This is a genomic window from Bacteroides sp. Marseille-P8574 (genome assembly GCF_902825465.1).
Classification (GTDB): domain Bacteria; phylum Bacteroidota; class Bacteroidia; order Bacteroidales; family Bacteroidaceae; genus Bacteroides; species Bacteroides uniformis.
The window spans coordinates 1,441,789-1,557,131 of sequence record NZ_CADEBE010000001.1 but is presented as its reverse complement, the minus strand read 5'-3'; the positions used below and the strand labels follow the sequence as shown (position 1 = coordinate 1,557,131).

Here is a 115,343-nt window from a genome sequence, read left to right as displayed (position 1 = left end):
TATCAAGCATCTGGAAAACAAGATACGGCTGGTGGGCATTATCTGCACGGCCTTTCTCGTGGGATGTGTCATCATCAGCGTATCGAGCATCTGGACAGCCAGGACAATGGTGTCGGATGCACAGAAAAAGGTGTACGTGCTGGACGGCAACGTGCCCATTCTTGTCAACCGTACCACGATGGATGAAACGCTTGACGTGGAAGCCAAAAGCCATGTGGAGATGTTCCACCACTATTTCTTCACCTTGCCGCCTGATGACAAATACATCAAATACACGATGGAAAAGGCGATGTACCTGGTGGACGAAACAGGTCTGGCGCAATATAACACTCTTAAGGAGAAAGGTTTTTATTCCAACATCCTCGGCACGAGTGCCGTGTTCTCGATTTATTGTGACAGCATCCGCTTTGACAAGAGCACCATGGAGTTCACCTACTACGGCCGCCAGCGAATCGAACGCAGAAGCAACATCCTGATGCGTGAGCTGGTGACTGCCGGTCAGCTCAAGCGTGTACCGAGAACGGAGAACAACCCTCACGGTCTGCTGATAGTGAACTGGCGCACTCTCCTTAACAAGGATATAGAACAGAAAAGCAAGAGCAACTATTAAACAATCAAGGATATGAACATCAAGGGATTCAGACGGATGCTGCTGGGCGAAAAGATGCCTGACAGGAATGATCCGAAGTACAAGGAACGCTATGAGCGTGATGTGGAAGCCGGACGCAAGTTTGCCAAGGCGACCCGTATAGACAAGGCGGCAGCCAAGGTACAGGGCTTTGCCAACGTGCACCGTACTCTTTTTCTGGTCATCGTGTTCGCTTTCGTGCTGGGCGGGCTGGCATGGAACATCTACCGTATAACAGTGGTATATCGTCACCAGCCTGCGGAGAGGACAGCGACAGAGATGCAGGATTCGGTATTGAGGGAGCGACACAGGATGTTGCAGGAAGAGGAACTGAGGGAAACCGGGACAGGAAATACAAACCGTAGCAAAACAGACTTGCCATGAAAAAGATATTTGAGAAAATCAATTTCAGACAGCCGAAGTACATGCTCCCTGCCATTCTTTATATCCCTCTGCTCGGTGCGTCCTACTTCATATTCGACCTGTTTCATACCGAAACGGCGGATATACCGGACAAGACGCTGCAGACAACAGAATTCCTGAATCCGGAACTGCCGGAAGCGCAGATCAAGGATGACGGCATTGGCAGCAAATACGAGAACATGGAGAAATCGTGGGGCAAGATACAGGACTACTCGGCGGTCGGCAACATAGAAAGAGACGAACCTGATGAAAACAAGGAAGAATATGAATCACAATACACGCAGGATGACATCGCCCTGCTCGATGAGCAACAGCAGGAAAAAGCAGCGGCAGCGGAAATTGCCGCCGCCAAAGAGCGTGAACAGGAAGCACTCGCGGAGTTGGAAAAGGCCCTTGCCGAAGCACGGCTGAAAGGACAGAACATGGTGATGCCCCCTGAAGAGGCGGATACCACGGACACCGTTCCGCCGCAGAATGTACTGGAGGCCGGCACCATCGACGAGGAGAAACGTCCGGTGCAAGCACCGTCGGCAGACGAACCGCCCAGCGCGGTAGTCCGCAAGGTGAAGACCACCTCGGACTATTTCAACACGCTGGCGAAGGATGCCCGTGAACCGAAGCTGATCCAGGCCATCATAGACGAGGACATCAAGGCTGTGGACGGTTCACGCATCAGGCTGCGCCTGCTGGATGACGTGGAAATAGACGAGTGCGTGGTGAAACGGGGTACGTACCTGTACGCCACGGTAAGCGGCTTCTCGTCCGGACGTGTCAAGGGAAACATCAACAGCATCCTTGTGGACGACGAGCTTGTGAAGGTCAGTCTCGCGCTTTATGACACGGACGGTATGGAGGGTCTGTATGTACCGAACAGCCAGTTCCGGGAAACGAGCAAGGATGTGGCCAGCAGTGCCATGTCGGGCAACATGAGCATGAGTACCGGAACTACAGGAAACAGCCTCGCCCAATGGGGAATGCAGGCGGTGAACAACGCTTACCAGAAGACGAGCAACGCCATCAGCAAGGCCATCAAGAAAAACAAGGTCAAGCTGAAATACGGGACTTTCGTCTATCTGGTCAATGGTCAGGAAAAAAGGAAATAAAAAGGTTCGAGACAATGGAAACAGATATTTCAAAACTACATGAGGGAACGGACGGCTTTTACTACGATGACTTCCTCGCTCCCGACAAGGCCGAAACATTCGTCGGGCAACTCGTGAGTACCCAATGGTGGCAGAAAGGTGGACGCTTCGCCCTGATATGCAACTTTCTGGCAGAGGACGGGCGGAGAATCGCCTTGTTCGCCTTCCAGAAATACACTGGCTTTTACGGGCCGGGAGACGGGGCGGTCAATTTCAAGCACGCGGAGATGAATACCTTCTGGGAGTGTGAGGTCCGGGAAAACCGGAAGGGACGTTGTACTTGGGCGAGTGCCCTGCAGCTTGGAGGGCCGAAAAACAACGCGATATGATAGAGACGGACAAGATATACAACATGGACTGCCTGGAAGGCATGAGCCGTATGCCGGAGGGAAGCGTCGATGCCATCATCGCCGACCTGCCTTACGGTGTATTGAACCGCGGCAACCGGTCAGCATGTTGGGACAGGCAGATACCCCTCGGTCCGCTGTGGGAGCAGTACCGTAGGATTATCAAGCCGGACAGTCCGATCATCCTGTTCGCCCAGGGAATATTCTCCGCGCATCTCATGCTTTCCCAACCGGGAATCTGGCGTTATAACCTCGTATGGCAGAAGGACCGTGTTACGGGCCATCTCAATGCCAACCGGATGCCGTTGCGCCAGCATGAGGACATTCTGGTGTTCTACATGAAGCAGCCCGTGTATCATCCGCAGATGACACCGTGCCCTCCCGAAAGGAGAAACCATGGACGCAGCATGACGGAAGGCAGTTTCACGAACCGGTGCTACGGGGAGATGAAGCTGGTACCGGTACGCATGGCGGACAACAAATATCCGACATCGGTCATTTTCATCCCGAAAGAACACAAGACAGGGGCATTCTATCATCCGACCCAGAAGCCTGTGGCACTGGTCGAGTACCTGATACGCACCTACACCGACGAGGGGGACACCGTGCTGGACAACTGCATCGGGTCCGGAACGACTGCCATTGCCGCAATCCGTTCGGGACGGCACTATATCGGATTCGAGACCGTGAAGGAGTACTGCGACATCGCCGAACTCCGTATCCGGGAAGAACTGGAGCGAATACATACGACGACATAAGGGTAAAAGAAAAACAAATGGAATATAAACAATCAACGACATGAATATGAATCTCAAGAAAATCGGAACGGTATTTCTTCTGACAGCCGGACTGCTGGGAACGCGGAATGCACAGGCGCAGACGACCTACGAGGAAATGGAACAACTGACGGTCAACGAACAGGTGACGACCGTCATCACGGCATCGGAGCCGGTACGCATGGTGGACATTTCCACCGACAAGGTGGTTGGCGACCAGCCTTTGGACAACATTGTACGGCTGAAACCCAAAGAAGCCGGGCACGAGGACGGCGAGGTGATTGCCATCGTGACCGTCATCACGGAACGCTACCGCACGCAATACGCGCTGGTTTACACCACACGGCTTAAGGAAGCCGTAACGGACAAGGAGATACTCCCTCACGAGCGCAACGCCTACAACAATCCGGCAGTATCGATGTCAACCGCCGAGATGACGCGCTTTGCCAGACGGATCTGGAACTCTCCGGCGAGAATCAGGAATGTGGCCACCAAGGCACACCGTATGGTGATGCGCCTGAACAACATATACTCTGTCGGGGACTACTTCTTCATAGACTTTTCCATAGAGAACAAGACGAACATCCGTTTCGACATCGATGAGATCAGGGTAAAGCTCGTTGACAAGAAACTCGCCAAGGCCACCAACGCCCAGACTATCGAGCTTACTCCGGCGATGATACTGGAACCGGGAAAGACATTCCGACATGGCTACAGGAATGTGCTTGTCATCAAGAAGATGACCTTCCCGAACGACAAGCTGCTGACTGTCGAAATGACGGAAAAGCAAATCAGCGGCCGCAATATCAGCCTGAACATCGATTATGAGGATGTGTTGTCTGCCGATTCGTTTAACGCTGACCTGCTGGAGGAGGAATGATTATGAGAAAGACTCTGATTCTGATGTTTGCCTGCATGTGCCTTGCCTTCAGCGCGAACGCACAACGCAACAGCGGCCGTCTTTCACTGGGGGTCGGGCTGCTTTACAGGAACGGTATGGACGTGACGTTTTCATACGAACATGAAATGAACTACCGGCACGCGTGGGAGTTCTTTGCCAACGGCTACCTGCAGTGGGCCGAATGCGGCCCGTGCGGCCATATCTGTCCGGAATCCTTCTGGCGCAACTACCGCACCTATGGCTTTGGCGTGGCATACAAGCCTTGCGTGGTACGGGGCCGCAATCATTACGGCAACCTGCGTATAGGAGCTTCGGCAGGAAGCGACACGAAGAAGTTCCTGGGCGGCCTGCATTTCGGTTACGAGCACAATTATGTGCTGCGGTCCGGATGGACGCTGTACTGGCAGGCGAAGAGTGATTTGATGATAAAGGGCGCGGATCTGCTTCGGGTAGGTGTAGCCCTTGGTGTGAAACTACCGATAAAATAAGGGAAAAGATGAAACAGAACATTTTCAGAAAGGTGAGCCGGTTCGTACCGGTACTTGTCGCAGCAGTCGCCGTGACAGGTTGTGACGCGCATATAGACGTACCGGACACGGCTGTCCGCCCGGGACATGTCCTGTGCGAGGACGGAACGGCCTTGTCCTACACGGAATACCAGCAATCCGGGAAAAAGGCTGTGGCCGTCGTGTTCGACACCCGGCAGCATGAGGGTGCGGAAGGAAACGGCTACGCGGTTTACCTGTGGGACATCACCCCGCAGGCATTTGCCGACAGCCTCGGTATTGCCCAAGGCACATCTGCGGACCTCGCGGCACATGACGGCAATGCCAATACATTTGCTCTATATGAAACGAAGGAAACGGCTTCGCCGATGGCGGAAGCGGTCTTTGACCTCTGGTGTTACGGGCAGAGCGCATACGTTCCGTCGGTGGCACAGATGCGTCTGCTATATACTATCCGGGAAACGGTAAATCCTGTCATCGAACAGTGCGGGGGCGATCCGTTGCCCCTGACCGACGGCGACTGCTGGTACTGGACATCCACGGAAGTGGCAGAACAGGAAACGGCAAAAGCCTGGCTTTACTCGATGGGCAGCGGAGCCATACAGGAAACACCCAAGACACAGGCGCACAAGGTACGCCCGATTATAACCATCAACCGGTAAACCAGAGATATACGATTGCGTTCTTTGACATTGTTGGACAACATACGATTACAAACCAGAGCCGAATTCACGCAGTAATGCCATCAAGCGACGTATGCTTTCCTCGACATCCGAGGGGGCCGGAATGGCACGATATGCCAAATCCGGGAGTTCACCCATGTAAACTGTCTGCAAGTTGCCCCAAACCTGCGGCAGATCTGTCATCAACGGGGACTCCTCCAGTCGCCGGTCACGCCAGCCTTCGGGCTTGTCAAAGCTCTGCCGGTCGTGTTCGAGCAGTGACCTGAAATCTTCGGGGAAAGCATCGCTATGAAGATACGTGAGGCACTCTTCATCTTTCAGCAGATGATGCAGATCGTAGAAATGACGGATTTTGGCCGTCAACTGCGGCATATATAGATTGGCCAGCGAGCATCGGATGAGTGACACCAATTTCTCGGTCAGCGTGCGGCGACGGTCAAGCACATTTACCTCGAACGGCTGCATCCCGTATTCCTCTATCATACGGTTGTTGCCGGTAGCCTGCAGGAACTCTGTCAGGAAACTGCAGAGAGAACGCCGCTCGAAGGGATATGGATTGGCAAAACTGTTGATTTCTACCAGGAGTTGCCCAGCCCGGATTGCTCCGACCTGTTCCGTATCTATGGCCCGTGGATAGGTGTAAAACGCCTTGTGGTAATGCGATCCCTTGCTTGTCATGCCGGGGATGACCAGTTCCTCCAGTCCGGCTGTCATATTCTTCGATGTACGGCGTATGAGGTTCTTTAGCTGGTTTCCGCTCAGTGTCCATGCTTCGGCGATGGCCACGTCAATGTCCTCGGAGAAACGTGCCCCGATGCCGTAGGCCTTGGTCAGGGAAGTTCCGCCCTTGAAAATGGCACGATTATCCTTGTCTCCGGCAGCCATAAGCGACAGCGAACGACAGATCCAATAGTCTTTCTCGATAAAGATACTCTTGATGCCGAGTCCGCCGTCCTGTACCGGACGTGCAGCCGCTTCTATGGCATCGGCAAACAGTTGCTGATTCTCGTGTAGTCTCATACGATGTTCCATTTTAATTTGGTGGGTAAAGCCTGTGCGGTGACAGGAAGTTTGTAGGTCGTGACCCCATTGAGTGTCGCACGCAATTGTCGGGTGTCAGCTCCAAGACTGTCCAGAATGGCACCCAGCAATGCCCGGACATACGGCTGGTAATTTTCGGCCAGGTCCGCCAGTTTCTCCAGATCGCCTTCGGACAGAGCGGCTATCAGCCGAGCAACGCCCCGCACACAATCGTCAGGTGATGTTGCCGGAATCTCACGGAGCAATTTGAGCGCGTCAAGGATCAGCAGCAGAGGAATGTTCTCCCGTGTGATTGCATTAGGCTGTACAAGGAAGGACACGCTGTATTCGCCCCGTTTCATAGGCCGGCGGTATTTGTTCGTGCCTATCGTAATGGCCGATGTGATCTGTGTCGTCAACCCCAACTGCGCAAATGCTGCCGTACCGGTCATATAGCCGATTGGCTTGCCGTTACGTTCCAGAAGGTCCTTGACCACCTCTGCCACCGGAGGCTTCAATGTGCCGAACACCGTCTGTTTAGGCTTGTAGTACCGTCCTTTGGCAATCTTGCAGATAGAGCCTTCTGCCACCAGACGGCTGAGTGCCTTGACCAACGCAGGCTGGTACTCCGGCAGCACATTGAAATCGGCAATGGTAAGCACCTTGCCCGGAGGCGTGGCGTCCAGTATTTCCTGTACCTGTTTAGTAATCACCATAATCGAATCGTTTTGTTCCGGATGCAAATATAAGAAAAGTCTTGTTTTTTACTGCAAAAACATGACATTTATTTTCGTCTGAATCAAAATAATCAAGTCCAACAATATCCGAGGCGATCAGAACCACAACCCAATAAAAAAGCTATAAAAAATGGAAGAAAGCAAAGAGTTACAAGGATTCTACAAGATATTCCGTGCAGTCGTCTATGTGTCGGTTCTGCTGGAGTTCTTCGAGTATGCCATTGACCCGGCAGTATTCGACCAGTGGGGCGGCATACTGACTGACATCCACGGACGTATCAAGCGATGGACGATCTATCAGGACGGCCATCTCGTGTACAGCAAGATAGCCACGATACTGCTGATCTGCATCACCTGTATCGGTACGAGGAACAAGAAGCATCTGGAGTTCAACGCCCGCAAGCAGGTGATTTTTCCCCTGACCGGCGGACTGCTTCTGCTTGTCCTGTCCGTATGGCTGTTCGGACATCCGATGGAAATGCGGCTCTATACGCTGCCGCTGAACCGTATCCTATACATGGCGGCTTCGCTCGTGGGAGTGATACTGGTACATATAGCCCTGGACAATATCTCCAAGTTCATCAAGGAGGGCCTGATGAAGGACCGCTTCAACTTCGAGAACGAGAGTTTCGAGCAGGGCGAAGAGATTCAGGAGAACAAATACAGCGTGAATATCCCGATGCGCTACTATTACAAGGGGAAGTTCCGCAAGGGATGGGTCAGTATCAGCAACCCTTTCCGCGGGACGTGGGTCGTGGGAACTCCCGGCTCGGGTAAAACATTCAGTATCATTGAACCGTTCATCCGTCAGCACAGTGCCAAGGGGTTTGCCATGGTTGTATATGACTATAAATTCCCGACACTTGCCACGAAACTTTACTACCATTACAAGCTGAACGAGAAGCTTGGAAGAGTTCCCAAGGGGTGCAAGTTCAACATGATCAACTTCGTGGACGTGGAATACAGCCGTCGTGTCAATCCTATTCAGGCAAAATACATCAACAACCTGGCGGCAGCCAGTGAGACGGCGGAAACCCTGCTCGAGTCATTGCAGAAGGGCAAGAAGGAAGGTGGCGGCGGAAGCGACCAGTTTTTCCAGACATCCGCTGTGAACTTCCTTGCTGCCTGCATCTATTTCTTTGTCAATTACGAACGGGAGCCGTATGACAAGGACGGAAACATGCTGTATGCGGAGAAACGTCAGGACCCGGAAACCAAATTCTGGAAGCCGACCGGAGTCGTGCGTGACAAAGAGGGCGGCAACATCGTGGAGCCGGCCTACTGGCTGGGAAAGTATTCGGACATGCCGCACATATTATCGTTCCTGAACGAAAGTTATCAGACCATCTTTGAGGTACTGGAGACTGACAACGAGGTGGCACCGCTGCTCGGGCCGTTCCAGACTGCCTTCAGGAACAAGGCCATGGAGCAGTTGGAAGGTATGATCGGTACGCTGCGTGTCTATACGTCCCGTCTGGCGACCAAGGAATCGTACTGGATATTCCACCGTGACGGGGATGACTTTGACCTGAAGGTGAGCGATCCGAAGAACCCGAGCTACCTGCTCATCGCCAACGACCCGGAGATGGAGAGCATTATCGGTGCGCTGAACGCCCTTATCCTGAACCGTCTTGTCACCCGAGTGAATACAGGCCAAGGGAAGAACATCCCGGTGAGCATCATCGTGGACGAGCTGCCGACGCTGTATTTCCACAAGATAGACCGACTGATAGGAACTGCCCGAAGCAACAAGGTGAGCGTGACCTTGGGATTCCAGGAGCTGCCGCAGCTGGAGGCCGACTACGGCAAGGTAGGTATGCAGAAGATCATCACGACCGTGGGTAACGTGGTCAGCGGTTCGGCCCGCTCGAAAGAGACACTGGAATGGCTGTCGAATGACATTTTCGGTAAGGTCGTGCAAGTGAAGAAGGGCGTGACCATTGACCGTGACAAGACCAGCATTAACCTGAACGAGAACATGGACAGTCTGGTGCCGGCATCAAAGATTTCCGATATGGCAACGGGATGGATATGCGGGCAGACAGCGAGGGACTTCGTGAAAACCAAGACCGGCGTAGGCGGCTCGATGAACATTCAGGAGTCGGAAGAGTTCAAGACCACAAAGTTTTTCTGCAAGACGGACTTCGATATGGGAGAGATAAAGAAAGAGGAAGCCGCGTATGTGCCGCTGCCGAGATTCTACACCTTCAAATCGAGGGAGGAACGGGAACGCATCCTGTACAAGAACTTCGTGCAGGTGGGTCAGGACGTGAAGGAGATGATCAAGGATGTGTTGAACAAACGGGGTGCGAAATGAAGCACGTAAGGATGTTTGTCATCATACTGCTGGTATCTGCAGTGGCAACAGTCTATGGGAAGGAAAGGCATGGGACAGAAACGGGAACTGCCCAACTGTCCATATACAAGCTGCCACCGCTGGAGAGGGCAATCAGATGCACGAAATACTATGAGGGTTGGCATGGTGAGAAAAAACATTGGCCCTATGTGGGATGGGGTCATAAGGTTCTTCCCGGAGAGAGTTTTACCAACGACATCACAAAAGCTCAGGGAGACTCCATCCTGCGAGCGGACATGATGAAACTTTGCCGTCTGTTCAGCAGATTCGGGCGTGATTCTACGTTGCTCTCGTGTCTTGCCTACCAGGTAGGCCCGTACCGGCTTTTAGGTAGCAAAGACTTTCCCAAAAGCAAGCTGATACAAAAACTGGAAGCCGGAAACAGGGATATTTACAAGGAGTACATTTCCTTCCGCTGCTATAAAGGCAAGGTAGTTCCGAGCATCGAGCGGAGAAGGAAGGTGGAATATCTGCTGCTTTTTGAAGAGTAAAAAAGAAGGGAGAATCTTTCGGTGTATTTCCGTCAATTTTCCAGGATAGAAAAGAAATATTTCACAAAAGCGAGAGAACAAGCCTATTACCGCCGATATCCTGAAAAAAAGGATAAAAAATATTTCTGGCTTCAGTTACTATTGCCGCTTGGTCTGTGGCTGATTGATTTATGTTTAATCTTCTGGCTTTTTACTTGGTATCATTGAATGGAATATGGAGAAAAGAAGACATGAATATAATCAGGGAAAGAAGGATGCTGTTCTGCCGTTTCAACATGCAGTTCCTGCTGCCTTGACATTAACAAATACAGATTATCAAATGAAAACAACCCGCATCATGAACAAGATTATCATTTATCTGAGTGCCGTATTGCTGCTGTGCAGTTGCGGCAGTGCAAGACATTATGCAGCGTTTCAATATGACAACGGAGACGACTATGTAAGTGAAGGACTGTACCGCATAGTGGACCGGAAAGGGCGTATCGGTTACGCAGACGAGACAGGCAAGACCGTCATCCGTCCTCGTTTTGCCTTCGGCTATCCATTCGAGGGTGGCAAGGCGAAAGTCACCGATTCGGGGGAACGGAAAGAGGTGGCAGGCTCCGGCAGCGAGCACTGGTATTGGGAAAGTGATGACTGGTACTACATTGACAAACAAGGGAACCGGTGTGAGAATCAAGATACAGACAAGGACAAAACACATCCATAACACAGCAATAACCCCGGAGGTTCAGACGCGAGCCTTCGGGGTTAGCCTATAAGTACAGCACTTCATCAATTGCCAAATCCGAATGACATGGCTGCCTGTCCACAGAAGCGTGCATATTCCTCTTTGTCAGTTCCGCTTTCAATATGGCGGTCTATCAGTTCTCCCAGTTCATCGAAGCAGACTTCGTCACTGAGGCACTCTATGTCTGTCCCGTTCCGGAGATATACTTCATAATAGTCCGAGCCGTTCAGACAGATCAGCACTTCCCCTTGGAAGAGTCTTCCGTTTACATGGAATTTCAGTCCCGGCAGGTCATTGAATACTGTTGCCATAAACTCCCCGATGCCCCATGACATAAGGACCGGCGTGTCGGTCATCGTTACCAGCTGTTCGCGAATTGTCGCAGCCACTCTCATTACATACTCTTTATCCATAATCTTGATTTTTAATAGATTTATATATTCATTTTATTCAAACCATTCCGGGTTGTCTTCTTTCAGCATCTCAACCAGCTCGTCATCCGGCAGCTCGAGACTTCCGGCATCGGTGAAGAAGAAAATCTCATCGTATAATTTCTCAGCCTCCTTACTCGCAAAGCCCTCGTTCTCGCTGTCGAAACTACCGGGCTGGAGTGCGTCAAGCAAACCTGTTGAGCCGATAAGGAGTTCTTCACCTTCATTTGATTTCACCACACGGCAAGAATAAGTTCTGCCGGCAAATTCCACCTCTTTCTTTTTCATCGGTCTATCACTTTAATGGTATGTTTCTCCCGTGTTCTTTCAGGTACTCCATGATACATTTCGCTTCCTCGTGTGAAGCCATATTGCGTTCGTCGTACCTGCGGCTGTCATCCGCCATAACCTTGATACACTCTTTAATCAACCTGTACAGGCTTTGCTGCAGTGTCGGGTGCATGGTCGGTATTGCTGCTGCAAATCGAGCCGGATTGAAACTGTAATTGTTGACTGCCATTTCCCAGTCTTTAGCGAGACGGTACTCTCTGCTTTCTTTGATGTCCTTGTCCATAATTCTGATATTTAACGATTTTGTTTTTCTTCCCTCTGTTCGGCCTCCTTTTCGGAGGAGCCGCTTCGGGATTTACGGTGCATCGAGAGACGGTCGTCAAAGCCTCTCCCGATGTTTTTTCCTGCCAATTACTCTTTCAGAGAAAGGAAGAATTTGCAGGAAATGCACTTCAAAACGGAGGGAACAGGCTCGACCGCCTACATTCGCACCAGTAAAGTCCACGCGGCGACGAGAAGGACGACGAAAGAAGAAATGACTCTCATGCCAATACAAGAGGGGAAATAGAAAGGGATAAGGGTGGTGGCGGGGGCTTATGACGGACGGCGTTAAAACAGGTGCAGCTATAAAGGTTCCCGGAGCGGCCGATGGCAGAATACGGCCCGTGCCGGATTCCGTCATCAGCCACAGATCCGGACCGGAGTGCTTACAGCAGCCCAGGGCTGCCGTCGTGCATGAAGGTTTTATAACAGTCTCCGCCTGGTGCACATGAGGGCGGCAGTATAACGGGATTTGCCGTGAAAAGAGATGCTGTCAAAGCATCCCTTCGTCCGCGTAGCTCAGATAGCCTGTATCCGAGAGGATGATATGGTCAAGGAGAGTGATGTCAAGGATTTCGCAGGCTTTCTTGAGTTTGCTTGTGATGGCATTGTCACTGGAGCTGGCCACCATGTTGCCTGACGGGTGGTTGTGGCTGAGGATTATGCCCGAGGCATGGGCCAGAAGAGCCGTCTGCAGGATGATACGGACATCCACAACGGTCTGGCTGATGCCGCATTTTGATATGCAGGAGAGTCCGAGAAGCCTGTTGGCTTGATTGAGGAACATCACCCAGCATTCCTCATGATGCTGCATACATTCATCGTATGCCTCCTTGAAGATGTCGTAGCTCACTCTGGAGGAGTTTACCATGATACGTTTTGCAGCATCGGCATCCTTGTAATTTACTGAAATCTGAGGGAAAGAAAATGTATTCATAATAACGAAGATTTAAGGTGAAACAATTTTTTTCGCCCGTGCACAGCTCTGTCTGGACTTCGTGCAAGATTTTGGGAAAGAATACTATCCGCAGGATTGGAGATTGTTTCCCAAATTCACCCGGATCTTGCGTTTGTCCGGAAAGATGCTGTAACTTCGCTGAAAACAAATGTTGAGACTACCGGGGTATTATAAGAGGTCCGGCTATAAAGGTTATCCGGGCCGGCCGATGACGGAAGACCGCCCGTGCGGCCTGTAGGAATCAGCCAGAACCCGGTCCGTACTGTTTCAGCAGACGGAGACTGCCGAAAGACAGTGAGGTGTATAAAAAAGGTCAGGCGGCGCCGGTCTGCCTCCGGCACTCAACAGAAAAGCAGGACGGATTTCTCCGCCCTGCATCTGAAATCAACTATGAATTATGGTCAAGCAGCAACCTCTTGGGATTGAGGTTGTTTTTCGTTGTCCGCATCGGTTTCAGTCTGCTCTGCTTCCTGTTTGGCCTGTTCCTGCACCAAAAGGACGGCTTTCTTTTCTTCGATGCGCTGATGTCTTTTTTCGTAAACTTCATTATGTCCGTTCTCGATGTCGGCAAGTCTTTCCGGCATGTGTTTTCCTGCAAATTCAAGCAACATGTCGGCTATGGCGTTGCTTCCGTATGCGTTCTTGAAATTCTCAATCAGGAAATCCCTGCGGATGACGGCTTTTGCCTTTGGTGTAAGATTGGCCACAATATTTGTCTTGTCCTCGTTGGACAGATAGGGCGAATGTTCTCCCTCTATGCCAACGGCGACAAAGTGTTCCTTTCTCAACGATGAAAGCAGGAAGAAATAAATCATCTTTTCTTCGTCAGCCCCGAACTTGGTTTCGGTCATATCCACTTCCAAAATCTGTTTTTTGGTATCTTCCACGGTCTTTTCCCTGGCAATCTCCTTGTTTCGCTTGTCCTGCTTGTCCAGTTTTTCAATCGGGGAAAGCTGTTCCTGTCCTGCCTGTTGTCCACTGACGGCATTCATCATGGAATTCTCCACATAACAATTGACAATGTCTTCGTTCCCAATCCGTGCGAAGAGCGATATTTCGCCTGCTTCTGCCCTGCGTACAAGTTCCTTGCCCTCTTCCATATAATCGTTCATATCCTGCTCATATTCAACCTTGGCTTCCTTATATTCGTCTTCCGTCTCATATTCTCCGGCTTCAGGCTCTTCGGGAAGTGTCGGGTAGTCTTTGTATCTGCATTGCAGTGCCACAACCTCATAGCCCATTTCCTTGAGGCGATTAACCGCATCCGCATTATAGCAATATGCGTCATGGCTTAGAGATAGTGCAGGATAAGTCTTAATGGTCTCTATTGCCTTTTCCGTCAAAAATGCGGCATTCATTTCATCAAGACAGCCTTTGTTGGCGCATTTTCCGCATGTTCCCTCACAGAACAATGTCATGTTGTTGGTATTATGGGGGCATGACAGGCAAAGGGTCTTGTCAAAGTTGTAACGTTCAAGGTCTGTCGTGAAGTGGCGCTCGATGTTCTTTGCCACCTCGGTCGCTTTCATGCCTCGCCAACTGCCAAACATGATACCCTCTTTCAAGTGCTTGTCGAAAACCTCTCTCTGGATGTCCTCGCCATATCGGCAAATTTCGCTTGCCACGCTGATAGTGATTTCGTCCTTTTCCAACAATTCTGCGATTTCGGGGATAAGGGAGACGAACTTCAGTCGGGTGCGGATATAGGTCTCGTTCTTGCCGAACTGCATGGCCAAAGACTGAATGTCGTGCCGTCCGCTTTCTATCAGCCTCTGATAGGAGTTTGCTTCCTCGATAGGGGTTACATCCTTGCGTTGCAGGTTTTCCGTCACCGCCATTTCTTCGGCGGTCTCGTCCGAAACATTCAGAACGATTGCCGGAATTTCTTCCAGTCCTGCCATGAGCGAGGCACGATACCTGCGTTCCCCGAATATGATTTCAAAGCGGTTCTCCGCAATGGGGCGCACCCCGATAGGCTGAAGGACGCCCTGCTGACGGATGCTTTCCGCCAATTCCGCAAGGCTTGCTACATCAAAATTCTTGCGTGGGTTATAGTTACTCGGCTGAATATCTGCCAAAACTACTGATACGATGTTCTTCTCTGCTACTGATTGAATGTTCATTGTTTCCATAATTCATAAATTTTGATTTGTTATACATTGATTGTCTGATTACTGCTATTCCTGTTGGTTGGTGTCATATTCGTACATCTGCGTATTGTCGTATCCCTCGAACGATAGCCGGAACGTGTCGAAGTCTTTCCTGCCAGCCAGCCTTACGGTATCGTTCTTTCCAATGAAATAGGGTTCAAGCATTGTCCGAAACGGTGCGCCGAGCGTAGTCCTGTCTGCCAATGTGCAAACCTTGTCGGGTTGTTGGGGCATGATATAGCCCAGTGCATATTCGTTGTAAACTACCAATCTTATTTTATCCATGTCGATGTCAATTTTGAATTGTTTTTTATTTCCCTCTGGTCGGTTCTTTTCCCGTTTGAACCGCCTTGGGGTTTTATGGATGCGGTTTACAGCTGTCGGTACAGCTTCATACGACGGCTTTTCCTGCCAATTACTCTTTCACAGAAAGGAAGAATTTGCAGGAAATGCACTTCAAGCCGGAGGATCAAGCGCGACAGCAGACCTTTGCATCTGATAAAACCAAGGCCGGTGCGGCGGGAATGAAGCCGGAAAGCGGTAAAAGATGAATTATAAAAGAAATGTTCTATCAATAGTTCGTTAAATTTTGGATAATCACGCAGCGTCCGAGACGCCATAATATAAGAGTTCTTTGAAATCGTTGGTATTTAATAGCCTGTGTGGGTGCTTTCCAGACATACGAATAAATCTCTGTATCATATCCGCATTATGAATCAGCGTCTTTACATTGGAGACAGAAAGATGCACGCCGCAACTCCGGGCAAAAGCCCTTGCCACGTTGACAGAGGAGAGCGACATGTTGAACGCAAAGTCCAGTGATTCCCTCTTCCGTGACTGGCAGTGGGCGAGTCCGGTAAACTGCTTTGCATCGCGGTAAAGGTACTCAATCTGGAATCGGGTTCGGTAGATGTCCATGATGTCTCTGGCAGACATCGAGGTGTCTGTAGAGAAGAACACCTTCCTCTCCTGAGTCTTCCTGCCTGGCTCGAGGCAGTCAACAATGACCACCTTGACCTTGCGCTTGAGACCTGCCGACCAGACAACCGCAGAATAGAGTGTTACCACCTTGTCATCCGAGGTGATGTCTTCACTCACAAACGCATTCATGTCGAGATTCCTGATGTCCACCCTGTCACCATAGACCTTAGGTCTTCCACGCTTGCCGGTCTTGGGACCATCATAAAGATAACGCAGTCTTACATCGCTCCTGAATCTGCTTATAAGGTTGAATCCCAAAGCAATGAGACCATCCACAAAAGGTTTCTTCGAGAAATAGGCATCAGCAACTACCGTCTTGCAGACTTTCCAAAGTGCATCTTTCTGAGAGGCAATGACCTTAAGATACCATGCCAGCAGTGAATTTGGATCATCCATTCCCGCAAGGTACTTGGGAGGACGGCCTCTGGACACGATGTCCACCGTCTGCACAGCCCTGAGATGTACGGCATCACGCTCATCGGCATCAACAAGCGCTATGCCCAGAATCTCAAGCCCCCATTTCGCGGCAGATGCGCATCCACTCCAGAAGTATCACGTACCGGGTGTGTGCTTTCCCGTCTTGGGAATGTAGCTCGGGTCGATGGGCATGGCAATCCTGTGCTGGAGTTTCTCCCTGCAGTACGCACGGTTATATCCCAACCAGTCAAACTTCTTCCGGAAGTTCTGTCTGAAACGGCTCTCGCAGCAGTCGCTGGACAGCGCCATTTGGGTGAAGTTCTTACGTTTCGTCATGCTTAGGAAAAGAATTGAAGTAATGACGAAGAAAGTTTTAAAACTTTTGCGTAACTTTGCAGTGCCATCAAGGGCATCATTGATGATCTTGGTGAGCTGGTCAAGTGGCTGAATTTCCATTAGCAAATTGGTTTGTCTGGCAACTGCTAATTTACTAATTTTTAGCGACTTGGCCAATTTTTTTAGACGCTTATTTTCAGTCTTTCAGGCTATTATTCCCATCTATTTTAAGATTCGTTGTTTATGGTTGTCTGACAGGTGTACAAGTTCCTGTCAGAGGTGCTGTATATATGACGTAATATATTATAAATGAGTCTCTAAACTAAAAATTAACTAAGTATTGTTATCAGAAATTGATGTAAAATACGTTTTTTCCTGTGGCTTACCATTTCTCCAATCTATTTCATCATTCATGATTAAACGATTCATCCTTTCAAGCCCCACTCTCCACCGTCCTGGTAAACCATCAGGTGCAACTGGGAAATAATCCTTACCATCTGGACTTTTTATAGCAAAATACATACTTGGCCTATCTTCTCGGTGAGCCGAACTTCCCCATTTTTCTAATGGAGTAATTTTATATCGACCTCTCTCGTCCATATATTTGAAAGTATCTTCAGAAATAGCAACTGTTTCATCTTGCCAAATAAATTGGTCAGTCTTGCGATAAACTAATATGTATTCATGCTCAGTAACAAAAAAAGCATCTGTTTGACCACCACCTGATTTTTTCCGCCAAATTATGTTTCCACATAGATTATTCAAACCAAAAACCTCATCACAAAGTAATTTCAACTGTGCATGTTCATTATCGTCTATGGATATAAAGATGACTCCTTTATCCGACAAAAGTTGTTTAGCAATACGAAGTCTTTTATTCATAAATGACAACCATTTAGAATGACGGTATGAATCTTCACTATCCACAAACTTATCATTGTAAACAAAGTCTTTATTCCCTGTATTATATGGAGGATCTATATAGATAACATCAATATTCCCCTCATGAGTATAAGCAAGAGCTGTCAAAGCTTCAAGGTTATCTCCCTCAATAAGGATATGATTGGGGGCATCGGTATCTGTACTGATGATAGCTTTGTCTGTATCTTCGATCAGCATCGGCAACTCCTCGCGAAGACGTTCCTCCACATCTTCTGGTTTGTCTTCCCATACAAGTCCGTATTTCTTTTGCTTGCGAAGCATCTCTATCAATGCCGATTTTTCGTCATTTGTCAGCCCCTCTATTCCGCGTATCTTATTTACCAGTTCATTCTTATCCATAAGTAAATTCATTTTTCTGTTATTTGACAAGTCTTACCATCTGAATACCGCCTTCTAATGAAGAGTTCAGCAATTCTTTTACATCGACTTCCAGAACTCTGGCAATCTCAAGCAAAGTTTCCAACCCCGGCTGTGAAGTATTCGTACACCATTTTGATACCGTGGCCGGATCCTTGCCAAGTTGCTCTGCCAACCATTTGTTGGTTCGTTTCTTTTCAACGAGTACCACTTTAATTCGATTTATATCTTTCATCGTTTCCATTTTGGTGATGATTATCTCAATATATTGCAAATGTAATGAATTAGTCTCAATTAAGCATTATTCAAATAAGGTAATAAGCTATAAACATTGCGAATTACATCAATATTTATGTGAGATATTGACCTTTTTACTCTTTATCGACAATAAAAATGAGTAACTTTGCACAAACGAATAGTCATTATGAATAAACACTTGACAGAAACAGAATTTTATCATAAATCACATATAGAGATACTATCTAATCATTTTTTAGAGAATGATTGGGTTTGGCTATATAAGAAATACTATGAAAGCAGTGATGGTGTGGAAAGATATCATAAGTACGTTTCTTATTTGGCGACCCCTATAAGTGCAGCGTTTTCATTGAAAACTCCGAATACTGACATACAAGATGATGTAAGAGTAGCTTTAATGGGTGATTATACATATAGGCCCTTTGCAAAACCAGGATTCGAAAATCTTGTAACAGTACGAGATTTCAAAGTATCAAGAACTTATTATAAGGATATTAGAATCGCTGAAGAATTGATTTACTATTTTAACCTTTTTGAGAGTAAAGAAGAAAATGGTGATACCTGCTATTACAAAATTGAAAACGATACAAAAAAACTTGTATGCCTTATTAACAAAGATTCTGTAAAAATATTGAATCAATATCTTGTAGAATTTATGGCCGCTAAAAGAATGGATTTGATATGTTGTTGCCAGTCAGAAATTGAATTTGATTTAGGAGCTATTGATTTGCCATTCGAAATAGAATGTACAAATGGTAAATTTAAGGATATCAGCCCAAATGCTAAATCTAACTATCAAATCTGTATATCACCACACTTTGCTAAAATTCAAAGCTGGTTTAATGGTAAGATCATATTTAACCATGAATCATTGAAAAGTATTATTGAACGGATGAAGACAAGTGTCAACTATATTATAGGAACAGATGTTAATGGTGCTCCGATAGCTTCTACGGTTGCAACAGATCCTTATACTCCTGTTTTTTTTGATAAAAAAGTACAAGCGTATTATAATTATCAAGGATGCCGTATAGAAGAATTACGTATCATAAGTCCTAACTTCACCTTAAGGTGCGATAATGACCATAATGATTATGTGGTGGTGTTTTTACGTGATATTCAAGACCTTCCTTATCGCGAACAATGTATATGGAAAGGTTTTAATATTACTCCTGACGGCAGAACATTTAGCAAACTTTTTCAAAAAACGATAATTGAAGGCAAATGGAATGGTGTTGCACAGTCTATAGACTTTGTCTTTCGAGATTTGTATAAAACCTTTGTCGCTAAATGGGAGGAGAAGTATGGTTGGAAACTGTTTAAGTCATTAAATGGAATCCAGGCAGAATATTTCAATCAAATTTGTATTCTAAATAGAGATGATTATGAAGCTCTTACTGACCTTGTAAAATATTTATCACTATTGCTACAAGAAAGCCTTGATTTGGAAATGATGGAAATGATTATTCCTGCTAAAACTGAAATCAAAGAAAAAGTAGTAAATGGTGAAAAAACTAAGGAATCAACTAAAGAAAAACCCTTATCACATCTTGATAGAATTTTAGAAACACTCAATATTGAAGGCTACAATTTTATTGTATTTCTCAGGAATCTTCAATCCTTACGTTCCTATATGCTTCATCGAAATAGTAAGAAATTAGATAAAGACAAAAAAAGGGCTTTTGAGTATTTCGGCTTAAATGAAGATAAATCAAATTCCCAGTCGGTTTCAAATAATGTATTATCGCTCGGTGCAACAGCTATTTCAAATATGATAAAACAATTGTAAATACATGTGTTATTACATCAAGATCTACATCTTTCAAAATTGAATCCTTTTCTATCCGGCTTTCCCCACCCGAAAATTAAGGTATGATGTCTGTGCCGCGGTCCGCCCTCCACTCCAAGGTACGGAAGGCTGTGCCCGATCAACGGCAGTCTGCATCATACCGCTTCATGCCGGAGCTTCGACCTGTCGAAACAACCGGTATTCCGCTATATGGGCATCCTGCCTGGTTGTTGCTCCGGCACATTCCGCCTTCTGTCCGTAGCTTTTCTTTCCGGGCCGACGGCGTCGTGGGCAAACGGTGACACATTCTGCTTGTGCCGTCCGTCGTGCCTCCGGCATGTCACAGGCAGATAGAGTCCCCATTTTGTTTGCCCGGCAGACCGTTTCTTTTACCCGCCCAAGCCGTCATTCATCACTTTTATAAACATCCCCTTATATATACGGGACAATTCTGCCTTTTATATCTGTATCGGGATTACCTTCTCTCGTCATACCTTGCCTGCCGCCGCGTAGGTTTTATCAGGTGCGAATGTAGGCTGTCGCGCCTGATTCTTCCGTTTTGAAGTGCATTTTGAAGGAAAATCTTCCTTGCCGGGCAAGAGTATTTTGCTTCAAAAAAACGTCGAATGGGCTGTACCGACATCCTTGTCATGCACCATAAAACCCCAAGGCGGTCCGGCAGAAAGGATCCGACCAGAGGGAAGAAAAAAACAAAGTCACAGGTAATGGCAGGACTAACCACCTTGCCGCAAAACATTTTCAAATTATGCTATACATTCACACTATCGGTCGCATCGGAAAGGATTGTCAGGTTATCGAGGGTACACACGGTTCGTTTATTGCTTTTGACATGGCAGTAGATGACTTCTCGCACGGAAACGCCGTTACCACATGGGTAAGGGTACGCAGCAACAAGGAAAACCATATCCGCCTCTCCGAATACCTCACCAAAGGGCGCATGGTCCTTGTCGGGGGAACATTGTCAACTTCACTGTGGAAGGACAAAAACGGCGACAGCCAGATCCAGCTCTCCATCACGGCGGATGCCCTGGAGTTCATCAATACCGGTAAACGGGAAGGTACAACCTCCGAAGCCGACGGCCAAGCCGCAGCTGCCGATAACGCACCAGTTCCTCCGGCGGACATGCCACAGGACGGGGAGGAAGACCTTCCGTTCTGACATCTTCCGGAAAACGGTCACGGATGTAGTATTTACTAATTGTAGTAATTTAGGAGATTAGTAAATCCCGGGTTACGAAAAATAGTAGATACTACATTTAGTGGCTAAGTCTTTTAGTAGAGTAGTAAATACTACGATACTAAAATATGTTATAGTAGTAAAATAGTAAATACTAATTGTAGTGAAGACTAAAAATAGTATTATCTTTGTACCAGAACATTAAGACTCTGAATCATGACAAAAATTATAGCAGCTCTGAATCATAAAGGTGGGGTCGGAAAGACAACCACTACCATAAATCTCGCTGCCGCACTGCAGCTGAAGAAAAAACGTGTGCTCCTGATCGACATGGACGGTCAGGCAAACCTCACGGAATCCTGCGGCCTGTCCATCGAGGAAGAACAGACCGTGTACGGGGCGATGAAGGGCGAATACCCTTTGCCGCTGGTCGAACTGAACAACGGCCTTGCCATCGTTCCCTCGTGCCTTGACCTGTCGGCTGCCGAATCGGAACTTATCAACGAACCTGGCCGGGAACTGATACTGAAAGGGCTGATTGCGAAGCTGCTTGACAGCCGGAAATTCGACTATATACTGATTGACTGTCCGCCATCGCTGGGACTGCTCACGCTCAATGCGCTTACCGCATCGGACTTCTTGATTATCCCGGTACAGGCACAGTTCCTCGCCATGCGCGGTATGGCAAAGATTACGAATGTGGTTAAAATCGTCAGGGAACGCCTGAATCCGGGACTGAGCATCGGAGGTATCGTGATCACCCAGTTCGACAAGCGCAAGACGCTTAACAAAAGCGTGTCCGAGCTCATCAACGATTCTTTCTGCGACAAGGTGTTCAAGACCGTCATCCGGGACAACGTGGCTCTGGCGGAAGCTCCTATCAAGGGTCTGAACATTTTCGAGTATAACAAAAACAGCAACGGGGCCAAGGATTATATGGACTTGGCGCTGGAGGTACTGAAACTAAAGTAAAAACAATATGGGCAAAAGCGATTTATTGAAAGACGGTATGAAAAGCGGCCTTGACGGGCTGCTTTCATCAACCAAAAAATCCCCGCAGAAAAAAGAAACGGCTCCGGCCAAGGCGGAAAAGGAACCGGCGGTGCATTGCAACTTCGTCATTAACAAGAGCATTCATACCAGGATGAAATACCTGGCCATCGAAAAGAACATGTCTCTCCGTGACATCGTCAACGAGGCCATGAGAGAATATCTGGAGAAGCATGAAAAATGATTGAAAATTTGAAAGACGCACTATGAGAGAAATAAATCCCAAAGAAACCACCCGTGCATACGCATTTGAGCTTTGGATGAAAGCCCCGATGCCGATGGTTACATTTTTCAAGACTTTGGATGTCAGTCGTCTGGTCAAAATCAGCAAAAAGTCAGGTATGAAATTCAATATGCTGATGTGCTGGTGCATCGGCAAGGCGGCAAGCGGTATCAAGGAATTTTATATGCTGCCTGTCGGAGACAAATTGATGCAATATGATGCCATTGCGGTTAATACCATTGTTATGAACAAGGACAATGAGGTCAGTTCATGCGATGTGCCCTTTTCTGATGATTTGCAGCTATTCAATGAAGATTATCTGAAATTGACAACGGATGTAGCACAAAGCTGTGAGAACCACGACTTGACTGAAAGCATGGTAATAGGAACTTCCGCACTGGCCCAATATGAAATTGACGGTGCGGTAGGTATGTACAGCGGTATCTTCAACAATCCGTTTATGATATGGGGCAAGTACCGTAAGGGGTTCTTCAGGACGACACTGACGGTTTCATTCCAATTCCATCACACTCAAATGGATGGGGCACATGCTGCAAAGTTCCTGGATCGCTTGCAGCAGGAAATCAATAAATTACTTGTATAGCGATGAATATGGAAACACAAAGATTGATACTTCGTCCCTGGACAGAAAACGATGCAGAGTCTCTTTATAATTATGCCAAAGATCCTGCTATCGGCCCCATTGCCGGATGGCCTCCTCATACATCTGTGGAAAACAGCAGAGAAATAATACGCGATATCCTTTCTGCACCCGAGACATACGCTGTAGTATTGAAAGAAACCAATGAACCGATAGGCAGTGTCGGAATTATGTTCGCTGATGGCGTACACAGTGCGGAGATGCAGGATGGAGATGCAGAAATAGGATATTGGATAGGTGTTCCTTATTGGGGACAGGGACTTATACCGGAAGCCGTACAACGTTTGTTGAAGCGTTGCTTCGTCGAACTTGATGTGAAACGGGTCTGGTGTGGACATTATGACGGAAACATCAAATCCCGCAGGGTAATGGAAAAATGTGGATTCAAGTACCATCACACAGAAGAAGGAAAGACTTCTCCGTTAGGAGATATCCGTACAGAACATTTTACTTTGCTTACCAGAGAGGACTGGAAAAAACGGTAAGAGAAATATAAAAATGTCCCATGATAAGAACTACGATAAAATCATTTATACAGGCTGATTTGGAATCTGTCTGGCATTCTGTCACTTCACTTTACGACTATTCATGGCGAAGTGACATAAAGGACATAGAAGTTTCCGACGAGCGCCATTTCAGGGAGATAAGTAATGAAGGCTATGTCACCTGTTTTACTGTTACTGTTATAGAGCCTTTTCTAAAATATTCATTTCTTATGGATAATGTGAACTTTTCCGGGGAGTGGACGGGACATTTCAGACAGGCTGAAAATGGAACGGAAGTGATTTTTACAGAGTCAATTAACCTAAAGAAATGGTGGTTATATCCTTTTGCATTGTTGTATTTGAAATTACAGCAGAAACGGTATATAGCTGACCTGAAAAGAAAATGTGAACAAGAATGAACGGATCGGCCAAGTATATAATACGCCATTTGCAAGGTAGTGAGAACCATTTGCTAAGAGAATTTCTTTACGAAGCGATTTATATTCCTGAAGGAGTCAAACCGCCCTCAAAGGACGTGGTGGATTTACCTGAACTGAAACTGTATATTGAGGACTTCGGAAATAAAAAAGATGACTTTTGTCTGGTCGCAGACAGTGAAGGCAAAGTGGTTGGTGCTGTGTGGGTACGTATTATGAATGATTACGGACATGTGGATGACAGGACCCCATCGCTCTCCATATCCCTATATAAGGAATACAGGAGTAAAGGCATAGGAAGCCATCTTATGCGTGAAATGTTTCGATTACTTGAGAGCAAAGGATATAGTCGCGTCTCTCTGTCCGTACAAAAGGCGAACTATGCCGTCCGAATGTATCTAAAACTTGGATTTAAGATCATCCATGAGACTGAAGAGGAGTTTGTCATGCTTAAAGATCTCTCACTATCCTACTAAAGACGGACAACCTCTTATATATGTCATCTTCTTCAAGAAGACATCTCCCTATTATAGATTACCGGTAAATTATCGGTAATCTTTTTCTTTTATAGTTCCATAGAACATCAGTCCGGCATAACCCGTTATTGCCGTCAGTGGTGTACGTAATTCATGGGTAATGGTATGAACGGCTTTCTTGCGAGAGGCTATCAGTGCCTCGTTTCGCTTTGCCATTTGTTGCAGTCGCTCAATTAAATCTGCGGTTTCCTGTTTATATCGCTTGATGCGGTTGGCATTTCGGTGTATGATGATATATGATATGACCAGTAGCAGTATAACGAACCCTGTCAAGCCCCCAATCTGAATGAACGACCGTTCCCGCATGGCTGTTATCTCGGCTTCCCGCTTTTGTAGGTCAGTTTGTACTTTCCCGTCTATTTGAACAACCAGTCCTTGCAGTTGCCTGTTAAGTTCCGCATTTCGTGCGGCAAGGCTATCGGCATGAACCGATAAGCGACGGCTTTGCGCCTGTTGTTCGGTTCTCATATTCCGGTTAAAGGAACGGTGCATCGTGGTAGTCACAGTTGGTTTCGCTTCTTCCTTTTTGCCGAAGATGCCCAAGAATCCTTTTCGTTTAGGTTTCTTGGGTTGTTCTTGCACACTTTTCTGCGCGATTACGGGTACTTGACGGGGTATCTTATCGTTGATGGCTTGTTGCTGTTCAAGTATCTGCACGATTTGGCACATCTGCCGTTCCTTATCTTCGAGAAGATGGCGTACGCTGTCTATACGCTCTGCCGGATAGGTAGCTTTGAAACGGCAGAGCATACTGTCCATTGCCATACGCTGTGCATGGTAATGTTCGATATCTTTATCGTTCCATTCCAGTATTGTTTCACCAAATAGAGAGAATTTTATCATTTGAATATTGATATTGTTTATCTCTTTTCGGAACTCGTCTATTTTTTTATTGTCAAGTTCTAATGCTTCTATCTCCTGCCATTCATAGAAGCTATTATATGCTATACATCCGATAAGAACGGAGATAAGTATATACCCCAACCGTATTGTCTTATAGAAATTCCTGGATCGTTCCATTATTTTGATGATACTGATTTTTCAAACATGAATAAAAGTTTATCCTTTTCTTCCATACGGGTATTATCAGAATAACCGCCTTTTGTTATTTGATACCCACACGGCTTAACCATAAAAGTGCCTAAGCCTTTAGTGTATGAACTTACTTCTGAGGCATAGTCTTTACTTGTATTTAATGGAACTTTCCCTTCAATAAGACACCACTCATTATTACAACTGATACCTTTAATCTCAGACATCATTTTTTGCAGATCTGTAATAGCTTTGGAACTTGCTACTTGTGGTATCTGCAACTCAAAACAGAGCATCGGTTCGAGAATGTCCACACCTGACTGTTGCAAAGCCAGCCTGAAGACATAAGGGGTCAGCTGTCTGAAATCAGCAGGTGTACTTACCGGGCTATAATACTCGGCTTGAGTAAAAGTTACTTTCAGATCTGTCACTTCCCATCCATGTAAACCAGATTGGCAAGACATACGAATCCCTTCAAAAACGGCATTTTGAAAAGAATGGTTCAGATAACCATAGGAGATGTCACTTTCGATTTGCAACCCTGCCCCTAACGGTAAGGGTTCAAGAGTCAGCCCTATTGTGGCCCAGTAAGGGTTGGGTGGTACTTCGATCTGAATAATCTTATTGACCTTTTTTATAGGTCGTTCTTTGTAGATAGTCTTGATCTCATCAAAATGGACCTTTACGGAAAATCGTTCTTCCAGCAATGTCTGTATGATTTCCTTTTGGGTCAAACCATATAACGAGATTTCCAATTCATCACTATATGAGTTTATGGAAAAGGACAAAGACGGGTCTTCAATCCACAATGTATTCAGAGCGGATATCACCTTGCTTCTCTCTTCGGGCTTATTTGGCCGGACGGAGGATTTGAGAGCGGGATGCTGATGAGATAATCCTTGAATCAAACAAGGTTTAGCACCTAAATAATCTCCGATTCGAAAATCTTCTATATCTTCTACAATCGCGATATCATTGGCACCCACTTCATCAACATTTATCTCTCTGCCCTGATAAATAGTCTTTAGATTTTTAATCTTGATGAATTTTTCCGAATCGTTGATTCTTACAACGTCTCGAAGTCTCAGACTTCCGTCAATTATTTTAAGAAAACTTCTTTTATGCCCTTTGGGGTCATGCTCTATCTTATAGAGATAAGCTGAAAGTCTGTTTGAGACTGATGCCGGAGGAAGTATAAAAGAAGAAATGGCGTCCAACAACTCATTGATACCGATATTGAACATTGCTGATCCATGTAGCACCGGATAGACTTTGGCTTTTGCCACAAGAGCGATTATCGTATTCCAATAATCAGCCGGTGAAATTTCGCTATCCGCCAAATATCGTTCTAATATATCGTCGTCATGGTTGCATACAAATTCTTTGTATTCTTCCTTTATATATGTTTGGGAGCAAACCGGATAAACCGATCCATCGACAACAGTTTGCATAAACAGGACATCTTGCGACAGATTTGTTTTTATGTCCAGATATAAACGCTCAAGATTTACGCCGGCACGATCAATCTTATTGATAAATATAATTGTCGGGATTTGCAGTTTTTGCAAAGTCTTGAACAGCAACTTTGTTTGTGCTTGTATGCCTTCCTTTGCCGATAATATGAGGACTGCACCATCAAGCATTTTGAATGTCCGCTCCACCTCTGCAATAAAATCCATGTGTCCCGGAGTGTCAATGATATTGCATTTCACACCATTCCAAACAATAGATGTCGTAGAAGCCCGAATAGTAATTCCTCTACGTTTTTCTATATCCATAGAGTCTGTTATGGTGTCACCTTTATCAACACTGCCGCGCTTTTCCGTTGCTCCGCAGGCAAATAGCAGATTTTCGGTTACGGAAGTTTTTCCTGCATCAATGTGAGCAAGAATTCCTAAATTTATAATGTTCATTTGATTAAGCAATAATATACTACAATAGATGCATTGCCGAAACGCACCTTTTAATACCTCCTCGTAGCATGTAGAAAACTACAGGATTCTTAACTCGTATTAATATGTATATTATTACTGCCGCATAATTGAACGCAAATTTACGAAAAAAAAGTTCCCTGACAAAAGCACAAAGAACTTTTTTAACAATACTTAGTTAATTTTTAGTTTAGAGACTCATTTATAATATATTACGTCATATATACAGCACCTCTGACAGGAACTTGTACACCTGTCAGACAACCATAAACAACGAATCTTAAAATAGATGGGAATAATAGCCTGAAAGACTGAAAATAAGCGTCTAAAAAAATTGGCCAAGTCGCTAAAAATTAGTAAATTAGCAGTTGCCAGACAAACCAATTTGCTAATGGAAATTCAGCCACTTGACCAGCTCACCAAGATCATCAATGATGCCCTTGATGGCACTGCAAAGTTACGCAAAAGTTTTAAAACTTTCTTCGTCATTACTTCAATTCTTTTCCTAAGCATGACGAAACGTAAGAACTTCACCCAAATGGCGCTGTCCAGCGACTGCTGCGAGAGCCGTTTCAGACAGAACTTCCGGAAGAAGTTTGACTGGGTGGGATATAACCTTGCGTACTGCAGGGAGAAACTCCAGCACAGGATTGCCATCGCCATCGACCCGAGCTACATTCCCAAGTCGGGAAAGCACACTCCCGGCACGGGATACTTCTGGAGTGGATGCGCATCTGCCGCGAAATGGGGGCTTGAGATTCTGGGCATAGCGCTTGTTGATGCCGATGAGCGTGATGCCGTACATCTCAGGGCTGTGCAGACGGTGGACATCGTGTCCAGAGGCCGTCCTCCCAAGTACCTTGCGGGAATGGATGATCCAAATTCACTGCTGGCATGGTATCTTAAGGTCATTGCCTCTCAGAAAGATGCACTTTGGAAAGTCTGCAAGACGGTAGTTGCTGATGCCTATTTCTCGAAGAAACCTTTTGTGGATGGTCTCATTGCTTTGGGATTCAACCTTATAAGCAGATTCAGGAGCGATGTAAGACTGCGTTATCTTTATGATGGTCCCAAGACCGGCAAGCGTGGAAGACCTAAGGTCTATGGTGACAGGGTGGACATCAGGAATCTCGACATGAATGCGTTTGTGAGTGAAGACATCACCTCGGATGACAAGGTGGTAACACTCTATTCTGCGGTTGTCTGGTCGGCAGGTCTCAAGCGCAAGGTCAAGGTGGTCATTGTTGACTGCCTCGAGCCAGGCAGGAAGACTCAGGAGAGGAAGGTGTTCTTCTCTACAGACACCTCGATGTCTGCCAGAGACATCATGGACATCTACCGAACCCGATTCCAGATTGAGTACCTTTACCGCGATGCAAAGCAGTTTACCGGACTCGCCCACTGCCAGTCACGGAAGAGGGAATCACTGGACTTTGCGTTCAACATGTCGCTCTCCTCTGTCAACGTGGCAAGGGCTTTTGCCCGGAGTTGCGGCGTGCATCTTTCTGTCTCCAATGTAAAGACGCTGATTCATAATGCGGATATGATACAGAGATTTATTCGTATGTCTGGAAAGCACCCACACAGGCTATTAAATACCAACGATTTCAAAGAACTCTTATATTATGGCGTCTCGGACGCTGCGTGATTATCCAAAATTTAACGAACTATTGTGATAAAAGAAAAGTAAATAAATCGCGTAGCATTTACTATAATATTGGCGAAACTGGCGAGGGGACCAAATTGCTAACTGATATTTTTTCGCAAAAAGATATTTTTGGTAATCCTAAACCATTAAATCTTGTAAAAGATTTGATTTCGCATAACAATCGTGATTCTACTATACTCGATTTTTTCGCTGGCAGTGGTACAACCCTCCATGCTACCATGCAACTTAATGCAGAAGATGGAGGACATCGTAAGTGTATCCTTGTAACCAACAATGAAAACAATATCTGTGAAAATGTAACTTATATTCGTAACAAACGAGTTATTCAAGGATATACGACTCCTAAGGGAGAAGAAATCCCTGGACTTACAGGTAATACGTTGCGTTATTATAAGACAGACTTTATATCGAGAGATCAAACACCTCGGAACATGCGAGCATTGGTTGCAGCCTCTACCGACTTGCTTTGTATAAAGAATGATATTTACAAGGAGGCCAAACTTGCAGGACGGAACATCAATTCGAAGATTGCTCGCTATTTTGAAGAAGGCGACAGCCGTATGCTTATAATTTATGATGAACGAGCTATATCCGCCATTGCAGAAATCCTTGAAATGGTTGAATCCGGAAAAGAGAAAATCAAAGTATATGTATTTTCTCCGAGTAGTTATGCTTACGATGACGAATTTGAGGAGGTCGCGGACAAAGTACAGCTTTGTGCATTGCCGGACGCTATTTACCAGGCTTATCAGAAAGTCCTGCCTAAACGTCGCCCAAAATTCCTGCCGGAAGCAATGGAAGAAGCAGAGCAAAGTAATGATTCTGAAACCGGATTGTTTATGAGAGAAGCATAAGGAAAGGATTGATAAAAAGGAAAGAAAAATGAAAAATATACAATATCAACAGAAGGCTGTAAGTGAACTGGTGGAAAAGACCATCGGGTTACTTTCTCTTAGCGGAAATCGCCATACGCTCGTGTTCAAAGCACCAACTGGCAGCGGAAAGACAGTTATGGCTTCTGATATGCTTATGCGATTGAACGATGAATTGACTGAACGTCCAGATGCACCGTTCACTGAAGTGGCATATATTTGGATTGCACCAAACAAACTTCATGAGCAGAGTTATTTCAAGATGAAAAACTATTTTACGGAAACGAAAATTCTGCGTCCCATGATTTATGATGAACTGGATCATTCAATAGAAGGATACATACATCCCGGAGAAATTCTGTTCGTAAACTGGGAAAGCATCAATAAAGACAATGCTGTGATAGTACGTGAAACAGAACTTTCGGCTTCACTATACGATATTACCCGCCGTACACAGGAAGATAATGGTATTCCGATAATAGTAATCATAGACGAGGAGCACATGTTCGGAAGTCGCAATGCGAGAAAATCGGAAAAAGTGCTGAGCAACATCTGTCCGAAAGTGGAAATCCGTATTTCAGCCACACCTCTACCGGAATCAACCGCAAAGGCGGAAGAACAGGTTACGGTTCCACGAGAACGTGTTATTGCAGAACAGATGATCAAGGAAAGTGTCATTCTGAATCCGGCACTGGAGTTCAATCCGATGCTTGGTACATTGAACCAGCAACTTATCAATCTTGCTTTGAAAAAGCGCGAAGAACTGGCGGATGCCTATCGGAAAGAAGGTGTGGACATCAATCCTTTGCTCCTGATACAATTGCCAAATGATGGGGAGGCAATGACTGGGGATGATAATTCGGTCAAAGAGGAAGTTCTGACCTATCTTGACAGCATCAAAGGAATCAATGTGGCAAACGGAAAGCTCGCAATATGGTTGAGTAACGAGAAGACTGACAATCTGCAAACAATAGCCAATCCTGATGATATAACAGAAGTTTTGTTGTTCAAACAGGCCATTGCTTTAGGTTGGGATTGTCCACGAGCAGCCGTATTATTGATATTCAGGAAGATAGAAAGCTTTACTTTTTCAGCTCAGACTGTAGGTCGTATTCTCCGTATGCCTGAACAACGTTTTTATCAAAATGATATGTTGAACAGAGGTTAGGTCAGTTTACAAGGAACTACACGCAGACCGTGAAACGGGCTGCTGACAACAAACGGCGGTATGCTCCCGGAGAGGGCAGCATACCGCCTGTTTTGTTGTCCGGGGTTTCCAAAGGGGTGCCCCCTTTGGCACACGACTTTGCTTGCAAAGTGTAGTGTGTTATACCTGCTGGCGTGGCTGACGGGGGAAACGGGGTGCGGTGCTTCTTGCGCCCCGTTTGCTCCGGCAGGAAAACAGGCTGAATTTTTGCGAATGGGAATGAGCAAAAAATCGGCCTGTTTTCAGAGAACGGCGGCAGGTATATGAAAGCCCCCGTCCCTCGTCCTACGCTCCGACTTGTGGACAAAGTGTCCCGAAGTTGTGGCCACACTCCCGGAAAAGTAGCAGGACAGCGGGCAACCGTCAAGGCTGAAATGAACGGGGTTACACCCGGCCTTGACCGCCGCCCGCCGCCCCGCTGGATGGGTGGACAAGGCGGCCAATCCCTCAAAGTGCTTGTCCGCGCTCTTTCTGATTTTGAGGTATTCAGTTTTTCAAAATTGAATAATCAAAATAAATTTTTTCGATTGAAAAAATTTTATTTGTTATCATCTTCAATGCCATATTTTTTCTTTTGCCGAATCACATAATTACTGATTTTTTCATCATATAGTGGATACTGGTAATCCAACTGGCATGCCACTTCTGACGAAACCTCCCGGAACAATGCCATACATTGTTCAAAGGATTCCCACATATGGGGATAGGAATCCATATTATAAGTGGACATAAGTCGTTCCCACAATTCCTCTGGGACATATTGCTTCATAAATTTATAGTTTTTTCCCAAACTGAAATGAAATCCCTGTTTGATACCAATCAGCCAGGAAATCATGCGAAGCAATTCTTTTCGTACTATATCATTCATATGGTCAATAGCAAAAAGAATTTCTTTGCGGCATAAGCCCTTTACTACATATGTTGTAGTATTCCAAAATTCATTACAGCAATCGTCAAACATTCTTTGAGTAGGCTTCTGCAAGTGGTAGTCTATATCCGTTGGTATTGGCGGCTTTACGATACGGTTGTCTTTATCCAACAGTAACTTTACCAGTTTATCCCATGTAAAATACTCGTCTATCAGTTCCAGCGGCAGCAAAGTTAAATCTATCTTAACATCATCAGTAAACAGCATTAAATATGAAAATCCCTTTTCTACAGCTGGAAATAATTCCATATCTTCCGGCTTTTGCAGAATCAACCTTTCACCAAATATATCTAGCCATTTATCATCACTTGTGAAGCTGTCCATATCCGTAACAAAAAAAGTAATATCAAAATCCTGAAAATCATCAGGCGGAATATTTGTATTTGTTCTAGATCCTTCCAAAGTAACCATGCGAATGCGTTTGTCTGTTTTTGCAAAATTCAAAACAATATCATAAACTTCCTTTTCTGATCTCATTTTTATCTCCTCCAATTATTGAAATAGGTGTGAAGCCATTTTAGGGCTTTCCCGCCTTGATTACCCTTTAGCAAAGACGGGCGGGGCTGTCAACGGCGGCGCATGAAATGCGCCGTTCATCTTGACCGTTGACTGGCTCGGCTGGCTTTGCTATTTTTATCGAATTGCATATTGGTAAATTGCATTGATATGTACTTGGGTTGTATTCACGATTGGCACATTAACATCTTCGGGCTTTATGGCAAGTGGCAGCTCCGTACAGGCGAGAATGAGTGCATCTACATTTTCTTTTTCAATGTATTTATTTGCCAGTGCAATCATTTTCTCTTTATCACTAGGAATTACTATGCCATTCTCTAAATTGGGGTATATCAGTTTTCCTAATAGAGATATTATTTTTTCGCTATCGCCTTTACAAGTAACATCATCGGGCGGCGAAGTTCATCTTCCATACCCGGAATATCCATCATCTCTTTAGGCGGTTCTGCTTCCTCTACAACTTTAAGCTCAAACCCATTGTTCAGCAATCCCATTATAATCTGTGTAAGTGTGTGATGTTGTTTTACTACATCACATCCTAAAAAATGTGTATTTCGTTCTCCTGTTATAAAGTAATTATCAATCGCCCAATATTGCGGTTTCCCATCATCTGTATAAATCCAATCCTGCCCAACTCCTGCGGTAAAAACAGGGTGTTCGATATTAAAAAGAAAAATTCCACCTGGTTTTAATGTCCTATACACTTTTTGAAATATTTCCACTATGTCCTCTATATAGTGCAGAGCTAAATTAGATATAACACAATCCCATTCATTTTCTGGATAGTCATATTCCTCTAATCCGCTAATACGATATTCAATTTGATTTCCTGAATTGCGCTTTTGGGCTTCCTCAATCATTTTCTTACTTAAGGTGAGTTCTATCAATTCAATTTATCCTCTTGTATCAGACAGCAGAACTCTTTAACTGCCCAATTTGTGAGCTTTAGTCTTTCAAATTTAGCGAATATTTTCTACCCCCCCCAATTTTTACAATAATTAACTTGTGTTTGTTGTAAAAATTGGATGTGCAGGCATAATTCACCCCAACAACTCAGGTTTCAGCCTGATTATTTGCGTGTAACGACTGATGTTATACACAAGACTGGTGAGTGCTACATTGGCTTTAGCACGAATAAGCCCTACTGTACGCACCACAAGTCCACGCATGGTTTGTTCCTCAAACCCGAATACATGCTCGACAAGGCAACGTGTCTTGGATTTTTTCCTATTGTCTGATTTCTGCTCCTTGGTAAGCGGACGGTTACGGTAGCCCTTTTCGCAAATTATCGGATTCATCTTATGCTGTTTTACAATCTCCTCTTGTCCGACATAACCGGCGTCCAAATACAAGTCCTTGCCTTCGTCTTTTTCATCCAGCAGTCCTTCAAAGCCTTTGGAATCATGCACTTCTGCCGACGTGGTATCATAAGAAAGTATGATCTTATTGCGTTTCTCAACTTTAGTATGCTGCTTGTAGCCGTAAAAAGTCTCATCACGCTTCTTTGTCCAGCGGGCATCTACATCCTTGTGGCACTTCTTGTGGGGATTGTCATTCCACAACTTATTACCCGCTCCCTGTTTTATCTGCTCATTTTCATCACGGGTGTTACGTTGGCGAGGGGCAATAACAAAACTGGCATCAATGATGCGACCCTCATTGAATTGCAGACCCTTACTTTCCATGAAACTATGAAATTCCGAAAAAAGCTTGTCATAAACGCCTGTATTTGTCAGGAGTTCGCGATACTTCCACACCGTCTTCTCGTCAGGAACATCGTCAACACATTCAATACCAAGAAACTTGCGGAAACTCGTACGGTCAACTATCTGATACTCTATCTGATGGTCACTCAAACCATAATAACGCTGAAGAAACAAGACCTTGAACATCAGCACACAGTCTATCGGCGGACGACCGGCATTACTTTTGCGCTCTCCGGTAAAAAGGGCTGATTCAAGAGTAGGACGAAAGATCTCAAAATCAACATACTGAGACAACACTTCAAGAGGATTGCCCATTTCATTCAAACGCAATTCACGATTCTCTGACTCAAATAGTTGATTATAACGAAGCTTACGGTATCGGGATAACTTGTTCATTATAAAATTCTTATTTTCTGCAAATTTACGCTCTTGGAACCATATAAACAACTGTACTACAATATTTTAATTTATAGAACTCCTCTTAATTACTGAGTTCAATAACATTAAAATTACAACTTCCAGCGTTGATGAAGCATACAAGATATTCCAATCAATAACTGCTAATGATAAAACTGCCATGTTCAATTCTAATAGTAATTTGGACGAAAATCTGGTTATATCACAATTTAAGGAGATTAAAGAAAGACATAACGCTAAACAGGTAAATAAGACCACTATTGTTATGCAGCCGTCAAGTACCAAAGAAGAAATGACAGATGAAGCTACTGAAGATATACCTTATGCAGAAGTTGAAGAAGCAGAAGATATAATTGGAACGCCTTTTGGGTTGCTAAGAAAGAAGTAACCCCATTCTCCAATATAGTTCTTAGACATTCTGAATAGTCTAAAGTTTGATTCTTAAATGTGTGGTCTTATCATTAGTTCCCCACTCGTGGAATTATTACCTTTACAGTACCATAGACAGATAATCCCACCACACAGATAAGCGGACTACAAACTATTCAGAATATCTAAAATGGAAGAATTTACCTATGAACAGATAAGGGCTAAGGCTCTTAAACAAGGAGTAAAAGATAACAGGGTTCACATTGGATTGTGGGCTAATCTTAATAATTATCTAAAGACAAGGAGAAAGAAGAATGGAAAGGTTTCTACTTATTATATCTCATTGCAGAAGTTGGCTTATTAACTCAGTAATATTTAAGCTGACACATATCTAAAGTTTGAAATATTGAGATTTCAAACAGGTAGGGCGGCTCTTTCAAATAGGTAGGGTGGAATTTTCATACAGGTAGGCTACTTATAAATACCTATATATAAACACCTATTGCCCATAAATACTCTACCTGTCATTCGCCTTGCTACGCAAGTCGCATGAATACCAATTTATTAAGAAGATGATAATTTATAAACTCAATCTATTCATTATGATTATTCATTTACCCACAGGGCTGGAATTTATCACTCAGAAAGATGCCAAGTCTTATTTTGGCAATCACAGGTACAGGAAATTGGTAAAAGAGAACAAGATTTATTTTACTAACTATAATAAACCAGTTGCTAATGACAGGAACAGAATTATCATACAGAAGAATAACTGAAACTATTGCAGGCAAATTGGACTTGCTGGAAGCATACCTGTTCTATTGTTTGGCTCTATGCTCCGACTGTTACACAATGGTTTCAGATGTCAAGCAAGAGGCATTGACAGAGTTCTATGGAATAAAGAAAGAAGAACAGATAAGGCAATGGCTACACAAGTTTGAGAGCTTGAATTTGATTCAGATAGACAAGCATCCAATTAAAGGTAAATATGGAAGTTTTGACAGATGCAAATATACATTGAATACTGAGCATTATGTCCTTATAAGCAAGAAGTTGTACAGTGAACCCATATCCCGCCAATTAAAAGGATTTCTTGTCTTGTTAAAGTGCAAGTGTCTGAACGCTACAAATACCTGTCAATATACCCAAAGTGAATTAGCCAAAGAACTGAACATAAGCCCAAGTTCCGTTTCAAGATATTTAAAGCAGGCAGAAGATTGCGGATATATAAAAAGGAATGATAAAGGAATACATCTTAAAGACAGAAAGATATTCATCATTACCTCTGAATCAACATTTGCATTTGTAAAGAATGTCTATCCCAGTATCCTTACTGATGAAGATATAGCAGAGAGAAAGATTCACAATTATACAGAATAGTGTTTCAATAACAGGCAGTTGGGATTGTTTATACTGTCCATTAATACATTAAGAGATAGTACGAATAATCCCAAGTCTCCTTATTATGACTTTAGAAGCATCTAAATTCTGATTTTTAAGACTGGATGCAACATTTAAGAGGAAGAATGGACTTTATAACCCCAATCTCCAAAATGTTGCACGCGATACCATACCCCTAATTTATACCCCCTCTCACCAAGCAGAATAAAAACGGAATTGGTCAGACACCTGCCCACCCCCTCAACCATTATAAATTTTACTATTCACCTCACATCATTCATGGACTTCTTAAAGAGATACACAATACAGACATAATGGTAATATAGTCTAATTGTAATATCACTTAAAAGTAATTCAGCGAATTGTAGTAAAGTTCAAATCGTTATGGAGTAATCCAAGACGATATGGACTTTGCCAATTCCAGAATTAAATCAATCAATAATCATTTAAACAGTTTATCATTATGAGAAATTTAGTTATCATGCCAGCTATGGCACAGAACCGTGAGAGAATGAATTTGGGTGAATACGCAGAAGAAGCTACAATTATTGTGGACGAACCTGTAAGACCTGCCAAACATTTCATTGAAGCCAACACACAGGAAGCAACCTTGCAGCATCTAAAGCATGAGTGCATTACTCCTGTGTTCTCCAAAGACAATGAACTTACCATTAACCATGCCGCATTTGTAGAAACCATACAGGATGCAGCCCAATCATTCTTTAGTGGTGAGAGAGTGGAACAGGCAGATATAAGAGTAAGCCACATTATCAAAGGCAGAATCCCAGAAGCTATCCATAAGCCAGCCAACCAACTATTGGAATCTGACAAGACTATCTACTACGAGAGGGCAGCATTCAGCATTGATGTTCCTACCATTTATGAAACGGTTGGGGGAAATAAGCTCAATCTTTCAATCGTAGGTGTGAGGGCTTATAATCAGATGAACCTGTACAGCAAGAAAGTTCCAGAGCTGTTCAGATTGGCTATTGGCTTCAAGAACCAAATCTGTTGCAATATGTGCATCTTTACCAATGGTTACAAGGACGATTTAAGAGTGAGCAGTACAAGTGAACTCTATCGTGCAGCATTGGAACTGTTCAATAACTACAATCCTGCCAAGCATCTTTATCTGATGCAACAGTTGGGCAACACTTCCATGAGTGAACACCAATTCGCACAGATTATAGGCAAGATGCGACTTTACCAATGCTTGCCAACAGGCTATCAAAAGGCACTGCCAAGAATGTTGCTTACTGATACACAGATTAACAGCGTAGCCAAAGCATACATTCACGATGATAATTTTGGCAGCTTTGGAAGTGAGCTTAATATGTGGAAGTTCTATAACTTGCTTACAGGAGCTAACAAGTCAAGCTATATTGATTCATTCTTAGACCGTTCTTTAAATGCCACTGAAATGGCAGTTGGAATCAATGCGGCTTTACATGGGGATGAGCGTTACAAATGGTTCATTGATTAAATGAGCTTTATTGATTGAGAGAGGAAAGGGCAGCTATTCAGTTAGTTGTCCTTTCTTTATTTCTACCAACTTACTAAAATTTATAATCATGGATAAACAGATAGACAGACTTATAGAACATATCAGAGAATTGGAAGCCCATTTGGGAGAGGTGGATAACAACCTTAGATATATAAAGGTGGTACAGGCATTGAAACATTCTTTAGAGAAGTTGGATAATATGCTGAAAGATAATACCACATTACAAAAGGAATATCAAGCAATATATCTAAGCTACTTCTATACAGGTTGTGGATTCTCCTTTTATGATAGGGTGTGCAACTCCATCTTGGACTATAAATATGGGAACAGACCATTTTAAGGAATACTATATATAATAAGGTGTGGAATGTCTTAATAAGATGTTCCCACCTCTATTAAATTCACTTTGATAATTAGTGAATGTTCCTTTAGTAATCAGTGAGTTAGTAAATCCAACTCAGAATTAATATTCACTTCTATTCGTTTCATTATAAAACAGAATATTATGTCACTTAAATATTCAAGCACAACGGCAGACTATCTTGTTTGGTCTGATGCAATGAACCTCATAAGGAAGTTAGCCAAAGACGAGAATTATAAAATCTCACTCCTTATTAGTTTGGGATGCTTCACAGGATTAAGAATATCTGATATTCTATCTCTAAGATGGAAGCAGATATTAGATGCTGACGAGTTTACAGTAATTGAGAAGAAGACAGGCAAAGTAAGAACTATCAGACTGAACCCCCAATTACAGCAGCATATTAAAGAGTGCTACGAGCATATAAATCCTGTTGGAATCAATGCGCCAATTCTTATAAGTCAGAAAGGCACTATCTTCACAGTTCAGAGAATCAATATCATTCTTAAAGAGGTGAAGAAGAAGTACAGGTTAAAGATTAAGAACTTTAGTTGCCATTCTCTTAGAAAGACTTTTGGCAGGCAGGTCTATAACATGAACAGCGATAACGCAGAGTTGGCATTAGTAAAGCTGATGGAACTGTTCAATCATAGTTCTGTTGCCATTACTAAAAGATACTTGGGATTAAGGCAGGAAGAAATCTTACAGACTTATGACTGTTTGAGCTTCTAATGAATTGGGACAGAATTATTAAGATACATCTTTATAGTGGTCTGAATGGTTCTGTCCCAAATCAATGAAATATTGAGCTTAGATACATCTAAAGTCCAATCTTGGCAGTTTGGCATTTCAACCTTATAGAAGTAAGTCAATTCCATAAGTTTACAGAGTTTATAACTATCTCAGCTCTTATTAGTTAAGCCACAGGTAGCACCTTTTGAATATCCAACAATATACTGACATAAAGTCCATAAATCAAAACAAATGATAATAATTTGGGCTGTTTATAAGGTGAAATATTTTATTACTTATCCAAGTGACTAAATATAAAACCTTTATATAGTTTTATTCCTTTTATATTTCTTTTATTTATAATAATATTATTATATTTGCATCCGTTATAGCATTGGTAATCAAACTGGATTATATGTTCCTCAATGCTTGATTTATTAACAACTTATCCATAGGGAACAGGGAGCATAATATTTTAATTATGAAGTACAGATTGTTGCTGTTCTTATCTATGCTGTTTATAAGCACTTATATCAATGCTCAAAGTGAAATTACAGGGTTCTTAGGAATCAAGTTGGAAGATAAGCCTTATGTAGCCATAGACAAACTAAAGAAAAGATACCCTAATGTAGAATGGAAACATCCTTGCATCCATTTGAAAAATGTTACATTCATTGATACCAAATTTGACAACTTAGTTATCACCTATAAGAACGAAAAGCTTGTTGATGCTACATTTACATTATTTGATAATACATCTGTAATGGATAACCCTTTTAAAGACAGGGCTACCATTCTGAATGAAGCTAAATCCAAGCAGAATCAAATTATGAATAGGTTTACACAGGCATTCAACGGTTTAGGGAATGCATTATGTTCTAAATATGGTAATCCAACCGTCTCTTCCGAAGGTAATGCAATATGGAGGGATATAAATTCTAACTCTATAACCCTAAATCTCAATTTTAATAATTCACAAGACGGGATGGGAGTACACTTTGGAGGTCAATTAACAGTAACATATAGAACTGTAACTACTAATAATGATGAATTTTAAGAACTTAAACATACAGAATAATGAAAGCATTTAGATTATTAGCAACCTCATTATTGGTTGCATTAAGCATGGGAGTTAGTTCTTGCAGTGAAGAATTAGACAACCAACCTATGGTATCTTATCCTGAAGGTGATGAACCTTTAGATATAGTTTGTAAAGAATATGGCATTAGTGATTATGAAGATATTGAATTATTTTATTATTATAAGAATGGTTCAGTACAAGCAAACTTCTCTGGACTAAGAGATAGTAAATTATGGCTTGCAGCATTCAATGTAGAGGATAAATCACCCATCATTAATTGGACTGACGAGTTACCATTTAATAGAAATCGTAGAATTTATAAAGGCTATGGAGAATATGAAGATGTTACAATCCAACAGATAATCATGTTGCAGTCCATGTACTTTAATCCAAGTGAATTTGTGGTATCATTAAGATACAGTTTTGGCACTGATTATAGTTACTATGCCTTACTGTTTAGACAAGATGCGCAAACAAAAGAAGTCCAAGTTAAGAATGGTGGAATATTTGCAGGATTTCAATATTCTATAATAAACGATGATTGTTGTTACTCATTGTTTGGCGATACGCTCTATATAGCAGAGAAAGGCTTTGAATATTCCAATGTAGGAACTCTCTATACTTCTGAATTTATATCTCACGAAGAAGCAATATACACCCATAGAGATAGAGATAATAAAGGCTTCTTCGTAGGAAGACGGAATTTCAAATTGGGAGAAGATTTATGGCATATCCAAGTACCACAGCTAAATGATGAACCTGCTGATGCTAAGATTGAGGTTAGTGTAGAAGATAATTCCAAGAGAGTTTGGAAGTACAATGTCAATATTATACATTATGATGGAACTAAGAAGAATGTAACATTTGAAGTAGATATTGACAACGGTACAATCAAAGGAGAAGATAATTATGCTTCCCTCATTGTAGGTAAATGGAAGATGACAAGTGGTAATGCCAATGCCACTCATGTTACTTATAAGAATGATGGTACATTTGAATACACAAGCACAGAAGATAATTCTTATAAAGAAGTAGGAAAGTACAAGATAGACGGTAATAAGCTCTATGAAATGTTTAGTGATGAAGAAGATTGGACTATTAATGACATTCTATTACTTAATTCTATGACCTTATCAGTACAAGAGTTAGAAGCTGATGGAGTAACACTCACAGGTCATAAGTACTCTTATCAAAGAGTGGAATAAAACTTATTCATACTAAAAGTGAGCAGCATTTGAGGGAACTCTTATGCTGTTTTTTTATTCCAATAAGGCTTATAGTAAACTGATGTTTAAACTGTTACATCTATTTCCATATTTGATAGTACCTGCTAATGTTAAATATTTATACTTTTGTGCCCCAGCATGGAACTCACCGTTTCAATGGGCACGCCGTTGGAGAGGAACACCGTCGTGGCTGCCGTATGGCGGCTCTGATGCCACGTGATATGCTTCGTAATGCCGCAACGTTTGGCAACGGCACGTATCCCGTATAGACAGGTCATGTAGTGGGGAACGGGAAATATCCTGCCGTCCTCACACAATCCCCGGTATTTGTCGATAATCCGCTTGGCGATGTCAAGCAAGCGGATATTGGAAACCACGCCCGTTTTCTGACGGTTGATGTTGATCCACTCATGGTCGTCGAAGTAGGTTCGGATATTTTCCTCTGTGAGATTGCGCATATCGGCGAAGGACAAGCCCGTGAATGCGCAAAACAGGTATAGGTCGCGGTAAAGTTCCTGCTTGGCGTTCTTCAGTTTCCCTTCCATCAACTGCCGTATTTCGTCTTTCGTCAGGAAGCTGCGGGTCGTTTCCTCCTTCTTGATTTCGTATTCCCGGAACGGGTCGCGCGTGAGCCACTCGTTGTTGATGGCGATGAACACCATCGTCCGCAGTGGACACACGTACAGCCATACGGTATTGGTACAGCAATGCTTGTCCGTGCGGAGGAACATCTCGAAGTCGGAGATGAATGCAGGGGTAAGCTCCTTCAAGGCGATGTCCTTCACATGGTAGCGGATGTTGAGGAACTCTTGCAGGTGCTTGTACACTGTCTTGTACTTGGAAAGCGTGGCTTTGGCTTTCATGCCCGCCTCCACCTGCTTCTCGTAGTCCTCATTATGCCGGTTGAATACCTGCATCAAGGTATGGTAGCGGTGTTCAAGTCCGAGAAAGGCGTTCTTGACCTTTTCCGCCGTGACGTAGTTGTCACGCTCCATGATTTCCTGATAGTGTTTGTTGATGCGCACGCGCATCTTGTCAAGCAGGCGGTTCGTTTCGAGTGCCGCCGTGCTTCTGCCCATGATACGCCCGCCTTTGGTGTCCCACAACTTCGGATCGACAGACAACTTGCAACTGAATTGTGTCTGGCTTCCGTCCACCGTGATACGTCCCATGACGGGCACTGTACCGTCTTTTTTCACTACCTGCCGTTTGAGGTAGAAGATAACTGAAAATGTACTCTTCATCTTTCTGAACTTTTTTGGTTTCAAAATTACTTGGTGAAGAGTCCTTCGTCGATACGCAAATAGCAGAGGAACGGCGCAATTATTATCCGTTACCGGAATTGTTGCGTGAGTTGTCAGTAACTCACTATATAATAGTGTATTTCGCTGTTTTTCCTAAGCTCCGATACCACCAATTATGCAGGGTAACGAATCGGTAACGTAGCGAAGTCCTAACTTGGTTCAGACTTGGCTTTTCCCGTCATCCGGTTACAGAAGCTATTTTCTCAAAAAGCCTATTTCTCAATAACTTTGCTCTACTTTTCCATATCTCACCGATTATTGCTACCTTTGTATCGACAATCTTAGTTCAGATTCAATTTTAAATTAGCATAAAAGGAGAGGCGTCGCTTCTCCTTTTTTGTTGTGTTCTTCCGTCACTTCATTTGCTAAACCTTAGGGTTTACTCTCCTGAACCAGTGCTTTACAGATTTAATCCTCCACTTCAGCAAGCGGAATAGCGGGCATTTGCTTGGAAAATCCCAGTGGTTTTGACGAAAAGCTCGGATGTTTCGGATGATATGTTCAGCGCCGACAGATGGTGTGTCGAGGATAAACAGATGATATGTTCGGGACGGATACATGGTTTGTTCCGGCTATATGAACGGACGATAATGCGTCTGTTCCGTTAATCTTCCATAAATCTGCTCTTGACAAGATTGGCTGCTTTATTCTGTATCGGGTTCTTCCCGGATGAGGTCTATCATGCTGCCCAACTTATGATGGTTGTTCCATAGCACAAGCACTTCTATCTTCCGGAGACTGTGCCGGTAAAGAAGCGTATAGTCGGGATGCGGGATGATGTACCGTATGTTCTCTGCTTCGGTGGGCTGTCCGATAAACGGATTCAGCGTGATGCGGTACAATGCATTTTGGAATAAGGAGTACAGAACCCCGCCACACCGTTTGTTGCCATCTCTTTCTTGCGAGGAAATCAGCAGGCCCTTCAGCGCCTCTTTGGCGAGGGGCGACCATATTATTTGTTTAGCCATGCCTTCACCTCCTTACTGATTGTGACGTCCTCTTGTCCTTCTCCCTCATCCAGTTGCCGGCAGGCTTTCTTAAGGTCATGGCGTAGCCGGGTGGAGAATGCGAGGACTTGCTTTGTTTGCTGAGACGATTGTTCTTCTTTAACTTTTGCCATAGTGTTATCTCCTTTTTCTCCTAAAACATTTCAAAGTAATGAATTGTTTGAGGGGAAAAATACGAAGCTGATGAAAGATAAGAAACTGGAAGCCAATCTCAGTATGGTTGCATCGCGCGTCATGGCGGGGTTGAATATGAATGGATTGAAATTTCTGCTCCCTTTGTGGCTGGGTGCATTGACGGGTGTCACGGTGCGTTGTGTCTTTGCTGCCGTGGCATTTTGGATAACAGGCTGGTTTGTAAAGGAGGCACCGGCCACAAGGCGGCAGCGGATAGGGCTGTTCTGCCTGGGGGCTTTCGGACTCTACGGGTTCATGTTCTGCTATCTGCTGGGCATCAGTAAGACGACTCCGGTTTCCAGTGCCATCTTCAACTCCATGCAGCCCATTTGGGTCTTTCTGATATCTGTCTTTTTCCTGCACGAAAAGGCTACGCTGATGAAGATAATCGGCATAGCGCTGGGTTTTGGCGGTGCGTTGCTGTGCATCCTTACGCAAGGCAGTGATGACCTGGCGCACGATGCGTTTACGGGCAACATGCTCTGCATGGTGAGCTCGCTGGTCTTTGCCGTTTACCTGATTGTGAGCAAGAAACTGCTGGAAGAGGTCGGGGTAGTGACGATGATGAAGTACATCTTTGGCGGTGCGGCAGTAACGGGATTGATTGTGTCGTCCATTATAGGCTGGGATGCACCCTTGCTTACGGATGCCTTGCATGGGAAGTGGCACTGGGTGCCGTGGGCGGTGTTGGCGTTTGTGCTGGTTTTCCCTACTTACCTCAGTTACTTTCTGGTTCCGGTGGGCTTGAAGTATCTCAAGACGACGGTTGTATCCATGTACAGCTATCTGATATTGGTGGTGACTACCGTTGTTTCCCTCACCTTGGGGCAAGACCGTTTCAGTTGGACGCAAGCCGCTGCCATTGCCATGATTTGTATCAGCGTGTACTTTGTTGAAGTGGCGGAAGCGAAGAAGTAGTGACGAATACCAGGTATTCCCCTTCCGCCTCGATGGTGAATTCCGTACCGGTGCATTCGTTGAGTGTGCCTTGCCACCAGTTGGTGAAGTCGCTGAGAGGATAGACCAGTCCTTTGCCATGCAGACCGTGTGCAGTGAAATTGATGATGGATACTTGCTGTCCGGGATGGCTTGGGAAGGTGCGGGTACCCCGGCAGGGGATGAAGATGCCGTAATCGGTATAGGTACGTACATCGGCTCCGGCACGGAGATAGTCGATGAGCAGGCTGATATTTCCCAGTGTATGGTCTTCACGTTTGCCCGTGGCACCGATGATGGCGATGCGGCGTTTGCCTTGCGCCAGCAGGAAGTTGACGGCTTTGGTCTGGTCGTTGGTTTCCTGGTCGCTGATACGGTGCAGGATATGTCCGAACTTCCGGCGGTTTTCATCACTGAGGGAGTCGCCGTCGCCGATGATTATGTCGGGAGTATGACCCCGGCGGATGTATTCGTTCGCTCCGCCGTCGCAGCAAACCACGTATGGCGCTTCCGCCAATATCTTCAAAGGCAGGGGACCGGCAGGATATTCCCCATTCGCTAAAACTACGGCATCAATAGTTGATAATTGCTCGTTGCTCGTTGATAGTTCGTTTTTCATATCTTTCTTAATCCCTAATCTCTAATCCTTCGTCTTTGCTCATCATCTTTCTCCATTTGAAGTAGCCAAAGATAGCTATAATTGTATAAAGGGCATATAGTCCGGCTGTAAAATCAAGTCCTTTGTAGATGTACAGTCCGGCGCTGACGGCATCTACCGCAATCCATGCCCACCATTGTTCTACATATTTCCGTGCCAGCATCCACATGCCGACGATGCTCAGTGCGGTGGTGAAGGAGTCCAGCCAGGGCACATTGCTGTCCGTGAAGTTTATCAATATCCAGGCAATGCCGAGGAAGGCGGCGGTGAATACGGCAGTAAGCGGCAGCAAGTAGCGCGTCGGCATATAGGTAATGGAAAGCTCCTGCTTTTGTTCTTCTGTTCTGTTGTTCTCTCCCCTTTGTGGGGCATCTTTCCGTTTCAAGATAGTACGTCGTAGTACAGCTCTGTACTTCCACATCATCCAGCCGTAGATGGCAGCACCCAGATAATAGATGTTGATGCCGAAATCTGCATACAACCCCGCATCATAGTAGACAAAAATATAGACGGCAGGCATAATGATGCCCGCTATCCAAAGATAAATGCTTGCCCGGTACTCCAACCAGAGGTAGAGGATCCCGGTCACAGTGCCTGTAATCTCAAGAATATGTTCCATCAGAAATTGATTGCTATATGTCCCAATACATTCGTTCCCGCCTGGGCAGCGTAGCCGGCATAGTTGTAACGGACTTTTCCTCCGTTATCGTCGAGATAGTATCCGCTGCCTGCGTATCCGTTATTCTCGTATTCTTCATTGAACAGATTATAGATGGTGCACCCTATGGTTACCGACTTTACTTTAGGCAACTTGAAGGTATAGGACAGATTCAGGTTGCTTACGAAATAAGCATCCAGCGTGCACTCCTCTTGCTTGGCGTTACTCATGTATTGCTTGCTGATATATTGTGACTGTAACGAGGCTTCGAATCCTTTGAACGTATAGCCGAAGCGGTTGTTCAGTATGAAGTCGGGAGAGAATGCGATGGGGGTATCTCCGTGTTCGATGACCCATGCTTCCGACCCTGCCTCTTCGTTTTCAAAAAGTGTCTCGGTAAAGTTCTGCACACGGTTCTTGCTGAGTGTGGCATTGATGTCCCATTGCAAGCCGCAGTCCAGTTTGATGCCAGCCATCAGTTCAATACCCGTACGGTAGCTGTCGGGCACGTTGCTGGCCATGGCTTCGCCTATCTCGTTCAGCTCTCCCGTCAGTACCAGCTGGTCTTTATAGTCCATATAGTAGAAGTTGGCACCTGCATGGAGCCATGAGTTGGCGAAGGTATATCCCAGTTCGTAGTCGAACAAGCGCTCAGCCTTGGGATGTTCGGTGAAGTAGCCGTCGGTGTAGTTGTTGCGCGTAGGCTCTTTATGGGCTACGCTGAACGAACCGTATAGGCGGTGGTTGCGGTCGATTTGCCAGGACAGTCCGGCTTTCGGGTTGAAGAAGTCGAAGTCTTCGTCGATGTCCAGCTTCTGCATTCCCGGAGTGGTGGCAGTCCAGTTGTACTTGTCGTTCAGTCCGTTTATCTTGTAGTCGATGTGGCGGTATTGCAGGTCGAGGTAGGCGCTGAGGCCGCTTACCAGTTCATAATTGGCTTTCAGATAAATATTGCCGTCATTCTTTGTGGCGTTGTTGCGGTAGTAGTCGTGGTCGGGGTTCAGTTCGCCGATATAGTTCTTTACCCAAAGCACTTTTCCAAAGTGGTCGCCGTCATAGCTATTCAGTGCACCGCCTAGCGAGGCATGCAGACGGTCGGCTTTGTAGCTTACGGAGAAGATTCCACCGCCAAACCAGTTGTCCATTGCCTTCTTGCGGATAAGGTCGCTTACTTCTACCTTGCCGCCATTGTATTCGAAAGGCGACATGCCGTACTCTGTCAACGAGCGTTCGCCTTTATATTCCTGGTAGTACCCGTCGCCTTTGGTGTAATGCAGGCCGATATTCAGATTCCATTGCGAGGTGAAATTGTGGTTGAACAGCAACTGGTAATTCTTCTGCGTATAGTTGTCGGTCTGGTCGTCATAGAAATGCAGTGCACCTCCTTCGTCCGTGAGGTAATGCTTCTCGCCGTTGTCGTCTTTATAATATTCTTTGCTGTATACATGGCCGTCCCGGTCGGTGGCGTACATGAATCCGCAGGAATTGTAACGCCGTCCGTAACGTTCCATCTCCTCCTTGCTGGCATAGTTCCATGCGTGGTAAGTGCGCTCTTTGCCGGCAAAGGTTATCAGTTTGACGGAGGTATTGTCATTGTAGTATCCTCCTTGCAGATAATAGGAGTTCAGTCCCACAGATGCCCGGTCTATATACCCGTCCGTACTGATGTTGGAGAGCCGCGCATCGAACGACCAATGATTGTTGATGAGTCCCGTTCCCACTTTCACCGTCTCCTTGTGCGTATGGAAGGAGCCGTAGGAACCGTTGAATTCTGCATAGGGTTTCATGGAGAAATCACCCGTCTGCATGTTGATGCTGGCACCGAAAGCTCCTGCACCGTTCGTTGAGGTACCAGCTCCGCGTTGCACCTGCATGTCCTTGACGGAGGAGGCGAAGTCCGGCAGGTTGACCCAGAATACCGTGTGACTCTCCGCGTCGTTGATGGGAATACCGTTGGCGGTGACGTTGATGCGTGTGCCGTCTGTTCCGCGGACTCTCAGCGTGGTGTAACCCACCCCGGCACCGGCATCGCTGGTAGTAATGGCGGAGGGTGTCATACTCAACAGATACGGCAGGTCTTGTCCGAAATTCTGTTTTTTCAGTTGTTCTTTGCCTATATTGGTGAATGCCACCGGTGTGCTGTTTGTGGCACGTGTGGAGATGACTTCCACTTCCTGCAGGTTTATCACCCGCAGGCTGTCTTGTTCTTGTGCCTGCGCACAGACACCCAGTGCTGCCGTCAGGAGGCAGACCGCCATTGCATGTCTCTTCATTTGCAATTGTTTCGTTTAGATGAATACAGAAAAGGGGAACTTTTCTTCTTTTCCCTCCGCCGGCATTACCCGGATCAGGTTAATGGGTATGATCTCAGCCCGTCGTATTAGGGCACCCCTTAGTTGAAATCGGGGCAAAGGTAGGAGTTTTCGTCGAAAGTGGCAAGTTAAGTGAACGAAACTCAGAGTTATTTGTTAATTTTGTAGCATTAATTTTAAAAAAAGAATATAGTTATGTTATCATCTTTATTCATGGCAGCCTTTGCTGCCCAAGTTGCTGACGATGGTTTCAGCAAACTGCAGATATTCCTTCAGCAATTGATAGATTGGGGCGTAAGTGCCGGTGGACGTATTATTGGAGCTGTCATCATCTTTGTGGTAGGACGGTTCTTGATTTCCTTTCTTAGGAAAATGCTGGCGAGGTTATTGGCAAAAAGACATGTGGATGCCAGTATCCAGAGCTTTGTGAAAAGTTTAGTCAATATCTTGCTGACCATTCTGCTGATTATTGCCGTTATCGGCAAATTGGGAGTGGAAACTACTTCATTTGCAGCTTTGTTGGCATCTGCCGGTGTGGCTATCGGTATGGCACTTTCCGGAAACTTGCAGAACTTTGCGGGTGGATTGATTGTACTGTTGTTCCGTCCTTTCAAGGTAGGCGACTGGATTGAAAGCCAGGGAGTGTCCGGAACGGTACGTGAGATTCAAATCTTCCATACGATTCTGACCACAACCGACAATAAGGTAATCTATATACCTAACGGTGCGTTGAGCAGTGGTACAGTGACTAATTACAGCCGTGAGGATACGCGTCGTGTAGATTGGGTGATCGGTGTAGAATATGGTGAGAATTATGACAAGGTAGAGAGCACCGTGCGTCGTATCATCTCCGAAGACAGCCGTATCTTGAATACTCCCGAGCCGTTTGTGGCTCTTCATGCCCTGGATGCCAGCAGTGTGAATGTGGTGATTCGTGTTTGGGTGAAGAGCGGAGACTACTGGGGTGTTTATTTTGATATGAACAAGAAGATTTACTCCGTATTCAACGAGGAAGGTATCGACTTCCCATTCCCGCAGTTGACGGTGCATCAGGCGAAAGACTGAGTGGGCTACAAGTTTCAATTTATTAGCTATCAGCCACTATAAGTTACGGGCTACAAGTTGTCCTGCAGTATGATAATGCAGGACAACTTGTAGCCCGTAACTTAATAGTAGTCGGTAACTCCGTAGTTTATTTATAACTTAATTCTGCCTCTATTTCTTCGCAGACATCTTGTTCCAGGTTGAGCAGCTGATTGATTTCTTTTCGTTTTTCCAAATCCGTGAAATAGCTCTCCACTACTGCATAGATGTTGAAGCCGGTTGTGGAACCCGCAGCCAAATCCAATGACTCAACCATTTTCTCTACTGCTTGATGAATGCGTTTCTTACTGATAAAATGCAGTTCATTACTATGAATTAAGCTCTTTTCCATGATATTTTCTGTTTTAGTTATTGTAGTTATAACATTCTATCAAGCAAGTTAGTTCATGTAGATTGAACAGACTTGACAGTCGACCGAACGATATTTCTTTTTATATTTGCCAAAAATATAAGCGCGGCAATGAAAGAACTGTTTATAAAAATACTCCGTTTTCTGATGTTTGTACTGGTCGTAGCTTTGGGCTGCATCGGATATAACATCTATGAAGATACGTTGGCTGCTGTGTGGATACCCGTAGGGGTGGGACTTGTGGTGGCAGTCGTTACACTTCCTCTATATAAAAAATGGATATGGCTGACAACGATGGAGCAAAAGGCAGTGAATATATTGTGTCATGTGGTGTGCGTGGGTGTCATCAGTTGTTCGCTTTTTCTGGTAGGGAATTATCAGATGGCGGCTCCTGCTTCGACAAAGGAGGTGACGGTCACCGTACTTGAGAAGCTGATAAAAGAACATGAAAAGAGACGTAAAGTAGGCAAGCATCGTTATGTGTCGGACGGAGTACGTAAGGAGTATTACTTAAAGGTGGCTTTCGAGGATGGAGCGATAGAGACCTTGCATGTTTCCACAGCCACATACAACAAAGCACGAAAAGGCAAACCGAAAGTTCTGACTTTGCAGAAAGGAGGTTTCGGATTGCCGGTGATAACGAAGGGGCTATAGTTTTCATCCCCCCATGCAAGACATCAGATGAGGAACTGAATGCTCTTCTTAAAGATTTCTGCGTACAAAATGTCCGTCAATCCAAATGGTGGCATGGTGTCCTTTGAATTTCAGTAATACATAATTGGGATCTGTCGGGCCTTTGCTGAAGTGTGCGCTGAACCACTCTTGCCACATTTCCTGCTTGGTGGCTTCGTCTTCTATAATCTCCACCTCACCGGTGAGCACTATGCTGTTTCCTTTTTCCTGAAAGCACAAACCTGCTTTCGGATTGGCTGCAAACTCCTTTGTTTTAAGACTGTCTTTGCCGGTTGCCAACCATACGGTGGTGGCCCCTTCCGACTTGATGTTGCTCATTGGAACGGGGCGGGGATATCCCTCTTGGTTGATGGAAGTGATGACGACGGTTTCGCATCTTGCCAAGATTTCTGCTGCTTTCTCGATTAATGTTGCCATATTGGATGTTTTTATTGATTTGATTGCTGCAAATATAGGCATGGTAATAGGAAGAGCTATTGTAAAAAATCGACTTTTATGTTTTCACATAACTCAAAGTCCCTTCTTCCAATGGAGCGGAAGTGAGAAGCTGGCTTGGCGTGTTGCCGGACATCTTCTTGATTTCTTTTGAGAGATGGGAGACATCATAATATCCTGCTTTGATGGCAACGGACAGCAGATTGTCGAAAGAGGTACTCCGCAACAAGTCTACAACATGTTTGAACTTCATAATCCGACTGTACTCTTTGGGTGTAAGTCCGGTGTGCTGCTTGAATTTCCGTTCGAAATGGCGTTGGCATAGGCAAGTCTCCTCCGCTAACCGGAGGAGTGACAAGTCACCCTTGCATCGGTTGATTTGTTGTATGGCGAACAGCATGCTCCGTTCTGCTTTTGGACTGTATCGGCATAAGGCTTGAAACAGGAAGTTTTCAATAAAGACCAGGTGCTCTTGAATGGTTCCCAGTTCGCCCAGTCTCTCTGCAAAAGAGTGGGTAAAGAGGCTTGTAAGCTCATCGGCGTTTAACCGTAAGTTGGTGAGCTCCTGCAAAGGGAGGTCCATGAAGCGAAGTATTCCGCAAGGCAGAAAACGGATTCCCAGCATATGGACTGTTACCGTATGGGTCACTAATTCGGAATATTTGGTCATGGCTCCAATGAAGTAGGTATGGTAGGGCTGCATAACGAGGCTGTCGTGTACGGCCTTAGGGGCTTCACCCAACGTGAATATAAAGTCAGTGCATCCGTCAGGCAGGATGTTGATATGCATGCCGTATCCGGGTTGTCCTTTAAACTCCCAATATTTGTCAATATAGGGGGAGAGCAGGGGGCTGGGATGATATTCTTTGTACATAGGTTGTAAAGATAGGAATAAACTTCGAAGATAGGGAAATCCCTATGTATAAATAGAGAGAATCACGGAAAAGGAGGTTTTTATCATACTACATTTGCTGTATGGATAAATACTAAAACTTTCTATTATGAAAAAGATGTCAGTTGTTTTAGGCTTGTTACTCGCTGTCTTGGTGACGGGCTGTGGCATTTATGAGAGCTACGGGTTTGATTATAAGCAGTTGAGCAGCATTGAACGTGGTATGAGCTTTAAAGAGGTGTGTACCATTTTAGGAGAGCCTGCATTTAGAGATTTGAATAAGGAGGGAGAGGCTTGGACATTCCGTGCTTATACTCCTGCGGGGTGGTCGGCTGTCAAGGTGTGGTTCAAAGACGGAAAAGTGGACGAAATGAAGAGCTATCTGGATGATACTTATCCGGTTACCACTTCGCGGGACAAGAGTTTCATGGACGAGAAAAAAGAATCTTCCGACAAGAGTAGCGAAACAAAGGTAATAGTTTCGCCGGAAGGGAAACATTACATCAAAATGGGCTCGGTAGTAGTCACTCCCGAAGGCAAGCATATAATAGTACCTTGATTATACCAGCATAATCGTTTCCGGATATAGTATAATGTGAATATACCTTTCTATAAAGTGCTGATATTTATAAAGTTCTATATTTTTTGCAGATTTTAGGTATATGTAGTTCAAAGAATGTTATCTGAAATGAAAAGAATGGGCAATGTTTGTCATTGCTCTGTCTTTATCTTATATTTGAGTAGATAATATAGGATATCATTTTAAGAAAGGAACTAATAATAAGATAATAATATGAAGAATATTGAGAAGGCGACCAATAATATGAAAATGGTATATTCCATTCTGTGCAATCTTAAGAAGTGTACAATCTTTGAATTACAGAAACTGACGAAGTTCAGGGATGTGGATTTGTGTTTGGCCTTGGGGTATCTGCTGCAGAATAACCAGATTTATCAGAAGCGTATTGATAACATGGTTTACTATGGAGTCGTCGCAAAATGAAAAGATATACAATAGGTTTACCACACATTTTGCTTACATGCTTGCATGGCGCTTTCTAATTGTTTGTTATACCGCGTTTTACGGTATGTAAGCAGACGCTATGCAAGTATGTAGGCAAACTTTGCTTGCATGCTGTTTTTTCTTGTGCAAATGGCTGGTCTTCTTTCCGCAAAGAACAGCTCTTTCTCCTACTAAAAGCTTATTAATGACTATTGTGCACGGTTGTGATGCAACTTCTTCACTATTGTGGTACGGCTTCTTCATGCTTGTGGAGAAGCAGTACCACAATAGTGCGCATATCTAACTGTCATTTACTCAGTGGACTAAAAACCTATATTTGAGTGATGAAAAACTGATAAATAGTCTTTCATTGGCTGTGTATGTACCTTCAAAAGAGTGATATGGCAGTGGATAATGTTCATGTCTTACAGTTTTTCAGTGAAAGAAATCATGAATATTGGGATACTTGAAAAATAAGTTCCTCTTTTGCACGCGAATTAGAAAACCAAAAGAGTTTTGTAATCCTCATCGGAGGGGCGTAAAAATACCGGATAAGATGACTGGGTAAAACCAATCATTTTCATTGTGCTTCTGTTTTGTGTTCTGAAGTATCGGTATGATTATAAACTTTCCAACCAACTCATTACGTAGCAGATGCCTTTAAAAGAAAAAAGCAATTATCTATTTCAGATAACTGCTTTTCTTTGGTGAACCGCTTGGGGCTCGAACCCAAGACCCCAACATTAAAAGTGTTGTGCTCTACCTGCTGAGCTAGCGATTCAGACCTTATTGCTGTTAAGCGGGTGCAAAGATAGATACTTTTGTTTAAAAAACAAATGGATTAAGGGAAAAAGTTTTGATAACGACTTCTGCTTTTACTCTTCTTGTTGATTATCAGTCTGTTCAAACTTGTGAATTTTTTCTCTGTTTATGATGAAACGTTGATAGTAGGAGAGCATAAGGGTGGTAAGCGGAAGTGCTATAATCATACCCAGCATACCCATCAATGAGCCCCAAATTGATAAAGACAGTAGGATGATGGCAGGGTTCAGGCCCGTAATTTTCCCCATGACACGCGGTACGATGAATCCGTCTTGAATGGCTTGTACTATGATGAATACCGCAAGGGCCGATGCAATGATAATCCAGAAGTTTCCTCCCGTATCCGCTGCTTTCAGTATGGCCAGCACGATGGTAGGTATAAAGCCGATAATCTGTAAATAGGGCACTAGGTTTAAAGCACCGATGAACAAGCCGAGCCCAATGGCCAGTGGGAAATCAATAATCAGAAAGCCTATACTGAACAGAATACCGACACACAATGCCACGAATGCTTGTCCGCGGAAGTATCTGTTCATGCCGTCTTTCACATCGTTCATTACATTGATTACGAAGGGCCGGTATTTCTGTGGTACCAGGTGGGGCCACCCTTCGGAAATGCTTTCATAGTCCAGCAATATGAAGATTATATAGAGAAGAATGAGAAAGAAAGTGAAGAAGCTGAACAGTAGATTGACGGATTCTGACAGCAAGGACCAGAGCCGGGGAACGGTTTCCTTGATGGCGTTCAGCATATTCTCTTCCTTGAACAATTGGGTGACAAACTGGGTGTCTATGTTCTCACGAAGGAATTCAGAGAGTGTTTTGGGCACATTGCCGTCGTGGGTTCCGTTGGAAAAGTAGTCTATTACCAAATCTTTCACCCTGACGAATTCGTCCATCATGGGAGGCACAAGCAGATAAAATGCGGTTCCTCCTACAATCAGAATACTGAATAAGGCGCAGAAGATGGATATGACCCGGTTCTTGAGCCTTAATCTGTACTGGAAAAAGGTGACCAGGGGGTATATCAGATAGGCAATGAGCCATGCGATGAAGAATGGCAGCAATACGCCGCTTAGACGCTTGAAGAGCATAAGGATGCCGATAATAATGACACCGAGTATGACACCGCGGATAAAACTGTCGAATGTAATCTTTTTGCGTTCCATAATGCTCTGTTTTTTGTATTCGTTAATGACCGCTTTCCTTTTGGTCGGCTTGGATGGCTTGCTGATAGCACTCCCGGCATAGAGGTTCGTACTCTTCGGTTTCCCCCAGCAGTACTTGTTTGTCGTTCTTGACGGTACGGTGGGAGAACGAGGCGAGTTGGCCGCATTTCACACAGATGGCATGTACTTTGGAAACTTCGTCTGCAATGGCACACAGTCCCGGCATAGGACCGAATGGAATACCCCGGAAGTCCATGTCCAGTCCGGCAACAATGACGCGTATACCATTGTTGGCAAGCTGGTTGCATACATCAATCAGGCCGCTATCAAAGAACTGGGCTTCGTCAATGCCCACTACATCTATCTCTGAAGTGAAGAGCAGAATGCTGGCAGACGAGTCGATGGGAGTGGAGGCTATGGAATGACTGTCATGCGATACTACATCGGCTTCGGAATAACGGGTGTCTATGGCGGGCTTGAATATCTCTACGCGTTGTTTGGCAAATTTTGCCCGTTTCAGTCTCCTTATCAGCTCTTCGGTTTTGCCGGAAAACATAGAACCGCAAATGACCTCAATTCTTCCCCTGCGTTTGGTTTCCTGTATATGATCTTCTGAGAATAATACCATGCTTTCGAGTGTTATATTTAAGCGCAAAAGTAACACTTTTGTTTGCTTTCCGATATTTTTTCATTATTTATTTCTACATTTGTAGCGTTAACACGGACTGTGTAAAGGATATGCAAACCTTATTAAATGACATAGAATTAGATATTCAGGAATTGAAATGTTTGATGCAAGCCATTTCAAGTGATACCAATCCGACATTGAGGATTGTGGCAAAACGGAATATCCAGCAGATGAAGGTACGCTTGGAGGCGTTGCAAGAACTGCTTGAGGAGGCGCCAACGGCTGTTGTGCCGCCCCTGAAGGAAATCCCTACTGCTACTACTCCTTTGGCTGGACCGGTTTCTCCGGTTGTACCGGTCGTCCCTGATACAATGAAGATGGTATGTGAGGAACCGGAAACAGTTCATACGGCTGAAGCGCTCCAGACTGTTGTAACTTCGGCATCTCCTATTTTGGCAGAACGTATCAAGCCTGCCAAGGATTTGAGACATGCCATCAGTCTGAACGATTCATTCCGTTTTGTCCGCGAGCTGTTCGCAGGCGATGCTGCACGGATGAATGAAGTGGTACGACGTTTGGGTGAGGCCCCTTCTTTGGACAAGGCTATGGATATTTTCGTTTCGGAAGTGCAGCCGGATGAAGAGAATGAAGCCGCTGTCGATTTTATGGAACTCCTCAAAAAATATTTCAGCTAAACAACCGATAAGTATGGGAAAACTTTATGTAGTGCCTACCCCGGTAGGGAATTTGGAAGATATGACATTCCGTGCTATCCGGATTCTGAAAGAAGTGGATTTAATATTGGCTGAGGATACACGTACTTCCGGCATATTGCTGAAACACTTCGAAATAAAGAATGTGATGCAATCTCACCATAAATTTAATGAACATAAAACGGTTGAAAGTGTTGTTAATAGAATAAAGGGGGGAGAAACTGTAGCTTTGATTTCGGATGCAGGTACACCGGGTATATCCGACCCGGGCTTTCTGGTGGTCAGAGAGTGTGTGCGCAACGGCATCGAAGTGCAATGCCTGCCGGGAGCGACAGCTTTTGTGCCGGCATTAGTGGCTTCCGGATTGCCGAATGAGAAGTTCTGTTTTGAAGGTTTTCTTCCACAGAAGAAAGGAAGGATGACTCGCCTGAAGGCATTGGCCGGGGAGCGTCGTACCATGGTGTTCTATGAGTCTCCCCACAGATTGGTAAAAGCTTTGGCGCAGTTTACCGAACATTTCGGTGCCGGACGTCAGGCATCTGTTTCGCGGGAAATTTCAAAGGTGCACGAAGAAACGGTGCGTGGAACGCTTACAGAATTAATAGAACATTTCACGGCGAACGAACCGCGCGGTGAAATTGTGATTGTAGTAGCAGGAATAGACGATTAAATAACTTCATTAACCAAACGTAAAACGAAAGCGTATGAAAAAGTTAGCAGTTTTAATTGTATGCGCGGCTGTAATGGCTTCGTGTGACAGTTTCTCTGGTGGCAGTAAGAACCAGCTGAAGGCTGAAAATGATTCTTTATTGATGGAACTGACTCAGCGTAATGCTGAATTAGACGAGATGATGGGTACTTTCAATGATATTTCAGAGGGATTCCGCCAGATTAATGCGGCGGAGAGCCGTGTGGATTTGCAACGTGGCGCTGTGGCAGAAGGCTCTTTGAATGCCAAGCAGCAGATTGCGTCGGACATTGAATTTATCCGTAAACAGATGGAAGAGAACAAGGAGCAGATTGCCAAACTGCAATCTATGTTGAAGAACAGCAAAAACAACTCTGTTCAGTTGAAGAGAGCTGTAGAATCTTTGACTCAGGAGTTGGTGGCAAAGACCCAGCGTATTGAAGAATTGCAGGCTGAGCTGGCTTCCAAGAATATCCGTATCCAGGAACTGGATGCTGCCGTGACCGGCTTGTCTAGTGAGAAGGAGGAATTGACTGCCGAAAATGAGGCGAAGGCCAAAACCGTTGCCGAGCAAGATAAGGCACTTAACACAGCTTGGTTTGTGTTTGGCACAAAGAAGGAGCTGAAAGACCAGAAGATATTGACAAATACCGGGCTTTTCAAAAAAGGCCAGGTGCTGAAAGATTCTGATATCAACAAGGACTACTTTACACAAGTGGATATCCGTACGACAAAAGAGATTAAACTATACTCCAAAGATGCTGATATCTTGACCACTCATCCTGCTGGCTCTTATGCGTTGGAGAAAGATGATAAAGGACAGCTGACTTTGAAGATTACAAATCCGAAAGACTTCTGGAGTGTGTCCAAGTATTTGGTAATCCAAGTAAAATAACACTGTTATAAGATTGATACAGAACGGACGCAGGTTATTGGAATTGATAATCTGCGTCTATTTTTATATATACCTTTCCTTTAAGTTATGGCATCTCAATATAAAAACCTCTTTTTTGATCTGGACGATACGCTTTGGGCATTTTCCCTTAATGCACGTGATACATTCGAAGAAATGTATCACAAGTATGACTATGGTCGTTTCTTTCGCTCTTTCCTGCATTTCTATACTCTTTATCAGCATCGTAATACAGAACTGTGGGAAGAATACGGTAGAGGGCAGGTCAGTAAGGAAGAGTTGAACCGCCAGCGTTTCCTATATCCTCTGGAGGCAGTAGGGGCGAGGGATGTTGCTTTGGCTGAGGCTTTTTCTGATGATTTCTTTTCGGTCATTCCCACAAAAAATCGGCTGATGCCGCATGCTTATGAGGTGCTGGAATATTTGGCGGGGAAATATAACCTCTATATCCTTTCCAATGGTTTCCAAGAACTGCAATGTCATAAGATGCGTTCGGCAGGTATCGACCGCTTTTTTAAGAAGATTGTTCTCTCTGATGACATCGGTATCTTGAAGCCCTGGCCCGAAATCTTTCATTTTGCACTTTCTGCCACACAATCCGAGGTGCATGATTCTTTGATGATAGGCGATAGTTGGGAAAATGATGTGATAGGAGCCAAAGGAGTGGGTATGCACCAAGTGTTTTATAATGTAACCGGGAAGGAAGAACTGCCTTTTCAACCGACTTATCATATCAGTAATCTGAAAGAATTGATGCAGATTTTGTGACATTGAAATTTTTAATTGTACTTTTGTCTGCAGAAACGTATATTATACAGCTATGGACACAATCTTACCTTTCGCTCTACTTTGTTTTACCTCCTTCTTTACGTTGACAAACCCTCTCGGCACCATGCCGGTGTTTTTGACCATGACGCATGGAATGACGGACCGTGAACGGCAGTCGGTAGTATCGCGCGCCACTTTGGTTGCCTTTATTACGATTATGGTCTTTACGTTTGCGGGACAGTTCCTCTTTAAGTTCTTCGGTATCTCTACCAATGGTTTCCGTATTGCCGGTGGAGTTATTATCTTTAAGATTGGCTTCGATATGCTGCAAGCCCGTTATACTCCAATGAAGCTGAAAGACGAGGAAATCAAGACTTATGCCGATGATATTTCCATTACTCCTCTTGGAATTCCGATGCTTTGTGGTCCCGGTGCCATAGCCAATGCCATTGTGCTGATGCAGGATGCCCACACCATTCAGATGAAAGGAGTTCTTATAGGAATGATTGCCTTTATTTATCTGATTACCTTTTTCATATTGCGTGCTTCCACGCGATTGGTCAAAATTTTGGGTGAGACGGGAAACAATGTGATGATGCGCCTAATGGGACTTATCCTGATGGTTATTGCCGTTGAGTGTTTTGTCAGCGGAGTGAAACCTATATTGGTGGATATATTGAAAGAAGGAGGCATACCATCACTGGCACACCTCCTCTAAACACTTTATTTATAAAAACACATTGGGAAAATTCCCAAGTTTCTTTAGGCTACTATTGATTAATAGCCTGGATTTTGTTCTATGTTCGGATTGGCATTGATTTCACCGACGGGAATCAACGGGAGCGCTTTCTTGGAGTCGCGGTTGAATGTACGCGCTTCTTCGCTCAATACGTCGTGCCATCCTCTGTCATTAACGTCCGTGTAGCGTGTAACGGTTTCACCTCGGCGCATAACATCGAAGTAGCGCTGTCCTTCACCTACAAGTTCCTTGCGGCGTTCGATGTAGATGCGGTCTAATGTGATGTTTCCGCTGGTTACTTGTTTGCTTTCATCCGTTGTGCGGTTGGAGATGATATCGTTCAGCAAGTTGGCAGCCTTGTTCTTGTCTCCGGCTTGGAAAGCTGCTTCTGCTGCTGACAAGTAAACTTCTGACAAGCGCAGCAATGGGACATTGGAGTAACGTACATCTCCGTTTACAGCAGGCATTTTGTTGATGTAAACTTTACGTTTGTCAAATCCTCCTGCTGCCGCTGCCAATAATATGTCGTTACGGATGTCTGCCGGGTCGGATGTAAGCATGTCAGAGAAGTCTTTTGTGACAATTACATCTCCATATCCGGGAGAAGCGCCAGCCTTGTCTGCATATAAGTAGGCAATACCTTCACGGTCTGTCCAGTCAGTATTGTTGTTGATGGAAATCTCGAACATGATTTCTTTTGAATGATTGGCATCACTTTTGCTCCATGCAGCAACATATTCTGACGGTTCCCAAAGTTTGTAAGACGAGTTTGATATGATGTCTTCAGCTACGGATAAAGCCTTGCTCCATTCGCCTTTTGTCATATATACACGTACCTGCAAGGATTTGGCAGCCCAAAGGTTGACATAGCCCATTTCATTGGTTTTGGGCAGTGCATTTGAATTGATTGCATCTGTCAAATCCTTTTCAATAGCCTCATAACATTGGGCTACCGTGCTGCGGCTTGGCTTTTCTGTCGATTCCAGCGGGGAGGTAGCGATGGGCACACCGAGTGAGCTGCCTTGATCTACCGTATAAGGTTTACCGTAGATACGTGTAAGGTCAAACAGTGCCATGGCACGCAGAACTTTTGCTTCTGCATCATATTGGTCAATAGTGGCTTTTGCCTCTGCCGCGTCGGTCAGGTTGCCACTTTCTGCTGCCTGAATCAGACGGTTGGCGCGTGCTATGACTACATAAGGCATCTGCCATACGGCTGTTGAGGTGGTGAAATTGTCGGCAGTTGTATATTCCATATAGTAGTAGAAGTTTGCTCTTCCACTTCCACCGTTATATTCATATTGGATATCTTCCCCTCTCATGTCACCGTATACGAACATGAGGCGTCCATAATAATTAATCAGGCTACTGTTACCTTTAACGGCAGCATAAAGTCCCGTCCGCACATTGGCCAAATCATCGCTGTTCTTGATTGCGGTTTCAGCATCTATTCCGTCTGCGGGTGACTGATCCAGCCAACTGTTGAGGCATGATGAAGTGCTGACTGCCATAGCTGCGCAAAGCGTTGCTGTGTATAATGTCTTTAATATTTTCATTTTCGTATCTTTATTAGTTAGAAATTCAATTCTATTCCGAATGTATATGTTCTCAATGCCGGAGTCTCAAATGTGCATAGTCCGTCTACACGCATTTCCGGATCTACAAATAAGTCTTTAGACTTCCATGTAAGCAGGTTGGAACCAGAGAAGTAGATTCTGGCTTTGCTGAGCCCAAGCTTGCTGATATAGTTTTGCGGAATGCTTACACCTAATGTGAGGTTCTTCAGACGTAGATAATCAGTAGGCATCAGCCAGCGTGAAGACAGTGAAGCTACGCTTCCATATTCAAATTTAGGCAATGTGGCATTCGTGTCGCCCGGACCGGTCCACATCTTTGAGATGTCGTAGTATGTCGGTACGGCACCACCGTATAGATGTGAACCGCCATTGGAGTGCTGCCAAGTGGAGTAGTCAAAAGCATCACCACCCAATGAATAAGTGAAAGTGAAGCCCAAGTCAATAAACTTCCATTTGAGATTGTTGGTAAGACCGCCTTCTATACTAGCTTGATGCTTGCCTACAATAGTTTTGTTGGCTTCAGAGATATTGGTTGTTGTCTTGCGGGCATTCTCTGTTCCGTCATTCAGGTAGAACATTTCTTTACCAGTCTCAGCGTCGACTCCGGCGTATTCATAAACATAGTATGAATAGTAAGGTTCGCCTACACGGTGAATCAGTGGTCCTGATACGATTTCATTCTGCTGGCCATCCAGTTTGGTCAGTTTGTTGCTGTTATGTGCCATGTTCAGAGAAGTGGTCCATGTGAAATCCTTGTTTCTGAAATTGGTTGATGTAATGGTCAACTCAAAACCGGAGTTCTTCAGTGAACCGATGTTCTGCGGAGTGGTATATCCGTAATCGCCATCATAATATCCTCCGACTTGTGATACGGGGAGGTCGTATATAAGGTCACTGGTTTTACGCTGATAGTAGTCGAATGTTACGGAGATACGGTCAATGAATGAAAAGTCGAGACCAATATTCCATGTTTTGTTCTTTTCCCATTTCAGGTCCGGGTTTGCAATTCCGACGATTGACATTCCTGACTGTCCATTGTATATGACTCCATATTTATAAAGATTCATATAAGCGTAATAGTCTGATGGTTGCGTTCCGTTTACACCATATGACACACGGAGCTTTCCATCTGTCAATACACTCTTGACGGGATTCAGAAAACTTTCGTCTATGAATCTCCATGCTCCGGAAACCGACCAGAAACTTCCCCAACGGTTTTCTCTTGCCAGACGTGAACTTCCGTCGGTACGATAGCTGAGACCGAGATAATATCTGTCTGCGTAGTTATAATTGGCACGTCCGAGGAACGAAGTCATGCGATAGCTCTGTCTGTTGGTTTCGGCACTTGTTGAACCGGCATTTGTCAATTCGTACAAATCACCCGGATAGTCTTGGCCTGCCATATAGTTGAAAGCATATTCCGTATCTTGTGTTTCAAAACCAAGCAGGGCATCAATATTGTGCAGGCCGAAAGAGTTGATGTAAGAGAGCTGGGTTTGTGTATTCAGCTGGTCATTACGATTGACAATGCGCTGCATGACACCACCTGGAGCGCCATTGTTTGAGTGTCTGTCCCAAAGAACATCATTGGTACCTTGTGCGTAATCATAAGCAATCTTTTCACTTAAATTTAACTTGTCCCAAATATTATAGGTCAACTTGATTGTATTAAATGCCTTCATCAGGGTATAAACGTCAGAGCTGTGCTCTCTTTCATACAAAGGATTGACTCCAAATATGCCGCAACCATTGTTTAATGTGCCGTCTTCATTATAGGGAGTTGATGAGGGGCTTTGGAAGAATGCATAATTGGCTACAGGCCCATCATAGGAGGTAGCTTCATTGGTTTTGTTTTGTCTTACTTTTGAAAATTGGCTTGTAACCTGAACTTTAAAGTCTCCAAACTTATGAGTGAGGTTTGCATTACCAGTGAAACGTTCCAGACCTTGTTTGTAAATGATGCCTTCCTGATTGGTATAAGCGGCTGAGGTGTAGAATTTGGTACGGTCGTTGCCGCCAGATACGCTCAGCTGGTAGTTCTGATGAGAACCGTTACGGAAAAGCAGGTCTTTCCAATCCGTCCATCCGGTTGAGGGTTTTGAAGCGAAGTCCTCGATGTTCTGGTCTGCAAAAGTTGCGGCATCTGCATCGGACATGTTTCCGCTGTATAATCCATAATTCTTGAGACCGGTCCATAAGAGTTCGCGGCGTGAGTCACCGTCGAGCATAGGACGATAATCTATTGCCATGTTTGAAAAACCCCAGTCAGAGCGGAAACTTACATTTGTTTTACCTTGTTTTCCGCTTTTCGTCGTAATGACCACAACACCGTTAGCAGCACGCGAGCCGTAAAGAGAGGCAGCCGCCGCATCTTTGATAACTGTGATAGACTCGATGTCATTGGTATTGAGTGAAGACAGAATATCAGTTCCTGCATCACTATAAGTGAACTCGGATAAGTCTCCACTTGTTACCGGTGTTCCGTCAATGACATAAAGCGGATTGTTTCCGGCATTGATGGAACCCATACCACGTACACGAATACTGCTTACAGAACCTGGATTACTTGAACTTGAACCAAAAGTAACACCAGCGACATTACCAGAAAGCTTGTCGGCAACAGAAAGAACAGGTACATCTTCCAAGGTGGAAGTGTTTACAGTAGAAGCAGCTCCGGTAAATGATGCTTTTTTAAATGTACCGTAACCGGTAACCACAACCTCTTCAAGCAGCTCAGAATCGGATTTCAAAATTACCTTTACATGAGGTTTAATCGTTACTTCTTGGGTTTGCATACCAACAAACGAAATCACCAGAGTTTTCGCGGAACTACACTATCTGTATTCTGTTGATAATAAAGAATATACAATAAGTCAAAGAATTGGCTAAAACAAGGAATACTCTTTTCAAAGCTGTCCTATATGGGTCTACAATAAACAAAACCTTACTTATGTGATACCATTAACAAATGTAATATTTTGATTAATAGTTATTTGAGTGTTAATTAATGTACTGCAGTTGTAAAATTAGCATTCCTCTTTTTAAAAGAATGGGTGATTATGTCAATATCTATCATTTGTTTATTTTTCGTTGAATATTTACTTGTATTATTTATTTCATCCATAAGAATATTGCATTTCATGTAAATACTATTTTAAATTACAGAATAACTATTCCTATTTCAAATAGAGAAAGTCTGTGTTTGTCGGATAAAAAACTAATGAACTTATGAGGTTATTTCTAAAGGATCTTAAATAAATTACTTTATAGTTTTTTGTGTAAAAGTTCAAAAATAAATTCATTTTATACAAATATCGTCTTTAATTAGTATTATCGTAATGTACACTACGGATAATAGTGGACTTGATGTAAAATAATAGGTGTATTATGAAATTCTATGGTCAAAAAAGAGTTGGCTGTTTTAAAGAATATAGCAGAACAGTTTCAAGAAGAATCGCAAATGCCGGTTTTAGTAGGAAGAAGGCGCATCGGTAAGACCTCACTTTTATTGAAATCAACGGATGAAAGACCGACATCGTATTTTTTCATTTTATGAATTGGTCGAAATTAAACACAATCCTGAACGGATAGGTTGGGGGATATTGAAGAAAAAAGTCACAATCAACAAAGAATGGAAAAACTGCTCTGTTTCTTATAAAGGGCTTTCTTTGGAAGATATGTAATCTTGAAATAACACTTCCCCCTGAAGTCTTTTGTTGGATTAAGAGAAGAAAGCCACCCATTTCGCAATGAGTGGCTTCTCAAAAACACTTTATTATGAAATTCCGGTATGTTCAACCGGATGAATCATCATAATTGCCGCATTATTATTGTTGGGGTAATGCAGCTTGATTAGTCTGCACAGATAGCGCTTCTGTGTCATTTTTCCGTATAACATGTCCTTTGAAGTATTAATTCTGGTCGCTCGGAGAAAGCTGAGAATTATTCTCTATTTCAGAGAGAGGTAACTGGTAAAGGAACGGCCTGTCTTCTTGGTTATAACGGAACTTACCGGCAGAGAAGTGATTATTATTTTCTGCGCCCCAAGTTTCATCTGTACGATCTACAGGAATATTCAAACGACGATTATCAATATATTCCAAACCTTCACCCCAGAACTCTACACGTTTCTGATAAATGATTTCCTCTATCAGGTCAGCCTTGTTCGTGAAAGTGTAATTATAATCGGGCTGGCGAGTCTTCATAAAGCTATTCAGTTCAGTCACTGCTTCTGCAGAACCCTTGTGAGCCAAAGCTTCCATTTTTATCATGTAAGCTTCTTCTGAGCGCAGGTAAATATAATCTCCCAGTTCCCATCCACTGAACACACCGGCCTTGATATTATCACGACCTGTACCGATAAATTTTACAGCTTGGTATTCCACGGCAACTGGAGACTGAGTGTCACGAATCAATGTTGTACGATTACCGGAATCATCTGTTACACCTGTAGAACGGTCGCAGCAGAACCATTGCAGACGGATATCAGTATCCGCGATACGGTCTACTAATGGCTTAAATGCAGCACGCCATACACCGATGCCGGCATACCCATCACCATAAGCATCCATCTGCGAGAAGAAAGACATATAAGTCGTACTATTATCTGCTGTAATATCACATCCGAATACTACATCCGGTAAGCTGATATTACTGAATCCCTGGAGTATCTGGTCTTCACTCTGCAATATAGGGAAATTATCAATCACCACTTGCGCATACTTTATCGCCTCATCCCATTCATGGATAACCATGTTCGCACGAGCCAAATGCATAGCTACTACGCAGCCATCCATATCAGTGGGTGAGGAAGTACGCGTCATATCCAAATCCTTGAACAAGTCGAAAGCAGTAGTAAGGTCACTCTTGATTTGTTCATAGATTTGAGCTACAGTAGCACGTGGCTGGTCACCTTCCGTATCCTCTGTAATAAGCGGTACGCACGGTGACTGGGAGAAGTCATATTTCTCTCCACGACCCCATTTTGTTCCATCCGCACCGGTATAGTAAGAATACTGATATAAGTAAGTCAGTTGCAAGTAGGCGTAGCCACGGAAACCAAGGGCGATGGCACGATATTTCAAATTGGCGGGATCTTCACTGCTGGGGTCAATAAGCTTGAGGATATCGTTGGCATTGGCTATGACACGATAGTACTCTTTCCAACGGTTGTTGGTTGGAGTATAACTCTGTTGCCAATAGTCCAGCAAATAATGATACATACTCATGGCGAAACGTCCGGTCATAATCATATCATTGCCCATCAGCGATGTTAAGTAATCAAAACTCTTTTGGCCGAAATAGTTGTGACTCATATTGACGTCAACATACTGTTGCATATCAGTATACATACCTGCCACAGCAGCTGAAAAAGCCTTATCAGGATCTTCCTGAGCCACATTGCCCAGTTGGTCTTCAGTCAAATAAGCGGTAACATCAGCATCTTCAATGCAAGATGTAAGCAGGCCCCCGACAAGGAGCACCTGCATCATATATTTCATTATCTTCATATACAATTTTATTTTTTAGTTTAGAATGTAAGGTTGATACCTCCGGAAATTACACGCATCGGAGAATAGCCTCCATATTCATCATCAGAACCAGCCATTGCCACACGAGGGTCAAATCCTTGACGTTTGGACCACAAGCCGAGATTATCTGCCGTAGCATAGATACGCAGTTTCTCAACACCCAATTTCTGCATCAGGTTCTTCGGCAATGTGTAGCCCAAAGTGATGTTACGTATGCTGAAGTAGCTGGCCTTTATCAGATTGAGGTCTGACTGCTGAGTGAAAGAGTTGGAAGCATTGTCAGCATTCCAAATAGGAAGTGAACCTTGACCGGTCTCAGGGTTGAATGTTTTCCACATATCCTTATTATGACCTACGTAGAATGAAGAACTCATGCCGGACAGATAAGAGTAGTCATAAGCATAGCCACCAATTTGGAAAGCCGTTGCTATAGAAAGGTCAATTCCCTTGTAAGAAAAAGTAGTGCTCAAACCGCCGTTGAAATCGGGCAGTGCAGATTTTCCAATGAAGTAGCGGGTTGCGTCTGCATAAGTGGTGGTGGTAGTACGGCCTGTCACTTCCCCTTTCTCGTTTGTCTCATCCATGTACCACATGGCATTTCCTTTTTCGTCTATGCCTGCATACATATAAGTATAGTACTCAAAACGGCTCTTACCTTCGCGCAGATTGAACGGCCCGGAAGTGATGCCATCTTTACGGTTTTCTTCGGGTAATGTCACAATACGGTTCTTGTAGTGGGAGCCTACGAGCGATACCGTCCACTTCAGGTCAGGCTGATTGAAGATATCCACATTCACTTCAAACTCTATACCAGTGTTCTTCATCGCACCCAGATTTTCCCAGTTATACGGCCGTCCGGCTGTAGAGAAAGCTACGGGACGCTTGAAAAGCATATCATCCGTACGACGATAAAAATATTCGAATGAACCGTATACTCTATCGAAGAGACGGAAATCGACCCCCACGTCAAAAGTCTTCTGCTTTTCCCAGGTCAGGTCCGGATTACCGTAGAACTCCGGTGAATAACCCAACTCTGAACCATTCCAAGTAACTGTGTATTGGTCTTGGTAAGGCGTGTATACATAGGCATAGTCATACTCTGAAAGGATGCTTTCATTCCCCTGGGTACCATAAGATGCACGCAGTTTCAAGTCGTTCAACCAAGAATTTGTACCTTCCATGAATGCTTCGTTGGAAATACGCCAAGCAGCACCTACCGACCAGAAATTACCCCAACGGTCCAAAAAGCGGGAAGTACCGTCGCGGCGGAAAGCGGCAGAAACGTAATATTTATTGCTATAGTCGTAGTCTGCCATACCGAAATACCCCTCGATGTTATGGTTTGCCGTGTAGCTATTGATGTATTGCATTTGTCCACCGTTGTCTAGTTCCGGATTGTTCGGATTAAAGAAGTTGGTCTTCTGTCCTGCCAAATACTGATATTCATACTTGTAGTACTCGTGACCTATCTTGGCCGACAAGTGGTGGTTATCGCCAAATACATTGCTGTAAGCCAGAATCTGGTTGAAGTTGGTAGTCGTAGTGTTGTAGCTTCCTTTTGTACCACGACCACCGAAAGACTGTCCGTCACCGATAAGCGGAGTGTAGAATACTGTCTGGCTACTGTTCGTGAAATCATAACTATAGTTTGCTGTAAACTTGAAATGCTTCAAAAACGAGATTTCCAGATACGAGCGTGAAGTCAGGTTGTTATACACAGTTTCACGGATGTCTTCTTTCATGTTGGCTATCACATTCTGGTTAGTAGCCGTAGGACGTTTAGATGTACCGTCTGTTTCACCATTTCCGGCATCATACATGGGGCTTCCATCCTCATAATATTTCATGTTACCTTCTGCATCATAGGCATGAACCGGAAAGATAGGAGCCCAAGATCGTGCTACTTCGAAAGGATTGGAGGCAGCTCCGGCATTCTCTTGTACACCATTCTGAGTTGCTTTGGAATATCCTACATTGGTACCTACCTTCAACCAGGATTTCAACTGAGAGTTAACGTTGGCACGAGCTGTAAAACGCTCATAAGAAGAACCTAACACATAAGAGTCATTATCCAAAAAGCCCATAGATACATAAAAATCTGTACGGTCATTACCACCCGATGCAGATACATTGTATTCTTGGCGGAAGGCATTGTCGAACAAGGCATCGGCAAACGAATCATTATAACGCAAACGTGCATTGGGATTAAGTTTTCCATCAGGTGTTACTAAATATTCTCCTTGCGGGATGATATAAGCATTGTAATTACCTAGTTCGCCCAGTAAATCCTGACTGGCTGCTAAATTAGAGTCTTCAATGGATTTTCCAGCCGCCCAATAAGTATTACGAAGACCATACCAAGACAAACGGTAGAACTCTTCCGGATCAGTAGCCATATCATAATCTTTGTACGCACGCTGTGCCACACCCCAGGTACCGTTAAAGTTGATGGCCACCTTGTCTTTGCGTCCGGTCTTGGTAGTAATCATGACCACACCACCAGCTGCACGAGAACCATACAAAGAGTTGGATACAGCATCTTTCGACACGTTCACTGAAGCAATGTCCGTAGGGTTGATGTCCGACAACTTACCGTTGAAGGGCACACCATCTACTACAATCAGCGCATTGTTGCTGGCCGAAATAGAACCGATACCGCGCAATACGATATTGGCATCTTGTCCCGGCTGGCCGGAAGAGCTTACAACCTGCAAACCGGCCACAGCTCCTTCTAGTGCATTGGACACGGATGTAGCTTGTGAATTACTGATAATCTCATTCTTTACACTGCTGATAGAGCCCACCAAATCTTGTTTGCGTTTAGTGCCATAAGCCACTACTGTTACTTCATCAAGTATCTCTGTATCAGGCGTCATAACCACTTTTACGCTCGGTTTGATTATTACTTCTTGAGTCTTCATACCGATGTACGAAATCACCAAAGTTTTCGCGGAACTACAATAAGTCTATATTGTTGATAATAAGCAATATAAAATAAATAAAAAGAGTTCCTGAAATAAAGTAATCCTCTAGAGAAGATACTCTATACATATCCACTGTAAATGGCAATCTACTTATATGATACTATTTGTAATGGTAATATCCTGATTTATAATATATTGATTCTATGCTAATATGTTATAGCTATAAAGTCAGGATTTCTCCTTATTAAAAATAGGAACACTTTTGTCAATATTCATCATTTGGTTGTTTTTTATCAATTATTTACTAGTGTTGTTCGTACCATCCATAAGAATATAAAGTCTTATGTAAAATACTATTCAAAATTATAAAGGTTATGTAGATACTGTCCTACCTATCTTATTCATAGGGTACTATGCAATTTCCCCTATTTTAAATAAATAGACAATATTACGATTTTTCCCTCAGATTTACATTTTTTGGTGAGGAAGAGTTATTATAAGAAAATGTAGTTTACATAGAATTATGTCACCGGGGTGAAGAATCTGTTTTTGTGATCTGCACCGACTTCCGTATCGTGTAGGGCTATTCAGGCTTGTTGTTTATTGGAGAGAGGATATTCCTATTGTCGCAATTCTTTTCTTGAAAGTCTACGAAGCACGATACATGTAAGTACACTTTTAGATTCTCCATTGGATAAACCTTGTATAATGTATTCATTGTGCGATCCAATAGCATTATGATACTGTAGTCTTACCAGTATCATAACATTCACTAATGATATAGAGCTATTTTTTTAGAGTTCATATTCATGTATTTATCTAATTGCAGACATACGATATTTTTATAAGATTATGGGTTATTGATAGTTATTGTTTTTTTAAGTTGATTATCGCTTTTATTTGCACATTCTACAGATTTAAAAAAAGGGTAGAGAAAGATTCTTTAAACCATCTTTTTCTACCCTTAAATATTTATTATTTAATTTCTCTATGACTTATTTACTTGCAGGAAGCGTAAAAGTGTCTTGGAAAGTTCCCAGTGGACCTGCTGAACATGTGTAATCTAAAACCACAGTAATAGTGCGTGTGTCAGGATTATAGGAACCACCGTAAGTGGGATTGATATTGATATAAAGCATTTGCGGTTCCGGCAATCCTACGTTTACTAGGCAAACTGGCGTCTCCCTCATTCGTACAGAATTGTCAGCATTAACTTTGAATATAATATCATTTCCTTCAGCAGCAGGAGCTACTGCTTTGAACCAGGTTGAAGCTTCGCTGGTCTGAAGTACTTCACAAGGAAGTACAGCGCCTAATCCCGAGAGTGTAAATTCACCTACACCTATTGGCGTATCCCAGTAAGCTTGTTGCAACACGCTGCCGGTAGTATTGGCAATTGTACTTTCCGAATAGCTATCTATGTCCGCTTCGTCTAATGCTACGCTGTAAGTGTAATATTCCTCGGCTTCAACATCAGAGAATATGATATCAAACGTGGCAGTGTTTGCACCTGCGGCAAAAGTTACACTTTCGGGTATGATAAAATGACTATCATTAGTAGATAATGCTTTTAATCGCGTGGTGTGTTCGCTATCTGTTTTTTGGCGATTTACGGTAATGGTTACTTTCTTCTCAGAATTGGCATCTATAATGTTTTGTTCTCCATCGCTTACAAATGATGCTTTGATGCAGTCAGCGTTCACTTGTTGAGCCGGAACGTAGTCGCATTCTTCGGTACATGCGCTGAACCCAAGTACAAATACCGTTGATAAAGCCATAAAACTATATTTAATTGATTTATTCATATTTTGATTTCTTTAAAAATAGAACTTTAGATTAATAGACTTGACTTGGATCGGGGTTTTCATAGCCTCTCAACGCAGCATTACTGTTTTTCTCAGTTTGTACAATGCAGAAGTTCATCCAAGCGGGGCGGCGTGTGGTTTTGAATTGTGTATTGGAATAAAAGTTACTACCTTTGTAAGTACGATCTATAGGCATATCCAAGCGTTTAATATCAAAGAAAGTCTGTCCTTCACCCCACAATTCGACACGTTTTTGGAAAATAATTTCGTCTACAACATCGGTAGCGGAGCAAACATATTTAGTACCTTCCGGAGCATCATTAGCCAAACGGTATGTATTCATGAAATTTTCCAAAAGTACTTTACCAGTACCTGCAGCCACATGCTCAGCGGCTTCAGCCTCAATGAAGTACATCTCTTCCACACGCATCAATGGGTAAGCTATAGCTGCTGCCAAATTTACATCATCAGGGTTACCTTCACCAGGACGGAACTTGACAGAAGCGTAAGAAGGCAACCAAGTGCCAAAGTTTCCATATTTCGGATTGGCAGAAGTCAGAAAGTTTGTCTTACCATCCAAGGCTGTGCCTTGAGGAGCCTTCCACATGCGCTTACGAAAATCATTGTCGTTTATACGGCTATACATATTGGCGTCTATCATTGTGTACGGACCGCCAACACGTTGTGCTGCATATCCGAAAGAAGTCTCATTAGACATCCATGAAGTCCAGTTTACGATACCGGTTTGTACCACATCATTTTCTTTTACCAACTGTGAACCCCAAATCCAACAGCTTAATGTGTTGAATCCTTTGGAAGTGCTAAGGCAATCTTCTTGTGTCATAGGCTTCAATTTCGATTCATCGATGGCTTTACGAGCATAAGTTTTAGCATTAGGATAGTCTTCCAACCACATATAGTAGCGAGCCATCAGACCATACACGGCATCCAGATGGGGCAGCGCACGAGAACTTTCGGTAAGATAAACAATGTTTTTTTCGGCTGCTTGCAAATCAGAGAGAATAAATTCTGCCATTTTTTCGCGGGTAACGCGAGGATTGTTGTATGATTCTTCTTCGGTGGTCTTTTCCGTAACAATGGGTACAGTAAGATTGGTCACATCATTACCAGCGTCGTTTGGCATGGAAGTTCCGTCTGTAGGCAGATATTCATACATACGTGCCATGTCTAAATACATCAGAGCGCGAAAAGCATGGGCAGCACCTACGTAACCTTTTTCTACATTCGAAGATGTTTCCAGTGGGAAGGCTGCCAGCAACTTATTTGCCGCTAGTACATTTCTCCAATAGAAGTTCCATACGAATTGATTATAAATATAGCTTTCACCTTGATATATGTTTTCTTCCCATGGCCAATAGTGGTCATAACCTGAAGAAGAAATGGGCATGTCGCCAGTTTGTACATCACGAATGTGCATGATAGAACCGTACCCCCAGTCAAAATGTCTACTACGGTCAACATCTATCGCATAGGTATTAAGCATAGCATGCATAGACCACAGCATAGCTCCAGCAGCTTCCTCAGAGGAGGTTACTTGGTCTTCGGTCGCAGCATTGGTGGGAAATGTTTCTTCAATACAGCCAGTGTTTATCAGCATGGACGAAGAGAGACAAACTCCAATTAGCAATTTAGATATATTTCTTTTCATATTCATTTCATTTACAAGTTAATTTTACAATTAGAATGTCAAAGTAACACCGCCTGAAATAGTACGCATCGGTGCATAATATGCGGAGGTTACAGCACCAGTGATACTTTGACGCGGATCAAGTCCTTGACGCTTAGACCATAACCATAAGTTTTCACCAGAGAAGTAGAGACGTATTTTTTCAATACCTGCCCGACGACTTAATGTTGATGGTAGTGTATAGCCGAAGTTTACACTTTGCAGGTTTAAGTAAGAAGCGTCAGTTAAGAATCGGTCTGATGAAGCTGCTGTATAGTTGTCACCAAACTGTAGACGAGGAATGTTAGTATGGTGTTCCGGTGTCCAAGCATTCAATAAGTCAGCGTGGAAAGCGCTTCCTTTGCTACTGCTGCTGGGTGAGCCCATCATGCTGGCATAGTCACCATCATATACTTGTCCGCCAATTTGATAGTTGAAGTCTACAGTCAAATCAAATCCTTTATAAGTCAATGTTGTACCAAAACCACCATAAACGTCGGGTAAGGCTGTACCACAGTCATAATAAGTAGCACTTGAATAGTTGGTGGTGGTTGTACGTCCCGTCACCTTACCGTTCTGGTCCTTTACATCTACATAATAGAGTGCTTCACCATTTTCATTGACACCTGCATATTTCTGGAGACGGTAAGTGTAAAGGGGCAATCCTTCGCCATAGAAGTAACTGCCACTGCTATATCCTCCATGTCCTCCCAAATCTAGAGTCTTACGCTTTTCGGGAAGATAAGTGATTTTGTTTTTATAATGCGTCAAGTTTAACCGTAGATTCCATTCCAGATCATTAGTCTTAATGGGGGTACCTGTTAACTCCATTTCCACACCCATATTGCGCATGTCACCTACATTGGCATAATAGTAACTGTAACCAAAAGACGGAGCCAGCGGGAAAGTAAACAGCATATCCGTTGTTTTGCGAACAAAATATTCCACATTACCGGTAAGACGCTGGCTAAACAATTCGAATTCTATACCGGCATTAAAGTTGCCATTGGTTTCCCAAGTAATCTCCTTATTTCCCATAGCATCAGGGGTGGCAGCAGGAGTACCAGCTGAATTTTCAATAATGTAAGTATTTACATAACGATAGTTACCTATATTGTCGTTTCCTTGTGAACCATAAGAGGCTTTAAGTTTCAATAGGTTAATCCAGGGCACATCGAAGAAGTCCTCTTTGGAAATAATCCATGCAGCACCGGCGGACCAGAAATTACCCCAACGATGATCTGGATGGAAGCGTGAAGAAGCATCACGGCGATAAGAGCCAGAAAGAAAATATTTTTCGTTATAGTCATATTGTACACGACCGAAATAGCCTTCCGTATTATAATCCGTAGTGTATGAGTTATTACCGTTCTCAGTGATGGCACCAGCTAATTCATGATTAGTCGGGTCGAACATGTTGGACTTGCTGGCATATAAATAATAGTATTTGTAGCGGTAAGATTCATGTCCCAACATCACATCCAGATTATGCGAACCAAAGCTACGTTTCCAGTTCAGTAATTGTTGATGATTATAGGCCAGATTTCGGGTATGGTATTTATAGAGCATGCCGTTCTGACTGGCATATTGCCCATAATAAGGGTTGGTAAAAGCTGTAGAGCGAGTTTCATCCACATTTACACTACTGGTCCAAGTGAATTTGAAATCTTTAAGGAAACGAAGTTCTGCGAATCCCATAGCATTAATTGCATTACCTTCAGCATTGTTTTCATTCAGCATAGTGGCAGAATAAGCATTGGAACCTGACATGAATGGACGTCCCAGACCGCCATTCTCACCATCACCATAATCATACATTTTATAGCCATTTTTATCAATCATAATATTGCCTTCTCCATCACGAATATACATAGGATAAATAGGAGCAATACGGGTAGAAATGGCAAACACATTACCAGAAGAAGCTGATGAACCGTCTTCACTCAAAGAATTTGCATTAAAATAAGTATAGGCCATATTTGCACCTACTTTCAGCCAATCTTTTACTTGGTAGTCAGCTTTCAAACGACCGGTCAGGCGCTCATAGTTAGAATTAACGGTAATACCTTCATTGTTTAGGTAACTAACAGAAGTATAAAATGAGGACTTATCCGTTCCAGCAGATACATTGACGTTATATTCCTGGCGCAAGCCATGGCTGTAAACTTCATCCAGCCACTTGTCTGGACGAATTAGGTATTGTTGACCTCCATATTCAACAATATTGCCCAGTACTGCATTGGGATTCAATTTGCCATTGCTTCCGATGAGGTATTGACCTTGAGGAACATTATAAGCGTTGTACCCCAATGAGTAGTCATTGTTGGCATCATGTGCAGCCATATTTGTTGCTGCAAAGATATGTGCATCATTAGGAGTGTAACCTTTCGAGTTTATTAAATAGTTTTTTAATGCACCATAATACATCTCATAATATTGTGCAGGGTTGGATACTGTTTTATAGTCTTGTGTACCACGTGAGTTGGAGCCCCATTTGGCATCTACCGTCACCCGCGCTTGCCCTGAATTTCCTTTTTTAGTAGTGATAATAATCACTCCATTAGCACCACGAGCGCCATATAATGCGTTGGATGCAGCATCTTTCAACACGGTCATGGACTCAATATCTTGAGAAGATATATTATTCATGTCACCATCGTAAGGAACACCATCAAGAATAATAAGTGGGTCATTCCCTGCATTGATAGAACTGATACCTCGGATACGGATAGTCGGCTTTGTGGAACCAGGTTGACCAGAGTTGTTGTTGAGTTGAACACCAGACACTTTTCCACTCAAAGCATTGGCCACATTACTACTTTGAATTTTGCCAATATCTTCAGATGATACTACGCTCGCTGAACCTGTGAATGCCGACTTCTTAGCAGTACCATAAGCTGTTACTATCACTTCATCAAGGAGTTCTGCATTATTTTTCAAAATCACTTTTAAATTAGGTTTTATCGAGACCTCTTGAGTCTGCATGCCAATGTACGAAATTACCAGAGTTTTCGCGGAACTATAATAATTGTATATTGTTGAAAAACAACTGTTTATGTTTGTCGTAGAACAGGGTTTATTCTATTGTATATTATCTATAAAGGTATATGGCAAAGGGAAGTAAGTATCTCAAAGTACCCATTTCATACCGTTTTGAATAATTAAAAGCTGATAATGAGCACGTTATTGTAACATTTCATTCTACTCTTTTAATTGGTGATGTACTAATTAACCCAATAAATGTTTTTTATTCAAGAATAACGATAGATTATATAGAGGAATATATCTTGAAAGATAGATTTTATCCATGAAAGTTCCAAAATATTTTTTGTTGAGAAATATTTGGTTTACATATGTTATTTATAATCGATGAATATATAATATGTATGGAAAGATTCAATTATAATTGAATGATTTTATATCTTTGTGCATAAACTAAATCGTGTTTGAATATGAAAAATTATATCTCCCGCCCTTTATACATAAGGAGAATTGAACCGTTTATTGATAAAAGTATAATAAAAGTAATAACCGGCCAACGTAGGATAGGTAAAAGCTACATTCTTTTGCAGATATCAGATATCATAAAGAAAAACATACCGGAAGCCAATATCATTTTTGTAGATAAAGAGCAACTTGCCTTCACGGAAATTAGGAACTACATGGATCTTTATCAATATGTTTTAAAGAAGGTTATTGGGCATAATCATAACTATCTCTTTGTAGATGAAATCCAAGAGATTGAAGAATTCCAATTGTGTCTGCGGAGTTTATTGAATGAAAATAGATGCGATATCTATTGCACCGGAAGTAATGCTAAAATGCTATCCAGTGAACTTGCTACTCAGTTGGCAGGAAGATATATAGAATTTCCCATTCATTCACTTAGCTACGGGGAATTCTTAACTTTCAATCAATGTCAAGATTCCACCGAAAGTTTAAAACTCTATCTTACATTCGGAGGTATGCCCTACATTCATAATCTAACAATGGACAAGAATGTCATATTTGAGTATTTGAGAAACGTTTATTCCACTATCCTACTAAAAGATGTGGTTGCACGTGAATCAATCCGGAATGTATCTTTTTTGGAAAATCTCGTAGCTTATCTGATAGATAATACCGGTTCTCTTTTTTCTGCCCAGAATATTAGTAAATATTTAAAGTCGCAACACGTCAACATTCCTACGCAGACAATTCTGAACTATCTAAAGGCACTGTGCAATAGTTTCTTTATTTACAAAATTCAACGAGCTGAAATCCAAGGGATGAAAATCTTTGAGATTGGTGAGAAATATTATTTTGAAGATTTGGGATTACATAATTCCATACAGCATTTCGATTTTCGAAAAGACATCAACAAGTTAATGGAAAATGTAGTATGCATTGATTTGTTAAGATATGGATATGAAGTATATGTTGGAAAGAGTGGTAATAAGGAAATTGATTTCATTGCTTCCAAAGACGACCATAAAATCTATATTCAAGTAGCATATATGCTTCCCGATGATGCAACTGTTAGGCGAGAATTTGGCAATCTTTTGGAAATAGCAGACAATTACCCCAAATATGTGGTAACAATGGATGAAATGCAAAGCGGGGGAAATTACAAAGGAATTAAACAGATTTCACTGCGAAACTTTTTGTTGGCAGAGGATAAGGAAAAACTGTAAATTAACGATTCAATCTCTGCGAATCGATATTTAAAGTAAACGCAGAAAGAAAAAGCAAGGTTGATGATAATACAGCAAAAATGCAGTCTATTAAGTGGTTAGGTGTTTAACTCATAATACTGCATAAGCTGAAAAAGGAGGTCCGATAAAAGCTGCGAAAGACTTCAGTTCCCATATCGTTACTGATATAACAGGAACAAGAAATGGCACAACAGATTCTATTTCAGTAATTTGCACAGTTTTTCATACCTGAGGACAACTCGCTTGATATTAACTTTGTAACGATCAAAAAAGTATGAAAACGAGTATGAGCAGATCGACCTTCAAAATCCTCTTCTACGTGAAGAAGGGCAGCGAGAGAGCCAACGGCTATCTCCCCCTGATGTGCCGTCTTACGGTAGACGGCGAAATCAAGCAGTTCAGCTGCAAGCTGGACGTGCCCCCGAAACTTTGGGACGTGAAAACGGCACGTGCCACGGGCAAGAGCGCCGAGGCGCAGAAAATCAATGCGGCGGTTGACCGGATACGCGTGGACGTGAACCGCCGTTACCAGGAACTGATGCAGTCCGACGGCTATGTCACCGCCGCCAGGCTGAGGGACGCCTGCCTCGGGCTGGGCGTGAAACGCGAGACGCTGCTGAAGCTCTTCGAGCAGCACAACGAGGAGTTCATCAAGAAAGTGGGACACAGCCGCGTGCAGGGAACATACAACCGCTACCGTACCATATACAGGCACCTTTGCGAGTTCGTCCCGAAAGTATACCGCCGTGACGACATCCCCCTGAAGGAACTCAACCTGACCTTCATCAACAACTTCGAGTATTTCCTGCGTACGGAGAAGAAATGCCGCACCAATACCGTATGGGGTTACATGATCGGGCTCAAGCACGTCATCTCCATCGCCCGCAACAGCGGTGCGCTTCCCTTCAACCCCTTCGCCGGGTACATCAATTCCCCCGAGAGCGTTGACCGAGGCTACCTGACGGAGTGTGAGATACAGACGTTGATGGAGACCCCGGTGAAAAGCGGGACCTGCGAACTGGTACGCGACCTCTTCATCTTCTCTGTGTTCACCGGACTGGCATACGCGGACGTGAAGGCACTGACGACCGACCGGCTCCAGACCTTCTTCGACGGCAACCTCTGGATCATCACCCGCCGTCGCAAGACAAACACCGAGTCCAACATCCGCCTGCTGGACGTGCCCAAGCGCATCATAGAGAAGTATAAGGGACTGTCCAAGGACGGTCATGTATTTCCGGTACCGAGCAACGGCAGATGCAACACCATATTGAAGGAACTTGGCAGGCAGTGCGGTTTCAAGATACGGCTGACCTATCATGTGGCCCGGCATACGAACGCCACCACCGTGCTGCTCTCGCACGGTGTACCCATCGAGACCGTAAGCCGTCTTTTGGGGCATACGGATTTGAAAACCACCCAGATATATGCCCGGATAACCAACCAGAAGATCAGCAGCGACATGGAAATCCTGTCCCATAAGCTGGAAAAGATGGAGAAGGAAATATGCGATGCCATCTGAGGAAATGGTATTTATGAAACGGATGATTTTCCCCTTCCTCATCAAAGTTCGTCCGTCCCTGCGGGACTCCGCGTTTTCCCTTCGGTTTCCGGCAGAAAATTTCCGTACGGCGAAATTTTCTGCCGGAAAAACGCTCCGAAAGCGCAGGGACGGACGTAAGAGGGATTCAGAAGGCGAAAACTGCGACCGACGTAGTGCATGTGCGACAAGGAAAAGAACTGTCCGGGAGCCCCTTTTCATGCCGTACCCCGGCATGAAACCACTTTTCTCTCCGGCTGTGGTGAAGGCTCTCCTGCTCCCTCTGCATTGCATATGCGGGTTGTTTTGCCCATATCCACGTCCGCCGGTATTGCCTGCCCTTTCCTTGAGAAAAACGGCTTACCGCAACGGGTGGCGTGACACAGACTTTTCCGGATATGGAGGAACATTCCGGAAAAAAGAGTGGAAGACGGGCTATTATTTGGCTGTATAACAACAAAGTTGTATTTTTGCAAAAAATAATATTATGGCTATAACTATCAAGAACATTCCGGTTTTGGAGGGCGTTACGGCGGAAGATTTCGTACGCAGTGCAGACAAGAACGCCGCAAAGGTAACACCCCGGTTATCAGTGGAGGCAAAGAAACGGTTGCGAAAAGTATTGGAGAAATCCCGTTCATTCCGGTTCAATTAACAGCAATGGACGGTATTTCTTTATATGATGATTGTGTCATGCTTGCCTATAACAAGGAAGTACGGAGGAATTGCCTTCCTTTCACTTGTGGCGAGAATGACCTTGATGATTTTTTTCTCAATGATGCCGATCTGTATGCGGATGAACTCCTTGGGAAAACATATTGTTGGGTGACGACTGAAATCCCGCATCGTATTGTGGCCTTGTTTACCTTGTCCAATGACAGTATCAAGACCAGATTAATATCCCCCAATGATAAAAACAGGCTGCAACGCAATATTGTAAATCCTAAACGTGGACGCAGCTATCCGGCCGTGCTGATAGGAAGACTGGGGGTCAACCTGGAATATCAGGGTACATCAAGCCACGTAGGACGGCAACTGATGGCTTTCATAAAAGACTGGTTCCGTCATGAGGACAACAAGACAGGATGCCGTTTTATCGTGGTGGATGCATACAATGAGGAAAAGATTCTCAGGTATTATGAAAGAAACGGTTTCGTTCCACTCTATAAAACAGACGTGATAGAAAAGCAATATTATGATATTCCGCAAGATGAACCTTTGAAAACCCGTTTGCTGTATTTTGATTTGAAAAAGGACTGACATAATAATATATCAGTAAAATCCTTTAGGGTGACAACGGGTTCCAAAGACAGGCTGTCGCTACGATTACCTGCCATATGGCACCGGCCGTTTTCTTGATGGCGGGCGGTGGATTTCATGGGAAGCCAATCCGGAATGACAAGTAATGCCGCACCTGTGGCATAATAGAGCATTATTTTGAAGGCGGAGACTTTGTCCGGTTCTTCTTTTTCCAAGGTTTTCCGTCGGATGTCTTCAAGTTTTCCACACTTGTTTTAGAATAGTCCGCATTATCAGCAGATTGCGAGTTTCAGTCTGCCGTTCCGATTCTCTTTATTGCATCGTAGCATGTCGTTGATATATTCCAAATACTTATCCATGAATAGGCGACTTATAATTTTGTCTCAGGCAAATATCGAGACACACTCCCGAATGAGGTCTTCCATGATTTTAAAAGACTCCGTATTTCGGAAGGAACAACGTACACATACAATTTCTCCGGAACGGCCGACTTTCCTGTCACTTCCCTGTAATCCTCCCCAAAATCAACACCGCCGTATAAACTGCATGAAAGCCCGGGCACGCTTCCTGTTTCCAATCCCATATCTGCTCCTTCCGCAACATCACGTATTGCCGTTCTCATTTCATATCCTTGAATATTTCTCCAAACATACCAAAGACAGAAAAGCTGCATGGAATCTAAATTCTCACCGGACAGACAATAGATAGAAGGAAGGAATCCATCATCCTCATTTCTTGCGGCAAAAATAGTTGTTTTTCAGGCCGGTCCCGCAAGGCGGCCCTTCGGGCTGGTTGCACGTGAAAAAATCTTCCTCACGCTTCGCGTGAGCGTATTTTTTCACGGCAAGCCTTGCCGGAGACCGCCGAAAAACAAACTGGAGGAAGCACAAGAAATAAGAATGCCTACCCGTGTAGGCCATGTATAACTCAAAAAAATATAAAGCTATGGCAGACAAGAGCGCAGAAAAGGAAAGACTGTTCAACGAGTGGTTCACTGCATCCTATGACAGGTTGAGAGGGACGTTACGCCGGTACGGAATGCTGGACGAGGACAATTTCCATGACACCTACCTTTTTGTAAGAAGGCAGGTGCTGGTTCCCGGAAAGGACATAACGGACTATGACGCGTATTTCATCGGATGCTACAAAAAGGCGGCCCTGGTAAAGATTAAAAGGGAGAATCGGTATGCACACCCTGAAGATGATTTCTTCCTCCGATGTGGCGAAGAGGCAAAATTCCTTTCCGAGGACGACCTGAACGGGTGCGAGCGGCTGGTAAGAGACATACTGCGTTTCGTAAGGCAGAAGTTCTCCTACGAGGAGTACCGGATGTTCATGCTCAGGTTCTATGAGGCGCAGTTCTCGTTCAAGGCACTGGCGGAATGCATGGGTATCTCGGCATCGGCCATATCGCAGAAAGTATGCAGGATAGTGGACGCGGTACGTACCCACAGCGGTTTCGCATGGAGAAGTCAGATGCTGGCGGTGGAAAGCTTCATGTATTGAAAAAATTGTTTAACGGAAAAGTAAGAAAGTTATGGCACTGATAGTATACAACAGGGAAAACTCCCGTCCGCAGGAAGTCACATACAAGGGAAAGCGGACCATCAACCTTGACAGCAGGGGGACCGTCTATCTGTCAAAGACGATGTCAATCGAATTGGGAATCCTCGGTGGCGGACGGGTGAACTTCGCCCACGACGACGAGACGGATGACTGGTACATCTGCCGGGCCGATGACAGCGAGGGGTTCATTGTCTGGAAGGATAAAAGATGCGCAAGGTTCTCGGCGGGGTTTATCGTGCAGAGACTCATGCGGCAGGCGAAGGTGGAGAGGAAGAGCGTGCAGTTCATGATGGCGAGGATGCCGGTAGAGATTGGCGGAGTGGCCTATTACAAGATACTGCTCTCGAATCCGATACTCAGATAGAGGCATGGGCCGGAGGAGTCCGGCTGTATATGACATGACGGAGACAGGTGCATCCGACGGGACAGGAGCCCGGAGGATGTGCCTGTTTTTATGCGCCACCATGTTTACACACGGACATGCGGTTGTCACCGGCCGGCATAAGGTCACTCCGAAAAGACCGGGAAACGGCATTGCCGGAGGATAATGATACCAGTACGGAATGTGCCGCCATTACGGAAACGGATCGTCCCACCGGTACACGAACGGCCCGCCCCAATTTCAGAATAACATAATGACATAATAAAATAAGAGTCTTTTTTTATAATGGAATCCCCGTATCTTATTGCCATATCGGAAAAATGTTTCCATGTCCCGCCATGTTATGCCAATGTTGTCACCGGATCATAATTCATAAAGAAAAAAACACTCTGTGTATAAGTATTTTACGAGCAAATTAAAGTCGTTCATCCGGTGGAAAGAAAATGAAGGAGCGACCGGTATGACAACCGACCGCCCCTTCATTCACGATCCCGTACGGAACTTTTCTAAAGTTCCTCCGGCCTGGTTCTCGCCTCCCGGTAGCAGCCGTCAAGCAGCTTCTCGATGTCGGAAGAACGGTACAGTATCTTGCCGCCCAGCCGGGTGAAGGCAAGCAGACCGCTGTCACGGTACTGTTGCAGGCTGCGGCGGCTCACTTTCAGCTTTTCAGCCAGTTCGCGGTCCGTATAGAAGTTCTCGCCCGCCATCGCCGGTGACCTGCCGGCAAAGAGACGCTCCATGGAAACGGAGAGACGTTCGACGGTGGAGAAGAACTCTCTTATATGCTCGCTGCTCTCACGGGTGAGCAGACGGTTATCGGTATTCATCATGACTTGATCTTTTTTTTGTTCGACATTCGTTTTTCATGGCCTTTCAGATCGACCTTCCCATACTTTCAGCACGCTTGCGGCGCTCCTCCACTATCCGGATGATACTTTCCACGTCCCCGGGCTTGTAATATGTCTTGTGGCAGATCTGTGTGTATGCCAGCGTGCCGTTGTCACGGAGGGTCTGCAGGGTTCTCGGGCTGACCTTCAGCAGCAGGCACACCTCCTGGTTGTCCAGCCCTTTCTTCTCCTCCACGTCGCCGTACAGCCGGCCGAGGGGGTCCAGCCGGTCCGCAAACGTCCGGACGGCCGGGAGCATCGCCTCGAAGGTCCTTGCCTCAATGTTCACTATTTCCATAATCACTGTAATTTCAGGTTTGACATCTGTTTCATTCTCTTTTCGGATCCGGATTCCGTTCCGCAATTTAGTGAATCCCGGCGGAACGTCCTGAATTTCAAGACAGGATGACTACCTTTGACACCATATGCGTACTTGTTTCATCTGCAAAGTAAATGATTGTTCCCGGATATGGTTCCGCCCCTTCATCAGATGTCATTATATGTCATCAGATGTCATGGAAATCGGATTTTAATATTCATTTGCTTTTAGTAAACAGACGTTCAGATCCGTTCCCGAAGAGTGGGAAATTTCCGGTGCGTATATTTGTGAAGTCATCACCGTCAGACTGATCCAACAATATGAATAACACGGCAAACCCCGCCAATCGGACCCGTCCGTTTCACAGCACTTGTTATTATCGTTTTATTTGCTTCCGACAATCGGGCAAACGGGTAGACTGTGCCCACAGTATCAACCATCTAAAATCCATGTACAATGAAAAGTGAACCGACTGAAAAAACGAAAGGGAAGAAAATGGCGGTATCCGAAACCGCAGACAGAAAGAACGGCCGTAGTCCCGGAGCCGGCCACGACGAGTGGTGGGAAAGACTCATGATGGAACCCGGTTCGGGAGAATCCGCCGGTACGGATGCGGAACCGGTGATTCCATCCGGGGCCGTTGCGGAAGAGGTGTCCGGGGAAGCGGGAAGAAAGGACACCCCGCCGGAACCGGAAGACCCCGTGAGAAGAAGGACGAGCGGCAGGCAGCGTAGGGCCTCGCTGGAGGAGTACCGAGAAACATACCTCACCGTCCCGAAGATTAGGAAGCGCAAGACGGTGTTCGTCAGTGAGGATGTGAGGGACGAACTGGACGCCATCGTCCGCAGGCTCGGTGGGCGTGGCATGAGCGTTTCCGGACTGCTGGAGAACCTTGCCAGGGAGCATCTTGCCGCCTACCGTGAGGACATCGAGCAGTGGAGAAAAATCTGACAGCCTGTTACCGGGCGTGGAGTATACCCGATGTATGCACAGTCCCCTGTGTACCCGCTTCAATGTGGAAAATGCGGGGGGATTTTTCTGTGGGGGGAGCAAGGGTATGTTTCCGGATTCCCGAAAACCCTTGCTCCCCGCGCCCGGCGGTTGCTGGGAGGGCAAATCCGCTCCCGCCGGTCGCAGATTTTGGAATGAAAGAAGTACGGACGAAAAAGAAAAAACATATGACAAACGATGTGAATGGGATGAAGAAAAAATGTGGCTGTCCGGCACTGGGCAGGACGCGTAAATTGACCAGAGGCGTGACGGTGAAGTTCTCCCCCGTCAGCTACGAGGCTCTCAGGTTCAGGGCAGGGAAGTCCGGCCGGAGTCTGGCGGTCTATATCAGGGAGGCAGCACTGGCGGCCACCGTTACGGCAAGGCATACACCGGAGGAGAACGCACTGTTGCGCAGCCTGGCGGGAATGGCGAACAACCTGAACCAGCTGACAAAGCTCTCGCACCAGACCGGCTTTTACAGGACAAGGCTGCTGATAGAGGGGCTGCTGGGAAAGCTGAAGCGGATCATGGATGATTACAGGCCGAAAGGAGGATAGCCTCATGATAGGGAAGATCAGGAAAGGCCGCTCGTTCAGCGGCTGCATACGCTACGTGACGCAGAAGGACGACGCAAAAATCATCGCCTCGGAAGGCGTGCTGCTGGGAACGGTGGAGGAGACGGCACGCAGTTTCCGGTGGCAATGCCTGCTGAATCCGGACGTGGCGAAACCGGTGGGGCACATTGCGCTCAGCTTCAAGCCGGAGGACGCACCGAGGCTGACCGACGCGTTCATGGCAAGGCTGGCGGAGGAATACCTGGAGCTGATGGGGATACGGAACACGCAGTTCATCGTGGTGAGGCATCACGGGACGGACAACCCGCACTGCCACATCGTCTTCAACCGGGTGAACTTCGACGGGAAGGTGATTTCCGACAGCAACGATTTCAAGCGCAACGAGAAAGTGACAAAAATGCTTAAGGACAAGTATTCGCTCACCTATTCCGAAGGCAAACAGTCCGTTAAAACGGAAAAGCTGCATGCTTCCGAAAAGGTGAAATACGAAATATACCGTGCGGTCAAGGAAGCTTTGAGGAGTGCAGATACATGGAAAGAATTTCAAAATAAGCTCTTAAAAATGGGCGTGGAAATGGAATTCAAGTACAAGGAAAACACTAATGAAGTGCAGGGCATCCGCTTTATAAAGAACGGTCTGTCATTCAAGGGAAGTGGGATTGACCGCAGTTTCAGTTGGTCAAGGCTGGATGCGGCATTGGACCATAACCATGTCACGTCCCTGGAAAATGACGTTTCCCAAAAGCAACCGTACCATGAACAAAGTCATGGTTCTGTTATTGATAACCTGGTCGAAGTCACCGGTACGGGTGGCGTGTTCATGCCGTCGGTGGTACCGACGGAGGACGAGAAAGAGGCGGAACGCCTGCGGAGAAAGAAGAAGCGCAGGAAAGGAAGGAGTTTGTGAACCATATGTATAACGAAAAAACTTTGAAAGATGAAACAGGAAAATTATCTGGAAGGCATCTACGGATGCCTTGAAAGGATCGAGAAGAAAGTGGAGACGCTGCCTGTGGAAGGCACAAGCCCCGCAGTTGAAAACCGGACCAATTCCCCTGAAGGGATTGCGGAACTGAAAATCCGTCTGGAACGCCTGCAATCCGCAGTGGAGAAAAACAGTTCGGAAATAGCAGCGGTACGTAGCCATACCGCCCGGTTGTCGGAAGGCAGGCCGTTGTCTGCCGAAACGTTTGCCGGAGAAATGGAAAAGACAAGGGACAGCCTGCGGCAGGACAGCCAGGCGGTAAAGGAAACGGTAAGACGGCTGGATGAGAGAATGGTCCTGTTGAAAAAGGAACCGGTACACAAACTGGTGACCTACCGTCTGGAAAGCGCATCCAAGGCGGTGGTAACGACAGCTTCAGCACTGATCCTGGCACTGGTCGTTTCCGTCTGGACCAACTGTAACCAGTACCGCACGAACCGGCTTTTGAAGGATGCCGATTTGAAATACCGTGCCATCAGGATCTGCCTGCCGGGGGATGATCCCGACATCGCCTTCCTGGAGAAGCATTTCACCATCGAGCGGGACGAGGAAAAGATCCGGCGTGTGGAAAGGCTGGTGACCGCTTTTGAGGACTCGGTCAGGAACCGCATCCGTAATCATGAAATGGCGGCCTACAAGGACAGTCTGGCGCACCGGCTGTTCAGGGAGGCACAGGAAATCAGGAAGCAAGTGGACAATCCTAATTCAAAATGACTGCACTATGGCAACAATCAAAACCAAATTCAGGTCCTCGTCCGTGGAAGGCAGGGAGGGAACGCTCTATTTCCAGATCATCCACGGAAGGGTGGCGCGCCAGATAAACACCGGCTACAGGCTGTTCCCTTCGGAATGGGACGGACGCATGTCGGAAATCATACTGCCGGTATCCGGTGATGCCAGAAGAAGCCTTCTGCTTGCGTTAAAGGAGCGGATGGAAAAAGACATCCGCCGTCTGGAAAGTATCATTGCCGGACTGGAACGTTCCGGCGGTACCTATCCCGCCGGCAGGGTTGTCGAACTTTTTCACAACCCGCCCCCTGAGGACAGCCATAATTTCATGGCCTTCGGAAAGAGGCTCGTGGAGGAACTGGAGCGTGTCGGCAAGAAGCGCACCGCCGAGAGGTACACCACCGTACTGAACAGCTTCACGCGCTTTCGGGGCAGGGACGGCGACATCCCGCTGGAGGATATCGGCTCCACCCTCATGCTGGAATACGAGGCATGGCTGAAGGACAAGGGGATATGTCCGAACAGCACCTCCTATTATATGCGGAACCTGCGTGCCGTCTACAACCGTGCGGTGGACAAGGAACTGACGATACAGCGCAGCCCTTTCAAACATGTCTACACCGGGATAGACAAGACCGTAAAACGTGCTGTTCCGTTGAAAGTGATCCGCATGATACGCGATCTGGACCTTCGCATTTCCCCGGGCATGGAATACGCCAGGGACATGTTCATGCTGAGCTTTTATACCCGTGGCATGTCGTTCGTTGACATTGCCTACCTGAAAAAAGCTGATCTGAAGAGCGGTGTGCTAACCTACCGCAGGCAGAAAACCGGACGGCGTCTGTCCATTAAATGGGAGAAACCCATGCAGGAGATACTGGACAGGTATGGCCACAATGACAGCCCCTACCTTTTTCCGGTCATCAAAGATACGGCTAAGGATGCCGTGCGGCAGTACAGGAGCACAGCGCATTTCATCAACGGGAAACTCAAAGAACTTGGGAAACGGCTCGGGCTCGGCATGCCGCTCACGATGTATGTAGCGCGCCATGCCTGGGCGAGTATTGCCAGAAGCAAAAATGTCCCGCTGGCAACCATCAGCGAGGCGATGGGACATGATTCGGAGAACACGACCAAAATCTACCTCGCCTCACTGGACACCTCACAGGTAGACAAAGCAAATGACATCATACTTAAATCTTTATAACGGGAACAAATGCGACACGCAGAATACTGAATAAAAGGCTATACCGATCCTGCTTCTCTTTTTAAGAGAAATATTAGACATTGCAAAGATAGGTAAAATATAGGAAAATATCCACCTGTATGATAAAAAACAGTTTTCTTCGAAAGAAAATGTTTCAAATTCCGGTTTAATTGTCAAACAAATCCTTGTCAGGTTCCATATATAGCATCTGATTATCAGAACTATCCCTTTCCGGTATTTCTCTTAAAAAGAAAAGTACCGGAAAAGATCTATGAATACAGTGGCAGAATACTGTTGGAAATGTTCTTATTGACAATTTAAAACCAGATGCGTTTGAAAGGTTTTTGAAAGCATTTTGTAATATAATAAAAATTGTTGAGCATACGGCTCATTTTCTTGGCAAGAGAAATATTACAATGTGCAAAGTTATGTAAAATATTGAAGAAACGATAGAAAACAGGTGATAAAATATAACCAAAACATTCATACAGAGTGTATTTGCTTAACATATATTGGATAAACGCCACAATGCCACTTCGCTTTTCTACTTGTCTATCAATTAATTACATAAAATATGGTCCTCTAATATTTCTCTTGCCAAGAGAAGTAGTGACGGAAGCCCCGGAAATGAGGTCTGTACACTTTGTCAAAAGTATGGAACTAACAATGGATATTATGGGAAAAGGGAACGTAATCCATTGTAATACATGCCAATATGTAGGTTGGCATGAACTAGGTTTATATCCACACCTATAAAATGTTTCGGAATATGAGTACGAGTCTTTTTACAGCGGAGGAAAAAAGGCAGGTCCGATGGTTCGTCATGCGCGCCTACAAGAATGAGAAAATGGCAGAGGACAGGCTGAAAGACAAGGAATATGGTTTGGAATATTTTATCCCGAAACATTATGCCGTAAGAACTTATCATGGAGTGAAGTCAAAAAAGTTGGTGCCGGTTATACCGAGTCTGCTTTTCGTCCACGCCAGCCATTCGCAGATCACTGAATTCAAGAAACGATACAATTTCTTGCAATTCGCCATGTGGGAAAAGAGCACGGGGGTGGAATATATTACCGTACCGGATGACCAGATGGACAGCTTCATCAAGATAGCTTCTCATTATGAGGAGGACACTGTTTATTATAGGCCCGAAGAAATAGACTTGAAAAGAGGAATGCGTGTATGTATCCACGGTGGCAAGTTCGATAACGTGAAGGGCATGTTTGTGCGGGTGCAGGGCAAGAGAAACCGTAGGGTGGTTGTCCTATTGGAGGGTGTCATGGCCGTTTCCGCTGAGGTGCACCCCGATCTGATTGAAGTTCTTTCCTAAAACCGCTGGCTTTTACGGGACTTCGCAAAAATCACGATAAAAATTAATTGAAATTACAAATTAGAAATAATATAAACTGTACAGATATAAATATGAAGAATCGATTTTTGATTTATCTCTTTGCGATAGTGTTGTTTACATCCTGTCACACTTCGAAGGAGATTCTTTACTTTCAAGACATTGCTGTGAATCAGCCTGAAGCGATTGTGGGTGCAAGAGACATCACCGTGCAGCCCAAGGACCAAATTTCCATCATGGTATCCAGTAAAGACCCGCAGTTGGCAGCGTTGTTCAACCTGACACGTGTCCAGTATCGGGCAGGAACTGCCGATTTACGTAGTAGCAACAATAATGGTGAAATATCCGGTTACACGCTCGATGACAAGGGAAACATAGACTTTCCGGTCATTGGTACGCTTCATATTGCCGGTATGACCAAAAGCCAGATTGCCGCCCTTATCAAGAAACGGCTGATGGAAGAGGACTTGGTGAAAGATCCGGTAGTGACCGTAGAGTTCATGAATCTCTATTTCTCCGTGTTAGGTGAGGTAAAAACCCCCGGCAAGTACAACATAACCAAAGACCAGATCACTTTGCTTGAAGCCATCAGCATGGCGGGCGACTTGACCATTACCGGTAAACGTGATGCTATCTTTGTCATCCGCGAGGAAAACGGTGAGCGTGTCACCCACTGGGTAGATCTTCGTAGTAAGGACATTTTTAAATCTCCGGTCTACTATTTGAAGCAAAACGATGTGATTTATGTGCAGCCCAATAAGATGCGTGCCGGTCAGAGCACCATCAACGAGAATAACGTGAAGTCCGTATCGCTATGGATCAGCGTCGCTTCATTCCTCACTTCGTTGGGTGTGCTAATATTCAAGTAACCTTCAGAAAAGGAATCACTTTATATTTTTATAATATGACAGAAAAGAAAACAACCGCCAGCAAGCCTGCTGACGACTTCATACGCATACAAGACCTGTGGGGGATTTTCATGCCCCGGTGGCACTGGTTTGCCCTCTCCCTGTTCGTAACCCTGGCGACAGCCGCCTTGTACCTGCTGGGCACCCCGAACATTTACACCCGTACCGCTGCCATTTTGGTGAAAGATGATTCCAAGGGAGGAACATCCACCAATGTGGTCAGTGAATTTTCTGACTTGGGTATCTTCAAGTCGAATACCAATATCAACAATGAGTTGCTCACCCTGAAATCGCCCACGCTGATGACCGAGGTGGTACAGCGGTTGGGATTAAACGAGACCTATACTGTCCGCAAAGGACTGAAAGATGTGGAATTATACAAAAGTTCGCCTTTAGCAGTCACCTATCGCCACTTGGATGAAACTCCTGTCGGTTTTACAATAGATATTTCATCCAAAGAAACGTTTGTCATATCCGACATGGAAGTAAACGGGAAAGCGTTTGGGGAAGATTTCTCCGGAAAGATGGGCGATTCCATCCGTACTGAAATAGGCACACTTGTCATCAATTTCACAAAATATTGGAACGATTCATTCGTGGGCACTTCCATACGTTATAGAAAAGGTAATGTGTGTGCCGTCACCGATTATTATACAGCCGCTTTGCATGCGGAATTGGGAAACGAGGATGCCACCATTATCAATCTGAGTATCAACGATGCCTCCATTCAGAAGGCTGAAGACATTCTGAACACCCTGATTGAAATGTACAACGAGAAATGGATTCAGGACAAGAACCAGATCGCCGTCAGTACTTCGCAGTTCATCGGTGACCGTCTGAGCGTGATCGAAAACGAGCTGGGCAATGTAGATGAGAACATCGCCGGTTACAAGAGTGAGCACCTGCTGCCGGATGTGCAGGCGGCATCCAGCCTCTACCTGTCCCAGTCCGCCGAGAACAAGAAGGAGTTGCTGGCACTCAACAGCCAGCTTTCCACCGCACAGTATATCCGGAAAGAGTTGAACAACAAGAAACTCAGCCAGCTGTTACCCACCAACTCCGGTATCGCTAATGTCAATATCGAGAGCCAGATCGGTGAATATAACACGATCGTGCTCGAACGTAACCGCCTGATCGCCAACAGTAGCGAGAAGAACCCTCTGGCAAAAGACATGGCTAACTCACTGCAAAGCATGCAGCGTACCATCATTCAGTCGGTGGACAACCTGATTGTTTCGCTCAATACCCAAATACGCAACATCCGCCAACAGGAAGCCACGACCACCAGCCAACTGGCTTCCAACCCGAACCAGGCGAAATATCTGCTTTCTGTGGAACGCCAGCAGAAGGTGAAGGAGGAACTGTATCTTTATCTGCTCCAGAAACGTGAGGAGAACGAGCTTTCACAGGCTTTCACCGCCTACAATACACGTGTGATTACCGCTCCGAGAGGCAGCATGCTTCCCACAGCCCCCCGAAAGATGAATATCCTTTTGGTGGCATTCGCCATCGGTCTGCTTGTTCCGGCGGTGATTATTTTCATGAAGGAAAACATGAATACCAAGGTGCGCGGGCGAAAGGATCTGGAAAACCTAAGCATTCCGTTCATCGGTGAGATCCCCCAATATCTCAGTGCTAAGAAGAAATTGGGATTCGATAAACACACACAGTCTGTCATGAAAGCCATCGTGGTGAAGGAAGGCAACCGTAACATTATCAATGAAGCGTTCCGCGTGTTACGTTCCAATATTGACTTTATGGCAGGCAAGGACAGCGGTCAGAACGTGTTCATGCTTACCTCGTTTAATCCTGGCAGCGGCAAGTCGTTCCTTGCCATGAACATTGCCATGAGCTTTGCCATCAAGAAAAAGAGAATATTGGTGATAGACGGTGACCTGCGTCACGGCTCCACCTCCTCCTACGTGGATTCCCCGAAGACTGGTTTAAGTGATTATCTGGGCAACCGTGTCAGTGACTGGAAGGAGATTATCGTGAAGGATGAAAAATACGACAACCTGCATATCATTCCTATCGGTACTGTTCCCCCAAACCCGACGGAACTGTTGGAGGACGGCAAACTGGCCACTTTGATAGAGGTGCTTCGCAGCGAGTATGACTATATCTTTATTGACTGTCCGCCTATCGATATCGTGGCCGATGCGCAGATCATCGAGAAACTGGCTGACCGCACCGTCTTTGTAGTCCGCAGCGGTTTATTGGACCGTAGCATGCTGCCCGAACTAGAAAATATTTACCAGGAGAAACGTTTCAAGAACCTCAGCGTGATACTGAACGGTACAGAAAGTGCCGGAGGCCGCTATGGCTATAGATATGGCTATCGCAACGGCTACTCTTCCTATTATGGAAATAAAGGAAAAATGGGGGGGGGTAAATGGATGGTCATCAAGTGATTGATTTTGCATGTTATCGTTCTCGTAAGAACTTTTAATTTTAACTCAACTATCATGTGGCCCTTTCGTAAGACAATAACCTTCGCCCGGAGCGGTATCCTGAAAGGAATGACCGACTGTCACAGCCATCTCCTTCCGGGAGTGGATGACGGAGTGGGAACATTGGATGAATCACTCCGAATTCTAGATATGATGGAAAAGCATGGAGTCAGAAAGGTATGGCTCACGCCGCACATCATGGAGGACATCCCTAATGAAACTGTGACCTTGCAGGAAAAGTTCCAAGAATTGAAACGGAGTTATAACGGCACACTGGAACTTGCCTTGGCTGCGGAATACATGATGGACAATCTCTTTGAGGAACGGCTGGAAAAAGATGACCTGCTGCCCCTAGAGGAGGGGAAACGTTACCTGTTGGTGGAAACCTCCTATTTCAATCCACCAATGGAACTGCTCTCTGTCCTGCAACGCATCCAAAAGAAAGGTTATTACCCGTTGCTTGCACATTCGGAACGGTATGAATATATGCAGAAGAGGGATTATCAGGCCTTGAAGGAAGAGCATGTCTCCTTCCAACTCAATTTGCCCTCGTTGGCCGGAATGTACGGAAAACATGTACAGGAAAAGGCCGAAGCCCTGCTGAAAGCCGGAATGTACGACCGTACCGGTTGTGACATCCATGCCATAGGCTGTTACAAGACATTGGTCGCTTCGGCAGTAAAATCGGAAGTCATTGGAACCTTACAGAAACAAAGTGATCAATGATTGCAAATTTTGCATTGACGAGCCTTGTAATCCGAAAGGATGACCGCTGGAACAGGAACGTACTGCGCATCTTGAAACAAGGTGAACAATATCAGTTCAATGGCTATGGTGATGAGTGCAGGTCGCTTGAAAGGAATTTCTTTGCTGCGGGGGTGACAATAAGTGCCATTGTCGGCAAGAATGGAAGTGGCGGAAGAAATTATCTGGAAACGTAAGGCATGGGATAAGAGCTATATGAAGATGATGGAAAATCAATACGATGGGATGACCATAACTCCTTCCCTTCAGAAACGTATCATTTTTGGTTTTCTGGAGAATGAAACGGACATTCATCTACGTCCGTTGACTAAATTGCAACAAGACTTGTACAATCAACAGGATTTGGTATAATCTTTAATCTTAGAATAAAAGACACTGATATTTTTATATCCAATGTTGTTATGCATGGTTTCACTACGGCTCATGCCATAACAGCTATGGCTTTGGTCCAGACAGTGGTCGGATACGAAGCTGCATTAACAACATTGACGATAATCACGATTGTTCCTCTATCAAAGATTCTGTTGTCCTTCGTGTGAGGAATGGAACTTCTTCGTCATGCCCCCACAAGTATGTCTTAGGTGAAATAGAATAGATGCGATCAGGAAACCTCTTGATTATTAGTCAAATGTATAGTGCTTTGTGCTTACGATAAATTATAAACAATATACTTTTATGAATGTTCATCTTATAAGGGAAAACGAAAATCAAAATGATGGTTCTTATATCCACTTGTATCGGAATAAACAGATCGGTGCATGGTGTGCATACGGTTATTCCGCATACGGTTTACGTCTTTTTGATAAACAACAAGGCTACATGAATTTTCGTAGTTACTCAGACTGTCTTCAGATGCCGTGTACGGTTACATCCGGAGAATCCCTTGTTTCATTGTTGCAAGGTTCTGTTGAGGTAGGTTCACAAACTGAGACCTATATAAAGTTAAAAATGGCAGATACAATAAATTTTAATGCTTATCAGAAGTGGTTGCATAAGCTGAAAAAGGATGACCCGAATGATGATGCAATAATTGTCACCACACATGTCAGCCAATATGTGCCACGGGACAGTTTCATTCCCGATGGAATGTCCGCATTTGCGCGCAATGTAAAGCGTATCGGTGATTTTATCCTGTCATTGATTGCATTGATCATTTTTTCTCCGCTATTCCTGTTTTGCTACATTGCCATTCGCAGGGAAGATGGAGGAAGTGTCATCTTCAAGCAAGAACGTATCGGCAGATTCGGGCGCCCGTTCTACATATACAAATTCCGCTCCATGCGTCTGGATGCCGAGAAGTTCGGACCGCAGCTTAGTCATACCGGGGGTGAAAATGATTCCCGATTGACTAAGACCGGTCGTTTCATCCGGGCGCACCATTTGGATGAATTACCCCAACTCTACAATGTTCTGCGTGGCGATATGGCATTCATCGGTCCACGTCCGGAGCGTAAGTTTTATATCGACCAGATACTTGAACACGACAAGCGATATACTTATCTTTACCAAATCCGTCCGGGCGTAACATCATATGCCACACTATATAACGGCTATACGGATACGATGGAGAAGATGCTCCGACGTTTGGAATATGACCTTTATTATTTAGGACATCGCTCATGGTGGTTCGACTTTAAAATTCTGTTGAACACATTCTGTTCAATTGTACTCGGAAAGAAATTTTAAAAGATTAATAACTTATATAACAGATTGATAATGAAAGCTTGTTTTATGGGCTTGGGGTATATCGGATTGCCCACAGCCATTATCGCCGCCAAGCACGGCATTCAGATTACAGGAGTTGATATTAACCCCCAGGTAGTGGATATGACGAATGCAGGACATCTGCATATCATTGAGCCGGGTATGGAGGAGATGTTGCAGGAGGTGGTGAATGCCGGCTCGTTGAAAGCTTCCATAAAGCCGGAGGTGAGCGATGCTTATTTTATGGTAGTTCCCACCCCGTTCAAAGGAAATCATGAACCGGACGTTAGTTATGTGGAAGCCGCTACACGTGCCGTATTGCCATTATTAAAGGAAGGCGACCTTTATGTCATCGAGTCCACTTCACCCGTAGGCACCACCGAAGCGATGGCCCGCCTCATTTTCAGCGAACGTCCTGAATTGGAAGATAGGATTTATGTGGCTTATTGTCCCGAACGTGTATTGCCGGGCAATGTGATTTACGAACTGATACATAACGACCGGGTCATAGGCGGTTTAAATCCTGAATCTACCGATAAGGCCATTGGATTTTATTCTCAATTCGTGCAGGGAACACTTCATAGAACCAACTGTCGTACTGCTGAAATGTGCAAACTGACGGAGAATTCCAGTCGGGATGTACAAATAGCCTTTGCGAATGAACTTTCCTTGATTTGTGACAAGGCCGGTATCAATGTGTGGGAACTTATCAATCTTGCCAACAAACATCCGCGGGTTAGCATCTTGCAGCCTGGTTGTGGCGTGGGAGGTCATTGTATAGCTATTGACCCTTATTTTATCACTGCTGATTTTCCAGCAGAGAGTAAATTGATTGCCGATGCCCGTGAAATTAACAACTACAAAAGTTTTTGGTGCGCAGAAAAAGTGAAAAATGCCATGCTGGAATTTGAACTGAAACATCATCGGAAACCGTGCGTTGCCATGATGGGGTTGGCTTTCAAACCGAATATCGACGATTTGCGCGAGAGTCCTGCAAAATATATTACCACGAAAGTGATGCAGAGTTGCAATAATGCCAATATCCTGGTTGTGGAACCCAATGTAAAGGAGCACCATGTGTTCAAGTTAACAGATTACAAAGAAGCCTACGACAAGGCGGACATCGTGGTATTCCTTACAGCACACACTCCGTTCAAAGAATTAGAATGGCGAGAGGATAAGGTGATATTGGACTTTTGTGGAATATTTAAAAAATAGTGAATATATGAATATTTTAGAACTGACAGGTATGAAATCGACTAAATACGGCGGAGTAGAATCCTACTTCGCTGAATTGGTCAAGATATGCCGTGTTGATAAATTTATTTTTGTATACGAGTCGATGCCAATCAGTGAAAACTATGTAAATGACATCAATAAGTGTGGGGGGGGGTAATACTTTGTAAACAAAGCATTTCCACATTTCAATATTTCAAATTTGTGATAGGTGTCATCAAACGTGAGAAAATAGACATTGTTCATTTTCATTTTGGAAGTTATCTTATTGCACCATTCTTGCGAATTCTGTTTCCCCGGATTCGGATTATTTCAACCCGTCATAGTGAAATCTTTGTTTCCAACAAACTTAAAAAATTATATCTGAAGTTCTGTTTTTTTCCTTTTGAAAGATTCCTTTGTGTCAGTTGTGGCGTAAAGAAAGAAATGATTGAAGGCGTAGGTTTTTCTTCAAAGAGTGAAGTCCTATACTTGGGAGTCCGGAAAAAAAAGATTGTCAACCCAAATCTGAAAAAAACATTGGACATACCAAAGGGGGTAGTCGTGTTGACTACAATCGGATTCAATATTCGTATCAAGGGATTCGATATACTTGTCAAAAGTATTCAGAGTCTGATGGACTCCAACAGACTTAAAAACGATATAATAGTGCTTGTCATCGGAATTAGCGAAAATTCTGAAGACAGTAATAGCTTGAGGCAATTGATTGCCGAGGCCGGATTGAATAGAAAGATTATGTCTTTGGGAATACGAAATGACATTAATGATATTTTGAATATTTCTGATATTTACTTGCAGCCTTCCCGTACAGAAGGACTTTCTCTTAGTATTATGGAGGCCCTAAACTATTCGTTGCCTGTTATTGGTACACGAGTTGGGGGCATTCCTGAAATCGTACATGAGGGAGAAAACGGATATCTTTTTGAAAAAGAGAATGTTGAAGAGCTTGCTGACAGGATTGAGATACTTGTCAATAATCGTGAAGTCCGAGAAATGATGGGTAGAAAATCAAAAGTAATATCCAGTCGGTTCACGCTTGCAGACGGTGTGGAAAAGTTAGCTTCTATATACCATCAGACCAATTGATTTGCCCCTGACACTCTATTGTCATTCAGGTTGCAATTGAGATTAAAAAATGTAGGATAGTTATAAATGCAGTCATCAAACAAACGCATAGCACGCAACACGTTAATGCTTTATATACGGACATTCGTAATGATGCCCGTATCTCTATATACTTCCAGGATTATATTGGAAGTGTTGGGAGAGAACGATTTTGGAGTATACAATGTTGTTGGCGGCTTTATCGCACTTCTGTCTTTTATTAATTCCGCAATGACAAAAGCCACCCAACGTTTTCTGAACGTGGAATTGGGAAAAGGCAATCATGACAGAGTCTCGAGGGTTTATTCCATGAGTCTTCTGATACATTTTGCAATAGCGGTATTTATCGGCTTCGTATTGGAAACTGTGGGGCTCTATTTCTTTGAAACAAAATTGAATATTCCTCCGGAAACACAAGATGCAGCACGGGTTGTGTACCATATTTCTGTAGTGACCGCTTGTCTTCATTTTATCAGGATTCCTGATGAGTCGAGCATTATTGCATATGAGAGGATGTCTTTTTTCGCTTATGTCAGCATCATTGAGGTAATGGCAAAATTGGGAACAGTATTTCTCCTTTTCTGGGCTGAAGACAATCGTCTGGTGTTGTACGCCGTTGCCCTTATGACCGTTGGGATATTGTTGAATATCATTTATGCCATTTATTGCAAGCGTAATTTCATGACTTGCAGATTCCGGTTCTATTTTGACAGAAAGCTGCTGAAAGAAATGCTTTTCTTTTCTTCATGGAGCCTTTTCGGCGGTATAGCCCATGTCGCATCCATACAAGGCATATCAATACTTTTGAATATTTTTTTCACGGTTGCTGTCAATGCGGCAATGGGGGTAGCCTCGCAAGTGTTCAGTGCTGTCAATACTTTGGTTACAAACTTTCAGAAAGCGGTGCAGCCACAGATTGTCCAGTCCTATTTTTCAGGGGATAAATCCAGATTTCTGGAACTTGTTTTCCGCTCGTCAAAATTCTCGTATTTCCTGCTCTTTTTCGTCGCTTATCCGTTGATTTTGATTTGTCGGCCTGTCGTCGAGTTATGGCTTGTCTGTGTCCCTCAATATACAGTACAGTTCATTCAGCTTTATCTCATCTTCCTGCTTATTGATGCATTATCCGGAAGTCTTTGGGTGTCATCTGAAACAATAGGCAATATAGCCAAGTATCAGTTTACCGTTTCTTCGATGATAATTATGAATATTCCGATTATATATATATTGTTCAAGTTCGGTTGCAGTCCCGTCTATGCGGTGATTGTCAGAATTGCCATCAATTTCATTACTCACTGTTACAGAATATTCTATCTCAAACACAAAGTGAATTTCCCGGTTAGGAGGTATGTCGTGGAAGTGATGTTTAGGTGTCTTTGGGTGTCGGTCTGCATCATTCCGGTCCCATTCTTTTTGCATAAATTTCTAACCTCAAGCTGGGGTAGCCATATACTTGTCGTATTGACCAGTCTTATCATTTCCGGACTTGTTATCTATAAATTCGGACTTGATGCTAAAGAAAGAGGGTTCGTAATCAGTACGGTAACAAATAAATTCATGTTCTTAAAAAAACAATAAAATGTAGGGAATAAAGGTGGTGGCAACAGTATACAATACACTCCGTTGCGGTTTGTATCCTTTTAAACAGCAGCTTGTTACGGGGCTTTTGGAATTCCTTAATTTGGTCAAATTACAATGTTTGTTACCGGCGGTTCGTTTCATGCGCTCGTTTTTTCATATGCCGTTCTTTGCTGTCAATAGAGATAAGGACAACTGCATGATTACTTTTCTCGATAATATCGGTTTGCAGAAACGTACTATCAGTGAAACAGATAAAGAGGAAAAATACAAAGAAGTTCTTTGGGCAGATTATAGTGCTGCGGATGTATTTCTTGCAGAAGAAAGGAAGAGGAACTTAAACTTTTGAAATAATGGAAAGGGACATTCGTATAGACATACTTAAAGGCATCGGCATAATCCTTGTCGTTTGGGGACATGCCACCGCAATCCTTATAAAGGAAATTTGTATTTTCCATATGCCTTTGTTTTTCTTTTTGGCCGGTATGTTTTATCATCCCAAACAAGGATTTATTCAATCAAGAGCAAAACGGTTGCTTATTCCCTTTGGGGAATATTCTCTGATATTCGCTGTATTTTATTTTAGCATGGGGTTGCAGGGAATACCGCTTGATAAACTGAGCATCCATCATATCGCCGCATTTGATGGTCCGTTGTGGTTCTTGGTCGCTCTTTTTTATATATGTGTCATATATTATTTTTGGGACAAAACCGTTAAGGAAAAAACGTTATTTTTATCGTTTCTTTTGTAATTGGGCTGGCTGTCGCATATTCCAAGATCAATTTGCCGTTTTATATCGGGCAGGGGCTGTTCTCTTTGCCATTCTATGCTGTCGGCAAATGGATGAACGACAAAGGGCTGACACAAGCAGAGGGGGCAATTAAAAAAGCAACCGTTATTGCTATAGCCGGATATATCATAGCGTTCTGCCGTTTGGCACATTATCAATTTGATATTTCGCAACTGAAATTTTCCAGTTTCCCGTTTATATTCTATGCCGGAGCTTTCTGTGCCATATATCTTTTGTTGAATTTCAAGCCTTTCAACAAGATAACAACTACAAACAGAATATTGGCATCTTTGGGAGCTAATTCACTCACGATAATGGCTATACACGCTCCTTTTCTGTGGTTGTTCAGGGATTTTATCAGAACAAACAGTAGCTTTTATAACACAAAACTGGGGGGGGGTAATTTCAAACTTAATCACTTTTGTTATCTTCATAACATTGAGTTATTTAATTGCCCTTGGAATAGAACAATTAAAAAAACTGACAGCTAAAAATCATGGATAATCCGAAAGTATCAATCATTGTACCGATTTATAGAGTAGAGGAATATATTGAGCGGTGCGCTGAATCGTTGTTCGCCCAAACGTTTGATGACATTGAATACATCTTTGTGGATGATTGTTCTCCAGACAAGTCGGTGGAGATCTTGCAGAGAACTCTGGAAAAATATCCGCATCGAAAGAGGCTGACACGAATTGAGAGGTTGTCGTCGAACAGCGGCCTGCCCGCTGTTCGACGACAAGGGATTCAATTGGCCTCTGGTGATTACACGGTTCATTGCGATAGCGATGACTGGATGGATGTGCATGCCATAAAGGAACTATATACTTTTGCCCTATCCGGCCATTACGATATGGTCTTTTATAATTTCTATCGTAGTGATGGTGTTTCTACATATGCTTCCGCCCCGCGCAAGGTTTCTACCAATAATAAAGACTTCCTGATGTCATCATTGCTTTGCGGGCGGTTGATGGGGAGCTTGTGCGGCGCTTTGATCAAACGTAGTCTTTACGATGGGATAACATTTCCAAGGCAAAATATGAACGAGGATCTGGCGACGATAATCCAATTGGTTTGGAATAGCCGGAATGTAGGATACTTGATGAAACCATTTTATTACTATTTTTTTAATCCTGCGTCAATTACAAGTTATGGCAGTGCTGAGATCCAGATTAATAAACTCAATCAGCGTAAGGAGAATCTTGATCTGATTTTCACCTTTCTTCGCTCCAAAGGTATTTATGAAAAGTATACAGACGAGATAAATGCGCTGAAAGTTGGTTCAAGAATGTATCTTGATAGATATATGCTGATGCCGCGAATCCGTCGGATTTGGCACAATACATATCCGGAAATCAACAGTATTACAGTCATTCGTCACAGCAAGATGCGTACTCTCAGTAAAATCGAGTATTTCGGTTCTTTGCTTGGTGTATATCCCATATTCAAATACCTTAAAAATATATGGAAAGACTTAAGGAAATAGATATTATCAGGACGTTCGTAATCATTCTGCTCGTGCTCTATCATGCTCTTGCGCCCTATTGCGGTGGTTGGGATATGCCTTCCTACGCCCAACCCAATGAAGGATTTTATTGGGGAGGAAAACTGGCATACAGTGGGATGCTGGAAACTTTTGTCCTGATTTCCGGGTATGTATTTGCCTTTTCGCTCCAAAAGAAAGTCATTTCTTTCCGATTATTACTAGCCGGTAAGCTGAAACGGCTGTTTGTACCGTGTATGTGTTGGGGCATTATCATGACATTGATATTCTTTGGTCCGTCAAAACTTCTTAATCTGGAACATTTTTGGAAAATTATTGGGGGATACGGACATCTTTGGTTTCTTCCGATGCTCTTTTGGTGCTTTTTAATGGAATATGGCATACAGCACTGTCTCAAGGGACGTAACTTGATGTTAGTACTCATGATTATTGCTATTCTGCCTTGGCCGGGAATTCCGTTCCGTTTTAATCAATCGCTTTATTATCTGCTTTTTTTCCATCTTGGTGGAATTTTCTTTAGAAATCGTGAGCGGCTGAGAACTGTCAATTGGTCAACAATATGCATTTTATCGGCTGTTTATATGGGGTTATTCATTGCGGTAACATTGGTTTTGGGAATGGACGGGATGCGTCCGGAACTGGCATCGGACTTGAAAGTAAAAGTTTTAATCCTGTTTGTCCACCATACTCTTAAAATGGTAAGCTATGGATTAGTCACAATTATCTATGTCGCTGTATTTATAAAACTGGAAGACAGATGCAATGGAAAACTATACACTGTATGCCGAAGTATCGCAATGAATTCGATGGGAATATATGTGATGCAAGAAATAGTTCTGAGACTTATCTATTATAGAATGGGGGGGGGGGTATTTTTGTATACCAAAGAGTTAACTCCGTTGGTCGCCTTCGTGGGCACTTTCATCGTCTGCTATGTATCAAGTGTGATTATAGCCGGATGCAAATACACCAAATTTCTGTGTTAGTATGAATGTGTCCTATTTTATTTACCTAATAAATTACAACGATGAAATATCATTACGAGGCAGTTCCGGTACTGTTCAATATACTTCTGTTTTTTCTTATGCTGTATCCGTTTCCGAATGTGTATAGATATGGCTGTGAATTTAGAAAACGATATACAGACATCTTGGATTATGCAGTATACGGTGTCCTGCTGATACTGTTTTGCACTTTCGGCTATGCGGACAACGATTTCTATCACTACGAGGGGCTTTTCAAACGTATCTGTTCAACCGGATTAAACGTGCATCTTGAACCCGTTTACTATTGGTTGATACGGAATGTCACTTCAAACTATCTGGTATGGCGGTTTATAGTGTGGAGCGGAACGGTGATTTTGTCGTTATGGACAATAAAACGGCTCAAACTTGATGTGAGGATAGGATTGCTGATATTTGTGCTGTTTTATATCAACATTATTTCAGTAATGCGCGGAAATTTGGGAATTGCCATACTGTTTTTTGGCTTTTCATTCATTATCAGGCCCTCTCATAATAGGTTATTGTCATTCCTATTCGGTTGTTTGTTGATTTTCTGTTCATTCTTCTTTCACAAAAGTATGTTGTTTTCGATTGCTGCACTTTCGGTAACACCTTTTTATCTGAATAGGAAAACGGTAAAAATCAGTCTTGTCATATTCCCTTTCCTGACCGTTGTGACTACTTTACTGCTGGATTATATTATTATGAACGGACTCATCGGTTTTGATATAGCAGACATGAATATAGGGAGCTCGATGACGGGATATGCGAGCGGCACAATGCGGCAGTCGAATATTTTTGGTAAACTGAACCAAATGATAACCTATATGCCGGTATACGCATCTTTGGCTCTTATGACTAAGAAGATAGTTTTTGAAGAAATTGATGTTCCACGGTATATAAAGGCATTGTTCATCTATTGGTATGCAATAACTTATATTGCCAGTCTGTTTTTCTTCCAAGAAACTTCGGTATGGCTCTTTATACGTTTCATAATGATGAGCTATTTTCCTCTTTGTATTGTTGTGGGTTATTATTATTCTAATTTCAAGATGACACGCGAGAAAAGAATCTTGATGCTTTTGGCAATCCTTCCTATCTGTTATAAACTTTTCTATGCCTTCTATAAGAGGTTGGTATGGGAAGGGTACGTCTTTTTCTGACATGTTTCGTTAGTTTACACGTATTAGGATCACAATAAAAAAATTAAAAAACAATCTGAATGAAAATCTTAGAAATAATTCCTCAACTTAGCAGTGGCGGCGGAGAGCGGTTTGTGGTTGACTTGTGCAATGAGTTGTCGAAAGAACATGATGTGACATTGATGGTTTTGCACTCACTTGACAAGGTGGATTTCTATTTGAAAGAGGTATCGAATAATGTAAGGGTGGTATCGATGAACAAACGGATGGGACTTGACATCGGTTTGTTATTTAGAGTATATAGATATATCCGTAGAGAAAAGCCTGATGTGGTGCACACGCATTTGCGTGCTATTATGTATATTGCTTTCGCAATCATGCGAAAGAATGGCGTTATGCACTGTCATACAGTGCATTCCGCTGCTGATAAAGAAGCCGGAGGCTCCTTTATCAGCAGCGGAATGCGGAAGTTCTGTTTTCATCATGGGTGGATTACACCCATTACCATTTCCGCCGAATCACTACATAGCTTCCGAAAATATTATGGAATGGATGCTCCTATGATTTTCAATGGGCGCAATGTGGATGCTGGTATGCTTGTTTCAGACGAGGTCAAGGAACAATTTAAACAGTATAGACATACAAATAAGACGCGAGTACTGATAAGTCTCGCACGTATTGACCCTGTGAAACGGCAAACTCTCTTGGCACGTGTGGTAATGCGGTTAAAACGGGAAGGATACGACCTCACTGTATTGTTTATCGGAGGTGAACGTGATGCACAGATGACCGCGGAATTGCGTTCGTACAACGATGAAGCAATACAATTACTTGGAGAACTGCACAATCCGCTTGAATACCTTAAAATGGGAGATGCTTATGCACTTTGTTCCTCGTATGAGGGGATGCCTATTTCGTTGATAGAGGCTATTGGTGTTGGCTGTATACCGGTATGCACACCTGTGGGCGGTATAGTAGATGTGGTACACAACGGTGAAAACGGTTTTCTGAGTGACGGTATCGGTGAAGAATCTTATTACAAAACGGTAAAGAGATTTCTATTCCTCACTGATGTACAGCTTAAAGACATGAAGCAAAAAGCTCTTGCCACTTATGGTCCATTCAGTATGTACGAATGTGCTCGCAACTACGTAAGACTTTTCGAGAAAGGAATAAAGAAATGAAACGGAAAAAATTACTCGTTGTAGGCTCAATTCCCGATGAGAGCAACTTATTGAATTATGGAGGTGCGACGGTGTTGATGAAAAACTATCTTGACTATCTAGCCTCTCAGTCTGAATATGAATATAGGTTTGTACAAAACAACCGGTATTCAAATCTTCGCACTCGCCAGCGTAGTATGTGGCGCAATTATTCATACTTTTTCCCGGCATTTTTGTGGAGACTGTTTGGGTGCGATATTGTAATGTTCAATTTTTCTGATCATGGTACAATTTATTATTTCCCATTATTGAGCAAAATAGCTCGTTTGGCACACAAAAAAGTCGTACTACGTAAATTCGGAGGTTCATTTGAGTTCTACATAAAGAAAATTGGTCAAACCCAATTACAACGGGCACTTGATGCTATCAGACAAACAGACTTGATATTCTTTGAAACCCAACAGGGTATTACACACCTACAACAGTTAATAGGAAAGAGTGACAATATACATTGGTTCCCTAATGTGCGTAAAGCTTCAACAATACGAAAGAACCCCTCAGACTTTCATGGCAGATGTGTTTTCATGTCGCATATCAACAAAGAAAAAGGGATAGAAGATCTTATAGCGGTATCCAAACTGTTACCTTCGAATTATACCCTTGATATATATGGTGAGATAAAAGAGGATAAATATCGCAATATCAACTTCAACGAAAGCGGAATAACATACCATGGGGTTGTCTCTTCCGAACAGGTTTTAAAAACTTTAGTAGAATATGATTTACTGCTATTACCTTCTTATCGCGAGGGCTACCCGGGCATTATCATCGAAGCTATGTCTGTAGGCATTCCTTGCGTATCAACCTATGCAGGTGGAATACCTGAAATCGTAGAAGACGGTTACAATGGTCGTTTAGTAATTCCCGGTGATGTAGATGCGATAAAACAAGCTATCTTATCGATTAACGCAACAAACTATTCTCAATATTCAGGGAATGCCTTGAAGAAATTTGAAGAAGAGTTTGAATCTGATAAGACGAATAAACGCATACTTGAAATTATAATGCACTAAATCAAATGGCTAATAATATTCTTATTGTCAATACAATTAAACATCTTCGGTTAAAACAAATCTATTATCAATTATATTATAGACTATTTTCTCATAAGTTGATGGAATATAATGTTCCCCGGCAATCTTCATTGCGGATGGTCTCAGTTATCGCAAAGTGGTATTGTTACAATGTACCCAAGACATTTACATTCCTAAATCTTATAGGGGATTTTAAGTCATGGAATGATGTTAGTCATGGGATGCTTTGGGCATACAATCTGAATTATATGGATTGGTTGTTGCAACCTGACATGACTTTTGAACAAGGTTCAGAATGGGTTGAACGGTTTATAACTGATTTGCCAACAAACAGGATCGGTCTTGATCCTTATCCTATCGCACTGCGAAGCATCAACTGGATCAAGTTTATCGGCAGGCATCATAAAAAAGTGGAGAGCAATCGGTTGCAACGGTGGAACGATTCCCTTTATGCGCAATGTAAATTGCTCGAACGGAAACTGGAATACCAACTGCTTGGCAACCATCTTTTAGAAGATGCTTACGCTTTGTTTATCGCTTCAATTTATTTTTCCGATAAAAAAATGTATGACAAGGCATCCTGTCTGTTGTATAAAGAGCTTGATGAACAGATTTTGCCTGATGGCTCACATTACGAGCAATCACCGATGTATCACTGCATTTTGCTCGATAGGTTATTGGATTGCTATAATGCCTCGATTAATAGAGGTCATGAGAAAATGTGTGAGCTTTTGAAACTGTATGTGGTAAGGATGTTGGGGCATTTGGAGAGCATCGTGTGGAAAGACGATACGATTCCCTTACTTAATGATTCGGCATATGGGATAGCACCGACAGTTTCCGAATTGAGAGCATACGCCAAAAGATTGAAGTTGGAATGGACCCCTTTGCCTATGAAAGAATGTGGCTATAGGAAGCTTTGTTCAACACATTTGGAGGCAGTTGTGGATGTGGGTAATATTACTGCGACCTATCAGCCGGGGCATAGTCATGCCGATACGTTTAATTATGAATTGCGAATTGATTGCAGACCGTTTGTTGTTGATACAGGTATTTCTACCTACAACAAGACTGCAAGAAGGCAGTACGAACGAAGTACGTCAGCTCATAACACCGTAACTGTCGGCAACAAGGATTCTAGCGAGGTGTGGGGAGGTTTCCGTATGGGTAAAAGAGCTAAAGTAAGAGTACTATCCGATACCGAAAATGAAATTATGGCAGAGCACGATGGTTTTAAAGGATGTATACATCAACGGAAATTCACTATTAACGATGATGTGTTTACAATAAATGATAAGATTGTCGGCAATAATATGACAGAATGTATCAGCTATATTCATTTCGCACCCGATATTGAGGTCCTTGCCATATCGTCAACTGAAATAAGAACCAACAGGGCTAATATCGCTGTATCTGGTGCAAATTCCATAGAAATTATAAATGATTTTGTATCAGTAGAATACAATCGACTAGAACCTTCTAAGACGATAAAAATAGTATTTTGCAGAAATTTAACGTATCAAATATTTCAGGCATAAAATATGAAGATTTTAATTGTGTCGTTCTACTATTCTCCCGAGCTTGGGGCTGCTCCTTCCCGTATAACCAATATGGCTGAAGGGCTGAAAAGTCAGGGAGCGGAAGTGGATGTGTTAACTTGTTTGCCGAATTACCCTCAAGGACAAATATTCGAGGGTTATAGAGGCCGTTTGTCAAAAAAAGAAAAGATTAATGGCATAAACGTGTATAGATATTGGACTTATGCAACCGTGTCCAAGAATCCTTTTAAGCGAGCGGTAAGTATGATGTCATTTGCGACCATGTTATGGTTGTTTGCTTTTAAGATAAAGAAGATCCAGGGTTACGATAGGGTGATCATCCAAAGCCCTCCACTACCAGTGGCTGGTTCGGCCATCACGCTTTTCAAAAAAATATTCGGGCGCAAGACTCTTGTGAACATATCCGATTTATGGCCACTTTCTGCTGTTGAGCTTGGAGCAATGCGTGAAGGTGGGAAGATATATGATATTTTCGCGTGGATTGAACGTTATATTTATCGCAATGCAGACGGTATTTTCGGTCAGTCTGAAGAGATAATCCGGCATGTGAATCAATTTCCTTCGACAAAAAACAAGTTTGTATACCGTAATTTGCAGCAATATGCGGTTGCTGCTCAACCCAAAAGGAAGCACACGCCCTTTCGCATTGTATATGCCGGACTATTAGGTGTGGCACAAGATATATATTCAATTATCGAGAATATTCCGTTTCAGTCTATTGGCGCTGAGTTCCACTTGTATGGTGGTGGAAATCAGACAGAAAAGATAAAAGAATATATAAATAAACATCCCGGTTGTTTCGTGTATTATCATGGATATGTAAAGAAAAAACAAATCGCCGAAGAGTTGTCAAGATACGATGCGTCAATTGTTCCACTTACCGTAGCAATCAAAGGAGCAGTGCCATCCAAAATATATGATCTCATACCTATTGGCATACCTATACTGTTTTGTGGAGGTGGAGAAGGGGCTGAGATCGTATCGAAATATTATTTTGGAATGGTTTCAAAGCCACATGATTTCAAACAATTACACAATAATATTATTGAGTTGATTAACCTTCCTGACGAAGAATACAGCACAATATCGAAGAACTGCCTGGATATGGCAAAAAATGAATTCGATTTTAACAAACAGATATATCGCTGTTACGATTTTATAAAATCAATCTGATGTAAAAATATAATTCAATGAAGAAAGTAATGTTGGTCTTCGGCACCCGTCCGGAGGCAATCAAGATGGCTCCGCTGGTGAAAGAATTCCAGAAACAGCCAGAACGGGTGGAAACTGTAGTATGTGTTACCGGACAACACCGGGAAATGCTGGACCAGGTATTGGATATATTCGATATTTGTCCAGATTATGACTTGAACATTATGAAGCAGGGACAAGACTTATATGACGTGACGTCCCGTGTATTGACAGGTATGCGTGATGTACTGAAAGAGGCAAGGCCGGATGTAGTGCTGGTGCACGGTGACACGACCACTTCTACTGCCGCTGCTCTGTCGGCCTTCTACCAACAGATTCCGGTAGCACACATAGAGGCAGGATTACGTACACATAACATCTATAGCCCATGGCCGGAGGAGATGAATCGACTTTTGACCGGACGACTGGCGACCTACCATTTCTCGCCTACGCCACTGAGTCGTAGCAATCTGATGCGGGAAGGTATTGACGATCGGAATGTCATCGTGACCGGGAATACGGTAATTGATGCGCTTTATTGGGTAGTGGATAAAATTAAGAGCGACAAGGCGTTGGATTGTGAATTGGTAGGGATACTGGCAAAAGCCGGATATGACGTGAGCCGTTTGAATGGTGGTAAGAAGCTGGTGCTGATTACGGGACATCGTCGTGAAAACTTCGGTGACGGATTCATCCATATGTGTACTGCTATCAAAGACTTGACAAAAAAATACCCGGAGGTGGACTTCGTTTATCCGATGCACTTGAATCCAAATGTGCGCAAACCGATACATGACGTATTTGGAGAGGAATTATCCGATTTTGGGAACATGTTCTTCATTGAACCTTTAGAATATCTGAGTTTTGTCTATTTAATGGAAAAATCCACTATAGTATTAACCGATAGCGGTGGCATACAAGAGGAAGCTCCAGGACTGGGTAAGCCGGTATTGGTGATGCGCGACACAACGGAACGTCCGGAAGCATTGGATGCAGGAACGGTAAAACTGGTAGGTACGGATTATAACAGAATAGTAAATGAAGTATCTGTTTTGATTGACGATAAAGTCGCCTATGAAAAAATGAGCAAGGCAGTGAACCCTTATGGAGACGGGCTTGCTTGTGGACGTATTGTGAACGCATTGCTGTACAGAATATAAAAAGATGTGAGATTAAACCTGAAAATCAGACTATTAATATTTTTTAAGGTGATGATGATTCTGCTTTATAAGCGGAAAACGAGGAAGATGCAGATTCGTCCGGTTTCTAATTTCAAACGGGTGTATAACATTCAAGGATTACTATATGTTGTCACCACTAACTTCGGAAGAGAACGGGCATGAGAGGCATTTTGACCGCAACCGTCTGCAATATGATTCTGGATTTTAGTGTGAAGAAAAGGGGAATGGTAAATGAAAAAATTCCTGCGTATGGGTGTTCCTTTTGGGAACTTTTATTGTTTGGACTTTCTCCTATTTCTGGGTAGCATATACTAGTATGAGTGAATTTATCCATATTTCCAGTGCGGATATAAATAATGCAGGGAAAATACTCAGATTGGTGAGCGTTTTTAAGAAAAAATCACCCTACCCAAATTTTGATTATAAGGGAAACTCCTCTATATAAATCAGCTGTAAAAGTAACAAGGATGCCTACTGTTGTTGTCCGTTTTGAACCTAATAAGAAAAATCCCGAGCGTGGTACAATTTATTACCGTATCTACAAAGGGCACAACCGGCGTATGGAGTTTTCTTCCCGTCTTCACTTGTCAGCTTCTTCCTGGGATGAAACAGCAAGGACAATCCGGGATGATTATCCTGAGTCCTGTCGTTTCCGTGTCCAAATTGAGGCGGATCTTCGGCTTTTGAACCGGATTATAACAGAAGATATTACCGGTCGACTGACAATGGGTAATATGATAGCCCTCTTTAAACAGCAAAGGACAATAATCAAATGAACTTTTTGACTTGTAAGTAAATAGGATGGTATCGTCTTTAACAGATTGCTATCTCCGTCTAGGCTTCCAGGTAACAGAATCCGAAGAGGGACTACGGATAGGCTTCAAGCCGGGAATGGTACATGCCATCGTGAAGGAGGTCCGAAACGAACGTCCTTTGACTCGCTCGGATGCTGAATTGTTCTACGAGAAGTTCTCTACACTAAGTAAAGGGCATCGAAATCTATATTTCAGGATCGTGGCACACGGCGGATTCCTGCCGGAAGCATTGGACTTTGAACTGCATGGGCTGACCGTTTCGGATGAAAGCTATATTGAAAGCCTCTTGTCCGGAAGACATGTGGAGCTTTATCCGCATAACGAAGCGGCTTACAGGGCGATCATGCGGGGATTCAAACAACACCGTATCGGTGCGGTCGTGCAGGCTACCGGAACAGGGAAATCCTATTTGCTGGCACGCTATATCGCAGATCATGCAAAGGAAAAGATATTGGTCTTTGCTCCGAACATCACGATTCTGGATGAGATCCGGAAAGCCGTCGGATTCTCTATTCCGCAAGTGACGTACCGGACATTCCAGTCACTGATCCGTAACCGGGAGGACAATGGGTTGTTACGGGCAGATCATATTCTTATTGATGAATTCCACCATTTCGGGGCGGAAATTTGGGGAAGTGCCTTGCAGGATGTGATAGAAAATAATCCCTGTGCCTATGTCCTGGGAACGTCGGCAACGCCGATCCGTCCGGAGGGAATGATCGATACGGTGGATCTTTATTTCGAAGGAAATTTGTTTTATGAGCTTACCTTGCCGCAGGCTTGGTATTACAATATCTTGCCGGTTCCGGTTCTGGTACAGAGTGCTTACGGGCTGGACAACGAACTGGACCGGCTGCAAAGAAAGTTGGAACGCAGCGGTTGTTCAAAAGGACGAAAAGAAAAGGTACAGAAGAAACTGGATCTGGCACGTGTGGATTTCAAAGAGGCTTTAGGGGCACCGGAAGTCATCCGGAAGTTCCTGCCGACAAGCGTACGCAAGCTGCTGGTATTCTGTCGCGATCTCACCGATTTGAAGCAGATGGTGCCGGAAGTATGCGGATGGCTCACGCGAGCGGGACGTGCCATTACTCCGTTCGAGATCCATCATGCCCAAGGTGAACGGCAGAACGGCCGGATACTGGATGCTTTCCGAGAAGAATCAGACCGGCTGCACGTATTGTTTTCCGTCAACATGCTGATAGAAGGACTGCATGTGGAAGGTGTGGATGCTGTCTTATTCCTTAGACGGACAGAATCATATATCGTTACCTTGCAGCAATTGGGCCGTTGTCTAAATGCCGAGGCTGGAAAACGGCCGGTCGTCTTGGATTTTGTCAACAATCTTTCAGGAAAATCGGTTTATGATGTGATGGCTCCCCACTTGGAGCGTCTATCTCTCCTTCCGTCACCCAAAGGATTCGAAGGAAACACCTCTTTTTTGACGACGGGTTTCCTATCAGACATACGGCTGCGCATAGAAGAGATATTGGCAGAACTGGAGCCCTGGCAGATTATGTATGAGAGGCTGATTGAATTCCGTCGGGAAGAAAACGACTGGCCATCAATTACGGAAGGGAAACTCGGTTTGTGGTGCAACACCCAACGCATTGCCTATAAACGGGGAAAATTGCAGGAGGAACGCCGCCGTCAGCTAGAATTGATCGGCTTCGAATGGAACCAGCTCGACTCCAAATGGATGAAAGAATACCGTGCGTTGAAAGTCTTCTTTGATACCTGCGGACGCTGGCCCAAACGTGAAGACGGCCCGCTTGCAACTTGGTGTTATACCCAACGGGAAAGGCGGAAGAATGGACGCTTGAGCAAAGAGCGCATCCGGGCTTTGGATGAGATCGGCTTTGTTTGGAATCAAGACCTTCAAAGGGAATGGATGAAGAATTACGAGGAGTTGAAGTCTTTTGTCGGAAAATATCAGCGTTTCCCTAAATCGACGGAGGGGAATCTGGGTGGATGGTGTCATACACAACGAAAAATGCACAAACTGGGGAAATTATCCCATGATCGCTGGCTTCTGTTGGATAAAATAGGATTTGTTTGGTCAGCGGAACAAGTCTGGCAAGGCAACTTTGAGCAGTTGCGCCTGTTCCATAACCGCCAAGGGCGATGGCCAGGTTGCCGTGAAGGAGCATTGGGACGTTGGTGTACCATCCAAAGACGGGATTACCGCAAGGGAAACATGTCAGATGAGCGAATAGTACAATTGGAGCGGATCGGTTTCCCTCTGAGCTGACAGGAAACATCTTTGAAACCATTGGGTTACGAAATATATTCCCAAATGTTATTTGCAGGAAATAGTATAGTGATAACCTGTGTAAGCAGATATAGAGTCTAATTTTATGAATAAATACGCATAAAATCAGAATTCAGATATGTACATAACTGATAGGAATTCTAGACACTTTTAAAAGATGTTATTACCAAATTTCGTAGACATGGAAATGAAATTGTCACTGCATATAAATGACGATTTACAAAAGATGGTTATTACCAATGTCATGACTCTTGTCTGTCATAATAATGTAAGGAGCATTATTATGAACATCTTTTGACTTTCCTTTGAATGAAGCCAGTTTGAATATATAGGGTATGGTTACAATTTAAATAATCTTTATGCCCCACTCGGAATACTTGATTTGGGTAATTTTAAATATAATTGTCGGTTCTGCAATCACTAGTAGAAGCAATATACAGGAATTCTGAATATGCCTTTTTCGGTAACTGCAAATTGATTATACAATCCCCCCCCCATACACATACACTTAATTCCTCAACCTCTCTCTTGAATTTTTCCAATCCTTTCCCAAACTTTTTTTTTATTTTTTCCTTCAAATTTTTTCCCTAATCTAAAAAATGTCTATCTTTGTCCATAGAAGAGTTCCTCATAAGTATGAGGTTGTAAAATACTGAAATTAGCACAATCTCCAAATCGTTACCTTAGACTTTTCAAAACTTTCATAAGCGTTTGTCTTTCAAATCAATCCATCAATTAGATAAGAATTTAAAGTAAAAAGCCGGCCCCTTGTGTGAACCGGCTTTTCTTATGTAATTTTTTTAATTTTCAAATTACTCTGTCTCCAAAGAGTTAAGGTATGCTTCCGCACTCAAGTAGAGATAAGACGGGTTGGTACAAGGATATGCACCACCGTCTTGATAGTCAGCCATACTTACGTACAACGAATTGGCTGGGAAGGTAATACTACCGGCCTTTTCATTATAAACTCCCAAAGGATAAGAATTTATATTAGTAGATAAGTTGCCATATACAGAACCACCGCTGAACATACCATATCCCCAATCCATACCATATTGAATTGGTTTCAAAGAAGCGCCTTCTTTAGTCACATCAATTACGAAAGTATATTCACCTGGAACTATATCAGCCTCTTCATTAAAGGGATAACCGTTGAAACCACCAACCTCATCTTGTGCGGTCGCAACTTTGGCAAACGGGCTGTCGAAACGGAAACGTGTACTGGTAGCAGTTGTAGTCTTTTCAATTTCCACAGCCATCGGAACAGACGGATCTACTTTAAAGAAATTGGAAACTGTACCATCCAAGTAGTATCCGGTACCGATAGATTCCCACTTCAAAATAGCAAAATTCACTGATATTTCATGGTATCCGGAGGAATAGTTACTGACATCATTGCCGCTCAAAGCCAGCTGTAGATTATAAGTGATACCCTCAGCAGCTGATGGTGCTTCAACTGTCAACTTGGCTGTTTTCTCTCCAGCAGCGAATGATACAGTAGAAGGGCATATAAATATATTCTCTTCATTATTTATCACAGTAACATCAACCGTACCGACAGCATCTGTCAAGGCGCGTGTCAAGGTTAAATCAAAAGAGGTTATTCCCGGCTCAACTTCCACTGTTTGGGTGTAATTGCCCACAAAGCAGATGCCTTGATTACCGTCTTCCTGTTCACCCGGAGTATAACTTTCTGCATCAGGATCGCAAGAGGTAGCTATCAGTGCGATGACAAACAGACTAAGTATCTTATTTATATATTTCATATTCCATATTTTTAATAGTTAACATATACATTATTCTACATCAGGTATTGGTGTAGGTGCCGAAACCAGCGGATTGTTCTCCAATAATGGGTTATATTGTACTTCCTTATTAGGAATACTGTAAATTTGAACCGGATCACCTGCTGTAATATTAAATACGGCAGTAGTCGGGAAGCCGCAGCCTAAACGGTTGACTCCCTTGTTCAGACGCATAATATCAAAATATGCCATACCTTCTCCCCAGAATTCAAGACGACGTTGTTGCCAAACAGCTTCCTGCACAGCTTCCGGTGTAGTGGCTGTACACTGATAAGACGGGTCACGATATGCAGTAACAAACGAGTTAAGGGTAGATACACCGCCACTGACATTACCACTCATAGCTTGTGCCTCAGCCTTGATAAGATACATTTCCTCAACACGCATCAATATTATATCCGTAGCATTGTTGTCAGTTCCCCATTGGTCATTCAGCACCCCATACTTCACTTGTGTATAGGCAGGTGCCTTTTTCCCAGTAATATATGCCTGGGCTGCAGCAGGCAAATTGGCGGATATACCTTCACCGTTCAGGAACCATCCCTTGCGGACATCACTGGCAGGAATCTCATTATAGAGTTTCGGACTGATTC

At 43.9% G+C, this 115,343-nt stretch carries 117 protein-coding genes, 1 tRNA gene, 2 pseudogenes and 1 riboswitch (2 of these 121 only partly in view); of the genes and pseudogenes, 77 read left to right on the top strand and 43 right to left on the bottom strand.

The window, feature by feature from the left end; all coding sequences use genetic code 11:
* The 8 genes in view from traK to HUX74_RS06695 are tightly spaced (at most 46 nt apart) and all read left to right on the top strand, a layout consistent with a single transcriptional unit that may run on beyond the window.
* A protein-coding gene (gene traK / locus HUX74_RS06730) for a conjugative transposon protein TraK (protein ID WP_007216015.1) crosses the window boundary here: on the top strand, nt 1-610 show its 3' portion. Its footprint begins 5 nt before the window's first position; only the last 610 of its 615 coding nucleotides appear in the window; its start codon lies off the left edge, out of view; the stop codon is at nt 608-610.
* 12 nt (nt 611-622) lie between these two features.
* Nucleotides 623-1,012, top strand: coding sequence for a hypothetical protein (locus HUX74_RS06725; RefSeq protein ID WP_005807095.1), 390 nt, complete (start codon nt 623-625; stop codon nt 1,010-1,012).
* Nucleotides 1,009-2,154, top strand: a complete 1,146-nt coding sequence (gene traM, locus HUX74_RS06720; protein WP_071148951.1) for a conjugative transposon protein TraM — start codon at nt 1,009-1,011, stop codon at nt 2,152-2,154. The genes HUX74_RS06725 and traM overlap by 4 nt, the downstream gene beginning before the upstream one ends.
* 14 nt (nt 2,155-2,168) lie before the next feature.
* Nucleotides 2,169-2,522: a hypothetical protein gene (locus HUX74_RS20690; protein WP_008781599.1), complete on the top strand. Its 354-nt coding sequence runs from the start codon at nt 2,169-2,171 to the stop codon at nt 2,520-2,522.
* A complete protein-coding gene (locus HUX74_RS06710; RefSeq protein WP_005807102.1) occupies nt 2,519-3,298 on the top strand; it encodes a site-specific DNA-methyltransferase in 780 nt (259 codons plus the stop codon). Before HUX74_RS20690 ends, HUX74_RS06710 begins: the two co-directional genes overlap by 4 nt.
* A 46-nt stretch (nt 3,299-3,344) precedes the next feature.
* Entirely contained in the window at nt 3,345-4,196 is an 852-nt protein-coding gene (traN, locus tag HUX74_RS06705) for a conjugative transposon protein TraN (RefSeq protein WP_032534606.1), read from the top strand.
* Nucleotides 4,193-4,705, top strand: coding sequence for a hypothetical protein (locus HUX74_RS06700; RefSeq protein ID WP_005807106.1), 513 nt, complete (start codon nt 4,193-4,195; stop codon nt 4,703-4,705). Before traN ends, HUX74_RS06700 begins: the two co-directional genes overlap by 4 nt.
* 8 nt (nt 4,706-4,713) lie before the next feature.
* Nucleotides 4,714-5,385 (top strand): DUF1566 domain-containing protein, encoded by a 672-nt coding sequence (locus HUX74_RS06695; protein ID WP_005807109.1) that lies wholly within the window; start codon nt 4,714-4,716, stop codon nt 5,383-5,385.
* Between the two features lie 48 nt (nt 5,386-5,433).
* Here HUX74_RS06695 and HUX74_RS06690 read toward each other — a convergent pair whose 3' ends face one another.
* Entirely contained in the window at nt 5,434-6,426 is a 993-nt protein-coding gene (locus HUX74_RS06690) for a nucleotidyl transferase AbiEii/AbiGii toxin family protein (RefSeq protein WP_007216011.1), read from the bottom strand.
* Nucleotides 6,423-7,142, bottom strand: coding sequence for a DUF6088 family protein (locus HUX74_RS06685; RefSeq protein ID WP_005816027.1), 720 nt, complete (start codon nt 7,140-7,142; stop codon nt 6,423-6,425). The genes HUX74_RS06690 and HUX74_RS06685 overlap by 4 nt, the downstream gene beginning before the upstream one ends.
* A 151-nt stretch (nt 7,143-7,293) precedes the next feature.
* Here HUX74_RS06685 and HUX74_RS06680 point away from each other — a divergent pair, with 151 nt between their 5' ends.
* From HUX74_RS06680 to HUX74_RS06670, 3 genes are all read left to right on the top strand, one after another.
* Nucleotides 7,294-9,480 (top strand): type IV secretory system conjugative DNA transfer family protein, encoded by a 2,187-nt coding sequence (locus HUX74_RS06680; protein WP_071148952.1) that lies wholly within the window; start codon nt 7,294-7,296, stop codon nt 9,478-9,480.
* Complete coding sequence (locus HUX74_RS06675) at nt 9,477-10,010, top strand: glycoside hydrolase family protein (protein WP_005807116.1); 534 nt, start codon at nt 9,477-9,479, stop codon at nt 10,008-10,010. The genes HUX74_RS06680 and HUX74_RS06675 overlap by 4 nt, the downstream gene beginning before the upstream one ends.
* 214 nt (nt 10,011-10,224) lie before the next feature.
* Nucleotides 10,225-10,719, top strand: a complete 495-nt coding sequence (locus tag HUX74_RS06670; protein WP_005807119.1) for a WG repeat-containing protein — start codon at nt 10,225-10,227, stop codon at nt 10,717-10,719.
* Between the two features lie 65 nt (nt 10,720-10,784).
* On the opposite strand, the gene HUX74_RS06665 is transcribed toward HUX74_RS06670, so the two are convergent.
* The 10 genes and pseudogenes from HUX74_RS06665 to HUX74_RS06620 all read right to left on the bottom strand — a co-directional run bounded on the left by HUX74_RS06665 (nt 10,785) and on the right by HUX74_RS06620 (nt 18,168).
* Nucleotides 10,785-11,153: a hypothetical protein gene (locus tag HUX74_RS06665; RefSeq protein ID WP_071148953.1), complete on the bottom strand. Its 369-nt coding sequence runs from the start codon at nt 11,151-11,153 to the stop codon at nt 10,785-10,787.
* A gap of 33 nt (nt 11,154-11,186) precedes the next feature.
* Nucleotides 11,187-11,459 carry a hypothetical protein gene (locus HUX74_RS06660; protein WP_005807122.1) on the bottom strand — a complete coding sequence of 91 codons (273 nt, stop codon included), beginning with the start codon at nt 11,457-11,459 and terminating at the stop codon, nt 11,187-11,189.
* Between the two features lie 7 nt (nt 11,460-11,466).
* On the bottom strand, nt 11,467-11,745 hold the full coding sequence (locus tag HUX74_RS06655) for a hypothetical protein (RefSeq protein ID WP_005807124.1): 279 nt from the start codon (nt 11,743-11,745) through the stop codon (nt 11,467-11,469).
* Nucleotides 11,746-12,276: 531 nt separating this feature from the next.
* The gene (locus tag HUX74_RS06650) at nt 12,277-12,720 is read right to left on the bottom strand and encodes a JAB domain-containing protein (protein WP_022209715.1); all 444 of its coding nucleotides are present in this window, start codon (nt 12,718-12,720) and stop codon (nt 12,277-12,279) included.
* Nucleotides 12,721-13,142: 422 nt separating this feature from the next.
* On the bottom strand, nt 13,143-14,873 hold the full coding sequence (locus HUX74_RS06645) for a ParB/RepB/Spo0J family partition protein (RefSeq protein ID WP_071148954.1): 1,731 nt from the start codon (nt 14,871-14,873) through the stop codon (nt 13,143-13,145).
* A 45-nt stretch (nt 14,874-14,918) separates the two neighbouring features.
* Nucleotides 14,919-15,176, bottom strand: a complete 258-nt coding sequence (locus tag HUX74_RS06640) for a hypothetical protein (RefSeq protein ID WP_007216000.1) — start codon at nt 15,174-15,176, stop codon at nt 14,919-14,921.
* 312 nt (nt 15,177-15,488) lie between these two features.
* Nucleotides 15,489-16,268 carry a transposase gene (locus HUX74_RS06635; protein WP_174646391.1) on the bottom strand — a complete coding sequence of 260 codons (780 nt, stop codon included), beginning with the start codon at nt 16,266-16,268 and terminating at the stop codon, nt 15,489-15,491.
* A 156-nt stretch (nt 16,269-16,424) separates the two neighbouring features.
* Nucleotides 16,425-16,745 (bottom strand): hypothetical protein, encoded by a 321-nt coding sequence (locus HUX74_RS06630; RefSeq protein WP_174646390.1) that lies wholly within the window; start codon nt 16,743-16,745, stop codon nt 16,425-16,427.
* Between the two features lie 225 nt (nt 16,746-16,970).
* Nucleotides 16,971-17,906, bottom strand: a pseudogene (locus HUX74_RS06625) (site-specific DNA-methyltransferase); the annotation flags it as partial.
* 19 nt (nt 17,907-17,925) lie between these two features.
* Nucleotides 17,926-18,168, bottom strand: coding sequence for a helix-turn-helix transcriptional regulator (locus tag HUX74_RS06620; RefSeq protein ID WP_005807157.1), 243 nt, complete (start codon nt 18,166-18,168; stop codon nt 17,926-17,928).
* Between the two features lie 180 nt (nt 18,169-18,348).
* Here HUX74_RS06620 and HUX74_RS06615 point away from each other — a divergent pair, with 180 nt between their 5' ends.
* Nucleotides 18,349-19,971, top strand: a complete 1,623-nt coding sequence (locus tag HUX74_RS06615; RefSeq protein ID WP_008781601.1) for a hypothetical protein — start codon at nt 18,349-18,351, stop codon at nt 19,969-19,971.
* A gap of 165 nt (nt 19,972-20,136) precedes the next feature.
* Here the strand turns inward: HUX74_RS06615 and HUX74_RS06610 are convergent, their stop codons facing one another.
* Nucleotides 20,137-20,334 carry a hypothetical protein gene (locus HUX74_RS06610; RefSeq protein ID WP_032534579.1) on the bottom strand — a complete coding sequence of 66 codons (198 nt, stop codon included), beginning with the start codon at nt 20,332-20,334 and terminating at the stop codon, nt 20,137-20,139.
* Between the two features lie 403 nt (nt 20,335-20,737).
* On the opposite strand from HUX74_RS06610, the gene HUX74_RS06605 reads away from it, so the two are divergent.
* The 7 genes from HUX74_RS06605 to HUX74_RS06575 all read left to right on the top strand — a co-directional run bounded on the left by HUX74_RS06605 (nt 20,738) and on the right by HUX74_RS06575 (nt 24,501).
* Nucleotides 20,738-21,151: a single-stranded DNA-binding protein gene (locus HUX74_RS06605; RefSeq protein WP_005807140.1), complete on the top strand. Its 414-nt coding sequence runs from the start codon at nt 20,738-20,740 to the stop codon at nt 21,149-21,151.
* 234 nt (nt 21,152-21,385) lie between these two features.
* Nucleotides 21,386-22,141, top strand: a complete 756-nt coding sequence (locus HUX74_RS06600; protein ID WP_125103929.1) for a ParA family protein — start codon at nt 21,386-21,388, stop codon at nt 22,139-22,141.
* A gap of 7 nt (nt 22,142-22,148) precedes the next feature.
* A complete protein-coding gene (locus tag HUX74_RS06595) occupies nt 22,149-22,403 on the top strand; it encodes a hypothetical protein (RefSeq protein ID WP_007215995.1) in 255 nt (84 codons plus the stop codon).
* Nucleotides 22,404-22,425: 22 nt separating this feature from the next.
* Nucleotides 22,426-23,046, top strand: coding sequence for a CatA-like O-acetyltransferase, family 2 (locus HUX74_RS06590; RefSeq protein WP_071148957.1), 621 nt, complete (start codon nt 22,426-22,428; stop codon nt 23,044-23,046).
* A 2-nt stretch (nt 23,047-23,048) separates the two neighbouring features.
* A complete protein-coding gene (locus HUX74_RS06585; protein ID WP_007215997.1) occupies nt 23,049-23,588 on the top strand; it encodes a GNAT family N-acetyltransferase in 540 nt (179 codons plus the stop codon).
* A gap of 20 nt (nt 23,589-23,608) precedes the next feature.
* Nucleotides 23,609-24,007 (top strand): SRPBCC family protein, encoded by a 399-nt coding sequence (locus HUX74_RS06580; RefSeq protein ID WP_007215998.1) that lies wholly within the window; start codon nt 23,609-23,611, stop codon nt 24,005-24,007.
* Nucleotides 24,004-24,501 carry a GNAT family N-acetyltransferase gene (locus HUX74_RS06575; RefSeq protein WP_071148956.1) on the top strand — a complete coding sequence of 166 codons (498 nt, stop codon included), beginning with the start codon at nt 24,004-24,006 and terminating at the stop codon, nt 24,499-24,501. The genes HUX74_RS06580 and HUX74_RS06575 overlap by 4 nt, the downstream gene beginning before the upstream one ends.
* Before the next feature lie 105 nt (nt 24,502-24,606).
* Here HUX74_RS06575 and HUX74_RS06570 read toward each other — a convergent pair.
* A pseudogene (locus tag HUX74_RS06570) lies at nt 24,607-25,581 on the bottom strand (hybrid sensor histidine kinase/response regulator); the annotation flags it as partial.
* The gene (gene tet(Q) / locus HUX74_RS06565; protein WP_174646388.1) at nt 25,581-27,506 is read right to left on the bottom strand and encodes a tetracycline resistance ribosomal protection protein Tet(Q); all 1,926 of its coding nucleotides are present in this window, start codon (nt 27,504-27,506) and stop codon (nt 25,581-25,583) included. The pseudogene HUX74_RS06570 and the gene tet(Q), both read right to left, overlap by 1 nt.
* 409 nt (nt 27,507-27,915) lie before the next feature.
* On the opposite strand from tet(Q), the gene HUX74_RS06560 reads away from it, so the two are divergent.
* Genes HUX74_RS06560 through HUX74_RS06550 form a run of 3 tightly spaced genes read left to right on the top strand, consistent with a single transcriptional unit; the run spans nt 27,916 to nt 31,233 of the window.
* Complete coding sequence (locus tag HUX74_RS06560) at nt 27,916-29,172, top strand: transposase (protein WP_071149385.1); 1,257 nt, start codon at nt 27,916-27,918, stop codon at nt 29,170-29,172.
* Complete coding sequence (locus HUX74_RS06555; protein WP_254592841.1) at nt 29,169-30,047, top strand: DNA methyltransferase; 879 nt, start codon at nt 29,169-29,171, stop codon at nt 30,045-30,047. Before HUX74_RS06560 ends, HUX74_RS06555 begins: the two co-directional genes overlap by 4 nt.
* Nucleotides 30,048-30,075: 28 nt before the next feature.
* Complete coding sequence (locus HUX74_RS06550; protein ID WP_254592840.1) at nt 30,076-31,233, top strand: DEAD/DEAH box helicase; 1,158 nt, start codon at nt 30,076-30,078, stop codon at nt 31,231-31,233.
* Between the two features lie 16 nt (nt 31,234-31,249).
* On the opposite strand, the gene HUX74_RS06545 is transcribed toward HUX74_RS06550, so the two are convergent.
* From HUX74_RS06545 to HUX74_RS06525, 5 genes are all read right to left on the bottom strand, one after another.
* Nucleotides 31,250-31,723 carry a hypothetical protein gene (locus HUX74_RS06545; protein ID WP_021416145.1) on the bottom strand — a complete coding sequence of 158 codons (474 nt, stop codon included), beginning with the start codon at nt 31,721-31,723 and terminating at the stop codon, nt 31,250-31,252.
* Between the two features lie 87 nt (nt 31,724-31,810).
* Nucleotides 31,811-32,677: an aminoglycoside 6-adenylyltransferase AadE gene (locus tag HUX74_RS06540; protein ID WP_001255868.1), complete on the bottom strand. Its 867-nt coding sequence runs from the start codon at nt 32,675-32,677 to the stop codon at nt 31,811-31,813.
* A gap of 156 nt (nt 32,678-32,833) precedes the next feature.
* Nucleotides 32,834-33,025: an aspartate/glutamate racemase family protein gene (locus tag HUX74_RS06535; RefSeq protein WP_370751961.1), complete on the bottom strand. Its 192-nt coding sequence runs from the start codon at nt 33,023-33,025 to the stop codon at nt 32,834-32,836.
* A gap of 44 nt (nt 33,026-33,069) precedes the next feature.
* A complete protein-coding gene (locus tag HUX74_RS06530) occupies nt 33,070-33,576 on the bottom strand; it encodes a class I SAM-dependent methyltransferase (protein ID WP_004292784.1) in 507 nt (168 codons plus the stop codon).
* 180 nt (nt 33,577-33,756) lie between these two features.
* Entirely contained in the window at nt 33,757-34,818 is a 1,062-nt protein-coding gene (locus HUX74_RS06525; protein ID WP_008657074.1) for an IS5-like element IS1169 family transposase, read from the bottom strand.
* 181 nt (nt 34,819-34,999) lie between these two features.
* Between HUX74_RS06525 and HUX74_RS06520 the strand changes: the two genes are divergently transcribed.
* From HUX74_RS06520 to HUX74_RS06490, 7 genes are all read left to right on the top strand, one after another.
* Nucleotides 35,000-35,227 (top strand): hypothetical protein, encoded by a 228-nt coding sequence (locus HUX74_RS06520; RefSeq protein ID WP_174646387.1) that lies wholly within the window; start codon nt 35,000-35,002, stop codon nt 35,225-35,227.
* A gap of 719 nt (nt 35,228-35,946) precedes the next feature.
* On the top strand, nt 35,947-36,588 hold the full coding sequence (locus HUX74_RS06515) for a winged helix-turn-helix transcriptional regulator (RefSeq protein ID WP_174646386.1): 642 nt from the start codon (nt 35,947-35,949) through the stop codon (nt 36,586-36,588).
* A 484-nt stretch (nt 36,589-37,072) separates the two neighbouring features.
* Nucleotides 37,073-38,092 carry a DUF3871 family protein gene (locus tag HUX74_RS06510; protein ID WP_174646385.1) on the top strand — a complete coding sequence of 340 codons (1,020 nt, stop codon included), beginning with the start codon at nt 37,073-37,075 and terminating at the stop codon, nt 38,090-38,092.
* Nucleotides 38,093-38,180: 88 nt separating this feature from the next.
* On the top strand, nt 38,181-38,453 hold the full coding sequence (locus HUX74_RS06505) for a hypothetical protein (RefSeq protein ID WP_174646384.1): 273 nt from the start codon (nt 38,181-38,183) through the stop codon (nt 38,451-38,453).
* Between the two features lie 165 nt (nt 38,454-38,618).
* Nucleotides 38,619-39,206 carry a tyrosine-type recombinase/integrase gene (locus tag HUX74_RS06500; protein ID WP_174646383.1) on the top strand — a complete coding sequence of 196 codons (588 nt, stop codon included), beginning with the start codon at nt 38,619-38,621 and terminating at the stop codon, nt 39,204-39,206.
* Nucleotides 39,207-39,687: 481 nt separating this feature from the next.
* Entirely contained in the window at nt 39,688-40,263 is a 576-nt protein-coding gene (locus HUX74_RS06495; RefSeq protein ID WP_174646382.1) for a hypothetical protein, read from the top strand.
* A 20-nt stretch (nt 40,264-40,283) separates the two neighbouring features.
* A complete protein-coding gene (locus tag HUX74_RS06490; protein WP_174646381.1) occupies nt 40,284-41,492 on the top strand; it encodes a hypothetical protein in 1,209 nt (402 codons plus the stop codon).
* Nucleotides 41,493-41,623: 131 nt separating this feature from the next.
* On the opposite strand, the gene HUX74_RS06485 is transcribed toward HUX74_RS06490, so the two are convergent.
* From HUX74_RS06485 to HUX74_RS06475, 3 genes are all read right to left on the bottom strand, one after another.
* The gene (locus tag HUX74_RS06485) at nt 41,624-42,757 is read right to left on the bottom strand and encodes a site-specific integrase (protein ID WP_174646380.1); all 1,134 of its coding nucleotides are present in this window, start codon (nt 42,755-42,757) and stop codon (nt 41,624-41,626) included.
* 704 nt (nt 42,758-43,461) lie between these two features.
* On the bottom strand, nt 43,462-43,785 hold the full coding sequence (locus HUX74_RS06480) for a type II toxin-antitoxin system RelE/ParE family toxin (protein ID WP_117966352.1): 324 nt from the start codon (nt 43,783-43,785) through the stop codon (nt 43,462-43,464).
* The gene (locus HUX74_RS06475) at nt 43,770-43,937 is read right to left on the bottom strand and encodes a hypothetical protein (RefSeq protein ID WP_016274202.1); all 168 of its coding nucleotides are present in this window, start codon (nt 43,935-43,937) and stop codon (nt 43,770-43,772) included. Before HUX74_RS06475 ends, HUX74_RS06480 begins: the two co-directional genes overlap by 16 nt.
* A 70-nt stretch (nt 43,938-44,007) precedes the next feature.
* Between HUX74_RS06475 and HUX74_RS06470 the strand changes: the two genes are divergently transcribed.
* A complete protein-coding gene (locus HUX74_RS06470) occupies nt 44,008-44,916 on the top strand; it encodes a DMT family transporter (protein ID WP_117966355.1) in 909 nt (302 codons plus the stop codon).
* Here HUX74_RS06470 and HUX74_RS06465 read toward each other — a convergent pair.
* The 3 genes from HUX74_RS06465 to HUX74_RS06455 are packed head-to-tail and all read right to left on the bottom strand — an operon-like array spanning nt 44,876 to nt 48,523.
* The gene (locus HUX74_RS06465; protein WP_117599246.1) at nt 44,876-45,553 is read right to left on the bottom strand and encodes a thiamine diphosphokinase; all 678 of its coding nucleotides are present in this window, start codon (nt 45,551-45,553) and stop codon (nt 44,876-44,878) included. The genes HUX74_RS06470 and HUX74_RS06465 overlap by 41 nt on opposite strands.
* A 7-nt stretch (nt 45,554-45,560) precedes the next feature.
* Entirely contained in the window at nt 45,561-46,211 is a 651-nt protein-coding gene (gene pnuC / locus HUX74_RS06460; protein ID WP_117599247.1) for a nicotinamide riboside transporter PnuC, read from the bottom strand.
* On the bottom strand, nt 46,211-48,523 hold the full coding sequence (locus tag HUX74_RS06455; RefSeq protein WP_174646379.1) for a TonB-dependent receptor: 2,313 nt from the start codon (nt 48,521-48,523) through the stop codon (nt 46,211-46,213). The genes pnuC and HUX74_RS06455 overlap by 1 nt, the downstream gene beginning before the upstream one ends.
* Before the next feature lie 33 nt (nt 48,524-48,556).
* Nucleotides 48,557-48,653: riboswitch (TPP riboswitch) on the bottom strand.
* Nucleotides 48,654-48,757: 104 nt separating this feature from the next.
* On the opposite strand from HUX74_RS06455, the gene HUX74_RS06450 reads away from it, so the two are divergent.
* Nucleotides 48,758-49,627: a mechanosensitive ion channel family protein gene (locus tag HUX74_RS06450; RefSeq protein ID WP_371808676.1), complete on the top strand. Its 870-nt coding sequence runs from the start codon at nt 48,758-48,760 to the stop codon at nt 49,625-49,627.
* Nucleotides 49,628-49,754: 127 nt separating this feature from the next.
* Here HUX74_RS06450 and HUX74_RS06445 read toward each other — a convergent pair whose 3' ends face one another.
* Entirely contained in the window at nt 49,755-49,997 is a 243-nt protein-coding gene (locus HUX74_RS06445; RefSeq protein WP_005828479.1) for a hypothetical protein, read from the bottom strand.
* Between the two features lie 129 nt (nt 49,998-50,126).
* On the opposite strand from HUX74_RS06445, the gene HUX74_RS06440 reads away from it, so the two are divergent.
* Nucleotides 50,127-50,669 (top strand): hypothetical protein, encoded by a 543-nt coding sequence (locus HUX74_RS06440; protein ID WP_005835008.1) that lies wholly within the window; start codon nt 50,127-50,129, stop codon nt 50,667-50,669.
* 48 nt (nt 50,670-50,717) lie between these two features.
* On the opposite strand, the gene HUX74_RS06435 is transcribed toward HUX74_RS06440, so the two are convergent.
* The gene (locus HUX74_RS06435; protein WP_174646378.1) at nt 50,718-51,125 is read right to left on the bottom strand and encodes a pyridoxamine 5'-phosphate oxidase family protein; all 408 of its coding nucleotides are present in this window, start codon (nt 51,123-51,125) and stop codon (nt 50,718-50,720) included.
* A gap of 76 nt (nt 51,126-51,201) precedes the next feature.
* Nucleotides 51,202-52,017, bottom strand: coding sequence for a helix-turn-helix transcriptional regulator (locus tag HUX74_RS06430; RefSeq protein WP_117599249.1), 816 nt, complete (start codon nt 52,015-52,017; stop codon nt 51,202-51,204).
* A 127-nt stretch (nt 52,018-52,144) separates the two neighbouring features.
* Between HUX74_RS06430 and HUX74_RS06425 the strand changes: the two genes are divergently transcribed.
* Complete coding sequence (locus HUX74_RS06425; protein ID WP_117966358.1) at nt 52,145-52,594, top strand: hypothetical protein; 450 nt, start codon at nt 52,145-52,147, stop codon at nt 52,592-52,594.
* Nucleotides 52,595-52,828: 234 nt separating this feature from the next.
* Nucleotides 52,829-53,038 (top strand): winged helix-turn-helix domain-containing protein, encoded by a 210-nt coding sequence (locus HUX74_RS06420; RefSeq protein ID WP_005835016.1) that lies wholly within the window; start codon nt 52,829-52,831, stop codon nt 53,036-53,038.
* Nucleotides 53,039-53,743: 705 nt separating this feature from the next.
* Here HUX74_RS06420 and HUX74_RS06415 read toward each other — a convergent pair.
* The 3 genes from HUX74_RS06415 to HUX74_RS06405 form a co-directional block, all read right to left on the bottom strand.
* Nucleotides 53,744-53,819 (bottom strand) — tRNA-Lys (locus HUX74_RS06415).
* Between the two features lie 94 nt (nt 53,820-53,913).
* Entirely contained in the window at nt 53,914-55,029 is a 1,116-nt protein-coding gene (locus tag HUX74_RS06410) for an AI-2E family transporter (RefSeq protein WP_008665790.1), read from the bottom strand.
* Nucleotides 55,030-55,051: 22 nt separating this feature from the next.
* A complete protein-coding gene (locus HUX74_RS06405; protein ID WP_005828444.1) occupies nt 55,052-55,657 on the bottom strand; it encodes a thymidine kinase in 606 nt (201 codons plus the stop codon).
* A gap of 110 nt (nt 55,658-55,767) precedes the next feature.
* On the opposite strand from HUX74_RS06405, the gene HUX74_RS06400 reads away from it, so the two are divergent.
* From HUX74_RS06400 to HUX74_RS06380, 5 genes are all read left to right on the top strand, one after another.
* The gene (locus HUX74_RS06400) at nt 55,768-56,352 is read left to right on the top strand and encodes a hypothetical protein (protein ID WP_117599252.1); all 585 of its coding nucleotides are present in this window, start codon (nt 55,768-55,770) and stop codon (nt 56,350-56,352) included.
* A gap of 13 nt (nt 56,353-56,365) precedes the next feature.
* Complete coding sequence (gene rsmI / locus HUX74_RS06395) at nt 56,366-57,040, top strand: 16S rRNA (cytidine(1402)-2'-O)-methyltransferase (RefSeq protein ID WP_005828441.1); 675 nt, start codon at nt 56,366-56,368, stop codon at nt 57,038-57,040.
* Nucleotides 57,041-57,074: 34 nt separating this feature from the next.
* A complete protein-coding gene (locus tag HUX74_RS06390; protein ID WP_005828438.1) occupies nt 57,075-57,953 on the top strand; it encodes a hypothetical protein in 879 nt (292 codons plus the stop codon).
* A gap of 87 nt (nt 57,954-58,040) precedes the next feature.
* Nucleotides 58,041-58,739 carry a YjjG family noncanonical pyrimidine nucleotidase gene (locus HUX74_RS06385; protein ID WP_008665786.1) on the top strand — a complete coding sequence of 233 codons (699 nt, stop codon included), beginning with the start codon at nt 58,041-58,043 and terminating at the stop codon, nt 58,737-58,739.
* A gap of 52 nt (nt 58,740-58,791) precedes the next feature.
* Entirely contained in the window at nt 58,792-59,457 is a 666-nt protein-coding gene (locus tag HUX74_RS06380; RefSeq protein ID WP_008665785.1) for a MarC family protein, read from the top strand.
* 59 nt (nt 59,458-59,516) lie between these two features.
* Here HUX74_RS06380 and HUX74_RS06375 read toward each other — a convergent pair whose 3' ends face one another.
* Both HUX74_RS06375 and HUX74_RS06370 read right to left on the bottom strand, forming a co-directional pair.
* Nucleotides 59,517-61,034, bottom strand: a complete 1,518-nt coding sequence (locus HUX74_RS06375) for a RagB/SusD family nutrient uptake outer membrane protein (protein WP_174646377.1) — start codon at nt 61,032-61,034, stop codon at nt 59,517-59,519.
* A 17-nt stretch (nt 61,035-61,051) separates the two neighbouring features.
* Complete coding sequence (locus HUX74_RS06370) at nt 61,052-63,871, bottom strand: SusC/RagA family TonB-linked outer membrane protein (protein WP_371808702.1); 2,820 nt, start codon at nt 63,869-63,871, stop codon at nt 61,052-61,054.
* Nucleotides 63,872-64,576: 705 nt separating this feature from the next.
* Between HUX74_RS06370 and HUX74_RS06365 the strand changes: the two genes are divergently transcribed.
* The gene (locus tag HUX74_RS06365) at nt 64,577-64,738 is read left to right on the top strand and encodes a hypothetical protein (protein ID WP_165491379.1); all 162 of its coding nucleotides are present in this window, start codon (nt 64,577-64,579) and stop codon (nt 64,736-64,738) included.
* A 228-nt stretch (nt 64,739-64,966) separates the two neighbouring features.
* Here HUX74_RS06365 and HUX74_RS06360 read toward each other — a convergent pair whose 3' ends face one another.
* The 5 genes from HUX74_RS06360 to HUX74_RS06340 all read right to left on the bottom strand — a co-directional run bounded on the left by HUX74_RS06360 (nt 64,967) and on the right by HUX74_RS06340 (nt 76,059).
* The gene (locus HUX74_RS06360; protein WP_138346592.1) at nt 64,967-66,565 is read right to left on the bottom strand and encodes a RagB/SusD family nutrient uptake outer membrane protein; all 1,599 of its coding nucleotides are present in this window, start codon (nt 66,563-66,565) and stop codon (nt 64,967-64,969) included.
* Nucleotides 66,566-66,585: 20 nt separating this feature from the next.
* On the bottom strand, nt 66,586-69,528 hold the full coding sequence (locus HUX74_RS06355) for a SusC/RagA family TonB-linked outer membrane protein (RefSeq protein WP_138346595.1): 2,943 nt from the start codon (nt 69,526-69,528) through the stop codon (nt 66,586-66,588).
* Nucleotides 69,529-70,505: 977 nt separating this feature from the next.
* Nucleotides 70,506-71,315, bottom strand: a complete 810-nt coding sequence (locus HUX74_RS06350) for a hypothetical protein (RefSeq protein ID WP_174646375.1) — start codon at nt 71,313-71,315, stop codon at nt 70,506-70,508.
* 31 nt (nt 71,316-71,346) lie between these two features.
* A complete protein-coding gene (locus HUX74_RS06345) occupies nt 71,347-72,984 on the bottom strand; it encodes a RagB/SusD family nutrient uptake outer membrane protein (protein WP_254592838.1) in 1,638 nt (545 codons plus the stop codon).
* Between the two features lie 30 nt (nt 72,985-73,014).
* A complete protein-coding gene (locus tag HUX74_RS06340) occupies nt 73,015-76,059 on the bottom strand; it encodes a TonB-dependent receptor (RefSeq protein WP_174646744.1) in 3,045 nt (1,014 codons plus the stop codon).
* A gap of 395 nt (nt 76,060-76,454) precedes the next feature.
* Between HUX74_RS06340 and HUX74_RS06335 the strand changes: the two genes are divergently transcribed.
* From HUX74_RS06335 to HUX74_RS06300, 8 genes are all read left to right on the top strand, one after another.
* Nucleotides 76,455-77,675: an ATP-binding protein gene (locus HUX74_RS06335; protein WP_131225749.1), complete on the top strand. Its 1,221-nt coding sequence runs from the start codon at nt 76,455-76,457 to the stop codon at nt 77,673-77,675.
* A gap of 295 nt (nt 77,676-77,970) precedes the next feature.
* Nucleotides 77,971-79,218, top strand: a complete 1,248-nt coding sequence (locus tag HUX74_RS06330) for a site-specific integrase (RefSeq protein WP_005637871.1) — start codon at nt 77,971-77,973, stop codon at nt 79,216-79,218.
* A 4-nt stretch (nt 79,219-79,222) separates the two neighbouring features.
* Nucleotides 79,223-79,690 (top strand): hypothetical protein, encoded by a 468-nt coding sequence (locus HUX74_RS06325; protein WP_004295315.1) that lies wholly within the window; start codon nt 79,223-79,225, stop codon nt 79,688-79,690.
* 33 nt (nt 79,691-79,723) lie between these two features.
* Entirely contained in the window at nt 79,724-79,891 is a 168-nt protein-coding gene (locus tag HUX74_RS06320) for a hypothetical protein (RefSeq protein ID WP_004295314.1), read from the top strand.
* Nucleotides 79,892-79,896: 5 nt separating this feature from the next.
* Nucleotides 79,897-80,496: a GNAT family N-acetyltransferase gene (locus HUX74_RS06315; protein WP_004295313.1), complete on the top strand. Its 600-nt coding sequence runs from the start codon at nt 79,897-79,899 to the stop codon at nt 80,494-80,496.
* 945 nt (nt 80,497-81,441) lie between these two features.
* Nucleotides 81,442-82,002, top strand: coding sequence for a sigma-70 family RNA polymerase sigma factor (locus HUX74_RS06310; RefSeq protein WP_004295311.1), 561 nt, complete (start codon nt 81,442-81,444; stop codon nt 82,000-82,002).
* 31 nt (nt 82,003-82,033) lie between these two features.
* Entirely contained in the window at nt 82,034-82,426 is a 393-nt protein-coding gene (locus tag HUX74_RS06305; RefSeq protein ID WP_004295310.1) for a hypothetical protein, read from the top strand.
* Nucleotides 82,427-82,430: 4 nt separating this feature from the next.
* Nucleotides 82,431-82,610, top strand: a complete 180-nt coding sequence (locus tag HUX74_RS06300; protein WP_174646236.1) for a hypothetical protein — start codon at nt 82,431-82,433, stop codon at nt 82,608-82,610.
* Between the two features lie 340 nt (nt 82,611-82,950).
* Here the strand turns inward: HUX74_RS06300 and HUX74_RS06295 are convergent, their stop codons facing one another.
* Complete coding sequence (locus HUX74_RS06295) at nt 82,951-83,274, bottom strand: helix-turn-helix domain-containing protein (protein ID WP_004295308.1); 324 nt, start codon at nt 83,272-83,274, stop codon at nt 82,951-82,953.
* Between the two features lie 43 nt (nt 83,275-83,317).
* Nucleotides 83,318-83,629: a helix-turn-helix domain-containing protein gene (locus HUX74_RS06290; protein ID WP_174646373.1), complete on the bottom strand. Its 312-nt coding sequence runs from the start codon at nt 83,627-83,629 to the stop codon at nt 83,318-83,320.
* 477 nt (nt 83,630-84,106) lie between these two features.
* On the opposite strand from HUX74_RS06290, the gene HUX74_RS06285 reads away from it, so the two are divergent.
* The 29 genes from HUX74_RS06285 (at nt 84,107) to HUX74_RS06150 (ending at nt 112,924) form a co-directional block, all read left to right on the top strand.
* Complete coding sequence (locus HUX74_RS06285; protein ID WP_004295306.1) at nt 84,107-84,601, top strand: DUF3408 domain-containing protein; 495 nt, start codon at nt 84,107-84,109, stop codon at nt 84,599-84,601.
* Nucleotides 84,602-84,828: 227 nt separating this feature from the next.
* Nucleotides 84,829-85,200, top strand: coding sequence for a plasmid mobilization relaxosome protein MobC (gene mobC / locus HUX74_RS06280; RefSeq protein ID WP_032596400.1), 372 nt, complete (start codon nt 84,829-84,831; stop codon nt 85,198-85,200).
* A 4-nt stretch (nt 85,201-85,204) separates the two neighbouring features.
* On the top strand, nt 85,205-86,125 hold the full coding sequence (locus tag HUX74_RS06275) for a relaxase/mobilization nuclease domain-containing protein (RefSeq protein ID WP_032596396.1): 921 nt from the start codon (nt 85,205-85,207) through the stop codon (nt 86,123-86,125).
* A gap of 30 nt (nt 86,126-86,155) precedes the next feature.
* Nucleotides 86,156-86,917, top strand: coding sequence for a hypothetical protein (locus HUX74_RS06270; protein ID WP_005634578.1), 762 nt, complete (start codon nt 86,156-86,158; stop codon nt 86,915-86,917).
* A gap of 7 nt (nt 86,918-86,924) precedes the next feature.
* The gene (locus HUX74_RS06265) at nt 86,925-88,139 is read left to right on the top strand and encodes a site-specific integrase (protein WP_005634576.1); all 1,215 of its coding nucleotides are present in this window, start codon (nt 86,925-86,927) and stop codon (nt 88,137-88,139) included.
* A gap of 769 nt (nt 88,140-88,908) precedes the next feature.
* Nucleotides 88,909-89,469, top strand: coding sequence for a UpxY family transcription antiterminator (locus tag HUX74_RS06260; RefSeq protein WP_032596399.1), 561 nt, complete (start codon nt 88,909-88,911; stop codon nt 89,467-89,469).
* 92 nt (nt 89,470-89,561) lie between these two features.
* Nucleotides 89,562-90,356, top strand: coding sequence for a polysaccharide biosynthesis/export family protein (locus HUX74_RS06255; protein ID WP_005634567.1), 795 nt, complete (start codon nt 89,562-89,564; stop codon nt 90,354-90,356).
* Nucleotides 90,357-90,391: 35 nt separating this feature from the next.
* Nucleotides 90,392-92,806, top strand: a complete 2,415-nt coding sequence (locus HUX74_RS06250) for a polysaccharide biosynthesis tyrosine autokinase (protein ID WP_032596394.1) — start codon at nt 90,392-90,394, stop codon at nt 92,804-92,806.
* A 54-nt stretch (nt 92,807-92,860) separates the two neighbouring features.
* Complete coding sequence (locus HUX74_RS06245) at nt 92,861-93,571, top strand: tyrosine-protein phosphatase (RefSeq protein ID WP_005634560.1); 711 nt, start codon at nt 92,861-92,863, stop codon at nt 93,569-93,571.
* On the top strand, nt 93,568-93,786 hold the full coding sequence (locus tag HUX74_RS06240; RefSeq protein WP_005634557.1) for a hypothetical protein: 219 nt from the start codon (nt 93,568-93,570) through the stop codon (nt 93,784-93,786). The genes HUX74_RS06245 and HUX74_RS06240 overlap by 4 nt, the downstream gene beginning before the upstream one ends.
* Nucleotides 93,740-93,961, top strand: a complete 222-nt coding sequence (locus HUX74_RS06235) for a hypothetical protein (protein WP_227945686.1) — start codon at nt 93,740-93,742, stop codon at nt 93,959-93,961. The genes HUX74_RS06240 and HUX74_RS06235 overlap by 47 nt, the downstream gene beginning before the upstream one ends.
* Nucleotides 93,962-94,696: 735 nt before the next feature.
* Complete coding sequence (locus HUX74_RS06230; protein ID WP_085931221.1) at nt 94,697-95,296, top strand: sugar transferase; 600 nt, start codon at nt 94,697-94,699, stop codon at nt 95,294-95,296.
* A 30-nt stretch (nt 95,297-95,326) separates the two neighbouring features.
* Nucleotides 95,327-96,532, top strand: a complete 1,206-nt coding sequence (gene wecC, locus HUX74_RS06225; RefSeq protein WP_005634550.1) for a UDP-N-acetyl-D-mannosamine dehydrogenase — start codon at nt 95,327-95,329, stop codon at nt 96,530-96,532.
* Between the two features lie 7 nt (nt 96,533-96,539).
* Complete coding sequence (locus tag HUX74_RS06220; RefSeq protein ID WP_174646372.1) at nt 96,540-96,710, top strand: hypothetical protein; 171 nt, start codon at nt 96,540-96,542, stop codon at nt 96,708-96,710.
* Nucleotides 96,711-96,754: 44 nt separating this feature from the next.
* Nucleotides 96,755-97,636, top strand: a complete 882-nt coding sequence (locus tag HUX74_RS06215; protein WP_227247930.1) for a glycosyltransferase family 4 protein — start codon at nt 96,755-96,757, stop codon at nt 97,634-97,636.
* Nucleotides 97,637-97,765: 129 nt separating this feature from the next.
* On the top strand, nt 97,766-99,232 hold the full coding sequence (locus tag HUX74_RS06210) for a hypothetical protein (protein ID WP_229092695.1): 1,467 nt from the start codon (nt 97,766-97,768) through the stop codon (nt 99,230-99,232).
* 19 nt (nt 99,233-99,251) lie between these two features.
* Nucleotides 99,252-99,581 carry a hypothetical protein gene (locus HUX74_RS06205; RefSeq protein WP_005649017.1) on the top strand — a complete coding sequence of 110 codons (330 nt, stop codon included), beginning with the start codon at nt 99,252-99,254 and terminating at the stop codon, nt 99,579-99,581.
* A 4-nt stretch (nt 99,582-99,585) separates the two neighbouring features.
* On the top strand, nt 99,586-99,984 hold the full coding sequence (locus HUX74_RS20685; protein ID WP_005634540.1) for an acyltransferase family protein: 399 nt from the start codon (nt 99,586-99,588) through the stop codon (nt 99,982-99,984).
* A gap of 32 nt (nt 99,985-100,016) precedes the next feature.
* Nucleotides 100,017-100,514: an acyltransferase family protein gene (locus HUX74_RS21005; protein ID WP_330221672.1), complete on the top strand. Its 498-nt coding sequence runs from the start codon at nt 100,017-100,019 to the stop codon at nt 100,512-100,514.
* Nucleotides 100,515-100,519: 5 nt separating this feature from the next.
* A complete protein-coding gene (locus tag HUX74_RS06195; RefSeq protein WP_174646371.1) occupies nt 100,520-101,509 on the top strand; it encodes a glycosyltransferase family 2 protein in 990 nt (329 codons plus the stop codon).
* 32 nt (nt 101,510-101,541) lie between these two features.
* The gene (locus tag HUX74_RS06190; RefSeq protein ID WP_254592837.1) at nt 101,542-102,513 is read left to right on the top strand and encodes an acyltransferase; all 972 of its coding nucleotides are present in this window, start codon (nt 101,542-101,544) and stop codon (nt 102,511-102,513) included.
* A 41-nt stretch (nt 102,514-102,554) separates the two neighbouring features.
* The gene (locus HUX74_RS06185; RefSeq protein ID WP_005634536.1) at nt 102,555-103,694 is read left to right on the top strand and encodes an EpsG family protein; all 1,140 of its coding nucleotides are present in this window, start codon (nt 102,555-102,557) and stop codon (nt 103,692-103,694) included.
* A 59-nt stretch (nt 103,695-103,753) separates the two neighbouring features.
* Nucleotides 103,754-104,857, top strand: coding sequence for a glycosyltransferase (locus HUX74_RS06180; RefSeq protein ID WP_005634535.1), 1,104 nt, complete (start codon nt 103,754-103,756; stop codon nt 104,855-104,857).
* Nucleotides 104,854-105,909: a glycosyltransferase family 4 protein gene (locus tag HUX74_RS06175; protein WP_005634534.1), complete on the top strand. Its 1,056-nt coding sequence runs from the start codon at nt 104,854-104,856 to the stop codon at nt 105,907-105,909. The genes HUX74_RS06180 and HUX74_RS06175 overlap by 4 nt, the downstream gene beginning before the upstream one ends.
* 5 nt (nt 105,910-105,914) lie before the next feature.
* Nucleotides 105,915-107,468, top strand: coding sequence for a heparinase II/III family protein (locus HUX74_RS06170; RefSeq protein WP_005634533.1), 1,554 nt, complete (start codon nt 105,915-105,917; stop codon nt 107,466-107,468).
* A gap of 3 nt (nt 107,469-107,471) precedes the next feature.
* Nucleotides 107,472-108,662 (top strand): glycosyltransferase family 4 protein, encoded by a 1,191-nt coding sequence (locus tag HUX74_RS06165; protein WP_005634531.1) that lies wholly within the window; start codon nt 107,472-107,474, stop codon nt 108,660-108,662.
* Nucleotides 108,663-108,679: 17 nt separating this feature from the next.
* On the top strand, nt 108,680-109,840 hold the full coding sequence (wecB, locus tag HUX74_RS06160; RefSeq protein WP_005634529.1) for a non-hydrolyzing UDP-N-acetylglucosamine 2-epimerase: 1,161 nt from the start codon (nt 108,680-108,682) through the stop codon (nt 109,838-109,840).
* A 488-nt stretch (nt 109,841-110,328) separates the two neighbouring features.
* Nucleotides 110,329-110,637 (top strand): Arm DNA-binding domain-containing protein, encoded by a 309-nt coding sequence (locus HUX74_RS06155; protein ID WP_005634525.1) that lies wholly within the window; start codon nt 110,329-110,331, stop codon nt 110,635-110,637.
* Between the two features lie 25 nt (nt 110,638-110,662).
* Complete coding sequence (locus HUX74_RS06150) at nt 110,663-112,924, top strand: Helicase associated domain protein (protein WP_005634523.1); 2,262 nt, start codon at nt 110,663-110,665, stop codon at nt 112,922-112,924.
* An 833-nt stretch (nt 112,925-113,757) separates the two neighbouring features.
* Here HUX74_RS06150 and HUX74_RS06145 read toward each other — a convergent pair.
* Both HUX74_RS06145 and HUX74_RS06140 read right to left on the bottom strand, forming a co-directional pair.
* A complete protein-coding gene (locus tag HUX74_RS06145; protein WP_131225750.1) occupies nt 113,758-114,711 on the bottom strand; it encodes a hypothetical protein in 954 nt (317 codons plus the stop codon).
* 30 nt (nt 114,712-114,741) lie between these two features.
* A protein-coding gene (locus tag HUX74_RS06140) for a RagB/SusD family nutrient uptake outer membrane protein (protein ID WP_138346400.1) crosses the window boundary here: on the bottom strand, nt 114,742-115,343 show its 3' portion. Its footprint extends 988 nt past the window's final position; only the last 602 of its 1,590 coding nucleotides appear in the window; its start codon lies beyond the right edge, outside the window; it ends in the stop codon at nt 114,742-114,744.

Excerpts from the sequence above, each read along its gene's own strand:
- HUX74_RS06375 (WP_174646377.1), bottom strand. The coding sequence starts at position 61,034 with ATGAAAATATTAAAGACATTATACACAGCAACGCTTTGCGCAGCTATG.
- HUX74_RS06335 (WP_131225749.1), top strand. The coding sequence starts at position 76,455 with ATGAAAAATTATATCTCCCGCCCTTTATACATAAGGAGAATTGAACCG.
- HUX74_RS06610 (WP_032534579.1), bottom strand. The coding sequence starts at position 20,334 with ATGGGGACTCTATCTGCCTGTGACATGCCGGAGGCACGACGGACGGCA.
- HUX74_RS06145 (WP_131225750.1), bottom strand. The coding sequence starts at position 114,711 with ATGAAATATATAAATAAGATACTTAGTCTGTTTGTCATCGCACTGATA.
- HUX74_RS06670 (WP_005807119.1), top strand. The coding sequence starts at position 10,225 with ATGGAGAAAAGAAGACATGAATATAATCAGGGAAAGAAGGATGCTGTT.
- HUX74_RS06255 (WP_005634567.1), top strand. The coding sequence starts at position 89,562 with ATGAAGAATCGATTTTTGATTTATCTCTTTGCGATAGTGTTGTTTACA.
- HUX74_RS06155 (WP_005634525.1), top strand. The coding sequence starts at position 110,329 with ATGCCTACTGTTGTTGTCCGTTTTGAACCTAATAAGAAAAATCCCGAG.
- HUX74_RS20685 (WP_005634540.1), top strand. The coding sequence starts at position 99,586 with ATGGAAAGGGACATTCGTATAGACATACTTAAAGGCATCGGCATAATC.
- HUX74_RS06595 (WP_007215995.1), top strand. The coding sequence starts at position 22,149 with ATGGGCAAAAGCGATTTATTGAAAGACGGTATGAAAAGCGGCCTTGAC.
- HUX74_RS06150 (WP_005634523.1), top strand. The coding sequence starts at position 110,663 with ATGGTATCGTCTTTAACAGATTGCTATCTCCGTCTAGGCTTCCAGGTA.
- HUX74_RS06650 (WP_022209715.1), bottom strand. The coding sequence starts at position 12,720 with ATGAATACATTTTCTTTCCCTCAGATTTCAGTAAATTACAAGGATGCC.
- HUX74_RS06230 (WP_085931221.1), top strand. The coding sequence starts at position 94,697 with ATGTCCGCATTTGCGCGCAATGTAAAGCGTATCGGTGATTTTATCCTG.
- HUX74_RS06645 (WP_071148954.1), bottom strand. The coding sequence starts at position 14,873 with ATGGAAACAATGAACATTCAATCAGTAGCAGAGAAGAACATCGTATCA.
- HUX74_RS06600 (WP_125103929.1), top strand. The coding sequence starts at position 21,386 with ATGACAAAAATTATAGCAGCTCTGAATCATAAAGGTGGGGTCGGAAAG.
- HUX74_RS06630 (WP_174646390.1), bottom strand. The coding sequence starts at position 16,745 with ATGGAAATTCAGCCACTTGACCAGCTCACCAAGATCATCAATGATGCC.
- HUX74_RS06195 (WP_174646371.1), top strand. The coding sequence starts at position 100,520 with ATGGATAATCCGAAAGTATCAATCATTGTACCGATTTATAGAGTAGAG.
- HUX74_RS06445 (WP_005828479.1), bottom strand. The coding sequence starts at position 49,997 with ATGGAAAAGAGCTTAATTCATAGTAATGAACTGCATTTTATCAGTAAG.
- HUX74_RS06435 (WP_174646378.1), bottom strand. The coding sequence starts at position 51,125 with ATGGCAACATTAATCGAGAAAGCAGCAGAAATCTTGGCAAGATGCGAA.
- HUX74_RS06180 (WP_005634535.1), top strand. The coding sequence starts at position 103,754 with ATGAAAATCTTAGAAATAATTCCTCAACTTAGCAGTGGCGGCGGAGAG.
- HUX74_RS06540 (WP_001255868.1), bottom strand. The coding sequence starts at position 32,677 with ATGAGATCAGAAAAGGAAGTTTATGATATTGTTTTGAATTTTGCAAAA.
- HUX74_RS06675 (WP_005807116.1), top strand. The coding sequence starts at position 9,477 with ATGAAGCACGTAAGGATGTTTGTCATCATACTGCTGGTATCTGCAGTG.
- HUX74_RS06220 (WP_174646372.1), top strand. The coding sequence starts at position 96,540 with ATGAATATTTTAGAACTGACAGGTATGAAATCGACTAAATACGGCGGA.
- HUX74_RS06165 (WP_005634531.1), top strand. The coding sequence starts at position 107,472 with ATGAAGATTTTAATTGTGTCGTTCTACTATTCTCCCGAGCTTGGGGCT.
- HUX74_RS06615 (WP_008781601.1), top strand. The coding sequence starts at position 18,349 with ATGAATAAACACTTGACAGAAACAGAATTTTATCATAAATCACATATA.
- HUX74_RS06450 (WP_371808676.1), top strand. The coding sequence starts at position 48,758 with ATGTTATCATCTTTATTCATGGCAGCCTTTGCTGCCCAAGTTGCTGAC.
- HUX74_RS06265 (WP_005634576.1), top strand. The coding sequence starts at position 86,925 with ATGGCAACAATCAAAACCAAATTCAGGTCCTCGTCCGTGGAAGGCAGG.
- HUX74_RS06330 (WP_005637871.1), top strand. The coding sequence starts at position 77,971 with ATGAAAACGAGTATGAGCAGATCGACCTTCAAAATCCTCTTCTACGTG.
- HUX74_RS06660 (WP_005807122.1), bottom strand. The coding sequence starts at position 11,459 with ATGAAAAAGAAAGAGGTGGAATTTGCCGGCAGAACTTATTCTTGCCGT.
- wecC (WP_005634550.1), top strand. The coding sequence starts at position 95,327 with ATGAAAGCTTGTTTTATGGGCTTGGGGTATATCGGATTGCCCACAGCC.
- HUX74_RS06350 (WP_174646375.1), bottom strand. The coding sequence starts at position 71,315 with ATGAATAAATCAATTAAATATAGTTTTATGGCTTTATCAACGGTATTT.
- pnuC (WP_117599247.1), bottom strand. The coding sequence starts at position 46,211 with ATGGAACATATTCTTGAGATTACAGGCACTGTGACCGGGATCCTCTAC.
- HUX74_RS06325 (WP_004295315.1), top strand. The coding sequence starts at position 79,223 with ATGGTATTTATGAAACGGATGATTTTCCCCTTCCTCATCAAAGTTCGT.
- HUX74_RS06345 (WP_254592838.1), bottom strand. The coding sequence starts at position 72,984 with ATGAAAAGAAATATATCTAAATTGCTAATTGGAGTTTGTCTCTCTTCG.
- HUX74_RS06685 (WP_005816027.1), bottom strand. The coding sequence starts at position 7,142 with ATGGTGATTACTAAACAGGTACAGGAAATACTGGACGCCACGCCTCCG.
- HUX74_RS06440 (WP_005835008.1), top strand. The coding sequence starts at position 50,127 with ATGAAAGAACTGTTTATAAAAATACTCCGTTTTCTGATGTTTGTACTG.
- HUX74_RS06695 (WP_005807109.1), top strand. The coding sequence starts at position 4,714 with ATGAAACAGAACATTTTCAGAAAGGTGAGCCGGTTCGTACCGGTACTT.
- HUX74_RS06725 (WP_005807095.1), top strand. The coding sequence starts at position 623 with ATGAACATCAAGGGATTCAGACGGATGCTGCTGGGCGAAAAGATGCCT.
- HUX74_RS06640 (WP_007216000.1), bottom strand. The coding sequence starts at position 15,176 with ATGGATAAAATAAGATTGGTAGTTTACAACGAATATGCACTGGGCTAT.
- HUX74_RS06170 (WP_005634533.1), top strand. The coding sequence starts at position 105,915 with ATGGCTAATAATATTCTTATTGTCAATACAATTAAACATCTTCGGTTA.
- HUX74_RS06390 (WP_005828438.1), top strand. The coding sequence starts at position 57,075 with ATGAAAAAGTTAGCAGTTTTAATTGTATGCGCGGCTGTAATGGCTTCG.
- HUX74_RS06560 (WP_071149385.1), top strand. The coding sequence starts at position 27,916 with ATGGAAATTCAGCCACTTGACCAGCTCACCAAGATCATCAATGATGCC.
- mobC (WP_032596400.1), top strand. The coding sequence starts at position 84,829 with ATGACAAACGATGTGAATGGGATGAAGAAAAAATGTGGCTGTCCGGCA.
- HUX74_RS06710 (WP_005807102.1), top strand. The coding sequence starts at position 2,519 with ATGATAGAGACGGACAAGATATACAACATGGACTGCCTGGAAGGCATG.
- HUX74_RS06260 (WP_032596399.1), top strand. The coding sequence starts at position 88,909 with ATGAGTACGAGTCTTTTTACAGCGGAGGAAAAAAGGCAGGTCCGATGG.
- HUX74_RS06520 (WP_174646387.1), top strand. The coding sequence starts at position 35,000 with ATGTTCAATTCTAATAGTAATTTGGACGAAAATCTGGTTATATCACAA.
- HUX74_RS06515 (WP_174646386.1), top strand. The coding sequence starts at position 35,947 with ATGACAGGAACAGAATTATCATACAGAAGAATAACTGAAACTATTGCA.
- HUX74_RS06430 (WP_117599249.1), bottom strand. The coding sequence starts at position 52,017 with ATGTACAAAGAATATCATCCCAGCCCCCTGCTCTCCCCCTATATTGAC.
- traN (WP_032534606.1), top strand. The coding sequence starts at position 3,345 with ATGAATCTCAAGAAAATCGGAACGGTATTTCTTCTGACAGCCGGACTG.
- HUX74_RS06385 (WP_008665786.1), top strand. The coding sequence starts at position 58,041 with ATGGCATCTCAATATAAAAACCTCTTTTTTGATCTGGACGATACGCTT.
- HUX74_RS06665 (WP_071148953.1), bottom strand. The coding sequence starts at position 11,153 with ATGGATAAAGAGTATGTAATGAGAGTGGCTGCGACAATTCGCGAACAG.
- HUX74_RS06245 (WP_005634560.1), top strand. The coding sequence starts at position 92,861 with ATGTGGCCCTTTCGTAAGACAATAACCTTCGCCCGGAGCGGTATCCTG.
- HUX74_RS06305 (WP_004295310.1), top strand. The coding sequence starts at position 82,034 with ATGGCACTGATAGTATACAACAGGGAAAACTCCCGTCCGCAGGAAGTC.
- HUX74_RS06410 (WP_008665790.1), bottom strand. The coding sequence starts at position 55,029 with ATGGAACGCAAAAAGATTACATTCGACAGTTTTATCCGCGGTGTCATA.
- HUX74_RS06490 (WP_174646381.1), top strand. The coding sequence starts at position 40,284 with ATGAAAGCATTTAGATTATTAGCAACCTCATTATTGGTTGCATTAAGC.
- HUX74_RS06405 (WP_005828444.1), bottom strand. The coding sequence starts at position 55,657 with ATGGTATTATTCTCAGAAGATCATATACAGGAAACCAAACGCAGGGGA.
- HUX74_RS20690 (WP_008781599.1), top strand. The coding sequence starts at position 2,169 with ATGGAAACAGATATTTCAAAACTACATGAGGGAACGGACGGCTTTTAC.
- HUX74_RS06380 (WP_008665785.1), top strand. The coding sequence starts at position 58,792 with ATGGACACAATCTTACCTTTCGCTCTACTTTGTTTTACCTCCTTCTTT.
- HUX74_RS06310 (WP_004295311.1), top strand. The coding sequence starts at position 81,442 with ATGGCAGACAAGAGCGCAGAAAAGGAAAGACTGTTCAACGAGTGGTTC.
- HUX74_RS06295 (WP_004295308.1), bottom strand. The coding sequence starts at position 83,274 with ATGATGAATACCGATAACCGTCTGCTCACCCGTGAGAGCAGCGAGCAT.
- HUX74_RS06455 (WP_174646379.1), bottom strand. The coding sequence starts at position 48,523 with ATGAAGAGACATGCAATGGCGGTCTGCCTCCTGACGGCAGCACTGGGT.
- HUX74_RS06475 (WP_016274202.1), bottom strand. The coding sequence starts at position 43,937 with ATGGCAAAAGTTAAAGAAGAACAATCGTCTCAGCAAACAAAGCAAGTC.
- HUX74_RS06300 (WP_174646236.1), top strand. The coding sequence starts at position 82,431 with ATGGGCCGGAGGAGTCCGGCTGTATATGACATGACGGAGACAGGTGCA.
- HUX74_RS06495 (WP_174646382.1), top strand. The coding sequence starts at position 39,688 with ATGAAGTACAGATTGTTGCTGTTCTTATCTATGCTGTTTATAAGCACT.
- HUX74_RS06290 (WP_174646373.1), bottom strand. The coding sequence starts at position 83,629 with ATGGAAATAGTGAACATTGAGGCAAGGACCTTCGAGGCGATGCTCCCG.
- HUX74_RS06250 (WP_032596394.1), top strand. The coding sequence starts at position 90,392 with ATGACAGAAAAGAAAACAACCGCCAGCAAGCCTGCTGACGACTTCATA.
- HUX74_RS06210 (WP_229092695.1), top strand. The coding sequence starts at position 97,766 with ATGATGCCCGTATCTCTATATACTTCCAGGATTATATTGGAAGTGTTG.
- HUX74_RS06185 (WP_005634536.1), top strand. The coding sequence starts at position 102,555 with ATGAAATATCATTACGAGGCAGTTCCGGTACTGTTCAATATACTTCTG.
- HUX74_RS06590 (WP_071148957.1), top strand. The coding sequence starts at position 22,426 with ATGAGAGAAATAAATCCCAAAGAAACCACCCGTGCATACGCATTTGAG.
- HUX74_RS06360 (WP_138346592.1), bottom strand. The coding sequence starts at position 66,565 with ATGAAGATAATGAAATATATGATGCAGGTGCTCCTTGTCGGGGGCCTG.
- HUX74_RS06605 (WP_005807140.1), top strand. The coding sequence starts at position 20,738 with ATGCTATACATTCACACTATCGGTCGCATCGGAAAGGATTGTCAGGTT.
- HUX74_RS06690 (WP_007216011.1), bottom strand. The coding sequence starts at position 6,426 with ATGAGACTACACGAGAATCAGCAACTGTTTGCCGATGCCATAGAAGCG.
- HUX74_RS06425 (WP_117966358.1), top strand. The coding sequence starts at position 52,145 with ATGAAAAAGATGTCAGTTGTTTTAGGCTTGTTACTCGCTGTCTTGGTG.
- HUX74_RS06470 (WP_117966355.1), top strand. The coding sequence starts at position 44,008 with ATGAAAGATAAGAAACTGGAAGCCAATCTCAGTATGGTTGCATCGCGC.
- HUX74_RS06700 (WP_005807106.1), top strand. The coding sequence starts at position 4,193 with ATGATTATGAGAAAGACTCTGATTCTGATGTTTGCCTGCATGTGCCTT.
- HUX74_RS06275 (WP_032596396.1), top strand. The coding sequence starts at position 85,205 with ATGATAGGGAAGATCAGGAAAGGCCGCTCGTTCAGCGGCTGCATACGC.
- HUX74_RS06400 (WP_117599252.1), top strand. The coding sequence starts at position 55,768 with ATGCAAACCTTATTAAATGACATAGAATTAGATATTCAGGAATTGAAA.
- HUX74_RS06525 (WP_008657074.1), bottom strand. The coding sequence starts at position 34,818 with ATGAACAAGTTATCCCGATACCGTAAGCTTCGTTATAATCAACTATTT.
- HUX74_RS06585 (WP_007215997.1), top strand. The coding sequence starts at position 23,049 with ATGAATATGGAAACACAAAGATTGATACTTCGTCCCTGGACAGAAAAC.
- HUX74_RS06240 (WP_005634557.1), top strand. The coding sequence starts at position 93,568 with ATGATTGCAAATTTTGCATTGACGAGCCTTGTAATCCGAAAGGATGAC.
- HUX74_RS06500 (WP_174646383.1), top strand. The coding sequence starts at position 38,619 with ATGTCACTTAAATATTCAAGCACAACGGCAGACTATCTTGTTTGGTCT.
- HUX74_RS06270 (WP_005634578.1), top strand. The coding sequence starts at position 86,156 with ATGAAACAGGAAAATTATCTGGAAGGCATCTACGGATGCCTTGAAAGG.
- HUX74_RS06320 (WP_004295314.1), top strand. The coding sequence starts at position 79,724 with ATGGCTATAACTATCAAGAACATTCCGGTTTTGGAGGGCGTTACGGCG.
- HUX74_RS06175 (WP_005634534.1), top strand. The coding sequence starts at position 104,854 with ATGAAACGGAAAAAATTACTCGTTGTAGGCTCAATTCCCGATGAGAGC.
- HUX74_RS06285 (WP_004295306.1), top strand. The coding sequence starts at position 84,107 with ATGAAAAGTGAACCGACTGAAAAAACGAAAGGGAAGAAAATGGCGGTA.
- HUX74_RS06575 (WP_071148956.1), top strand. The coding sequence starts at position 24,004 with ATGAACGGATCGGCCAAGTATATAATACGCCATTTGCAAGGTAGTGAG.
- rsmI (WP_005828441.1), top strand. The coding sequence starts at position 56,366 with ATGGGAAAACTTTATGTAGTGCCTACCCCGGTAGGGAATTTGGAAGAT.
- HUX74_RS06315 (WP_004295313.1), top strand. The coding sequence starts at position 79,897 with ATGGACGGTATTTCTTTATATGATGATTGTGTCATGCTTGCCTATAAC.
- HUX74_RS06580 (WP_007215998.1), top strand. The coding sequence starts at position 23,609 with ATGATAAGAACTACGATAAAATCATTTATACAGGCTGATTTGGAATCT.
- HUX74_RS06480 (WP_117966352.1), bottom strand. The coding sequence starts at position 43,785 with ATGGCTAAACAAATAATATGGTCGCCCCTCGCCAAAGAGGCGCTGAAG.
- HUX74_RS06505 (WP_174646384.1), top strand. The coding sequence starts at position 38,181 with ATGGATAAACAGATAGACAGACTTATAGAACATATCAGAGAATTGGAA.
- HUX74_RS06680 (WP_071148952.1), top strand. The coding sequence starts at position 7,294 with ATGGAAGAAAGCAAAGAGTTACAAGGATTCTACAAGATATTCCGTGCA.
- HUX74_RS06530 (WP_004292784.1), bottom strand. The coding sequence starts at position 33,576 with ATGATTGAGGAAGCCCAAAAGCGCAATTCAGGAAATCAAATTGAATAT.
- HUX74_RS06655 (WP_005807124.1), bottom strand. The coding sequence starts at position 11,745 with ATGGACAAGGACATCAAAGAAAGCAGAGAGTACCGTCTCGCTAAAGAC.
- traM (WP_071148951.1), top strand. The coding sequence starts at position 1,009 with ATGAAAAAGATATTTGAGAAAATCAATTTCAGACAGCCGAAGTACATG.
- HUX74_RS06620 (WP_005807157.1), bottom strand. The coding sequence starts at position 18,168 with ATGGAAACGATGAAAGATATAAATCGAATTAAAGTGGTACTCGTTGAA.
- HUX74_RS06485 (WP_174646380.1), bottom strand. The coding sequence starts at position 42,757 with ATGAAGAGTACATTTTCAGTTATCTTCTACCTCAAACGGCAGGTAGTG.
- wecB (WP_005634529.1), top strand. The coding sequence starts at position 108,680 with ATGAAGAAAGTAATGTTGGTCTTCGGCACCCGTCCGGAGGCAATCAAG.
- HUX74_RS06550 (WP_254592840.1), top strand. The coding sequence starts at position 30,076 with ATGAAAAATATACAATATCAACAGAAGGCTGTAAGTGAACTGGTGGAA.
- HUX74_RS06420 (WP_005835016.1), top strand. The coding sequence starts at position 52,829 with ATGAAGAATATTGAGAAGGCGACCAATAATATGAAAATGGTATATTCC.
- HUX74_RS06365 (WP_165491379.1), top strand. The coding sequence starts at position 64,577 with ATGAAAGACCGACATCGTATTTTTTCATTTTATGAATTGGTCGAAATT.
- HUX74_RS06635 (WP_174646391.1), bottom strand. The coding sequence starts at position 16,268 with ATGGATGATCCAAATTCACTGCTGGCATGGTATCTTAAGGTCATTGCC.
- HUX74_RS06465 (WP_117599246.1), bottom strand. The coding sequence starts at position 45,553 with ATGAAAAACGAACTATCAACGAGCAACGAGCAATTATCAACTATTGAT.
- HUX74_RS06510 (WP_174646385.1), top strand. The coding sequence starts at position 37,073 with ATGAGAAATTTAGTTATCATGCCAGCTATGGCACAGAACCGTGAGAGA.